A 115,343-nucleotide genomic window follows, 5' to 3' on the forward strand; every position below is an offset into this window, starting at 1 on the left:
ATTCGAGACGGCCAGCGTGCCGAATGAAACAAGCTGATGAGCAGATGACCTGTATGATAATTCAGGAAAAAGGTGAGCGGCCAGACGAACGAATCCAGCGAAGCAGCAAAGATCGCTGCCGGTAATGCACCTTTAAATAAACGATTAAGTCCAAGTGATAATAGCGGCCCGACTCCAAGCAGTGGATACCAGCTTGGAATAAGTCCTACTGCAAATCCGATTGCGACCTGATGCGCGCCCTTCCGCAATCGAAGCAGCCGAATGGTATTAAGCTTCAAGTAGCGTCCAATCCGTAGTTTTCTCATTGCTTATCTCCCATGCGGCGCCAGGATCATGGATATTCATTATTGTAACCATTTCTGTTACGCTTGGAAAGTTTCAGTTTGGTCATTATTATCCGTTGTTTCCGTGGCATCTAGTGTGGTTTAACCTCCGCTGTCCAGTGTCAGCAATCAGCAGGGGCAGAATTTAAACATACCACAAAATAACCAAAAACACAGCTTCATCTAACACAAAAAGCACCGCATACTTTATATAACGTACGCGGTGCATATATGTTGAATAGGTAAAACGTGTAGGATGAGAATTTTATCATACCTTCATGATTATAGCGGCTTATTACTCTGTGCTACTACGCTTCGCAAAACTTCATCCAGACGATCAGGATAGTCCGTGATAATGCCAGCACAGCCCATATCGATCAGCTGCTGCATCCGCTCGGGATCGTTAATTGTAAATGGATTGCTCATAATACCAGCCGCATTCGCATGACGGACAATAAAGGACTCCATCGTCAGATGATATGGATGTAAGGCTTCTGCACCGATATTGCGTGCATAATTCCACGGATCGACCAGATTCTCTACGTACAAAATACCCGTACGAATTTCGGGCGCGATTCGCTTACAGTTAACAAGGGAATAGTGGTTAAAGCTGGAAATGATCGTACGCTCCTCTAATCCGCGCGCACGAACAGCCTCAATCACCTTTTCCTCCATACCGGTATACGGCTCGATATTATTTTTAAGCTCCAGATTTAAGGTCAGTTCTGTCGATGCTGCCCAGTCTAACAGCTCATCCAGTGTAGGAATAGGCTCACCCGCAAATTCCTGGCTATACCAGCTTCCTGCATCCAGACGACGAATCTCGTCACTATGTAGCTGACTGATCTCTCCGTGCTGTCCCGTTGTACGTTGTACACTCTCATCATGAATAAGTACCAGCGCGCCATCTTTACTCATCTGCACATCCGTTTCGATACCTGTAGCTCCTAATTCTAGCCCACGACGAAAGGCAACCATTGTATTTTCAGGACAATGACCTGATGCGCCTCGGTGCGCATAGTTAATAACGGAATTCATCAGGTGATTCCTCCTTTGATGTATGCTGCTCTGGAGTAGCGAGCTTTTAAGTGAGAAAAGCATGCTGTGTTCCATTGTTTATTATGCTTGGCGAGTGTTTGGGCAATATCAAAAGCGACAGATTGCGTATGAATTTTTGAACATTATAGTCGATTAGCATGTGAAATCATCCACATTTCTAATACGTGACATATTTCTAATACGCGATCCTCCACTACGTGATTTTTCAATATCTTTACTTAGCCAGTGCATGGTTTGCCAGCGTTTGAGTCTGGGTTAGCATGGTAGCGATATCCATACCATAGTGGTTGCCTAGCAGGATCACCATCACATCGTCGTCTAGATTATAGGTAAAGCCTGTAGAATAACCGGTACCGCTGCCGTTGTGGTAGATGGTACGCTTGCCATCAATGTTTTTGATTAAAAAGGCGTAGCCGTAGGGCTTCAGGTTAGAGTACGGTGTGAACATACGGTCTACGCTAGCTTGACTGAGGATCGTATGGTTTGCAAAAGCTTTGTACCATTTCATCATGTCATCCAGACTGGAATAAAATGTACCTGTACCGGATTGAGACCAGTAGTAATCGCCTTCGATCCAATCTCCTGTTTTTTTATCTTTGACAAAGCCAGCAATCGTTTGGGTCTCCTTTGTTGCTTCTCCAGTATGGTTCATCTGTAGCGGTTCAAGGAATGTATGCTGGATGTATTGACCGTAAGTCTCACCAGAAACGAGCTGTACGATATAGGCGAGTAGTACGTAGCCTTGATTGCTATAGTTAAACGTGGTGCCCGGTTCAAAGCGCAGTGGCTTGGTCTTGATTTCATTTACCGTATCTTCCAGTGTGGTGCCTTCACCGCGCGTAAAATTAGAGTTAAAGCCTGCGGTATGAGATAGTAGCATATGCACCGTAATCTCATCGCCACGCGGAAAATCCGGTATGTATTTGGTTAGCTTATCATCCAGACTTACCTTTCCATCCTCGATCAGCTTCATGACAGCGGCAGCGGTAAAAGATTTGCTTAACGAAGCGATACGTGAAATGCCATCCGGGCTTGTAACTTTATCTGTACCGGATAGACCATAGCCTTTTTTCAATACAACCTTACCCTTCGATTCGACCAGTGCCAGACCAGAATAGCCTTGCTTTTGCAAATACGTATCTACACTTTGCGCAGCATCGGTCATCACTGTGGCTGCATCTGGTGTTAGATTGATGGTGGCATGCTCTGGTGTGGAATTCAGGGTGAGTCCAGCTTTGAATGCATCTGCTAGGAAACGTGCTGGCACCATCATCGTGCCGTTTACATTGCGCGATGCTTCAGGCATCTGGAGTGTGAATCCATCCAATGTGATTGTAGATGTGCCCGGTACATGCGCGATTCGGTCACCATGATTGTACATCACCACAGAGCGTGTAGCCGTATCCCAGGTTGCCTGTGCACCTAGCTCGCGTGCTGCCTCACGAAGTGGAACCATCGTTGTTCCTTTCATCACAAATGGAGCGGTAGACCAGTTCACTTCTTTGCCTGCAATAGTAATTACAGCTGGTTTCTCATTATTAGCGGCGTGTGCTTGTGGATTAACATAAGGAGCAATTCCAAGTGATAGGGTAAGCGCGGTTACGGCGGCTAGCTTGACTGGGAGTGCGAGCTTAGCGGTGAAGCTTCTGAATGTCATGTCGTTGTTGTCCTCCTGATTCGGTATGTAATAACTTGTATTTTCGTTCATCCAATTGTAAAGTTGTACGTTATCACAGAGTAAAAGTTGTGCTTTTCAAGCGAATACTATAGCTGTCCTTCCATAGCAAAATCCCTGCATTTCAGCAATGAACGCAGGGATAGAAGTATAGCAAGCGTATTTGATTACAACCATACACGATATAGATAGCTACAGCGGATATAGACACAATGGATCCTATTGATCATTTGCCTATGCTGGGGAGCTGCTTCACTTGAACACCTTCATTTAAAAGCAATGATACACATACAGCTTCCCTTCCATGCTACGCTGCTCTGGGTCATAGACCTGCGCATCGAGCAGCTGCTCCACAGTTAGAGTGAGAATGAACTTCTGTAGCTCACGCTGGCTTTCAAATTGTAAACGGAGGCGTTGCTGTTGTTCGTCCGTTAGTTCGATATCCCATGTCGTTTGTTGCTGGCTCATCGCTTCTCCTCCTTCATGTGCTAGCTAAAATTATATACCCTCGGTAAAATGACGACGTTGCCGAGGCTGGTCGAACTTATTCGCATTGTACTGTGTCGAACGCTGGCGAGGAATAGACAGACTGTCCCAGCTCGTGGATTTCAACATTTTGGCAGCGTACACGATCTGTCCTACATGATAAGGATAATGGCCTAATTGACGATTGATCGCCTCCAGCACGGTATGCCCTTCATTACGAATATAGATGATAGTCATCAGCTGCTCTGGCTGTAACTGCTGCAACGCATCAAGCAGACAGCGCCAGCCTTCTTCCCAGTATTGCCATACCTGAGCCGGGTCCGCCTCTGCCCATTCGAATTCCTCATCACGCAGACGCCAGGGCTTCTCTCCATCGCTGGTGAGCAATTCTGTCCAGCGGGACAGCATATTGCCCCATAAATGCTTCACAATGACGGCGATACTGTTACTGTCTTCATTGGGAGCGACAAACAGCTGCTCTGGCTCCAGCTGACGCATCGCCTTCTCGCCTAATTCCTTATAATGGGTAAACTGACGAATCGCACTCTCAAGCATATTGGACTCTACACTCATCTCCTCGCCTCCTGGTTTAATTTTAATATATAGCTGATACCCTCTGCAAAGCTTATGTTCTTAACAACTACACTCTTCCCATGTCTGACTAACACGGCAAAAAGGACAGCCTCACTCATCGAAGCTGTCCTTTTACCATTCCAACGACCGATATCGATCGAGCGAATAATCATTCTTTTACAGGTACACTCATACGATACGTTGCAAAGCCATCTGGCTCCAGCTGCACAAAAGCAAGCTCTGGATGCTGATTCAGCCACTCCTGAGCATCCGGTGAGGATTGAAATACAGCATGTACTGACGTAATCGACTGATCTCCACCATAACAGAGCGACCAGTTATGATCAGCGACAGGTGCGATATGCCCATGCTGACGTACATAATCGATTAAGACCTCACGATTTTCAACACCTGCGTCGACAATCACACGCTGTCCATCTGGATTGGCAAGCGGTGTAGAGAACGCACGATATTGATTCGTTGCGACTGCAAATTCCATCGACGCTGTCACGGGCTCTCCCTTATATGTCATACCGATAATCCGGCGAGAATCCGCATGGAGTAGCTCGCCCTCTGCACTATAACGCGGCGGTACACTGACATCGATTCGATACGACAATCCATCCATCACATCGAAGTTAAATGGCGAGAATGCCGCGTCTAGCAAAGATTGTTGCTCCTCATCAGCTAGCAGTGTATTGTATAAGCCTGCCGACCATTCCAACCATTCACGTACTTCATCACCATCAAGCCGTACGATGCAAAATGTATTTGCATAGCTGTAAATGTCTGACATATGCTGCAACGTCAACCCACCCGGAACAATTGCTGTATAATGTAGCGGCCCATAGCGCCCTCCTGTCTTGAATGGCGCCGCAGCTGATAATAATGGTAATGCTGAATAGGGCGTTTGCTCCAATAAACGAGCCCCTGCATAGCGCTGTGCTTCATTAATAAGCTGCACTATGGGGGTATCCGTCACCAGTGAAAAGTAGCTATGTAGCGGCACATCCAGCTGTCCTACTGGCGTATGAATATAGTCCAGCGTTTTCCTGTGTGCCTCAGCAGCAGCTTGCTCTAATGCAGCGATCGGCTCAACCAGTGCACGATTGGATACAGGATCAAATATAGGGCGTACCGTACCGCGTCCGGTAACGACTGACCAACCCTCTGTTGTTTGCTCTAACTCCAGATCAATCAGACCAAGATGACTCCCCCATACACCGGGCTCAGCCGCAGGAATACCATGAATCGTGCCCCGCTCCAAATCGACACCCGGTCGTCCAGCAAATTCTTCGCCTGGGAATAGCTTATGCGCATGTCCAAAAAACAGGGCATCTACACCTTCTAAACGGCTTAGCGGCAACACCGCGTTTTCACTAATCGTTGGTGTATCCTCTTCTGCATAGCCGCAATGCGCCAGTAGTATAACGATGTCTGCACCTGCCTGACGCGCTTCATTGACCGCTTGCTTTGCTGCGATGACCATATCGAGCGCTTCAATATGACCTTCTAGATGCTTGCGATCCCAGTTCATAATTTGCGGTGGTACTACACCTACTACACCTACACATAGCTCAGCAGCAGCTCCATCCGCATCGTATAGCTTGCGATGCAGCAAAATATACGGTGCCAGCAGTGGATGATATCGCCCTTCCTTCACTTCATATACATTGGCATTGGTATATGGAAAATCAGCACCTGCTATACATTGCTCCAGATACGCTAGCCCATAATTGAACTCATGATTGCCGAGTGTAGCTGCATCATAATCGAGCATATTCATCAGACTGATCAATGGATGCACACCCTCGCCGGTCTGTTCATTGTGCCAGTAGCGATGCTCAGCAGCATAGTCACCTAATGGATTGCCCTGTAAAATATCACCGTTATCAAACAGCATATGATTCGGCGCCTCACTGCGCGCCTGCTCGATCAACGCGGCTGTTCGCGACAGCCCCATATGCATCGTATCCTGATCGCGATAATAATCGTATCCCGTCAAGCTCACGTGCAGATCGGTAGTCGCCATCAAGCGCAAGGAAAAATGTCGTTTGGATGCAGGTGTGAACGTTGCGGCTTCACTCCCGGATCGATATTCGGCTGACCTGTATATAAAAGAAGCTGGTTTCATCTGGATCGTTCCTCTCTATTTGAATCAAACGACATCACTTTATCATATGAATATTATTACATTGTAAACGAAGCGATTTACATTACGAAAAGCGTTTACGTTTTTATTACATAATTCATCTTTTGTTTTGACCCTTCCTTTTTCGAACGCTGGTAGAATACGATTTGTGAACCTTGCCAGTTTCCAGCTTCACTGTATTTTATCGCCAATCCTTATTACTATATTCCAGCTATCGGATCGGTAATAGGGCAGCATAGGGTCTGGTCGCTGAATCTGTTCATAGGCGTTACATAAGCTTATATTCTATGACATCCTAGGGGGAAATAACGTTGTTTAAAAAAGTATTAGCAATTGGTATGACTCTGGCTTTCGCCGTTGGCTTGACCGCTTGTGGCGGCAATCCTTCCACATCTGCAAGCTCCGGTACAGCAGCGAGCACGGCATATGTACCTACTGAACTCAAGGTGCAATTTGTACCTTCGCAAAATGCAGAAACACTTGAAGCAAAAGCAAAGCCACTAGAGAAGCTGCTGGGCGACAAGCTGGGCATTCCAGTAAGTGTGTCCGTATCTCCAGACTATAACACAATCGTTGAAGCGATGGCTTCCCGTCAGGTAGATGTAGGCTTCCTGCCTCCAAACGCATATGTACTTGCTCACGACAACCGTAAAGCGGCTGATCTGCTGCTGCAAGCACAGCGCTATGGTGTGAACGACGAGACAGGTCAACCAACAACAGAAAAAGTGAACTACTACAAGTCCATGATTATCGTTAAAAAGGATTCCCCGATCAAATCATTGACTGACCTGAAGGGTAAAAAGATCGGCTGGCAGGATGTAACCTCTTCCGCTGGTTATGTGTTCCCGGCTGCTGAGCTGAAAAAAGCTGGCATTGACCCGGATACAGACGTTCAAGGCGTAACGATCAAAGGTCATGATGCAGCTGTTATGGCACTGCTGAATGGTCAAGTTGATGCTGTAGCTGTATTCCAGGATGCACGCAACACAGTGAAAAAAGATGTACCAACCGTATTTGACCAGACTCGTGTGATTCACTTCACGGCTCCAATTCCAAACGATACGATCAGCGTACGCTCGGATATGGATCAGACCTGGAGAGACAAAATTAGCCAGGCGTTCATTGATATCGGTAATGATCCAGAAGGACAAAAAATTATCGAAGACATTTATACTCACGTAGGCTATGAAAAAGGCGATGACAAAAACTTCGATCCAGTACGCGAATATGCAAAAGAAGTCGGTCAGGCTCAATAATTCCAGCCTCTTATAGCGGTATACAATATAGCGATATCCATGACATCACATGATCCATGATTAAGGCAGCACCGTCCTTCTTTTGCGGGCGGTGCTGCCTGTTCGCTTCTATGCATGTATCGCTGAATACAATGATTCTAGCGCTGAATCCATCCACTCGTTTGTATGTATCTTTGTTTGAAAGCGAACAAGCTACGATCAGCTTGCTTAAATAACCTACCTAACAACCTACCTCCTGTCAGAATGGCTGAGCTACAGACAGGCACGATTTTATACAGAAAGTTGGGCTTTATGATGATTGAATTTCAAAATGTATCGAAAGTATATCCCAATGGAACACGTGGTCTGAACAATATTAATCTAACGATTGGTGAGGGCGAGCTTGTCGTTATTGTTGGACTTTCCGGTGCAGGTAAATCCACATTACTCCGCTCGATTAACCGTCTAAACGATATTAGTGAAGGCAATATTATGATCAATGGACAGTCCATTACGAACGCATCGGGTGCAGGCTTGAGACACATTCGCCGCGGCATCGGGATGATCTTCCAAAACTTTAATCTAGTTAAGCGTTCAACTGTATTACGCAATGTATTGTCTGGCCGTGTCGGTCATCATTCGACGCTACGTACGATGCTTGGTATGTTTCCAGCAGAGGATACCCAACTGGCCATGGATGCGCTGGAACGTGTCAATATCCGCGATAAAGCGTATAGCCGTGCAGATCAGCTATCCGGTGGACAACAGCAGCGTGTATCGATTGCGAGAGCACTGGCTCAAGAGCCACAAATCATTTTAGCTGACGAACCGGTAGCATCACTTGATCCGTTGACGACTCGTCAGGTTATGGACGATCTACGCCGAATTAACCGCGATCTGAAAATTACAACGATCATCAATCTGCACTTTATCGATCTGGCTCGCGAATATGCGACACGTATTATCGGTCTACGCGCAGGTGAGATTGTATTCGACGGTACGCCCGAGGAAGCGACCGACGAAGCATTTGCTCATATTTATGGACGCTCTATTCATCGTGATGAGGTGCTGGGTGCAAGCTCGCCTGCTGAAGAGATCGTCACGCTGGATGGCAAACCGGTCACAGCATCAGTTGGTGAATCCTCATGAGTGCCAATACCAATCAAGCATCGCCTGTGATCGCTGCACCGCCGCGTTATAAACGCTATGCAACTTGGGCGTTGTTTCTCGCTCTGATCATCGTTTGCTCGATTCAAACGGAGGTTACTCCATATCAGCTCATACGCGGATTGCCACAAATGGGCTATCTATTAGGTGAAATGGTGCCTCCGGACTGGAGCTATTTACCGAAAATCTGGGAACCGATGGTCGAAACGATTCAAATTGCGCTGGTCGGTACGATGCTCGGTGGACTGCTGGCTATTCCATTTGCCTTACTATGTGCCTACAATGTAACGTCCAATCGCTGGGTGGCGATGCCGGTTCGCTTAGTACTTAACCTGGTACGAACTATTCCAGATTTGCTATTTGCCGCTATTTTCGTTGCGGTGTTTGGTATTGGGCCATTTGCTGGTATGCTGGCGATTCTATTCTTCTCCTTCGGTCTGATCGCTAAGCTTACATTTGAAGCGATTGAGTCGATTGATCCAGGCCCACTGGAGGCCATGACTGCTGTTGGTGCCAACAAGCTACAGCTGATCGTGTTTGCTGTATTGCCACAGGCGATGCCTTATTATATGTCGTACTTGCTGTATGCGTTTGAGGTCAATGTGCGTGCAGCCTCGGTGCTCGGACTTGTAGGCGCAGGTGGAATTGGCTTGCTGCTGGATCGCTCGCTCGGTCTGTTCCGTTATGATCGCGCGGCTATTATTATTTTACTGACGCTGGCTGTAGTGCTTGTGATTGATTATGCCAGTACGGTTGTACGGAGGAAGCTGCTATGAATTCAATCTCTGCTAGAAGACCGCTATGGCATCGCATTCGTCCGTGGGTGTGGATTGCTGTATTGATCGCTGTATATTTGTGGGCATTTAACGGACTGAACTTTGAGGGTGTTCAATCGACAGCCAAGTCGGTATCCTTATCGATCCTGGATGGCTTTATGCATCCGGATTGGGATTATGTATATGATCCAGAGGGTGAGGATCTACTGCGTGGCTTGCTGGAGACGCTGACTATCTCTATTCTCGGTACATTTGTATCGGCATTTCTATGTATTCCATTTGCCTTCTGGGCAGCTGCCAATATGAGTAAGCTACGCGCAATTTCGGGTACAGGTAAAGTCGTGCTGAGTGTGATTCGTGTATTTCCAGAAATGATCGTAGCCATTCTGTTCATCAAAGCAGTTGGCCCTGGCTCCTTTGCCGGAGTGCTGGCGCTAGGTGTACACTCAGTCGGTATGCTTGCCAAGCTATATGCCGAATCAATCGAAAGTATCGATCAGGGACCATCGGAAGCACTAACCGCTGCTGGCGCAAGTAAGCTACAGGTGCTATGGTTCGCTGTACTGCCGCAGGTCATTCCGCAGTTCTTCTCGTATGCTCTGTATCGGTTTGAGATCAATATGCGTTCTGCCACTACGCTCGGTCTGGTTGGCGCAGGCGGTATCGGTACACCGCTACTATTCGCCCTCACGTCACGTAACTGGAACCGTGTCGGCGTAATTTTACTCGGGATTATTATTCTGGTTATTTTGACTGACCTGATCTCCGGCTGGATTCGGAAGAAGATTGTGTGATCGTTCCCGATGGGTAGTTTAACCAAGTGTATACATGCTTAATCGAAATGAGAAAAAGCGCTCTGTTTAGCTAGAGCGCTTTTTTTTGTTTTATGATCGGTATTTATGATTATTATTTATCATTGTATTGTATAAGCTTTGTCCAACTTCATCTCGATTTACTCGCCCTGATGATTACAAATGAAGGCTTCCGTAGCTCATTCACCAGCTGCGGCATTTTCTCCAGTCCTTCCTCTGTCGGCTCTGGCTCCAGTACAGCATCGATCCTTAGTCCGCTCCCAATCACTCCATTGATCAGTGTAGAGATACGGCGATGATATGTAATTACGTCGTCGACTACCCAGTGAGAGCATCTGATTCCCTCCTGACTGTAATTGTCGACTGCATAATAAAGCCGTTCTTCTTCATCCTCGATCCAGCCTTCCTTATCCAACTTAGCGGTCACAATCGGATGCTCGGTTGAAAAGACCAGCTGACCACCGTCCTTGAGCCAGTCGGCGATCTTCTGCATCATCGCCTCATAATGCTCGACATAATGCAGTGCAAGCGAGCTGACGACCAGATCGAATGAATTTCCCGGGAAATCAAGTTCCTCCATTGGCGATTGAATATATTCAATCTGCGGGTGCTGCGGTGCCAGACTAAGCATACGAGTGGAAATATCAGTGCCAATCACCTGTGCTGCGCCCTGCTCTAGCATATAAGCAGCCAGTTGACCTGAACCACAGCCTAGATCAAGCACTCTTTTGCCTTCCAGTGATGGCAATACAGAACGAAAGGCAGGCTGTTCTACAAAATCATTAAAAGTAATCTTCGATTCACGCAAACGGGTATAATATTCGAAAAACTCTGGATTATCGTACAGATTTTGTTTCATGTCTGTCGCATCCTTTCTTGTCTTATTCCACGATAGTCGAATAGATCAGCTCAAGCAATATCCAGCACTTTCCAGACGTGAAGATAGCGATACAGGTTGCAGAAATGAACGGATTATTACATAGCAGCCCCGATGTACCTAGCTGCTCCATGATATGCTTCCCTCTATCACTGCGTTTTATTCCTATCCACAGCTATTCATACACTTTTCTTATTGCTGCATGTAGCCGTAGCACGACTACAGTACAGTGTTGATTCAGCCTGTGGACGGATGCACAGGCGAATGAACTTTGATATGTTGGAGTTAACTAAAAGCTCGAACCGGAGTGATAGCGTATGAGAAGACTCATTTTGCAAATAATCGTTATAGCCATTATCTCGTTCATTGCTGTGACCTTTGTATATCGGAGTAGCATTCAGGTTACAGAGGGCACCTACCAGATCATCGGTGTTAACGATAAAGGCATCGTGATCCAGCTCGGTAATAAGGAGCAGACCTTACGCACAACCGACGATATTGTGCAGCTGGTGAAGCTGGATCAGTATTACGATATTCGTTTTGAAAAAGCTCCATTACAGCAGCCAGAGCTTGATTATATTCGTCTTGGCACAGCAAATAGCCACAAGTCGTAACTATTCACGACTTGTGGCTATTTGCATGTACTGATAGATCAGCTTGGCTTCCTTAGGTTCAGAGAAACCTATGTCCAAACCTGATCGAGCTTGTCCGCGTAAAAACGCATGGCCTTGTTGTATTGCGTGATCCCGGCATCTGCGCTTGTAGCTGCCAGCTGCTCAAGTAGCAGCCCCACTGCCTCATGAGATCGCCCCAGATTATACAGCGTCATCGCATAAAACACCTGCAATTCTCTGCGCTCGGGATATTCAGCGATAGCTGTCTGTAACAAGCGCTCCGAATCTTCATATCTACCGAGTGTACGATACGTGCTACCCAAACCGAGCAATGCATCCGGTCGATCCTCACCACGTAATCCATGCGCTAGTGCTTGCTCATAATAAGGTACAGCTTCGCGTTCCAGTCCAAGATGATCACATGTCCAGGCAAGCTGGTACAGCACATCTGGCTGAGTAGGATGAAGCTGTATCAGCTGCTCCAGCAGTTCTTTTGCCTGTGTTGCCTGTCCATTACTACGCAGATCGGCTGCATATTGAATCGATTGCTCAAGTGTCATATTCATTAGATCACTCCTTCGTTTGCGTTGAAAACCCGTATGTTCAATGCTCAACAATATATGTATCCTTTCTATTCTAGCACAGCATAAAAAGACAGTGCACCTGAGATGCACTGTCTGCGTTATTATGGAGCAGTTACTAAACGAAGCACATCCTTGATCTGCATCGTATTCGCAATCGCTCCGCTGGCAAGCCAGTAGTTATTTTCGACCTTGTATGCATGACCCTTCTGTACAGCAGGTAATGACTTCCAGATCGAGCTGGACTGAATCGTCTGCTCATTGCTTACCGCATCATCGCCTTGAATCGTATAGAAAATGTAATCGGCGTTTAGCTGTGATAAGCCTTCTAATGATAAGGTGGCAAACTTGTCCCAGGATTTCTCTTTGACCAGCGGGTCTGGTGTTAAGCCCAGATCATGATACAACGTAACTCCGCTAAAGTAGATACCCTCCATCAGATTAATTTCCTTCGGCTTGATGCGGATAATGGCAAATGTTTTACCCATTGTGATCGGCTCAAGCTGTTGGCGTGCTTGCTTTACCAGTCCATCATAATCGCTAATCGCTTTTTTGGCTTCGGTCTCTTTACCTGTGAGCTGACCCAGCACTTGAACCGTTCCTTTCCAATCTCCAGCTGCGTCTGGAAATACATAGGTCGGCGCAATACTCGAAAATTGCTCATATGCACCATTCGCTGCCATTTCCGAGCTATAGAGCACGATCAGATCAGGCTGAGCGGCAAGCACCTGCTCGTAATTGTTACCACCAGAAAAATCGATTTTCGGTACATCTGCAAGCTGCGGCTCCAAATATTGCTGCACGAGTGGGCCATATGACCATTTCATTACAGGCTTAATCCCTAGCGTCAGCAGCGCATCCTCCATATAAGGTGCATAAATGCGCTTCGGCTGCTGCTCCAAAGTGATTTTGCCAGATGCATGCTCGACCGTCATGGGATAGGTAGCAGAGGAGTCTTTTGCTTCATTGGCAGATTGGGTCTGTCCTGCTGTTTGCTCATTAGAGCTGGAGGCAGCTCCATTTGATCCACTATTGGCTCCACCACATGCGGTAACAAGCAACAATATGGTAAAAATAATCGCGATCATGCCAGATATTCGTTTCACGTTCATAATACCCCTTTTCAATGATAATAATTCTCATTCATTAAGGCGTGTAGGCGAACTTCTATGGATGGGAGCACTTCACCGCGAGAAGGAAATTAGCGGGTGATATGATCTTGGAGCACGAGTATCTACTATGAACTCCTACTCCTATGAATCCCTACTCCGTAAATTCATATCCAAATACAAGACCAGAGTCCCTCTCCTTATTCCTTGTCGCAGTGGTATGTACCTCAGCCAAAAATGTTTGCGTACACGCCTTAGTTATCTAGTTGTTTATAATATCGCAACTTGTATATCTTCTATACAAGAGCGCAAAGCCCAAAACAAAAACTATCATCTTCGTTACGCTATACCAAACTCTATACAAAGCTTAAACTGGCTGATCCAAATCAAGCCAAAACTCAATCGGCTTCATCGAAGCAAAATCCATACTCTGATAAGGCTTCTTATTAAATTCAATTTGAAAATACTCCTCCAGGTGGGTACCATAGGCAATGACATCGGTCTGATATACAGACAGTACTGGATTGCCAGCTTCACAAGGCTCCATCGGCATATAACGATGCATGTATATAGGGATGAGTTGTGGCACATTAGCATAGTGCTGTATAGCGATTTCCTGAGCTGCCTTGTTATCTTCTGGACGTTCACCCCAGGCAGGATACCAGAATTGATTATGCTGAATATCAAATAAAATGCCTTGCAGTGGCTTATTTAAATACTGCTGCATAGAGGCTATACCGTGCTTAGATAAGTCACGCCATTTTGGACATCCTGTTCCTATGGGCACCATATGGGATAACATCTCGCGCAGATCGGGAGGAAAGCGTAGACTGTAGGTCTGTTCGATTTGTTCGAACTCTTCAGCAGTCAATCCACGATCAAATGATAACCTATTCAATTTTAACAACCGCTTCATTTCAGAAATATTCAACATTCCTATGCGCTCCTTACAATTATGAATATGTAGTAGAGCATGTACAGAACGACATATCAGCGAATCCTTTTTGAATAAAGTGAAAAATTATCGGTACTTCGACTTGGCTACTTGTGATGAACAAACGGGAAACATGTTTAAAACTTTTTTGACCCTGCTTTCGCTTCGGTTATGACTCCAATGGGGTTGTGTACATGCCATAATACAAGATGATAGCATCCCCTTTTGCTTGGCACCAGAACGGATTGTGCGAAGTTGACTCGGTACGATTGTGCGGTGGGAATAGTACAGGCTAGCTTGGATAGGACGACTGTAAAATAGACGGCAGCCGCTCTGCGATCCATTGATGTGCAAGTGGGCTATATTCCAGCCAGGGCATTTCTGAAAGTCGATGTACTTGTCCTGTACGCACCGCTGTAAGCTCCAACCAGCGCTCATCCTGACGAATACGCTCCCAGTGAGCAATCGATATTGACTCCTGATCGATCACGAGTAACAGATGCTGGGGATCAGTTTGCTCTATAAAGTCTAGCTCGACAATGCGCTCCACCTCAATCGTATCGATATCATACGGACAGTGCAGCTGTAGATCATCGTACAGCACCGCGCCTACATTACGTCTACCGTATACAGCGAGTTGCTTGCCGGTTATGCGAAGTAGCATAATGCTATCGCCCGCTACCGTGCGCTCTAGCTGCTGGCGAGCAGCATGAATACTTTGCTCATAGCGCTCCAACCATAGTGATGCGGTCGATTCATGATGTACATATTCGGCTACCTGACGTAGCTGACTGCGCCAATCCAGCTGCTTCCACGGTACATACAGACACGGTGCGATCTGCTCCAGCTGTTGTCGATAGGGCATCCGTTCCTTTCCATCATCACATAGAATGACGCTTGGAGCTGCGGACGCCAGTAGCTTCATATTATGCTCCCATAGCGCTTCGGTCATCTGCCGTTGACGTGGTAAAGGTACTGTAATCGACGCATGGTATGGACGGCGATGTACATCACGTTCCTCATTGACCATTGCAGCATAAGGAGCGACCTGTAAAGCTAGCAGATGCGGAACATAGGCATAGGACATATCCGCTATACGTTCTCGCTTTTGTCCGGCAAAACGTAATGGCGTTACACCGACCGAAGCCTTGAAGCGGCGGCGAAAATAGCTTTCATCTCGAAATCCACATTGATCTGCAATATCGCGGACGGGTAGCTTACCGATCACTAGCTGCTCCTTCGCACGCCGCAAGCGTACTTCATTCAAATATGTCATCGGACTCATCCCATAACGCTGCTGAAAGGAAGTCGAATAATACCACGGACTGAGCCTGGCAATGCTGGCGAGCTTATTGCGCGTGATCGTTTGTCCATAATATTGCTCCATATAGGCAATCGTCTGTTCCAGATGCGTATCCGAATCAGGCAGTGGCTTCGCAGTAGCCTCAGGCTGTACACCGAGCAGCTCATGAATCATGTGCTGAAATAATACAGCTTCCATGTTGCCCTGATGATTGAATCCATTCGTTGACGACTCCTTACTCGCCGTCTGTTGCTCCATCTCGGTACGCAGCATGAACAAACGTACAGCAAGTCGCTGCACTTCACGACTCTGCCTTATGGATAACACACCATTACAGGCAAATGGCGCTCTGGTCGTCATCCATCGTCTTTCCCGAGTGTATGAAGGGTTCGTGCATGCTGTATGCTTGATACGATCATCTTGAAGCTCCATCTCCCCCATATAATCAAAAGTGATCTCAAGCCAGCTGAACGATTGCTTTTGACTAACGTTAGCAGAAGTTGATCTCGTACTGTTACTTTTAGCTTCCTGTCGGTATAGCTCAGAGTCTGTGTATTTTTCCGATTCCGAAGATGATATCTCTTCTTCTGCATCCCCTATCGTATAATGACAATCCGGTTCTAGCAGTACACATTGTCCCGCTGTTATTCGTGTCTTCGGCTGCCGCTCTAGACTAAGCCACGCTGAGCCACTTTGAATGATCCAGAGTGAATAGCGTTGGGTCATAGCAGCGATTGGCTGCTTCGTATTTATGGTCGATGAGGGGTCAATGGGTATGGGTAGAAGTAGACTGTGCAGCTCATCCTTCTTCCTATGTAGCAGCTGAAACTCCATTGCCTTATTACCCTCATCTATCGTGGACTCATATCGCTGTACATCATGTAAAACATACATTCTTCATTTCCCTCCTTAGCAAAACGACCATACGATTCCCTGTTCGGAACCCTATGGTCGTCTGTGCATGCTGTATACTGGTTCTTTTGCCTTGCTTATCTAAACTAACTGCATTTCACTACATTCCATTCATTACATTTAATGTACTGCATTCTATATTGGCTGCTTACTTGATCTGCTGGAAGGATTGATAATGATCCGTCGTTTTGTAGATCAAGCCGTCACTAGAATATAAAATACGATCGGCACCACGGAAACCGGACGTATAGTTGATATCCGCTTCATGCCATTTGCGGCCAGAGGCTTTGGGCAATAAGCCTTCACGGTTGCTGAATGTGTCGCCGCCGATACTTTTACCTGGCGCAACCTCGGTTAGATTCCCCTTGGACGATTCCCAGCCTAATCGTTCCGCTTGCTTTTTCGTAATATAATTGCACGGTAGCCGACCATCATGCTGACGCAAATAATTAGCTACACCATCAAAGGTATTAATAATCGTACACGATTCTGAAGTGGCTGGCTTACTACCCGATGTGCCGCCGCTGACTTTATGGGATGCATCTGAATTATCTTCATGCGTGGCTGTCGTTGAAGTAGACGAATGAGCAGGTGCCTGCTGTTGCCCATTCCATTCATTGGCACCGAATAATACAGCTACAATCGCAACAATTACAAAAAGAATACTGGATAACGTTTTTCTGGACATAATTTCTCCTGTCTGTTGTATAGTCTGCTACATTAATAAAAAGTTTGCTGTTCAAGCAGATGACGATCAACCGTCTACTTGAATCCCCATCACACTTCTTATAATTATACCAAAGTATACAGCAACACTATCAAATGTTATACCCCATTCCTGCTCATCATCCAGGCATTCCATCATAAAAGCATCGTCTATCGTGAATGGCGATCATGTCATCGGCTTACATGATGTCTGGCTGCTTGCATCATCGTCTGAACTCATCTCTGCCTGCATAGAAGCGTAAGGACAGTGAGCAAAATGCACCTGCAATTGCTGCTTCAACTGTTCCTCATCCAGCGTATGTGCACTGTTATCATATTCAATTCGATCGACTTCATCCCACAAGCATACCTTCTGTCGTAATCCTTCTACAAATTCATCCCAGTGCTCAAATTTCCATTGGTCACGTTCTAAATTCCGTTCCTGTATACGCTTACGTAAAACGTCCACATTTACATTCACCTGTAACACCAGTGGGTGGACAAGATTCGAATCCCACCCATAGTGCTCGACAATTCCTTTTACATAATCTTGCTCTGCAAAATAGCTAAGAAATGGCGCATCCAGTATGACAGACTGACCTAATTGCACATTCTCATTCGCAATATCAAGCAATGCGCGATATTCCAGTGGCATGACGACATTACGATAATAATCGCAACCATCCCGTTCGTAAGCGGCATATCCATTGGCCTCGAGCAAAGTGCCAGTAAAGGTATTGCACACGATATCTTTATCCAAATACGTACAACCATACCGACTCGCAATATATTTGCCGATTGTCGATTTTCCTGAACCTGCGGAACCGATCAAAAACACAACTGTAGCTGTCATTTAATTACTCCCTTTCCCACTGAATAACCATTGGGCAAACGTCCGACTAATGATAAAATAGCATGGATGAGGCTCATTGTAGCATTCATATGTAACACTGAATACGCATACAATAACAAAAATAGATCATAATATTAAGTTCACATATGCGAACTTAGTTCCTAATATCGAATAATTAGATTTAGCGTATAACGTTTTCATTTTTATTTCAATAACTTTTTCTGCACATAATCGTAATTTTTTTTTGTGTAAAAGTTATTGAATTTCAAAAATGTTGTCTATATAATAAGCCGTATATTCGATATAGCGAAACTTGTTCACATATGCGAACTTTAAAACCTATTAAAGGAGTCCATATGGAAAAATTTCGTGTGAACAAATCTGCTGAACGGGTCGTCGACCTGCTTGTATTACTCGCCAAAAGCGAAATGCCTCTGACGTTAAATGAAATCTGCAAACAATTAGAATTGCCCAAAAGCAGCGCTTTTGAGCTCGTTCAAACGTTATTGTACAAAGGCTTCATTGAGTTGGATGATGCGCGCCTGAAAACGTATCGTCTGGGGCTTGGTATTTTCGAAACCGGGATGTCCTATGTATCTAATCTGGAGATTCCCCATTTGGCAAGACCATTCATGCAGGAGTTGAACCGACAAACGGGCAGCACTGTTTTTTTAGGTATCGAAGATAAAGGAAAAGTCGTTTATTTGGACAAGGCGGAAAGCTATTCCGTTATGCGCCCTACTGCTAATCTTGGTTCCCGACGTTATATTCATACAACCGGTCTGGGCAAGTCATTGCTGGCAGCCATGTCCGATCAACGCGTTACGAATCTACTTGGGGATGGCGATCTGCCTTCACGTACTTTATATTCCAAAACGACTCTGCCTGCCTTGCTGCAAGACTTGCATGCGATCCGCAAACGCGGTTATTCCATTGATGATCGTGAGGATAATATGGAAATGTATTGTATCGCCTCAGCCATTTATGATCAATGGAATCAACCGGCAGCCGCAATTAGTGTTGCGAGTATGTATTCCAGTATGAATGAAGAACGTGAGCAAATGATTGTAGCACTCGTGAAGGAAACGGCGCTCAAGTTATCCAATCAGCTTGGCTACCGTGGACAGCAATTGTATACCCATCTAGCTGATTAATCGTTCTTTTTATAGTACACCTACTACAACACAATACGCTGGCGAATAACCAACTGGAGGATATGACAATGTGGAGAAAGCTGGATAATCTAAATCGAATCGCCGAGACTGGCATCGTGCTGATCATTCGTCTGGACAGTGAAGAAGAAGCGCTGGCAGTTGCCGACGCGGCTGTTGAAGGCGGGATCAAAGCACTGGAAATTACAATGAGTGTTCCCAATGCACTTGGCATCATTCGTACACTATCGAACAAATATAAAAACGATGATGTACTGATAGGTGCAGGCACGATATTAGACGCTGAAACCGCACGCGCTGCCATCCTGGCAGGTGCTGAAATGCTTGTCAGCCCGCAGCTCAATCCGGATATGATTCGTGTGGCTAATCGGTATCAGGCTGTAACGATCAGTGGTGCTTATACACCAACCGAAATTTTCGATACGCTACAAGCAGGTGCTGACATTGTGAAGCTATTTCCTGCCGAAACGCTGGGGCCACAGTTCGTCAAAACGGTCACTGCTCCCCTTCCGCAAGCGCCAATCGTGCCAACTGGAGGCGTAACTCCACAAAATGTGCAGGAATGGCTGCAAGCAGGCTGTATCGGCGTCGGTGTTGGTAGCTACATTACGAAAGCTGCACAGCAAGATGGCGACTATAGCCGGGTCACCGCTGCTGCACGAGAGTTTCTGGCTGCTGTAGCCGCAGCACGCTAAGCGGAATATACACAACTGGAATAATTAATAACGAGTGGTTCCCGTACAGACATGTACAGGCACGTATAGGCATTAGCAACGTGATCGCTTACATTGGACGGAGCATGTTCAATAGCATATGCTCCGCATTTTCCAATGTGCCGACCCCATATGTACGGTACGCAGATTGTCTATTATTGCTAAGCCACCGTATTTTTTTGATCCGTTTTGTAAACGCAAACATTTGATCAGAGTTATTGAATTCGATATAGATCTAACGGTGTATTTCTGATGAACGGCAAACGATGCTTGACAATGTACTGAGCAGCTATAATTTTTAATCATTAGCTGGATAGTAGCTGAATAATTTAATCTTTTCAATCTTTTCAATTGTTTCAATCTTTTCGGTCATTCCGGTGCAAAGCTGATTAAAACTATTTTTCTTATAACAACCTATTTTAGATATTTAAAAGACTATTTATGTACTTGATTCAACTATTTATTCAACAATAAGGAGTGTTAACCAATGGCTATTCCTTCTACTCCACCGCTGGGCAAAACCTCACCGCAACCCCCAACGACTTCCAAACCAAAATTGCGCTGGGGCATTGTCATCCTGCTATTGATCGGAGCGGTCATCAACTATTTAGATCGCTCGAATCTGAGCGTCGCCAATACGACGATTGCTGAGCAATTTCAGCTATCCTCAACACAAATGGGTCTGTTACTATCGGCATTTCTGTGGCCTTATGCTATTGCCAATTTGCCTGCCGGCTGGTTGGTGGATCGCTTCGGACCTCGTAAAATGTTTGCCTGGGCTTCCGGTTTATGGTCAATCGCCACATTAATCAGTGCTTTTGTTAATTCCTATTCGTTGCTGTACGCTATGCGAATGCTGCTTGGTGTATCAGAGTCGCCATTTTTCACTTCAGCATTGAAGTCCAACGAACGCTGGTTTGCCAAAAAAGAGCGCGGTTTGCCTACTTCCATTATTAATACCGGATCACAGATCGCCAATGCGATTGCTCCACCATTGTTAACTGCTTTGATGTTAACGATGAGCTGGCGCGGGATGTTTATTGTGATCGGGGTCGCAGGGCTGTTACTTATGATCATCTGGCTAAAAATCTATCGTGATCCTACATTTGCTGAACAGCAGCTCATTCATACATCCGATCATGAACAGACCAACACAACGTCCGTGAATCAGCCCCAGCGCGAAGCACAGACAAGCCAAACGCCTACTGCGAGCTGGTCTTCTCTATTCAAACATAAAAGCACCTGGTTTATGATTATTGGTAACTTCGGTATTATGTTTACGATCTGGGTTTACCTGACGTGGCTACCAAGTTATCTGGAGAAGGAACAGGGCTTTACCCTCAAGGAGACAGGCTGGATCGCTTCCATTCCATTTATCGCCGGCATTATCGGTGTGCTGGTCGGTGGTATCATTTCAGACTATTTTATCCGCAAAGGAGTAAATCCCATTACATCACGCAAAGTACCAATTGTAGGTGGTGCGATACTAGCAGCCGCCTCGGTTGCACCGATTCCATTTATCGATAACACTGTACTCAGTATCGTTCTGTTATCGGTAGGCTACTTTGCTTCTCAGTTGCCATCCGGTGTGATCTGGACTCTGGCAGCGGATATCGCTCCGGGTGATCAGGTCGCTTCGCTAGGTGCCATCCAAAACTTTGGCGGCTTCCTCGGTGCTGCACTCGCGCCGATTATTACCGGTTTGATTCTCGATCAGACTGGCAGCTTCAATAATGTATTCCTGCTGGGAGCCGGGCTATTGTTGCTTGGTGCTATATCGTATGGCTTTTTCCTCAAAAAACCGATTGAGCCTGTCACCTCGTCTAGTTGACCAGCTTGACTAGACCTAATTAAAATTGAAGTCACCAAAAAACCGACCTCACGGGTCGGTTTTTGATTGGTTTTCCATCGTGTTGAATGACGATATGCAGCAGTATGGAATACTACCAAGCCATAATATGCAAAGACGATTAGACTTAACGACGTGCTTCGTCCTCCACAATAAAAACAAAGCCGATGTTTTCATTGTGCGCTTCCTCCAGCACAGCACGTGTACGTTGCGCCTTTTCGCCAAGCCGCTCCTCACTAACCTCATAATGCTTCCAATGCAGCTCCAGCGGTAGCTCAATCATGCCGGTTATACAATCCCATAATGCATCCAGATTAGCCCCGTAAAAGTCAGGGAACTCCAGCTTTTTTTTTAATAGATCATGCAGCTCTTTATAACTTGAAATATAGCGTCCATCAATATTCACTTTTTTCATGTGTTCACGTCCTTATGCGGTATCTCTATTGAGCATCTTGAATCGATCACGATCTACGTGAGGCAACACATTGATTCCACTTCACTCGGCAAAATAAATGCATATCCCTTAAAACAGATGCTCATTTGCTCCTATACTACCATATCTTTATGTAACAAGCCCATTTCTCCTACATCCGCTATGTAATGAGGGAATAGGCTTGCTTGCCTGCTTGATTGTTTGCCTGCTATACGCGTGTCACACGATTTCGATCTACATATCGTTGTAATGCCTGTACATTACTGTATAAACGACAATGTATAGACTACGATATGCTAATCGATCTTATCTCATACGAGTGAAGCTCTCATAATGATCGGTTGTTTTGTAGATTAATCCGTCATTCGAGTACAGGATTCGCTTGGAATTACGGAAGCCCGACGTATAGTCAATATCTGCTTCACGCCATACGCGTCCGCTTGCTGTTGGCAATAAGCCTTCACGGTTGCTGAACGTGTCGCCACCGATACTTTTACCAGGAGCGACATCAGCCAGATTCCCCTTCGAGGATACCCAGCCGAGTGAGCTTGCCTGTGACTTGGTTATGTAATTGCAAGGCAACTTCCCATTAGCAGCCAGATAATTAGCTACACCGTCAAATGTGTTAATAATCGTACATGATGCCGCAGACGCTTTGTGCGTGTTTGCCGCAGGCACTGCCTGTGATCCTGCAAAAAAGACTACCACCAGCATCATTGCGAGTAAAGCTGTTGACCAAAACCGTTTCATCCTGTCATCCTCCTGTACCCTACATAATGTTGAATTCGATACCCTAAATCAATTCATTGGTTTATAGATATCAACCTTCACTTACCAGTTATACCATATGATGTCGCTAAAATCTTTAATTTTATGATTTAATTTTGTAAAAATTGAAATAATTGTTTGTAGGATCCGTCTTTGATTACGAGGTATGTACTAAACAGGACGAAAAAAAGCCGCTGCCCCTTTACCTGTCATGTATACTCACTGGATCTACCAGCAGCATACAGCATAGGCAAAGGGTCATGCGGCTTTTCAATGTATTCATTCATCAGTATGGTGTCCGCACGATTGCGGATCCTTGTATGTCGTTCTGGCTTTTCATGCCGAGCGTGTAAGCTATACTTAAAATGCTACGGCATCGCTGCTTTGCAGCACCCAGACACGGAAGCCATTGCCTTCGCCCTGCACTTCCTCCATCAGTCCAAGCACCTGCTCGGCATAGCTACCGAGGCGTTCATAGCTTAGCTCGTAGTTGAGCCATTCAATTTGCAGTGGCAGCTCGATCTGCCCGGTTAATCCATCCCAGAGTGCATCGAGATTGGCACCATAATCAGCAGGCAAGCAAAGCACCTGCCGCAATGTCATATGCAGCTCCTCCACCGTTGCAAAATCTTCCCCATTTAATACGACTGTCTTCATATTCGTTCTCATTGCCCACACCCTACCTTGTTCAACATTTGTATACCTTGTTTAGAGTCTCCGGCATCTCAACGTGAACCTGTACGTCTGCAGTCGCCCACTCCCGAGCGTTGCTGTAGCGTGACAGCCGTCCTGTACCTGACAGAATCGGTACTGCCTTTTATGCCTGTGTCATGAATGACGCTTTGCTTGCTGTTTAGTTCCCCCTATCTTTTATATCATATTCAGGCAAAAAATAGACCGATTTTCTTGCGAATTTTTGTAAAAAATAAAACGATTCGAGCAGAAGCAAAACCCTGCTACCCGATAGCTGGCAGCAGGGTCTGCACAGGTGCTATTTTTCATAATTTGGAGGATACGGGATGCTTCGACAACAACTAGAAGCGTTGTACCCTCAGGACTCTAGCCTATCCATCCGTACCGCTAACATCAGTGACGTCCATGCTTTTGCTTGTATGCTAATGAATATTGATCGGCGGCGATAATTGCGTCCTTCACATCAGCAGCCGTTACTGGGAATGGCAGATTATGCGCGGTTTCATCCGGTTTGGTGGCTGCCTCTGCCACGCGGTACAGATCCTCATCGGATACATTACCAATATGCAGCTCCTCCAGCGTTACCGGCAGACCAAGACTAATATAAAAGGCGATATACTTCTCGATCTCATGGATTGGACGCTGCTCCAGCGCAAGCTGTGTTAGTGTACCAAAGGCTACCTTCTCACCATGCGTCATATGGTGGATATCTCCCTCCAGCACGGTAAAGCCGTTATGAATCGCATGCGCGCCTGCCAGTCCACCACTTTCAAAGCCCAGACCGCTGAGCAGCGTATTCGCTTCAACGACCGATTCCAGCGCAGGCGTAACGACTTTACGCTGCACCGACTCATAAGCGAGCAGACCGAAGTCGAACAGCGTCTCCTCACATTTACGAGCGATCGCTTCTGCTGCCAGTGTAGGAAGACCACCAGCCATCGTTTTGGCGCGTGCTTCAATGACAGCTCGCGCTTCCACCCAGGTTGCCAGCGCATCCGCAATACCAGAAGCGAGGAATCGTGGTGGTGCGCCTGCGATGATTGCAGTATCCACCAGAATCAGATCAGGATTTTTATTATAAAATTTATAGCTTTCAAAAATGCCCTCATCCGAGTAAATAACCGACAATGCGCTTGTTGGCGCATCTGTAGAAGCGGTGGTTGGAACGATCACTGTATAACCGCCGAGCGAATCGCTGACTGCCTTTGCTGTATCCAGCGTTTTACCGCCACCTACGCCGATCACAATTCGTGCATCCTGCTCGCGTCCGGTAGACGTCAATCGTTCGATCTCATTCGTAGAGGCTTCACCATTAAATACTACCTTCACATACTCAACGGACGATTGCTCCAGACTGTTCAGCACCTCATTGCCAGCGATATCCCAGACAATCTCATCCGCAATAACTAATGCCTTACCACCATCGAGCGCCTTTACATACTCGCCTGCCTTGGCGATGAGACCGCGACCCTGTACGTATTTACCCGGACTAATGAATACTCGTTCTGTCATTGAAATTGCTCCTTTCAATTATAGACATCGTATCAACGCAAGAAGGCTACGCACTCCAAATATGTACCTGTCCTGATCATATGCTCTTTTCCACTCAACTTCTGGATATTATGCGGACGGCTGCATGAGCATAGCCCTCTTACTCTATTCACCATAACAGGCCGCAGATAACCGGGTCATTACGCACAATCGTGTGACGAACTTTCCCATTACCTACGGCCTATGAAGTTGTCCATATCCAGATAGCTATTCCGATTACCGTTTCAGCAGATCCTCGCGAATGGGTGTAAAGGCATCCAGCAAAGCTGAATTTTCCTCCAGTGCTACCACACCATGACGGGCATTCGGTGGAATCGCAATCGTCTCGCCTGCGCTTACGGTCGTCTCTACATCATCAATGGTGAAAATGAAGGAGCCGCTCAGACAATAGCTCATCTGCTGATGCGGATGACTATGCTGATAGCCTTCTGCTCCCTTTTCAAAATGAACCTCCATCATCATCAGCTCACCAGCAGCATTTAGAATACAACGTTTCACTCCCGGCTCTGCCGGCTCCCATACTCCAATATTGCTCATCATGTACAGCTCCTTTTTGTTTATCATTTCAAAGCATTCCAGAGCTGCTCTAGCTGATCGTAATGATCACTTATCGCAGTCTCCCTTGCTCCATTATAAAACATATCTTTTCGGAGATGACACGGACAAATATATTATGGAGGGGGGACAAAACAACTCAACTGACTTCTGCAATGGATAGGAGCATAGCTATGCGCTTGATGGATAGCTAACCGATGCAAGACGGATGATCACGAATGGAAATAGGAAGCACAGGAAACCTATAGAGAATAAAAAAAGTTCACCATTGCTTACGCAATAGCGAACTATATGGTTAAAAGTAAATGCGGTCGAGAGGACTCGAACCTCCACGGGGGTAAGCCCACACGGACCTGAACCGTGCGCGTCTGCCAATTCCGCCACGACCGCATAATCGAATGTTACCGGATCAAGATGCTTATGATCCATTTCCCGGCGACAAGAAATAGAATATCATATTAGTTAGCAAGCGTCAAACATTTTATTTCGTTATCCAGTGATACGAACCTATACAAACGCTGTTCACTATAAAACAACCAGACCGGATACTATCTCGGTCTGGTTGTTCAGGACAAGAATGACGTCAGTAATTTCATCAATTGTTGGGTGATGCCTGACGCTATAACGAACAGCATGATACATTATTGTCTTCCTTTATAATGTAGCTGGGATTGGGATCATAGACAGAAAATGCGACTGTTCGCAACTATTCCTTTCTACTCTCCTGCTCCCCATCCACATCATCTTACTTCATTGAAACGGATAAACTGTGCTAGCAGATCGTCAACAATCCACCTGCATCGCTGCTATTCCGCCTATAAATAACAACTTTAACGCCTATCAGCCTTCTAATCCTTCTGATTAGGATATGATTACTCCGCGTTTCTTCTATAGAAAGGGAGCTGCTCACGAAGTGCAAACAATTCAGTATAGCTATGAATTACAGTGTTCGCCTGCTCCAGATTTTGAGAGCCTGAGCCAGGATTCTGGTGACCGATGCAGCGCATACCTGCTGCACGGGCTGCCTTTACCCCGTTGCGCGAATCTTCAATGACGATACAGCGTTCTGGCGCAATGCCGAGCTGCTTGGCAGCATGCAGGAAAATATCCGGTGCTGGCTTACCATGCTCGACTTCTTCTCCGCTAACCATACCTTGAAAATAGCTTCGCAGCTCCAGTCGCTCCAAAATCAGTTCAATCAAAGCACGTGGTGAGGACGAAGCGACAAACATCGGTACACCCACTTCGTGAAGCCAATCCAGCCATGCCACTAATCCGTCAAATGGACGTAGCTCCTGATGCTCGCGGATCACATCCATCACATTTTGCACATGAAAAGACAGCATATCCTCTACTGTGCAATTCAGACGATGACGCTGCTGCACCTGCTCGAACATGGACGCAAGCGTTACACCTACATACGTATGATGCTCCTCTTCCTCTACCTGTGCGCCGAAGTGAACAAACGTACTTTTTTCAATATCAAAATAGATCGGCTCACTGTCAATCAGTACACCATCCATATCAAAAATAACACCCTCGATCGGCTCAACTAGCCAATCTGCACGTTCACCTTGATTCATATCTGCAATTGCCGATGCGCCTGATTGTTCCGTTGTCATCTTCATTCCTCCTGTGCTGTCATGCTATCCTATCGCTTTCCAGCTCTTCCTTAATCTATTTTGGCATTAGGTGGATTGCAATACAACCTTGATCGCACCGGAAGCGGTTTTCAACGTGCCATCATCCAGATCACAGCCGAGCATACGGAAGGCTTCCTGATATGATTGCAGCGGATACGTATGGGTAATCAGCTTTTTCGCCGGAACCAGACCACGCTCGATCATATAATGCGCGGTTGCAAATGTACCGAGTGAATCGATCGAGCCGATAATTTTCAGACTGCGATCGACAACCTCCTTCGGATTGAAGCTGCTCACGCCATCGCGCAAGCCTACAAGCATCAGATAGCCCCCGTGTGCCAGATTCGACAGTACCTGCGTACCGATCGCTCCCGTCGTATCGACAATCAGATCGACCTGATGATCATCTGGTGAGATGCTCTCTACGGCTGCATCGAAGGATGCATACGTATCCCATTGATCCGGTGCGATGGAGCGTGCCAATTCCAGACGTTCCTCGGAAATGTCCACGATGCTGCCGATCACACCTTTTGATGCAAGCGCATAGCTATACAGCATACCGATCGGGCCTGCACCCAGAATGATCGTACGGAAATTAGGCAGCAGCTGAATCTGGTTAATACCGGTCAGCATACAGCTCAGCGGCTCCGTTAATGTCGCCTCTTCATAGCTCACATGATCAGCCAGCTTGTATAGAAAACGATCCTCTGTCACATAATAATCGGTAAATGTACCATCACTGCTCACGCCAGTCTCTGTTGTACTTTTATGCAGGCAATGATTCTGGCGTCCGGTGCGGCACATTTTGCATTGTCCACAGTAATAGGTCGGATCGATTACAACGCGATCACCCACCTGTAGATTTTGCACATTCGGTCCAATCTCGATCACTTCACCTGCGGATTCATGACCAAGAATAATCGATGATTTGGCGTGGTATTTACCACTAATAATACCCAGATCCGTGCCGCATACACCTGTAGCGTGAATGCGCACAATCACATCATGATCACCTCGAATTTGTGGACGTGGACGCTCTTCGAGAGCCACATCCCAGGCTGAACGATAAACAAGTGAAAGCATAGTCATTCTCCCCTCTATTGGTTAACCCATTTTTTGCAGAATGCGTTCCAGACGACCAACGATCTCTACAATCTCATCCTCTGTGACCGTAAGAGATGGACGAACCTTCACAACATTACCGAATCCATAACGCGAGCCGCGTAGGATCAGGTTCTCATCACGGAACGCCATATCGATAATTGCGTTCGCTTTGCGTGAATCCGGCGCACCATCGGCGTCAACGATCTCCAGTCCCCACATCAGACCAACACCGCGTGCTTCGCCAATCGTGTCAGGATACAGCTCTGCCAGTGGTGACAGCAGGTTGCCGAGCAGTTCACCCTTGCTACGAACACTTTCAAGGAAGCCTGGCGCCGATACGACTTCCATCGTCGAACGTGCAGCGGTCAAGGAGATCATATTGCTACCGGAAGTAAAGGAATGCTCGTGCTTTTCCAGTATATTCAGACGAGACTGCATAAGTACTGCTGCTACAGGTACGCCGATACCGCCCAGACCTTTTGCCAGTGTAATGATGTCAGGCTTGATATCAAACAAAGTACTCGCGTACATATAGCCCGTACGTCCGATACCTGTCTGTACCTCGTCAGCAATCAAAATCATATTATGTTCATCACACAGCTTACGAAGCTGTTTGAAATATTCCATCGGTGGGATGATATTACCGCCATTGCCAAGAATCGGCTCGATAATCATACATGCAGTGGAACCAGAGCCACCAAATTCAAGCTGATCGGATAGCGCTTCAATACATTGCATCGCGCAATGATCCGGATCACTCTGGAACGGGCAACGGTAGCAATACGGCACAGGAACATGAAGTGAATTCGGTACAGTGGAGTTCGGGAAGCCTTTACGACGGAATGCATTACCCGAAATGCCGGTAGCAAACTGCGTCTGACCATGGTGCGAATAGTACAGGCTGACAATATCGCGCTCACCTGTATACTTTTGCGCAATTTTAGTGGCACATTCATTTGCGGTTGAGCCTGTAATGTCGCGCATCCAGCCTGCATCAATACCATTCGGCGCTTCCTCCAGCAGCAGTGACAGCACTTCCTCCACATACGGCTCAGTAAACGAGGAAGACATATGCGTCAGATTACCAACCTGCTCCTGAATCTTCTCCACAACATAAGGGTGATTGTAGCCTAGTGACAGGTTAAACGTACCGGACACACCATCCAGATATTCATTTCCGGCATCATCGATCAAACGGATTCCCTGGCCCATCGAAAAACGGCTTTCTGTAGTTGTTGACATGTATAATCCCTCCACATGGATAGAATAGCAATACAATCGAAAACCAATATTACGACATGATCGTCTGTTTATAGCCGAGCTGCGCTTGTCTTTTTTATACGTGCTCGGTCTGCTGTCTGCCCCTTATGACACCACACCGTATTTGTACGCCTTTACAAATCGGTGTAGTCCGTTGTCTACGCTGGCTTTGTGAATGGAAGCATGTCATCGCATCGCTTGATTGGGTATCGCCTATCAGACATCACTTATTTTCAATATTATCTGTACGTTGTTAACAGAATTATTTTCCTTTAACACCATCAAGACAATATAGCGACATTCAAAATTGCTTTTTTATATAGTGATGTCTCTGGCTATGTCGATGATATGATCAGCTGATCGCCTGTCTCCTTCTCATTCACTGCCACACTACCTGCATACTTCATCCTACAGCATACATGCGCTCCCTGACGGCTTCGCCAGCTGCATGTCCCTTGTCTATATTTTGCATGATGATATGACCGATCCCCTTTTCGGCTGCCTTATAACCGAAAAGGCAGGCACCACCTCCTTCACGTGTATATGGTCTATGGATTCATCTCTATGTTTTATGCAATATAGCTATCCATCGAGTAGCGACTGACATCGTATCCCTGCTTCAAGCACAGTATGCAAATAGCTCAAGCTGTACCTATCAGCACGTTATGGCTGGGTACGATGACATTAGTACTTAGATTCCATGCCTGCACGTACAGCTGCATTACCTGTACGAAGCTGCTGTACAAGCACAATGCTAATGAGCAATACCAGTGCGAATAGGGCGAAGATCCAGAGTGTTGGTCGAACCGACCAGTGATCCATACTCCAGCCGATCAAGTATTGCAGTACCGATCCACCAATACCACCAGCAGCGATCAGTGTACTTGTCGTCCGCTCCACCATGCCCGGCATTAGCGTATTGGCAAATACGAGCGCAATCGAGAACAGACCCGAGATACAGAAGCCTACACCGAAGATCAACACATACATCATGATCGGGCTGGAAAAGAGTGCCAGTGCAACAATGAGCAGCATAGAAGCAATCGTGCTGCCAATCAAGAACGGCGCATAGCTCATCGATTCTGCCATCCGTCCTACAAATAGTCGTCCAATGGTGATCGCGCCCCAGAAAAAGGTCACACTGAGCGAAGCAGCCGAATCGCTAATTCCAATGCTTTCGATCAGAATCGATGGCAGAAAGTTCATCATTCCCAGCTCAATTCCCATATAGACAAAGAAGAACAACACGAAGATCGATAATACTTTGAATTGACCGGATTGATATTTGGGCTTGGCTGGAGTCTCGGTCTGATCGGTTTTCACCTGATCCTGATGCAAATGCGCCGAGCTATCCGCAGGCATTCGCATCCAGAACAGCAGCAGTATGAATGTGGATAGCGCAACCGTGTAAAACGACAGATTCCACACACCCAGATAAATATACAGACTTGCCAGCGCTGGTAGCAGCATCGATCCTACACCAAAATACACATCCAACTTGGTCATCGCAACTGCCTTCTGCTCCTCGGCAAATTCAATCGTGAACGCACCGATGGAGGATTCGATAATCCCAGAGCCAAAGCCAACGAAAATCGTCATCAGCACCATCAGCCCCCATGCAGGAAGCGTTCCCATCACTGCGTAAGCAAGCGTAATTGCAGTTAACGCGATCAAGAGCAAACGTTTGCGTCCAACTCCCGCAGAGAGCGCTGGCGAGATAAGCACCCCTGCCAGAAACCCGATAAACTGTAAAAATAACAGTGTCCCACCATCGCTGTAGCTACGCTGATAATGCGGCAAAATTACCGGCAATAGCGCACCAAGCATAACGCTCGTAATCCCAATCAAAAAATAAAATGCACAGCTTAACCTGAAAATTCGTTTCATGTTCACCGTCACCTTCCCATAATTATGTTTAGGAGCTTGATATTTCCAGTCAATTTCAACATAATGAATGAGCGCACAGCCCAAATGGGACTGCTGCCCATACTAAATCGATGCAAAGGAGCAACTATGATGACGAACGTGCTGGAAAATTTCACTGAGACGACATTGGACGAACGACTGCAATGGCATTCTCCGCCTGAAAAATGGTCAATCTCTCCGCAAAAGCAGGTGCTCACCTTTGAGCCGCTAGCTGAAACTGATTTCTGGCAAAAAACGCATTATGGCTTTCGTGTAGATAACGGACATTTTCTGTTTGCAGAGGTCACAGGTGATTTTCAAATGACCACTCGTGTCCGTACATACCCGGTGCACCAGTATGATCAAGCCGGGTTGATGGTTCGATTTTCGGATCGCTGCTGGCTGAAAACCTCTGTCGAATTTGAAACAGATGGTCATGCCAAGCTGGGCGCGGTTGTAACCAACAATGGCTATTCCGACTGGTCAACGCAAAATTTCAGAGCAGGCTTTACAGAGCTGATGTTCCGTATCACCCGTGTCTCTGGCGACTATACGATTGAATATGCAGAACCGTCAGATGATGAAGCATCAGAACCGGCATGGCATCAAATGAGAATTGCGCATCTGTTTGATGATGTGGATGACCAGACCCCTTTCCAATGTGGTGTCTATGCATGCTGTCCACAAGGGCAAGGCTGTCAGGTCGAATTCGACTTTCTGCACATTGTCCAACAGGGCACATCCACCATATAATCCTATCATTTAATTTTATGTATATTAATTATATATATTACAATTATTAACTATAGTCGCTTTTATGATGACGTTCAATGTAAAATTTACGTCAGTTTTTACATGTGAAAGTTGTTAGATACTCCGGTAATTGGATTGCCCATGGCATAATATGGAAGACGGAAGCTTGTTGCTACGATTATTTGATGACTAACATGACCGACATCCGTTTACCTATATAATGTCGATACAACAAAACAGAAAAGCAGGAGCAAACACGAGCTTGTTCGTGTCTGTTCCTGCTTTTTTCATTGCGTTAATCATTCGATAGAAAGTCTCAAAAAATAGGCTTCAAGCAAGCGCCTATTCGCCTGTTTGCAGCATTCAAGCTATCGTTTAGGAGCGCATAATATTTTAACTTTTTTATGCCAATAAAGCTTGCCATTATTCCCCATGTTCGCTATAATGGGAACATAGGTTCTCAAAACATTAGTTCCCATAAGGTGGTGACATGAATGGCTGTCTTTTTATCCGCAGAAGAACGTTCCCTGGTAAAAAGCTATTTGCTGCTGACGTATATTCAAAAGAAATTTGATCGTGATGCCCGCGCTATGGAGCATCAAGACTCACTCGATAATAATGCATTGTATATGGAAATCATCCAGGGTGGTACAGATCGTACCAATTTGCTACTGTCTGAAGTACGCCGAGATTTACGTAAACATCAGCTTCGATTATATGAGGTTAATCAATCTGAGAATAGCGTGGAAGCGCAGATCCTTTGTAAGGGTCATCATGGAACCTTTCGCATCCCTGCTGACGAATTCCGACTCGAGGCTTCTGCACGTATGCGTGCCTATGTTGGCTTAGGGCCGATCCATACCGCATCTGCTGAAGCACGTCCAGGCAAGGATACTGCGGCTTCGTCTCCTTCACGAGTGCGTGAGCCAGCACGTTATGCAGGCGGTTATGCGCCTTATCGTACAGGAACATAAGTAACGTCATTAGCATGTATATTAGGAGTGATAGTATGGAATCAATCCCCTTTGATTCAATTGTCATTCAGCATGCTAATCATTCGGTGTTTGCCTCTGTCTCTGCCTGTAGCACGATAACTAACTACCCGGCTTTACAAATATATGAATAGCTTGACTTGACCTTAGTACGTCATCCCGATAAGGAATACGACCAATATCATAACTAGCTTCCTAACTAGCAGTAATGCTATACCGCGACAATAGGGTATAGCCAACAAGATTGTCCCTTTGTAATTTGTTCCATACACAACCAGCGATTATCCCCCTATAATCGCTGGGCACACCTACGACGACGATATTCAGGCTCTGGCAGAGACAGTTTGAGCATATGTAGCTTGGCAATCCCATCTTGTGCAGTCTTCTATAGCTACACCAAAGACCTTGCAATCCGCTAATGCGGTGCAAGGTCTTTTTTCGTATAGCCCCACCTAAGCAAGGATCATGGCTTTGCTTTCGAGCAATTCCGAATGTAACAGAACAAGTTCGGAACAAATTCAGTCCATATTTATCCAAACGTAGAACTTTTATTCCTCAGTCGCTGCTTCCTCTGGCGCTTCTTCATCCAGCGGGCTGCGTCGTGCTTCCTTCGATGGCTGAATGATGTAATTACGACTGAGCTTGACTACATTTCGATTCGGACGACGAATCAACACATGCTCATCATCCCATGCAATGACGATCCCGCGAATATCATTTTCACGAATATCGTCACGAACGACCCGTACCTTTTCGCCAGATAGACGATAGGCATCCAGTTGTTCCTCGCTAATCATGTCATGTCCTCCCCTCTGATCTAGAATCTAGCCTATACATCGCCGCTTAACGGCGTTACCTCGTATTGTGCCCGTTTATACGGGACAGCATCTATGAACGGCTGATGTGCCGCAAGCTCTATTGTACCGAAAGTACACAGGATGTGTACACCTATCCGAGCTTATTCTAAATGAGAAGCACAAAAAAAGACCTAAATGAATAATCATTTAGGTCTTGTTAAAGCAAATGGAAGATGATCCAGATATGATTAACGCTGTGCGTGCTCTTTGGAATCGTTTTTCTCGAACCAATAATCTAGCACTTTAGCGGACATCACACGCTCGTTAACGTACTCTACCTGATGATCGGAAAATTGTGATTCCCAGGCGAAGTCCAGCTCTTTCGACAAATTCACGATGGTTAGCAATTCAGACCATGCGACATAGCGTTTGTACCAAAAGAACTGAGGATGCTCAATCATATAGGGATACAGGTCATCAAATTCAGTGTGCTTACAATCCAAAGCACGCTCGAAGTGTACTTTTGCGTCAGCCAGTTTGTTCAGGAAAAACTCTTCAGTGATCGGCTCTTTGCTCATTAGTCTGCCTCCCCTCCCTAACATATCTTTATTATAAGACAACGAGACCCCATTTGGAAAGAGTATATCGTATTTCGGTAAAATTGATGTAAGGCGATTACGTTCTAATGTTGATTCATGGGGTTATATTTACACTATCGGTCACGTATGCCTATATCTTAAGATAAACCATAATAAAAAGCATGAATAATTTTTGGTGAATTATTCTGTTATAAGTTTGAATGGTAGTGAGGTTGTTGAAGCATCCTATTCATTTCTTCGTCGTGTACTCTGTATTCCTATTATGCAGTATATTAAATAGCACTACTGCATTTCTTACCCTGGCTTGATTAACCGAATGTAATCTTGCCATCCTCTAACGAAGCAATTTTAACGAGAGAATCGAGGCGGATACCTTGTTCTCGGATGGCGTTAGCACCATTTTGGAATGCTTTTTCGATAACAATGCCCACACCTACGAGTGTAGCGCCAGAGCGTTGGATGATTTTGACCAATCCGCGAGCGGCGTCGCCGTTGGCAATAATGTCATCGATGAAGAGAATACGATCATTTTCAGTTACAAACTGCTTGGACAGCATAATGTCGGTGACGATGCCCTTCGTAAACGAAGGTACGCGTTCTACATAGGCATCAGGATCAGCGAGCAGTGTTTTTTTACGGCGTGCAAATACAAGCGGCACGCCTAGCTCCAGTGCTGTTGCAAAAGCAACCGGGATACCGGACGATTCGACGGTTACGACGCGTGTAATGCCTTCTGCGCGATACAGGTTAGCGAACTCCTGTCCCATTTTCATCATTAGCTGTGGATCGACCTGCTGATTGAGCAATGCGTCCAGCTTGAGCACATCGCTCGATAATACGGTTGATTCTTCCAAAATACGTTGTTTTAATTCTTCCATCATCCGTCCTCCGTCACTCATATCGATCGTGCCGAATGCCTACGAGCATATCGGCTCCTTTTATTGGTGCTGTGTTGCTTACAGAATTGCGCCTTGTAGCAGAAGCTTATCCTTATCTAATGCTGTCCTGCTGCTTGAGCCGATCCTATTTTGCATGGTACACCCTATACTCTTGTATTCGTCGCCTGGTATTCATTTCCTGCCTATAACGGCAAGCTAACACCGATATTACTCATTCTCCGCTGGTTGTGCAGTCAAATCGATCATACTGACGATCGGTTCTTCTGGCACCAATTCCAGATACAGCTTCTTCAGCTCGTTGACCACATGTCCGAGTGAATAATGATTTTTGGCCTTTTCCCAGCCGGTACGTGCTAGCTCATAACGGTAGGCTGGATCGGTAATTACTTTTTCCAGCGCCTCAGCGAGCTCCTGCTCATGATCTGGCGGCACCAGTAGACCGTTAACGCCGTCCTCGATCTGCTCAGCAATACCGCCTACATTCGTTCCAACAAGTGCTAGCCAGCACAGTGCAGCCTCAGCAAATACCGAGCCAAATGCCTCTGCTCGTGATGGCAGAACAAAAATATCGAAAAACGGCATGAACTCTTCCGGATGCAGGGTGTATCCGTAAAAGATCGTATCCTCATAAATACCAAGCTCACGCGCCATATCCTCCAGCTCGGTGCGGCTTGGGCCATCTCCGATAATGTGCAGCACATACGTATGCCCACGTTGCTTTAGAATCGCACATGCTTTGAGCAGGGTATCAAGCCCCTTAGCAGGTACAAGACGGCAGACGGTCATAAGCTGTGGCACTTCATTTTCATGTGGAATCGGTTTGAAGCGTTTTTCGTCAAAGCCGTTCGGCAGTACAACGATTCGCTCAGGATACTCCACATAAGGTGTCAGATAGCTCTTAAATGATTGCGATACGGTCATCAGGCGATCGGTACGCAGCTCTAGCTCACGATAGAGCGAGATGAGAAACTGCTGTTCCATGCTGCCTTCTTCGATTTTTCCATTCAGCATTAGCTCGCGCTCGTAGCTAGAGTGAATAGTTTGAATGATCGGTGTCTCTGGAAATACTTCTCGCATCACCAATCCAACCAGCGGATGGTGGGAATGAATCAGGTCATACGGCTTGGTCAGCCTCAGCTTCGCCCACCAGCGATAATCACGATAGGTTTGAATGTATTTCTGTACAATCGGGCTTTCACCATAGATCGTCCAGTCAAAGGTTTCAAATACGACATCGTCCTTGCCTTTATTGCGAATGCGTTTGGGCAAAGAAAATAACTCCATTTCCCAGCGAGCCGAGCTAAATCGCTCTTGCAGGTATGGAATCATAGATGATACGCCTCCCGGTTGTTCAGGAGGAAAAAACAGGGCTTGCAGCAATCTCAAGAATATTCCTCCTTTCCTGCCAGTTCATTGTCCGATTCATCTGTAATCGGTACACACGTCTGAGCTTTCTACTACCCGATTGTATCACGGATTGGCATGAACCAACATAACAAAACCGCTCAAACATCGAGCGGTTCCAATGAAATATGCCATTTGTCGTTGCATTCTCTGCCATTAAAGGTCGGATACATCACAATACTTTTTCAGCATATGATACACACCATCGTCATTGTTAGACCGTGTCACCTCGTCAGCAGCTGCCTTCACATCGACAGGTGAATTATCGACAGCAATCCCCAGACCTGCATAACGAATCATCGACAGATCGTTGTAATAATTACCGATTGCCATAATATGCTCTGGTGCAATCCCTTTTTGCTGGGCAAAGGCTTGTAGCGCAGCGCCCTTGGATGCCTGTGGATGCATCAGATCGATGAAAAATTCACCGCTGCGCTGAATATTAAAAGTTGGTTCCCATAGACTCCAATCGGCATATGCCTGATCCAGCTTTTCTGGCTCTGCAAATACACTGAGCTTGAGCACAGGCTCACTTAGCTCACTCCAATGCGGCAGCAGCATCGGCTTCATATCAAAGCCTTGAAACTGAGCATACATCTCCTGAGCCGCCACCTGCATCTGTTCAAGCGATTGAACATAGATGGTATACGCCGTATTCACATCAAAATGCAGATTATGACTGCGACAATAGCTCATATAATTTTCTAATGCAGGTACATCGAGTGGGAATTGATGCACAATCTTACCTGTCCCCGTATGAACGGTAGCCGCACCATTATGCACGATCACATGTCCATCCTCATGCAAGCCAAGCTGCTTCATGTATGGAATCGAGTTGGTTGGCGTGCGTCCGGTACAAAATACAATTTCTACGCCTCGTCCAGCCAGCTCCTGTAGTGCCTGCGCTGTACGTGGTAAAATTTCATGATCATCCGTTAACAGTGTACCGTCCATATCCAGTGCAATTAGTTGATAGTGCATCGTTCCATCCCCATCCTTTGTTAGGCTTGTCTATCTTTTTTTGGTAATCTGAACAGATTTCAGGCTGTAGGCTCTTCACTCCAACCAAGCAGCTCCAGTTCAATCGCGGTCAATTCGCGATAATGCCCCAGCGGTAAGCCCGGATCAAGCTCTAATGCACCCATCGAAATGCGTTTGAGATAGATGACCTTTTTCCCTACCGCTTCAAACATACGCTTCACCTGATGGAACTTGCCTTCTGAGATCGTAAGCTGGATTTGCGAAACGGTACCGTCCGGTGTTTGAGAGGAGCCTGTAATCTCCAGTGCAGCAGGCATCGTCCGATATCCATCATCTAATGTGACACCTTCCTTGAAGCGCTGCACATCCTGCTCGTTCACATCGCCCAGCACATCGGCGATATATGTTTTCGGTACATGCTTACGGGGCGACAGCAGCTCATGTGCGAGCTGACCATCATTCGTAAGCAAGAGCAGTCCCTCGGTATCCTTATCCAATCGCCCTACTGGAAATGGCTCAAAGATGCGAGAGTCATCGTCAAGCAGATCAATCACTGTGCGATCACGACGATCCTCGGTTGCCGAGATTACACCCTGTGGCTTGTTCAGCATAATATAAATGAATTCACGGTATTCTACACGCTGTCCATCAAATTCAATCTCGCTCTGATACGGATCAACCTGTAGGCCGCTATCCTTAATCGTCTGTCCATCTACTCGAATACGTCCCTGCTTCACAGCACGCTTGAGCTCACTACGTGTCCCATAGCCGAGATTACCGAGTATTTTATCAATTCGTTGCTTTTTAGCTGTTGTTCCCATAATCTACATCCATCTCCATCCTGCCGGGTATTCATTTTTCAGGTTGCCGTCTTGTTGCCATTTGCCCCAGCCTACGGAATAGCCGTCAATGCATACAAGCACATAGCCTTTTGCTGTGACATCTGGATCACATTCAATGCGATCCGCAGCAATCGATAACGTTTGTCCTTTTAAATAAGCAATGGATTCCGCTGAATCGAGCGCTAGATTTAGACGTCGCTTCGCTTCAGACGGAACGAGTGCCGTGGCCAGCGCATGACTGGCGGTAAAGCGTCCATTTTTGAAGGTTCCCAGATACCAGCCTGGTCGAATAACTTTGAGTCCATGCAGGCGCTGTTCATCCAGCGGCGATACATACAGATTACTACCGTACACGATCATATAGCGTGGATCCGCAGAGCTTGCGTCTGGGAGCTGCATATTCAGCTCCTGCTGCTGAAATGGCGTCCACGCAAGGATGCCCTCCTCTAGCCCGTTCACTGGCTTTGTCGCAGTGCGTGCAGATTGTCCTTTTTTATCATGTTTGCCGTGTGGTTTACTACCTTTACCAGCGGAGCGACGATCATGGTTATCATTCGTATAACCGCCACGTGCACCCTTCGTCTCCTTACCTGCATGCCCTGACTTATCCCAACGCATGCGTCCAGTAGCTTGTCCATCGCCTGCCTTATTGTAGGATGAAGCCTTTACATCTATCGCATCAGCCGAAGTTATAGCAATCGAACGCTCACGGTTGCGCTCTCCGGTATGATCAAGCACCGCCAGATAATGACCTTCTCCCTCAATATGATGCGGCCATAGACGGACGGTACGATCCGTTTGCGCTATCGCTTCAGCAGATGGAGGCTGCTCACCAGCTGCTATCTTATTCAGCACAGAACGCCCTTCGGCAAGCTCCTGCTCTACCTGCACTGCCCATTTACTCTGACCGGGTTGAAAATGCTCACTACCTGCTGGAACAGTTGCTTGAAATTCAGGATGCTGATCGAGAAAAACCGCGATGCTGCGCTCATTTTCCTCTGGTGCAAAGGTGCAGGTGGAATAGACAATTCGTCCTCCAGGGGCAAGCATACGTGCGACCGTTCGTAAAATATCTCGTTGCATCATCGAGCAGCTCTCTACCGAGTGATTCAGCCATTGTCGTGCCGCATCTTCATCCTTGCGGAACATGCCTTCACCCGAGCAAGGTGCATCGACTAGAATTTTATCAAAAAAGCCTTCAAACCGATCGGCAATCCGATCCGGTGTCTCATTCAATACAATCGCATTGCGCACGCCGCTAAGCTCTAAATTTTTGCCTAGCGCTCGAATGCGATCTGCGCTCAGATCATTGGTAACTAGCAAACCCTGCCCCTGCAATGCAGCAGCAATCTGGGTCGACTTGCCACCTGGTGCGGCGCACAGATCCAGCACACGATCACCTGGCTCCACTTGTAAGGCTTCGACTGGACTCATCGCGCTTGGCTCCTGAATATAGTACAGTCCACTGTAATAATACGGATGCTTGCCTGGACGCTCCTCTGCATTCAGGTAATAGCCTGTCTCACACCACGGAATCGGTCGCAGCTCGAAGGGAGACTTGCCTTGAAATTGCTCATTGCTAATTTTCAATGTATTCACACGCAAGCCTGCACGCGGTGATTGCTCATAGCTCTGGAGAAAGGCATCATACTCTTCTCCTAATAACTGCTCCATACGCTGCAAAAATTGCGGTGGTAATTGTACCGCCATATTCCATATTGCTCCTTTAAATTCAAAATCAGATCGTTTTATTTATACTATAGCTAAGTTGACACATAAGTTCTCGATCAACAATCACGATCTATGATAAACGGAATCAACGATACGTAAATGTCGAGTATGCCAGCAACTATTTTAGCACAATCAGGACGTGATCGGTCTGTTCAAATCAAAAAGCTTGCCGATGACGGCAAGCTTTTGTGCATAATGTAGCTGTTCCATTTTATAGCTAGCGATTGGTTGTGCCAACAAATCTTATACAGCGTTAATCATTTGGCAGCTCCTTTGACTTGGGACCACGCTCATAGCCAGTACGTAGCGGCACATGAGGCGCGATCTTTTTGCTGGCTGCCTTTACCTCTTTACGCAGTAAGGCGTCCGTGATACCAATCTCAAGGGGATAAAAATCAAAGGGCTCCTGCTCGTAGTGCTCCAGACGTGTAATGTACTCACGCACATCTGCGATCAAGCGCGGCATATCAATGCCAAGTGTATGGTGCGAGCTGGAGGTCAGCTTATGCAGGCTGCTCTTCAGCATTTTGATCGCACCGATACGCTTGTTATAGGCGGAGTTGATCGTACCATTTCGAAAATGGAATAGCCCGACCGCGACCTGTAGCAATCCCTTGTATACCGGTTCCCTGTCCTTTTCCAGCCATAGCTCTTCCAGTACCTCGTGACATTCAAAATAGTCACGATCCCGGTTGAAATAGACGAGATAGGCGATATACAGCGGGTGGAACTCATGACTCATCCTGTTCCTCTTCCACCATACGTGCGCCGGATTTGCGCATCTTTCTTACGGATTCGCCTAGCTGCTGCAAGCCGATGAAGTCTTGCTTTTCCCATAGTTCATTGAATTTTTGCTGACTTTCCAATGCCTCGGTCACTTTATGCAGGAAGTAGAGTCGATGAATATCCTTTAAGACACGCTGCACCAGATTCGCTTCATCCTCAAAGCTCTTCTGGGCATCCAGAATATCCTCACGTATGCTGGACATTTCATTATCCAAAATCATCGCTGCCTCAGCTGCCGTTTTCAGACGATCTCGAATCGGCGCAGGCAAGCTCTGACGATATTTATAATTGAGTGAGTGCTCGATCGTTGCCCAGAAATTCATCGCCAGGGTGCGAATCTGAATCTCAGCGAGCACGATCTTTTGACCGAATGCGGTCTGCACTGGATATTCAGCAATCATATGGAAGCTGCGATAGCCGCTTTCCTTAAAGTTTGTCACATAATCTTTTTCATAAAGAACAGTTAGATCCTTGCGGGCACGAATGTACTGTGCGACCCAGCGAATATCCTCCACAAACTGGCACATGATCCGGATGCCTGCGATATCCTCAATTCCTGTGTCAAGCTGATCCCTTGGAACGTCCAGACGTTTAGCTTTATCCAGAATGCTGGATATTTTTTTGACACGTCCGGTAACAAATTCGATCGGCGCGTACTCTTCTCTCTTTTTCAGCTCGGCGCGCATCGTTTTGAATTTCACCTTCAATTCTTCAACCGCTTGTTCGTAGGGAAGCAAGAATAATTCCCAGTCTCTGTCATCCATCTTCATGCCTCCTCAGTGTATGACCTGTTTCTTTTAACATGTAATAAGATGTTGCCTGTTAGCGGTGCGCTGCTCCAACCGCTTCCGAAATATGTGCGAATCCGTCGCGCTGCATCAGCTCGCGAATCCCATTATGAAGCTGCCGTGTAATCTGCGGGCCTTCATAGATAAACGATGTATAAATCTCCACCAGGCTGGAGCCTGCCTTAATTTTGTCATAGGCATCCTGGCTCGAAAAAATGCCCCCGCATCCAATGATCGGCAGCTTGCCTTCCGTTTGGCGATACACACGAGAGATAATCTCTGTTGAACGTTCGGTAAGCGGACGTCCGCTCAGTCCACCTGTCTCTCCTGCATGATTATGCGTAAGTCCATCACGGGAAAGGGTCGTATTCGTCGCGATAATACCTGCTGCACCGCTTTGACGAATCGTCTCTACCATATACTCCAGCTCAGCGTCGCTCACATCTGGTGCAATTTTGACCAGTACCGATTTGGATGTACCGTGGTTTTGAGCCTGTGCATTCATTTCCTGCATCACCTCAGCGAGCAATTCCTTTAATTCATTACCATGCTGTAAGTTACGCAAATCAGGTGTATTTGGCGAACTGATATTGACGACGAAAAAATCTGCATAGGTGTATAGCTCACTAATGCACGCTTTGTAGTCTTCAGCCGCTTCTTCGTTAGGAGTTACTTTATTTTTACCAATATTGACTGCGATCGGAATCGGATGATCAACTAGATGACGCAAGCGATCTGCCATTGCCCAGGCACCTTCGTTATTGAAGCCCATTCGGTTAATAAGCGCTCGATCCGACGGTAAACGGAATAGACGCGGCTGCTCGTTCCCTGGCTGAGGCTTGGGCGTAACCGTTCCGACTTCCATAAAGCCAAATCCGGATGCAGACAGGCCAGCTACCGCCTGTGCATTTTTGTCCAGACCCGCAGCAAGTCCTACTGGACCGGGAAACGTAATGCCGAATAGCTCTGTCGTCATGTCCGGTGTACTGGTGATACCATACATGGACTGCATTGCCGCGAGGGTGCCGGGAATGCGCACGCCCGCACCTAACCCTCCGATGACCAGATGATGCGCCTTTTCCGGGTCCATCCGAAAGAGTACAGGCTTGAAAATATTACGGTATAACAAATTCCATTCACTCCGTTCCTGGCATAGGCCTAAAGCCATGATGCATAACGTTTTGCAAGGTTCCTCAAGGCGCCAAGCAAGATTATTCTCTATTCTAGTTTATCCTGTTCTGTCCCAAAAGAAAAGCGATCTTCTCGTTTTGAGAAGACCGCCGTTGGCGCAGTAGCGCTATACGTCACAGGTAGTGTAAACGTTCCGCCTGCTCCTATCCTTTTAGTTCAGCCAGTGATACATACGGCTTGGATCGGTTTGATCCTGCTGCGGCTTTTTATTAGAGGCATAACGCTGCTTCGGAATCTGGATTTCATCAGGCAGTACATCGCTGGCGATCGTCACCTTTGTTCCTAGCGGAGCCATATCGAATAGCTCCTCCACGTCATCCTTACTCATACGCACACAGCCAAGCGATTCGTCAGCACCAATGCTATCCGGATCATTCGTACCGTGGATCGCATAATTCGTATCCGATAGCTGCATCCCACGACTACCGAATTCACCGTTGGATCTGCCATTCGGATTCATGACCTTAATCGAGAGATGGAATACGCCCTCCGGTGTTTTTGTTCCGCCTAAGCCAACTGGATAATTCCGCAGTAGCTTTGTACCGCTCACCAGACCGAGGCGATGCTTTTTCTTATCCACGATAATTTCGAGCGGCTCGCTAAAATAAGGTCGGTTCCCCAGTGTGCTAGCAAATAGCTTTTGCATGTTACCGCTAAAGCCATTCTCCGGCATCGCTCCAGCGGCATCAAGCGGATACGGCTGCAATGTCTGGAACGACTGATCCATTAGCGTGGTCGTGCCGGAAAGCCAGTTGGCTGGAAAAGACTGATCCAGCTGTCCCAGACCCTGTGGTAGCTGTCCTCGCGCGGACTTGAAGCTGGCGAGCGCCGTCTGCATTACAGCTAGCTGCTCCTGCTGCTGCATCCACGCGGCGGCATCAGAAGCGCTGACTCCAGCGTCCCCTGGCTTACAGCGGCAAGCAGCGGCATTATACGATTGTACCTGTACCTGCGTAGGCGTATCATTCGCCTGCATCGTGTACGCAACGGGCAACACATGCTTCCATAGCTCCCATTTGCCAGACTTCTCCATTCCGAGAATAGCCGCACGATCTGGCTCTGTTCCATGGAGCTGCTGAGCAATAAATAATGCTAAGCCACTTCCTGCTGCTGCACTGCCCCCTGAAGCCGCTGTAAAGCTAAGCGGAGCATGGTAGGCAGGCACGCTCTCAGGCTGCTGTGACTTGGTTCCGCTATTCACCCCATTCGTCGTCTCTGCTGGAGGATTCTCCATAGCCATCTGATCCTCTGCTGCAGGTAAATCAAGAGAGCGCATCAGGATTAAAAATAAAAATACGATGCTCAGCCAGATCATACGCCGCTTGTGTAGCTTGCGATCACGTGCATGACCCATCTCCATTACTTTCGCTTCATAATCCTTCAGCACTTCCGCTGGAATCTGACTCTGCTCAAAGGCTTCATACACATCGCCTGCGCGATTGTAGCAATAGTTGGCTTTGCCCATCTGTCCGTCAGACTCGTACTCCTTACCGAGCAAGTACCAGCCCATGCGATTGTCGGGATGCATCTTCACATAGCGTTTCAAATAAAGTAGGTTTTTCATGGTATCTCCGGACTCCCGCTCCGGATCTCCTTTCCCGGGCTTCACAGCCGTTTTATATGTACTTTGCTTCGGCTGTAACGCCAGGTGCTTCTGCCATGATAAACGAATTTACGGCAAAAAAAGCCTATATCCCTTTTTATCGGTCAAAAGCGGTCATTTCTCGATAGAACGGACGTAGGGCTGTCGAATCAAATTATATACTCTGGTGCCTGCTTTATTTTCAGAAATGTGAAACAGTAGCTATGCGTAAGGAACCATATAGCTTATCCTCATCATCCATTTACTCGATTCGCGAGAATGAAAAAAAGCACCGCGCTGGCTATGTAGCCAAAACGGTGCTCTTTCTCGCTTATAGCATTGCGTATGCGTATGAACGCGTCCGAAATTACTCGGCGTGTGGCTCATCTGCAATGATAATGGAATCGGTTGGGCAACCGTCGCAAGCGTCCAGCATGTCTTCATGCATGTCTTCTGGAATCGCTGTTACACCACGGTTACTGTCGCCGCCAAAGATCACTTCTGCCAGGCCTTCATCATCATAATCGTAGATGTCAGGTGCAGTCGCGCCGCATGCACCGCAAGCGATGCATGTATCTTTATCAACCCAAGTATATTTGCTCATGTGTATATCCTCCTATCATTACTTTCCAGTTGTCTATTTATAGGACACCAGTCTGTACAGATATTCAAAATATAATACAAAGCCTCAACAATTTCAAATAAAATCCACTTGACGCGTGCGTCATTCCTACTAACTCTGTCACACAATGATCATGGAATCGAAGCTTCACTACGTCCTTTTTACCCTTTCACATCCACCATTAAACCCTGTATGAACAGCGATATAGCAAGCATATCCTATGATTGCTCTGTTCAGAAATACGCTCCAGCATCGACCTGAATCGCTGCGAATGCAACAGATACGATATATAATAAGCACGGCATATGCACCTCAAAGAGAAACTTGGATATGCAGGATCTGAAATGAACAAAACCAGCTTGAGGATCATCGCCTCACTCTGGCTTATCAAAGTCAAAACGACGCCCATCCTTTTGCAGTGATGTTCCGCGCAACTTATGATTACGGATCAGCACAGATGGATCATTACCAAGCATACCTGCGGTCAATACCGCACTTTCGCCAAACTTATCACGCAGTTGATCAATGACCTCATTCAACTGCTCCTTCTGTGGCTGACGCTCATAATCAAACAGATCAAGCTGAATCGCCGCTTCACTACGCGGCAGTAGATTTTGCAGCGTCACTCCGAGCAGACGTACAGCACCCTTCCCATGCCAGTGTCTGGCATATAGCTCACACGCTTCATGATAGACCTCTTCTGCCGTGTCCGTCGGTACGCTCAGCGCACGCGAGCGTGTGATCGTCTTCATATCTGGCGTCCGAATCGTAATCTGTACCGTATGCGCCATCAGCTTCTGCCGACGCATACGCCGACACACCTGATCACTCAGATTCAGCATCACACGCCGAATATCCTCAAGCTCCTGAATATCCGCAGGTAATGTAGTCGTATGCCCGATTGATTTATTCGGCTCGTTGTCCGGCTCTACTAGGGAATGATCGATGCCATTAGCCGCCTGCTTGAGCCAGCTTCCCATCACGCCAAAACGTGCTTTCAAACGCGCTTCATCGGCTGCTGCGAGCTGACCGAGTGTGCGTATGCCCATCTCACGCAGCTTGGTAGCGGTTTTATGCCCAATCCCGAATAGCTCTGCACAGGGCTGCTCCCATAGCAGCTTCGGTACATCACGGATACGCAAAATCGAGATGCCGTTCGGCTTTTTCATATCAGACGCCATTTTGGCAAGCAGCTTATTAGGCGCTACACCAACAGAGCAGGGCAGACGAAGCTCATCTCGAATACGGTTTTGCAGATCGGCTGCGATCTCCAGCGGCGTGCCGAATTGGCTTGATCCCGTAATATCGAGATAACATTCATCGATCGAGGTTGCCTGTAGGAGCGGTGTATAGCTATACGCTATATTCATAAATGCAGCCGAATATTTCCGATACAAATGAAAATCAGGAGCAATTAGTGTCAATCGTGGACACTTTTGCAGTGCCTGACCTACGAGCATTCCTGTCTTCACACCCATACGCCGTGCTTCATAGGAGGCGGTCACGACAATGCCCTTCCGTAGCTCCACACTACCGGCGACTGCGGTAGGCTTGCCAGCATATTTGTCTGGCTGCTCCGCTGCATGCACAGAACAATAAAAGGCGTTCATATCCACATGCAAAATAACCCGTCCGCGGGTAGGATAATGACTGCTGGTGTCTTCCCTCATCTGCTTTCTCCCCCTGTCATCTCCGACTTCTCGCAGACCTTTGACTGCTATCTATAAATGAGTATATTTTCCTGGTATAGTGAGTAAACATTCAATGAGCAGACTGGATGACTTGCACCATTCCATTTTCTCAACGCACCCATTTTTAGGAACCGTGAACCCGATATGTAGCGAATATGTGTTCTGTTTTATTATAAAAAAAGAATAGCCATCTGACAATGACTATTCAGCGTTCTGCTCATCTACATGCAGCTCTAGCGTATAATTTTGACAGGCAATCTCAAACACATTATCATACGTAAATAGAATAAAATGACGCAACTCCTTTAGCTCTCGCTTTGCCTTCTGCTTCGCTCGTTCTAACAATGGCGACTGACGATATTCCAGCCAGTCTGACTTGATGTCTGTCTTCCCTATTGGCAGATAATCCCCGTGCAAATCTAACTCCATTGCATTAAAATAATATACTCCCTCGAAGCACAATGTGTACTTCACAAAATCATCGGATTCGCTTTTACTTGCCAGCGTACCATTAAACTCACCAACTAACGTCACATGGCGACGCTCTAGCTCATAGTCCAGCCTGTCCACATAGACCGCATCGCGTCCATATACATAACCGAGCGGTGTGCTGACCGCTTCGATTTCAATGTTTTGCTGTTGCACTGTGAATCCTCCTTATTCATCATCGCTGTTGCTTTACTCCGTTTGTTTGGTTCCTATCCATCAAGCACTACCATACAGTATATAATGAATACGACCCTGTTCACCATGGGATCGCTCGGGTATCGTCAAAGAAACCACCCGTAGGGCCATCTTCATCCAATGTCGCCAGCTTCACTGCAATTGCCGCCCCCTCCTCAGGCGTACGAGTACCATGAAAGTCGTTAAAATCTGTCGCTACATGCCCTGGTGCCGCCGCATTCACCTTGATTTGTGTGCTTGCTAATTCCCTCGCATAATGAACCTCACCTTCATGTTGTAGCTCAGCTACAGCCATACGGCCTCGTTCAGCATTTCGACTACCTAAAAATACAATCATACCTCGATTGGCAAGCTCTTTCACGATTGCTTTGCCAATCCCTTTATTCGCCCCTGTAACAAGCGCAATTTTTTTAGATTCCATCTGGTTTAGGCTCCTGTTCGTTTTTACGTTTGATTTTATTTAGCTTGATGTCAATCACGTTCTGCAATTCCATCATTTGCTGTGCAAGCTTTTCTTTATGATCCTGAAGCCTTTGATATCGTTCTTCAGATGCTTCGAGCTGGAGGTAGCTTTTAATATCCTCTAACGACATCCCCGTTTTTTTCAGACAGGCAATAAGCTGAAGCGTGTCGATATCTTCCTGACTATACACTCTGTAGCCCATTTCATTTCGAGCTATTGCAGGAATTAATCCTGTCTTTTCATAAAATAGGATCGTATCCTTGCTCAATCCGCTGAGCATAGCTGTCTGCTTTAGAGCATACCTTTCATTCAATTGCAGCCCTCCCTTGTGTTCTGGTCCTATCTGATACTACACCCCTGAGTTCACTCCGGGTCAACAGTCAAAAAAGTATAATTTAAAATGTATATCTAACCTTCCTATCTCTCTGCTATATAAAAGAAAGCCAGCATCATTAGCTGGCTTTCTTTGTCTCTATAGTAGATATGCACTTGCTCTGTTTACAGCTTCTCTATTCGATAACATGCTAATTGCAAATGATCTATCTCAGCATAGCCTACAATTCCTCGCGAAACGATCCGGGTACTAGATCACTTATGACTTCATCAATCGCCGTGAACCATGGTGCAGCTAGAGCTGAACCTGTATAGGAGATAATATACAAATACCGCTCACCGCTTATGATCCCTTCCAGCTCTCCCCCTGAAGCTTCGTCAATATAAGTATTTAGAATATCTGGCCATTTCTCATCATCCCGCAAAATGGCAAGCTTCCCCTGATCATACTCTATCCAGTAATCTGGATCATCAGCCAAAACTAGGCTAAGCCGAGAATACAATCCGTCCATGATCGCTTGCTCCAGCTTTGGGTCAGGCGCTAGAGCTCCACTCTTGATACGTACACCATATTCCATCCCCATGCTGAATCCTCCTATGTCACACTATTTATGTAGCATCCTGCTGTTCGATAGCTGTTCCAACTACAGATATCCATTTTTCCACATGCAAATTGCAATCTGTTTCCCACACCTCAATCGTATGAGCACTTCAATAAGGTAGATCACTCACTCGATCCGATTTCAATCTGCACGATATCGTGATAGATCAAACGCTGACGCTTGGGCAGCTCTACATCATGATGATAATGCCCAAACCACCACTGACGATAATTCAGTTTATCCTGAATCGTTTGAAAATAATCATGCATTTCATCCTGCTCTACATCTGTGTCATAATGCTGCTTGATCCAGTCCAGACTTTCTGTGGAGCAGGTATGAGTAATCACCACGTCAACATCCCAACCATGCTTCTCCAATTGCTGTAATCCACAAGCATATTCCTCGGCCGACGGCATTTCACGCGCCCACCAGGTTTTGCCTTCTTTGCGATATTCACGATCATGTGAAGCCGCACCGCCAAAGGTAAAAAAGCGTTTATCTTCTATTGTATACACTTGCCCTCTCATCAGATGCAGCACACTATCATTGATCCGATGCACGCCTCCACCATTCCACTGCTCTACCGGAAATTGCTCCAGCAGATCGAAGTTTTCATGATTACCATCGATAAATACCGTTGTAAAAGGCTTTACCTCATCCAGCCATTTCAGCCAGTAGCGATCTTCCTTTTGCCCATCCCATATCAATCCAAAATCACCTGCAATGATAACGATATCCTGCTTGGTTAATTGCTTTTGCTCTGGAAAAGAACGCGTATTCAGTCGTTTAGACAGCCATGGCATACCATGAACATCTCCGGTAATATAAATCATAGCTTTCCCTCCTTTACAACACAGTATACGGATGCTATTGAACGAGTACAACCCGAACAGAAAGCATAGTAGAAGTGCTGGTATGGCTAGACCTAGAGCATGCCAGCCTAGCGGACAATCTACATTTCATACCGCAAGCATTGCTATCGTGGCAATCACATCTTTCGATTCCAAAGCCTATAGAAAAAGGCAAACGCTATACGATTGTATTCACGCCTGCCTTTCACATGTTACTTATACTTATGAATGTAGAAGCTGGATTGTATCTTGATGATAGCACTGAGCTTTATATCCATTATACTTAACAAATTTCATATCGCCAGAATCGGTTTAGAGAATGTTATAACATAGATGACGCTCCATCATCAGACCAGGCTCCATTCCAATTCTACACTTTAATCTGACTCAAAAAATGTAGCTCCAAGCTTTGCTTTACAGCTAGTTCTAAGCTCGATGCTCCGTGCTCAACCCACTCAGCCTTCCACCAGCTCTGCCTTAATCTTCCCACAGAAGAAGCTACCCGACAGGCCCTGCGCCGCTTCAATATCCACGACCAGATCCGTCACCTCATATCGAAAATCCATTTCCGCGATCACATTCAGACGCGCATCGGGCGGAGAAAATTCCACATCAAACGCTTCGAGGAAGGTCAGCTTTACCGATTGCTTTTCATTGGGTTCTGGCAGCTCTATAGTCAGCTCCACCTGATCCTTGCCAATATCGTAATTGGTAATAATCGCCTGCTCAAAGTCTGGAAAATAACCAAGCTTCTCGATAATCGCCCCACTACCTTCAATCGAAACGGTTGGCGAAAATGCAAGCTGAATAATCGTTTGCTCGCCCCACTGCAATTGTTCTTCATTAATATGAAGCGTAATCTGCTGTGCATCCAGCGCACGCACACTACCAACGACATAATCTCCTGCCTGTACCATCACAATATCGTGTAGATCAAATGGCAATGGTTGCTCCAATGTATAATGAATCGTATAGCTTTTACCCTGCTGCTCGACTTGTTTAATTCCTATCTGCATGATGACATTCCTCCAAGAGTTTACATTTATCTTTTTCCATTGTAACAGAACGATACAATGCAGCCTATGCTAGCGTATACATCAACCGCATAAGCAAGCGTACCATTTGTGCATGATGCACAAACAATCCCGTCATTTTCACCCCATATTCCAGCAAAATTACCGTATACCTGACATAGCCGATAGTGCTATAATAACCAATTATACTCAGGTTTCATGTGTCATCCACAACGATAAATGAGTGCTTATGAATCTTGGTCCAATCAAAGGGGGATTCCACATCATGTCCAAATCCATCTCGATTTTCGATACGACGCTGAGAGACGGTACACAGGGGGAAGGTATCAGTCTATCCGCAGACGACAAATTGAAAATTGCGCGAAAGCTCGATGAACTCGGTGTACATTATATCGAAGGCGGTATTCCGGGTAGTAACGGTAAAGATATCGAATTTTTCAAGCGTGTTCAACAGCTGAATTTGAATGCCAAAATTACGGCTTTTGGCAGTACGCGCCGTAAGGGCAGCACCGCACAGGAGGATGCCAACCTGAAGCGGATCATTGAATCCGGTGCGCAGGCAGCTACACTGGTGGGCAAATCGTGGGATTTCCATGTGCATACTGCATTGCAAACGACGCTAGAGGAAAATCTAGCGATGATCGCCGACTCCATCGCCTATTTGAAGCAGCAACAGATGGAGCTGGTGTTCGATGCAGAGCACTTTTTTGACGGCTATAAAAATAATCCAGACTATGCAGTTTCCGTGCTACGTGCAGCTAAGGATGCTGGAGCAGACTGGCTCACCCTATGCGATACCAATGGCGGTACATTACCGCATGAGGTATATGAGATTGTATCCAGGCTGATGATCGAGCTGGAGGGGGCATCGATCGGTATTCATACCCATAATGATTGTGAACTGGCGGTGGCCAATACACTGAGCGCCGTACAGGCTGGAGCACGTCAGGTACAGGGAACGATGAATGGCTATGGTGAGCGCTGTGGTAATGCCAATCTGTGCTCGATCATTCCGAATTTACAGCTCAAGCTCGACTATACATGTATTGCGGACGAGCAGCTGGCACAGCTTACGAATACCGCTCGCTACGTGAGCGAGATTGCCAACGTGCATATGCCGATCAACCAGCCTTATGTAGGTAATGCAGCTTTTGCACATAAAGGCGGTATCCACGTTTCTGCGATTTTGCGCGACTCCCGTACGTATGAGCATATTGAGCCAGAGCGCGTCGGTAATAAACAGCGTATCCTCGTTTCCGAGCTGGCTGGTCAGAGCAATATCCTGTCCAAAGCAAAGGAAATGAATCTGGAGCTGAATCCAGAAAACGAAGAAACAAAGCAAATTATCGGCAAAATCAAAGATTTGGAGCATCAGGGCTATCAATTCGAGGGCGCAGATGCGTCGCTGGAGCTGTTACTGCGTGAAGCCAATGGCGAGCTAAGCGAATTGTTCGTCTTCGAATCGTTCAAAATGCTGGTCGAGAAAAACGCCGGCTCTGCTGTTGTATCCGAAGCCTTCGTGAAGCTACGTATCGGTGGTCAAAGCATCTACACCGCCGCAGAAGGCAATGGCCCGGTCAATGCGCTGGATAATGCGCTACGTAAAGCATTGGTCGAGCATTATCCAAGCCTGCGCGAAATGCATCTGTCTGACTATAAAGTGCGTGTACTGGATGAAACAGACGCAACCGCATCGAAAGTACGCGTATTGATCGAATCACAAAACCTGCAAGACACCTGGAGCACTGTCGGCGTATCCGCCAACGTGATCGAAGCAAGCTGGGAAGCATTAGTAGACAGTATCCGCTACGCTCTACTCGGTCAGAAGCTACCTGCACATAACCAGGCGACCGCTTCTGGTACACAGGGCATTGTGAATCATTAATTAGGGTGCAGCATTGATCTAATATTGATCTATTCTATTAATACATCGATAATGAACGCCATATACAATAAACAAGCTCCTCCAAACTACACTATAAGCCCAGTAGCTGTTATTCTACAGCTACTGGGCTTATACATATTACATCTATATTATCAAAATAGCTCACCAAAATGCCCTGCCACTCGCTAGAGAGTCTATGTCGAAGAGCCGATAAAAAAACCAGCCTATCCCATATAACCAGAAAGAAGGTCATACACTTGAAGCACCACCCACATCATTCCGATAAAACAGACCCTGCCTCCCTTTATATATCCCAATCCGTTTGGCACGAGCTGATCGACCATATGAATTCAGCTCCTGCTCATGAGGTATGCGGAGTACTGCTCGGTACAAAAACAGCTGTAGGCATTCAACTCCATGCCTACCGAAGATTGCGTAACGTCTCCCTCAACCCTGCATACCATTTTCAACTCGATCCAGCCGAATGGATTCACTGCTGCTATAACGAGCCCAACCTCGTCGGTCTGTTCCACTCTCATCCTCACACTGCGCCGTTGCCATCACAGGAGGATCTAGGGCGACTACCCGACTTTGCCAGTATGATCTCCGTCTACTTAATCGGAACCCTCTCTATAGCAAGCAGCGAGCCAGAACAAGACCATCAACAGACCTATACTAAGCCTTCATCATCTAATCAAACTCCATATGCACCAACTGATCCTTTAGATCATCATCCCGAGCCTATCCGCGCCTACAATATCATCCAACATTCTCCTGAACACATAGCAACAAACCCCACTCATTCATCCTTACAATACGATCTGATACCTGTACAACTCCTACAAAAATAAAGCTGTCTAATCAACAGCTTTATCTCCCTGATCTATTCAAGTCTCTCTAAAATACCTACCTATAAAACCACAACATCAAGACAGCATACTTCCACCCATCACGCTACATATCAATCCTCAAACTCTTATGTACTTCATTTCTTCCTATATCTACATCCCTTTAAAATGATCATTCCAAACAAAGAGTCAAAAATCGTTACTTGTAAAATTAAAATATTGCTAAAAGCTAAAATACTGCTCAGAGCTAAAATACTGCCGCTCTCCCAAATGTGTGCATAAATCCGAGCAGTTGCGAGATGCACAGAACGCAGGGAAGGAAATAAGGGGAAAGGACGCCTTGTCGTGTTAGCGATCTCCTAACACGAGGTTCAATGGAAAGTGATTTTTGCACAGCAAAATATCTTACAGCTTTTGAGAACAGGAATCTACATTTCCACCTGCTTCGTAGATTCCTGTTCTCAATCCAAGGACGTCCCCTTATTCCTTTCCTAAGTGGTGTACCTCTCCAACTCCCATCCGGTTTTGCACCCACCTACTAAAAATTACTCAAATGCGCATACAAATCCTCCAACGTATCCACTTGCTTGTGACGCATGAGACGAAGATATTCCTGCCATAGCTGAGCTGTCATTTTTGCATCCTCCAGCGCGTGATGTCTGACCGTCACAGGAATATTAGCCTCCTCCAGCACCTCATCTAATCCGTAACTACCAAGTGAAGGCTTCAGCCATCTGGCGATCATCATCGTATCCAGTATGCGGTGAGTCAATTGAATTTTAGACGTCTTCCATAACGCTGCATTCAGAAATGCTTTGTCATGCCCTGTACCATGTGCAATCAGCACCGAGCGCCCAGCAAATGCCATAAAATCATGGAGTCCATCAATCAGCGATGGCGCTCCATCGATCATTTCCTGGGTAATACCTGTGAGCGCAGAAATATTAGCTGGCACGCTCACCTTTGAATTTACAAGTGTATAGAACTCGTCCTGTACCTCACTGCCGAGCAGCTTGACCGCGCCAAAAGACAAAATTTCATCTCCATGCTGAGGATGAAAGCCCGTCGTCTCCAAATCGAAAACGACGGTTTCCAGCCTGCTCATCGGATAATGTAGCACCTCTGGACGACGCTGCTCACGTGATAGTGAACGTATAAAAGCCATCTGCTGTGCAGATGGTGCACCAAATACCGAAGCAATCGCAGAGGGAACACCTCCACTACGTAAGCTCCGCCAAAATCCGCTTCCAGCTTTTGTAGGTTCTTTCATAAGCGTCTCCTTTCCAGAAAGCGCAATTGTCTTTGCAGCTCACGATGTGCTTTTTTGACAATGCCCAGACTTTCTCTAAGTTCATGGAAAAATGGCTTTTGTCGCCAGTCCTTTTGTAGCATAAAGCCCGTACTGATATACAATCCATCCTCTTCCTTCACCGGCGTTGAATTACGCATACGCAAAGCCGTCAAAAACGCCTCCTGCATCATTTCCAGCAGAGCAAGCGATGCCGCCTCCAGCTGAATCAGCCGATCGAGTCGCTTCAATGTAGATGACTCATAAATGCCATTTTGCACTGCTAAAAAACGCGATGCATTCACAAGCGGAATATATATTCCATATTTTACATCAAAATCACCTGCATGTTCACCAAAACGCTCAGGTACAATTTGCCCCAGTACATTAAGCGTCGCCTTATGACGAACTGTATTACGCAAAATCGCCGCCGACATCGCAGGCGTTTCCTTTAGACCCGCATAAAAATGAGCCTGCCAGCGCTGGGCAAGCTCCTGATCGCCTGCCATATGGCGCATATCCGAAGCAATAATCCAGTTACGCACCGGCTCCCAGCTCAATTCCTCACGCCAGCTATCCAACTGCTGCTGCCATGCTCCCAGTGTCTTGCGCCACATCGGCTCTGAGCACATCACCTTGCCCTGGCACTTCTCATACCCGACCTGCTCCAAAATGTCCGCCAGACGGCTGCCAAATGCTTCAAAATACCGTTCCTTCTGCTCGTGCTGTTCATCACTTATGATCAAGCCATTATCCTGATCACTCCAAAGCGTCTGCTCACATCTTCCTGCGCTGCCAAAAACAATAAAAGAATATGCAACAGGAGGCGGACCGTAGCCCGCCTCAACTAATTGTTGCTCACATATTGTTACTGCCTGCCGCATAATCCTGTCATGCATATCGTTGACTGTCGCTACCCATTCGCGAATATCGCTCTCGCTCAGAGCAGCATACAGCTGCTTTTGGATCATGATACGTTTGGTTTTGAGTGATTCCGGACAAACGGCATCGGTCAGCTCCAGCAAGGGAAGATTGAGAGAAGTCTTCTTCATCGGCTTCATCCCCCAGCACTTGTAATGTTAATAGGTGTGTTTAGAAGTATTAGCTATTCGCTCTTGTACGATCTACTTCACCTACTGCTTTCATTTGCTCAGGATAACCGTAGGAACCGTGCTCACTAATATCCAGACCCATCATTTCCTCTTCTTCTGTTACACGAATGCCACCCAGTGCTTTCATGATACCCAGAATAATGAAGGAAAGCACCAGTACGAAAATGAAAGTACCAATCATACCGAGTAACTGTACGCCCAGCTGGTGGAAGCCACCGCCATAGAACAGACCTGCTCCACCTACGTTAACCTGCTTAGCAAGCTCCGGTGTAGCGAACAGACCGGTAGAGATTGCACCCCACATACCAGCGATACCGTGTACTGAGAATGCGTAGATCGGATCATCAATACCTGCTTTTTCAAACCACTGTGCAGTGAAGAATGTAACGACACCAGCTACCAGACCGATCACAACCGCTGCCCATACATCTACGAATGCACAGGAACCTGTGATAGCTACGAGCGCAGCCAGTACGCCGTTTAGCATGCTAGGAATATCAGCTTTACCCAGTACAACCCATGAGATCAACAGTGCAGCAACACCGCCCGCAGCAGCTGCCAGGTTAGTCGTCAGTGCTACATAAGTGAAGAAGCCGCCACTTGGAGTGAGTGCACTACCAGGGTTGAAGCCCATCCAGCCGAACCAGAGAATGAATACACCGATAACGGAGAATACCTGGTTATGACCCGGAATAATGTTAGGCTTACCATCCTTATTATATTTACCAAGACGTGGTTTCAGCATCAGCGTTGCTGCCAGACCTGCTGTTGCACCTGTTAAATGGACAACGGTGGAGCCTGCATAGTCCTGCATACCGATTGCTGCCAACCAGCCGCCGCCCCATACCCAGTGAGCGATGATTGGATAGATGATAATCATGAATAAAACGCCGAAGATAATATACACGCTAAGCTTCGCACGCTCAGCGAATCCGCCAAATGCGATCGACAGCGATACCGCTGCAAACGCAAGGTGGAACAGGAACATCATGGAGATTGGAATATCAAGACCAGCAAGTGCGCCAAACAGTGGCTTCATTTCCTCGCCACTCAGGAAAAAGCCCTGATAGCCAAAAAATCCATTACCATCTCCAAAGCCAAGTCCAAAACCGAAAGCCCAGAAGGCTACCAGCGCGATGCCAAGAGTCAAAACTGTTTTACCGGCAACGTGCCCGGCATTTTTCATCCGTACAGAGCCTGCTTCCAAAAAGGCAAAGCCTGCTTGCATGAACAGTACGAGCGCGAATGCTAGGAAGACAAAGAACGTATCCAGATTCGTTTGTACTGTTGTCGCAGTAACCTCATCCGCAGCAAAAGCGCTGAACGGAAAAGTTAGAAGTGCGGATGCCGCTAACCCCATAACGGCCCATTTTTTTCTCATTTGACCCACTCCCCATGTTATATTACTTCACATATCGTGAAATCCTTAATGTCATTATAATCAGATTAAAACGCGAATGACAAGCATTTATTTTCAAAATCATGAAAATAGTTTCGTTATGCTTCAAAAAGCGTGTTTTTTCACTGGTTTCAGCATGAGTTCATATGAATTTCAGGTATCTTTAAGCCTGCACGAGTATCATATATACAAATACTTCAATATATTGTTATATCAATAGTTCTATATTTGCTGTTTATAGAGAGAAAGAGCGTTTATCCCCTGCTATTATAGGGTATATTCGCTTAAGCATTACGTTTGACTGTATGGTTTAAGTTCCTGTAATATAGGCAATAGGATTCAGCAGTGTTGAATCCTCGTTTATATGAACAAAAACGGGGGTGAATACGTTGGGGATATGAAATTATACCGAATTGGAGAGCTTTCCAGAATCGCAGGGATCAGCGAACGCACGGTGGATTACTACACCAAGCTTGGTCTGATCGAGCCTGAGAGTCGCTCTCTTAAAAACTATCGTCTATATAGTTTTGAAACGTTGGCTCGTCTGGAACGTATTACAAAGTTAAAGCAGGATAAGTACACATTAGAGGAAATCAAAGACAAATTAAGTGCATGGGATCGGGTCACCGATGAAGAGCAGGTCACCCAGCGCTTGACTGAAATTGAGCTTCATATGGAACAATTGCAGCGCGAGGTTCGTGAATTGGAGCCCCTCCTGCAACAGATGAAGCCAAATCAAGCCAGACGTGCATTTATGAATCTTGTTCCTCAAAGTGCTGCTTGCATCGAAGCGCTGAAGTTCCTGCTTGGTCAGGGTCCTGGCATGATGTGATCTGCTTTATATTTATATGGAGGAATGAACGATGAATGCGATTTTTCTTATACTCATTATAGCAGCTTTTGGTTTAACGATCTGGGCTCAGTTCCGAGTCAAGGGAACGTTTAACAAATATGCTGAGGTTCCGAATATGCGTGGCATGAGCGGCTATGACGCAGCTCGCCATATGCTAGACTCTAACGGTCTACATGATGTGCCAATCGAACCGATTGCTGGCGCGCTGACTGACCACTATGATCCGGTTAACCGCGTTGTTCGTCTGTCTGAGCCCGTCTATTATGGAACGAGCATTTCCGCTGTCTCGGTAGCGTGTCACGAGATCGGTCACGCCATCCAGCATAAGGTTCATTATCCGATGCTGGCGATTCGTCACCGTATTTTCCCGGTTGTAAACTTTGCTTCCGGTATTGCACCGCTATTGTTGCTGGCGGGCTTTGTATTCCAATCATTTAACCTGATCGGTATCGGTGTTCTGTTCTTCTCAGTTGCCGTAGCATTCCAGCTGATCACCTTGCCAGTTGAGTTTAATGCAAGTAACCGCGCTCGTGATGTGATGGTCGCTGAAGGCTACGTCACTCACGAAGAAGAACGTAGCGTTGGTAAAGTATTGAACGCTGCTGCACTGACTTATGTCGCTGCTGCATTACTGTCTGTACTGGAGCTGGCGCGTTATCTGTTCTTGCTCTTCGGTAACCGTGACTAATGATACGCACTACGAATCACGTGTAAATAAAACCAGGTTTAACGTAAAAGCTGCTGTTCTACTCCCATAATGGGAAGGAACAGCAGCTTTTTTTGTATAGACGGATCATTAGGCTGGGCTGATATTGGATACGGCGATGTCATTTGTACTTAGATTCGTACATGGATTTGTACGCGGGTATGAATGACTGTTAAACGATAAATAAGGCGAGCCGTATACATCGTACATGGCTCGCCTTATTGATATGCTGCTATTCATGGTTGTGCTTAATCCTTCTTTTACTACAAGCACTTTACTAAAACGACGTCAGCTATAGCTTTGGATCATTACGCTCCTGCTCTTCTCGCATCTGTTGTTCCCTCATTTGTTGCTCCTTCATGACCTGCTCATAGCGTTGATATATACGCTGCCAGCGGCGTTCTAAGCCCGTTAGACGTAACATCAAGCCATAGATGAAGAAGCCAGAGATCAGACCGCCTAGATGCGCCCAGATGCCGATGCCCGGCATAATGAACGTATAGACCAGACCTAATCCAAGAATCGTGTAGATCGTCTGACGCGACACACGATCTAGCATTCCACGCTGGAATAGAGCAATATACAAAAAGGCTCCATAAATGCCGTAAATCGCTCCAGAAGCTCCAGCTGCCAGATGACCTTCACTTGATTGTCGATATAGCTCAAGACTAATGATATTACCGATCAGTCCACTGGCAAAATACAGAACACCATAACGCAGCGTGCCAAGCAGTCGCTCAAGCGGTGGCGCAAATACAATGATCGCAAATGTATTGAACAGCAAATGGTCAAATCCAATATGCACAAACATTGCTGTAAACGTTCTCCACCACTGATCATAGCCAATAAGATTCGTAAGTGCTCCATATTCAACTAATGTGGCACTATTTTGCGAGCCACCATTGAATGTCATCAATAAAAAGACGACGATATTGGCGAGTGCAATAAGGGATGTGAGCGGATAAAACCGCAAAAAGCTTTTCCAGTTCTCATAACGGACAAATAGCATACGAACTCCTTTAAGTGTGACATAGTATTCGAAAGGTTGGAGGGTAGAACTACTAGAGATGGGTCGTATCCGATGATGTATCTCCTGGTACATATCGACACAGGCTTTACTTTATTGCTTCTCCTTTATTATAATGAATTCCGACTGAATATGCGAAAAAGCAAAGTACGGACAGCACCTCGGCAGATCTGTACACCTACATATTATGTACCCCGTTGGCTGTCCTTTTATTTAGCTATTCATTGCGTGTTCACTATCTCGAAGGAGGAATTTATAATGACGCAAGAACGTACTGGTGTAGCTACATTTAAAGGCAATCCAATTACACTCGTTGGTCCTGAACTGAAAGCTGGCGATGCCGCTCCTGCTTTTAACCTGAGTAAAAATCTGCTGGAGCAAGCTACACTGGCTGATTATGCAGGTAAAATCAAATTGATTAGCGTAGTCCCATCCCTGGATACAGGCGTATGTGATGCACAGACACGCCGCTTCAATGAAGCTGCTTCTGAACTCGGTGAAGATGTGGTGGTACTGACGATCAGTGCCGATCTGCCATTCGCACAGGCACGCTGGTGTGGTGCAGCAGGTGTAGACCGCGTTGTTACCCTGTCTGACTATCGCGACAATTCCTTTGGTAAAGCATATGGCGTATTGATCAAGGAATTCGTGATCGATATGCGTGCGATCTTCGTCATTGATCGTGATGATACGGTACGCTATGTAGAGTACCTGCCTGAGATGGCAGATCATCCGAATTATGATGCAGCTATCGAAGCGGTAAAAGGCTTGCTCGGTTAAGCGTATAGCGATACTGAACAGCTACTGAGCAATTACGAATATTATTTTACACACCGAAAAACCCCTTCTCCTGTTAGTATAAGAGAAGGGGTTTTATCTGATGAGCATCATGCTGTCGAATCGTATGTATCCGCATTCAAAACAGATGATATAACAGCACCATAGCTTCAATGCCGTTAATATGCCCTGCACATTCACAGCTGGTGCTGATTGTCTGTATTTATGGTTGATCGATCTTGTACTGAGACAGCTTTTTATCCAGGGCGCTGAACAGTGTCAAAATATTACGATAGTTCGCACCGAGATCTCCAAGCGATCCGCGCGAAGCCGAATGAATATCGATTGCACTACGAACAGGACTTACTGATACGATCGAAACCGTAATATCCATAATACGCCCGAAGCCCGTTTTGCGCTCCAGCGTGATCTCGCCTACACTATGTACCTCATGCAGAACCTTAAAACCTGGAATTTTCTTCAATGTGGATGAAACTTCTTCCCAGGCGCGCTCACGGGAAAGATTATAGTATCTTGTTTTCATTTGTGGGTCTTTGGCGCGATCTCCTGTGCCTTCCTGGCTACGGATAATTCCAACTAACGTTCTCTTAAGCGACAAGACGTTTCCTCCTTTGCATGTACAGACCTATCATTACTATCAGTGTATCATTAGTACGTAAATAAGAAAACTAATATTCTTATAATAACGGCATGCTTGCCCATCGCGTGATGAATCGATTATATCGATAGAGGGATCGATTGGTGCTCGCTGCTCATACGATCATGTAGCGCGACTAGCCTGCTTTCCAGCTAAATATATGGGCTTTCAATTCCCATATATTCATTATCATTACTGAATCATCATTAGCTTGTAAGCGCAAACAAAAAACGTTCTGAAATCGTAGATCGTAATGATCCAGATCAGAACGCTTTTTGTTTAGAGCATGTCGACATCACGTCGGCACCTACCTTGAAAAGATTTTAAAACGGTCCCGCAAATGCCGTCCGATAACATTGTCTTCGAACCTGCTTAGCAGGTGGGTGATCGCACAACATGTATTTGAAGTCCCCACATCCAATGGATAGGGCCGGTCAGCCACAGTTGAATTTGAATCTCCCGAGACATCATCATTGGTTCAAAACAACGAGATATCGAGGCGTACATTGCAGGATGTAAATTTATTATAAACTTCATGGTGGTATTTGTAAAGTCGATTTCGCTTTTGTATTCCGTTATTTTGTAAACGTTTACAGATAGAGGTTTGTGCTAATTGACTGGCTTCTATATTGTTCTATAGTGCTTTGAACTACTCGTTTTACAATGAGAATGAACTGTTCTCGCTTCTCGGGATTCTTTAATCGGAACATACATACATACATACATACATACATACTACACAATAGCCTAAGTACAACACGATAGTATACGTAAGGCGCTGACAAGAAGAGATGGATTTTAAAATAAAAAGACCCGTTTGTCCCATCCTACTCTACTCGGATGGGACAAACGGGTCTTGCCTATGTGTTTTATTAATCGCAGTCGTTATTTACTATACAGGAGCATAGAAGCGACAAAGCTCTAGCTTTAGCGTTCACGCTCTTTTTCCTTGGTCATGCTATTTTTGACATCCTGATCCATGGAAGGCTGATTAGCTGGAACGTTTTCCAGACGTTTTGCCTGCTCATGGGGTGGCTCGTCGCCAGTTGCAAGTTGCTCGTCGGCTTGCAGTTCTTTTTCCTTTTCAGCGGCTGCCTGCTTCTCAGACTGTTCTTGCATTTTCAGGAACATGCCGTAGAAGTTGAAGAAGGCGAACCATGCAATCGCTGAAGCGAGACAGAGCACGAAGAGTACAGGATAGCGTGTACCGATAAACAATAGCGCTACCGTTCCGAGAAGGGTCGAGAACAAGCGGAATGGACGCACGATGGAAAGAAGGATTGCATTTTTGATAATGTCCTTCAGCTTCATATGATAATGTGCAATCATGGAAAAGAAGTTAAACAGCGATACAAACAGCACGAGCAAGAAGATCAGCATCACGATGCCTAACAGCTGCAAATGTGGGAACTGATTCATATAGACAGTATAATCCACGTACATGATTACAAACAGCAGTGTATAGAAGAGACCACCAATCATACTCTGTCGATAATTCTCTTTGTATCCCCGGAAAAATGTTTTGATAACGGATACATCACCTTCACCCATCACCCATTTACGTACAACGGTGAACAGCGCTGCTGTCGCCGGGAACAATGTGAAAGGTGCCAGAATGCCCATTGCCCAGTTCGCCTGCAAAATATCATTTTGCGTAAACTGAGGCTGACTGAAAATAAAACGCATCACCAGAAAAAATAAAAATGGTGAAGAACAAATAACCCATAACAGGTTGCTGCCGGCCAAACGCATAATCCATTCGGATAGCCGATATAATCCGCCCATTACCCCTCTAAACTCCAAAGCATTTCCCCCTTGTCTACACGGGCATCACGATGCCACAACTCTGATGATATCTAATCTAACTATAACCTAAGTTCACATGACAATACCAGCCCTATTGCAAGCGTTATCCTAGCCGTATAAGCAAACAGGCTACTGTGCCTTGACTGACGGCAAGGAGTAGCCTGTATTGCAAGAATATATCATATTAATGGACGTACACATCCACTCATGAGATTGGAGTCTGACTTATTTTACAAATAGGGTTCGATCTTAGCTTCATATAGATTAGATTACGACGATTAGATAATAGGAACGTAAAGATATCTTCTATATATAAAGTGGTCTAGCTGAAATATACAGCAGTTTGCTAGATGGGCATTATCGATACAATGCATGCTTTCAGCTCGGTTCCTCCATTTATTTGCTCAGCGATTCGGTTGTTAGTGTCGCTGTAGGGTGTTCGGATTCATTATCATATTCTTTGTAACGTCGCATCGTAAGCGGGAAAATAAGAAATGATATCAGCAATGTGACCAGTCCGATCATCCCGAGCGCAATCACATTATGCCAGATTTGATCCAGCGGCAATCCTTTTACAACAATGCTACGCACCCCCTGCAAAAATTGGGTCAGTGGTAGACATTCTCCGATGACGCGTAGCGCTCTGGGCATTGCTTCCAGCGGCCACGTATAGCCGGATAGCATAAACGATGGCATCGCGATCAGCATCAGCACCTGAATCGCATCAACCTGTCGCTTCGACACAACACTGAACAAAAAGCCCAGCCCACATAACGCAAAGTTAAAACCGAGCGATAAAATCAACATCGGCCATAGCTGCCCCACAAATGGAATGCCAAAGCCAAAATGTGCGATCGAAAAAGACACGACCACATTGACCAGACCAACGAGGAAGTACGGCGTTAGCTTGGCTATAGCTAGCTTCCACGGAGCAAACCGCCAATCGTAGAAACGATGCCACAGGCCAGCTTCCTTTTGCCATGTACAGGATAGTGCAATACCGAGTAATAGACATTGCTGTAACGCAGCAGAGATGACGCCAATCGGCATATAATATTCATAGTTGAATACTGGATTGTACAGCACTCTGGAACGATAAGGAATCGTGTTCAGCAATGCACCTGCCTGCTCGCTACTCATACCCTTCTTATCCAGTGTCTGCAAGGTTGCTCCGCTACTTATGCTCATAATAACCTGATTGGCGATACGCGATGCACTGTTAGAATAGATCATATTACTACCATCGATAAAGGTCATGATCGGGATATTTTCTCCATGCTGTAATCCGCTGGAGAAGTTAGGCGGGATGATCAAGCCAACACGTGCCACCCCATTTTGTACTTCCTGTACTACATCTTCTTCATTCCAGCGCTGTCCGATCACCTTGAACGTATCGGTTGCATCAAATGCCTGAATGACCTGTCGACTGAGTGCCGAGTTATCGCCATCATATACAATGACCGGCATGTCGGTAATGCGCTCATGTGAATACAAAAATCCAAACAGCACCGCATAGAGCACTGGCATCAATAGTAAGATCGCTGCCAGCTTGGGGATGCTGAACATATGCCTGCATTCTTCTCTAATCGCCCGCCATGTGCTCATATTACTGTTCTCCTTTGCCAGCATACAGCACCGTGCTTCCAGTCGGTACGGTAGATAGCAATCCTGTCAATTGCACCTTTACACCAAAGGAACGAACGTCGGTATCTCCTGAGCTCTGGCTAGGCTTTTGAATGGCAAAATCAGCCGCCGCATCGATCACTTTCACTTTGCCTGTAAAGGTAGCAGCATCGCTAATTAGCTTGAGCGTGACTGTATCGCCTACACGAAGTCCATTCATTGCGGTCTCGGTCATGTAAAATTTAGCCCAGCGCTGCGAGGTCGTTTCCAGTGAATAGATGGTAGAGCCGGCGCTCACCAGCTCGCCCCCACGAATGGCGCGCGTTTTGATCACACCATCTGCTGGCGCATATAGCTTGGCATAGCCGGCATAGGTTTGTGCTTCTTGCAGTGCTGCCTTCGCCTGCTCTACCTGAGCCTGAGCGGCTTCAACCTTGGCTTGGGCGAGCGTCTGATTCGCCTGTGCCTGTGCTACCGTTCCATGCGCTTGCTCTGCTGCACCCTGCGCCTGATTAACAGCAGCCTGAGCTGCTTTGACATCCTCCTGTCTCAGGCTTACCTGTCCTTGACCAGCCTGTGCTTCCTTTAATGCTGCCTGCGCTTGCTGGTATTGCGCATAAGCAGCATCGATTTCCTCCTGACGACTGCCCTGTTCAGCAAGCTTTTGCTTTTCGATCGCAGCATCATACTGAGCCTGTGCTTGCTGCTGCTGTAGCTTCGCCTGATCGAGTGCAGCATCAGTAGCAAGACCCGCCTCATATAACTGATGCGTACGGCTCAAGCCTTTCTGCGCGGTAGCAAGCGCATCACGTGCAGATGCAGTAGCTGTCTTCGCCTGTGCAATCTCTTCTGGACGTGCACCACTTTTGACCGCCTGCCATTTTGCCTTAGCGGCGGCTACAGCAGCTTGTGCCTGCTGCACCTGACTTGCGGATGATTCAGCTGTGACCTGTACCGCTGTCGTTCCCTGCGACACCTTCACCTGTGCTGCTTGCTCTGCGGCCTGTGCCTGCGTAACGCCAGCCTGCGCTTGCGTAATACCTGCTTTTGCCTGTACTACACCTGCTTGCGCCTGTGATACATTCGCCTGTGCTGTTTTCAGAGCAGCCTGTGCTTGAGCGACCTTGTCCTGTAGCTCGCTGCTGTCTAGCACAGCGAGTGGCTGCCCTTTTTTTACCGTATCGCCTTCATCCACGAGTAGCTTGCTCACCCGTCCTGCCAGCTTGAAGCTGGTGCTGACCGTATCCGATTCTACATAGGCTGTGGGCATCGTTGCATTGTTTCCTGTTAGTGCATTACCCTGACGGCTGATCAACAGGCTTAATACATAGATAGCCGCTACAATTCCTACTACAATCACACCGTACAATACATATTTTCTCTTAGTCATGTTTCCTCACTCCACTTTCTCATTAATTCGTAGATTCTGCTTTGTATAGGCTCTGAGTTAATGCCTCATATACCGTTGATGCTCATGGTGTTGGTCATACTTGTCCTATTCAGAGTCATCATCCTGCTTGAAGGCGGAATGATTGGTAGTGCTACTGGATCCTTTACGTAAAGAACTGTCATCTCCAATTGCATCCTCTATCTGCAAAACGAATCCCTCTATCCCCCATTCATCCCTATGTATAATTGATGCGAATGCGATGAATGGGACGCTTATTTGAATATATCATATACCTCAAGTACAATAAATTTATCAAAAATAGAGTAAAGTGAACTTTTAGTCAACTTAAAACGAGATGAATAAATGGATGATACGATCGAAAGCGTAAAGCAGATGGCATCTATGAAAGAGGTTATTACGATGAACATTGAACAGCTTCAATATATTGCGGAGGTAGCAAGAACAGGCTCACTGACTAAAGCAGCCGAGCATTGCCATTTAACCGTAACCGGAGTCAGTCGAGCGATTACACTATTCGAGCAAGAGCTGGGAACTCGCATCTTCGTTCGTTCACGTGCGGGTGCGACCGTCACAGCCGAGGGTGAAAAGATTATTACCAAAATCAAGACTATTCTTAGCCAGATTGAGGAATTGAAGCGTGAAGCTAGCAGCTATCATGAGTTGAACAATTCAAGACTGCGTATCGCCTCTATTCCAGGGCCAATCTCACTGCTCATTGAGACGCTGTCAGAGATGAAGCGTGAATTCCCGGGAAGTCGATTTGATCTGATCGAGGATCATACGCAGGCTGTGTTAGAGAGTGTACGTAATGGGGATAGTGATATCGGCTTTGTATTATTACCAGAGCAACGAGTCATGCAGTCGGAGCTTCATTTTGAACGTATTGTGGAGGATCGGCTTATTTTGCTCTGTCATATAGATTCACCACTGACTGAGCGTAAGATCGTTCAACCGGAAGAGCTAACCGGTACGCCGCTGGTGCTGTACAATGACTCCAATATTTTGACACTTGTGCAGGAGCTTGTACCGGATAGCGATATTTTATTTAAAAGCAATAATGTCGATGCTCTGCTACGTGCAGTGCGAGCGAATCTAGCCGTAACAATTGGGACGACCTATTCCTTGCAAACGTACGGTAAAGCTTTTAATAAGGAAGTAGTTAGCCTTCCACTCCAGCTTCCGGATCGTGGAGAAACCTTTCTCTGGCTTGTCACTGCGGCAGGGGTATCGGCGTCTCGCGCAACCGAGCTGTTCATTCGTCGGTTCCGTCATGCGCTGGAGGTACAGCATCAACCGTTATGATGCATAAGACTGGGCGTAGACTGGGCGTAGACTGGGCGTAGACTGGGCGTAGACTGGGCGTAGACTGGGCGTAGACTGGGCGTAGACTGGGCGTAAAAAAAGAGGCTACCGATTCTCGGTAGCCTCTTTGGGATGTTGCCCAGCCATCATCATTTAGTTATTAGACCATGATATAGCTTTTATTTTGAAAAGAATTCTTATTCAAAAGAATCTGTACGGTTGCTACTAGATGGACGACGGTCGCCGCCACCGTTGTTGCTACGTGGCTTGCGGTCACGAGAGTACTCGCTACGTCCGCCTTCACGGTTACTGCCTTTATAGCCGCCACCGCTGCTGTATCCACCACGGTTACCACTACCACCTTCGCGATTGCCGCCTTTGTAGCCACCGCCACTACGGTTGTAACCGCCAGATGGCTTGCGTCCGCCGGAGCGAACGTCTGGTCTACGACGTTTTGCACGAATTGGATCTTCTGGAGTCAGATCGATCTGAGCATCCTTTTTGTCGCCAGTCAGCAACTTCATTGCTGCTGCCAGCAGGTTCACGGAATCATAGCTTTCCAGCAATTGAATCGCGATACCTTTGTATTCGTTCAGTGGTGCTGTATCGTCCTGTACAAGCTCCAACAGACGCTCAGCTGTAATACGTTGTTTACCTTCGATCGCTTCAGCCAGGGATGGCAGAGGCTTACGAGTGATTTTGTGGCGCGTTACACGCTCGATGAAGTGCAGGTGATCGATCTCACGCGGTGTAACGAATGAGTACGCTGCGCCTTCTTTACCAGCACGGCCTGTACGACCGATACGGTGAACATAGCTTTCTGGATCTTGCGGCAGGTCAAAGTTCACAACGTGAGTTACGCCGGATACGTCCAGACCACGTGCTGCAACGTCAGTTGCTACGAGTACATCGATGCTACCGTCGCGGAATTTACGCATTACGTTATCACGCTGGTTCTGAGACAGGTCACCATGCAGACCGTCTGCGGAGTAACCACGTTTTTGCAGCGCTTCGGACAGCTCGTCTACACGACGTTTTGTACGACCGAATACGATTGCCAGCTCTGGAGATTCCATATCCAGCAAACGGGACAGTGCGTCAAACTTTTGACGCTCGTTTACTTCGATGTAGGATTGGTCGATCAGCGGTGCACTAACCTGTTTTGGAATTACGGATACGTGTTGTGGCTCTTTCAGGAACTGATTCGCCAGACGCTGAATGTTTGGTGGCATTGTTGCAGAGAACAGCATCGTTTGACGCTCATCCGGTACTTGCTTCAGGATCGACTGAATGTCTTCCATAAAGCCCATATCCAGCATTTCATCTGCTTCATCCAGGATTACGTATTGTACGTCATCCAGCTTGATTGTTTTACGGTTGATATGGTCAAGCAAACGACCTGGTGTACCGATAATGATCTGTGGTTTCTTTTTCAATGCACGAATCTGACGGCCAATTTCCTGACCACCGTAGATTGGCAACGAACGAATACCTTTAAAACGAGCGAGCTTTTCGATTTCTTCTGCAACCTGGATCGCCAGTTCGCGTGTTGGTGCCATTACGAGTGCTCTGATTTTTTCGTCCGAACGTTCGATCTTGTTAATAACAGGGATGCTGAATGCCGCTGTTTTACCCGTACCTGTTTGTGCTTGACCGATCAGGTCACTGCCTTCCATTGCAATCGGAATGGATTTGGACTGAATTGGTGTCGCTTCCTCAAAGCCCAGCTCCATGATTGCTTTTAATACTTTTTCATCTAACCCAAAGTCTACAAATTTTGTCAAAATATTCAAACTCCTTCTATGATGGTGGACAATCCACTAACTTGTTTGTATTCTTAAGTAGCAATTGAGTAGCATATAGCTGCATATCAGGAGGTCTCACAGACCACCATGTCCGTTAGCTGGTGTTGATTATTGAATAAGTCCGGTCACTTTTAGAGCATCTGATGCAATGCTTAGTATGTCAAAGTTGGATAAAAAGGGTTATTCAATACTCTCTATGATGAAATAAACCCGTCTTGCATTTATTAAAATTCTGAATTTCATTCAGCAAAACATCCCTACTCAAGAATATCTAAATCATTATACCATAAAATACAGATGTATGACTAGCCGATTCATAATATAATTACGAATTGGGAAGAAACTTTCTATTTGGGCTCCACACACTTTCCATAACTTACTAACTAACACTAGAGGTGACCTGCATGTTAAAAAAATCAATGCCCATCCTTGGCGTATTGATCGGCTCCATTTTTACAGCCGTAGCGTTCAATATGTTCCTGATTCCTCACCAGCTACTTAGCGGAGGGGTATCAGGACTTGCTATGTTAACCGGTTATTTTACACCGCTTAACATTAGTATGCTGTACTTTGTTTACAATATCCCACTGCTGATTGCCGGGTGGTTTTTACTCGGTAAACGATATATTTTTCTCAGTATTGTGTCGGTTGTAGCAACGACGTGGTTAATGACTATTGTACCGACTACCGTCGCTGCCAGTGATCTGTTGATCTCCTCTGTATTTGGCGGTGTACTGATCGGTATCGGCGTCGGTATCTCCTTCCGCGCTGGCGGCTCGACTGGCGGCTTCGATATTCTCGGCTCCATCATTACACGTTATCGCGATTTCCCGGTCGGCAATGTGATCGTTGGTCTAAACGGTCTCGTTATTATCGCGATGGGTTATCTGTCGAATAACTGGAATATCGCGCTTGCCTCGATGGTCTGTATTTATATCGCAGGTAAAGTAGTCGACCTGATTCACGTGAACCATATCAAGGTAACATTGTTTATCGTATCTAATCATACCGATGTGCTGCTGGAAAAGTTAATGCCATTGCAGCGCGGTGTGACGATGATCAAAGCAGAGGGTGCGTTTTCAAACACACCTAAGGATATGCTAATGACGGTAACGACACGTTACGAGCTAACCGAGCTGCGACGCATTATTAAAGAAACCGATCCGAATGCTTTTGTAAATATGGTGGAAACGGTCGGTATTATGGGCTCCTTCCGCAAAAGCTGAACGAACAGCTGTATTTCTTGTACTCGCGCTATTGCGCGCGTGAAGTAGGGACAGCAAGCTTCTTCTTCCTACTTCCTGTACATCTAGCTTTACCGTTTTACACATCTGATAAACTTTTTCATGAATTGATGGTCAGCTATTCACTGAAAGTCGCTTTTTGTCGTTATATATAGTAGAATAAGCAGACGCCGCCATCTAACGTAACCATTGAATTTTGTGCACGGTACTTGTTCCTTTATGCACACATGCTTTTCCTAAGTTCCCGTAAGAATGATTTCTCCTTGTTAAGCGAAATGATTCCAGGATAGGAAAGGATGATTATTGTGGAAATGGAAACTGTGAAGTTGTCACAAATTGTCATGAAATGTTTCCCGGATATGATGCCTTCCCTGAAACAGCAGGAACTCAATGCGCTTATTGTACTGCGTGATGGGCTGCGCATTTTGGAACCAAACGATGCACTGGAGATTATTCAGTATAGCATTTGCGAAAATCAGGACGAGCAGCTTCTGCAATAACGCCTGATGAGCATGAATAAGCTCCTGTAATGAACGAGTATGATACGCACGATCAGATAAAAGTACCGCTTCTGTCGAAGTCAATTCGACGAAGAAGCGGTACTTTTTTGTATATCAAGCCTGCATACCGAGCGTGATGATAACGGCACTGTTACTACGCTACTCATTGTAAAACAGTTGTATCGCTTTCTACTTATCGTTATCATTGCAATTCCATTTTTTCTTTTATTTGCTATGTTTAGTCGTTTATGAGACAGTTTAAGTACATAAATGTTTGCCTGATCCATGCTTCAGGCGCAACTAATCCCGATACAGGAGGTACTTATATGTAGATGAAGCTATACATATTCAAGTGCAACACCCGGCAATCGTAATGCTGCACACTATACTACATAAGAGATGAGGGTACTAACATTATGGATATTTTGTGGACGCTTATGCTGCTGGCGTCCACCGCTTTCGGTGGCGATCAGCAGGCTCAGACACAAACAACACAGACGGCATCCCTGCAATCCATGCTCAATCGGGTCGCGATTCAAAATCAGATGGAACAGACCGAGGTAAATGCGGATCAGACTCCTACCAAAATCGATCCACAGCCGGAAGCTCCTGTTATCAAGGGCATCTATGTTACCGCTTATAGTGCTGGCGGTGCTCGTATGGAAAAGTTGCTCAAGCTGCTTGACGAGACGGAGCTCAACTCGATGGTTATCGACCTCAAGGACGATGCCGGCTACATCACGTATAAAACCGAGAATAAGGACTTGCAGAAGCTAGGCAGTCCGCAAAAATTCATCGGTGATATCGATCAGCTGATGGCACGCTTGAAAAAGCATGATGTATATCCAATTGCCCGCATCGTTGTATTCAAAGATTCGGTACTGGCGAAAAAGCATCCTGAGTTGTCCTTTGTGAAAAAGAACGGTCAGGTATGGAGCAACGGTAAAGGCGATAACTTCGTCAATCCGTACAAAAAAGCAGTATGGGATTACAATATCGAGCTTGCTAAGGAAGCTGCTGCTAAAGGCTTCAAGGAAATTCAATTTGACTATGTACGCTTCCCGGAAGGCTTTGAAAATCACGAAAATGAGCTGAAGTTCGAGAAGAATGACAAGTCTCGCGTCGATGTGGTTGCTGAATTCGTACAATATGCACGCAAGCAGCTCGCTCCGCTTGGCGTACGAGTATCGGTTGATATTTTTGGTTATGCTGCTTCTGTACCTGCTGCCGAAGGGATCGGACAGGATTTTGCTAAAATTTCCGAAAATGTGGATGTTATCAGTCCGATGGTGTATCCGAGTCACTATACGACTGGCTGGTTTGGTGTGAAAGACCCGGATAAAAATCCATATGCAACGATCAAGGGCTCAATGGAAGACACACTGAAAAAGCTTAATCCGCTTGCCGAGCAAAAGCCAATCATTCGTCCATGGATTCAGGATTTCACCGCCAGCTGGCTGGGTAGTGGACATTATATCAAGTATGGTAAGCAGCAGGTCGATGATCAGATTCGCGCAATGAAGGATATGGGCGTGGATGAATATCTGCTGTGGAATGCATCGAACCGTTATACGGAGGGTGCGAATTTTTAATATGATTTCGTTGTTAACAGCAGTGCCTGGACAGAGATGTCCGGGCGCTGCTTTTTGTTATGGTTCTCATATAAAATAGTTATCTCTTTTTCGTTCCCTATTATAATGAATTCAGACGTTCCCATACCTATTACATGCTTCTCAATTCCCTTTTCCTCCTGTAGAATAAAGGACTGAATGCAGCATTCAGGATAGCTGCTCTGCTCCTTTTTTATCCGTCTATTTTTTCGATTAATACGTATAGATTGGATGTACATATTCTTCACAGATTAGTTATTACTCCAAATGAATGAGGTTCTTGAAAATGATTCCGACAACGACGTGGTTACAAAAGTATGCTCAATTTTTGAGGATTTTATTTCCTGTATTGATTACACAGATTGCGCTATCACTGATTAGCTTTTTTGATACCAATATGTCTGGTCATGTCAGTCCAGAGGATCTGGCTGGCGTAGCGATTGGATCGAGTCTGTGGATTCCGATTCAGGCAGGGCTAAGCGGAATTCTGGTGGCGGTGACACCGATTGTTTCCCATCTGATCGGTGGGAATAAGCGGCGCGAGGTGAATTTTAATGTGTATCAGGGGTTGTTGCTCTCTATCGTGATTGCTCTAATTGTACTGGCGATAGGCGCACTCCTGGTCAAGCCGATTCTCGGCGCAATGAACCTGGAGACACGAGTGCATGATGTTGCCCTTTATTTTCTGATGGCGTTATCGACGGGCATTGTACCGTTATTCGCTTACACGGTGCTACGCGGGTATATCGATGCGCTGGGACAGACGCGTTATTCGATGATGATTACGCTATGCTCGCTACCGATCAATGTGGGACTGAATTTTTTACTCATCTTTGGTCATTGGGGATTCCCGCGACTTGGCGGTGTTGGAGCTGGAGTAGCTTCAGCGATTACGTACTGGTGTCTGCTCATTATCGCTGTGATTGTTGTGCGTAAGGCTGCGCCTTTTCGTGAGGATCAATTGCTCAGTCGATGGTATGCACCTTCTGGTAGTAAATGGCGGGAGCTGTTAAAAATCGGCGTACCGATGGGCTTTGCGATCTTTTTTGAAACAGCAGTATTTGCAGGGGTAACGCTGCTGATGAGTCGTTATGATACACTGACGATTGCAGCTCATCAGGCGGCACAGAACTTTGCCTCTACACTGTACATGCTACCGCTCAGCATCTGTACGGCGCTAACGATTGTGGTGGGTTATGAGGTTGGAGCAGGCAGGCTGAAGGATGCAAGACAGTATAGTAAGCTGGGAATCGGCACAGCGTTGCTGCTATCCATATGCACCGCAGTTATTTTACTATTATTCCGGTATCAGGTGTCTGCGCTGTACTCGTCTGATCCGGTATTGATTGAACTGATTGCGCACTTTATGATCTTTGCGAGCTTTTATCAGCTATCTGATGCGATTGCTACACCGGTACAGGGGGCGCTACGTGGATATAAGGATGTGAACCCTGCGTTTTTCCTTACGTTTTTGTCGTATTGGATTATCGGGTTGCCTTCTGGTTATCTACTTGCCACGTATACGACATGGGGCGCGTATGGATACTGGATCGGTCTGAGCATTGGTCTTGCCTGCGGGGCAGTGACTTTACTCGCACGCTTGCTGTGGGTGCAACGCAAAGCTAGCAGTGGCCATCATTCCGCTACTAAGCAATGGAGCACGTAGACGAATACGAAATACGAAATACGAAATACGAAATACGAAATACGAAATACGAAATACGAAATACGAAATACGAAATACGAAATACGAAATACGAAATACGAAATACGAAATACGAAATACGAAATACGATTAATGGTATCGGTCTTTAACCCTTATGTAAATCAATAAAAAGCCAGCTTGCTACCGTGAATTCGACCTGTTATACCGATCAGGCACATTCACAGCAGAAGCTGGCTTTTCACATCTCATTACATCATCGTATCGTTTCACCTGAAATCAATTAATCGATGATCACACTACAAATCAAACAAATCAATCTGCTCTGCCTTCGGTGGTTGCTCCTCTGGAATCGCAGGAACCTGCTGACCTAGCATAGCCATCAATTGTCTGGCATTATCAGCTGCATCCCCGGCAGAGTTATTATTGAAAATAACGCATACTTGCCTGGACTGCTGCTCTAATCGTCGCAGTCGCTCTGCCCATTCGGACAATTCCTGCTCATTGTAGCGATACAGGTAACGAATCTCACGCCAATTGGGCTGACCGGAAGCATTCCAGCCGGATTCATTACGTCCATGCATACGCACAACGGTAAGCTCAGGATGCGTCGCTTCTTCGACGATGGGGACAGAACCGATTCCAGCCTGTGGTTCATCGCACACACTGTGAATCCAATTCTCCTCGCGCATGAAGCCAAGTGTCTTGTCGCGCATCTGTGGTGTAAACCAGCTCTGATGTCGAAACTCCAGCGCACATGGCACCTCCCCCATCAGCTGACGGACACGACGCAATGTTCTGACATTTTCCCTTGTGCAATCAAACCAGGGTGGAAATTGAAACAGCGCGGCTTGTAGCTTGTCTGCTTCCTCCATTGTACTGATCGACAACCGAAAATTGCGAAACATTTCCTCTTCGCTATCATATGGAATTTTCCCGCGTGTATGTCCGGTCATTCCCTGATAAGCCTTTACCAGAAAACGAAAATGCTCCGGCGTTTCTGCGGTCCATTTCTCCATATTATGCTTGGACTGAATCGCATAAAACGAGCTGTCCACCTCCACGACAGGGAACAGACTGCTATACACAGGCAGCTTTTGCTTGACTGCCTCTTTCGTAAGGTAAAGGGAATCATGATCTCCCCAACCCGTCAAACCAACGCTAATCATGCCTTACAATCCTCCTGGCTTTACGATCTGGTATGGCGCTAGCATCATTGCCATACGATGGGCTAATGCATTGGCTATACTTTGCTTTGCTTACGTGTTAAACCGGATACGTACAATCGGACAATATGGATGGCTAGCTGCTCTGCACTCACTGTACCTGGCAACAGCTGTGTGAAAACGATTCGCTCAATGGTGCCAACGAGGCATTCCGCTACAAGCTCCATCGACATATCCGTTGACAGATTGCCATTGCGCTGCTCCATACGTAGCATTTTTTCAATCCCCTGAACAAGCTCCATCTTGATCTCGTCAGCATCTGGCGACTGGTAAAATCCAATCCGCGTCAGATCCGGATGACTGTAAAAATACTCAAACATCGACTGAATCGTATGACAGAGCTGATCCAGAATACTGTGCTGACCTGATTCTTGTTGAGGCAACTGACTGTCGTTAATAACCGCCTGAAGACTTGTACGGAACATATCCACCAATTCTTCAAATACAGCTTCCTTGCTCTCAAAATACAAATAAAATGCAGGCTGTGACAGCTTCGCCTCACCAACAATCGAGCTCACCTTTGTCGTATGAAAGCCATGTACTGCAAATTGTCGCGCAGCAGCGTGTAATAAACGTAACCGGCTCTCCTTTCCCTTTGCTCCTTTTTCTCTAGCCAATGTAAAATAGCCCCCTCTCTTGGTTCTCAGCACTCCGTATAATTGAATTACTGAATGAAACATATAGCATTCTTCTACTCTATAGTACAATAATTTACAGCGATCTTCTAACTTTTGAGCAAAAAAATTACCGATTTATTCCAAATAATAGCCAAACACCTACGTAAAACACCTTTTTATGTAATATAAATCATATAAAAATGCCAGTTTCTTTCCCTTCATAAACATAACATATAACGACGATTTATTTCAAAATGAGCACTGGAATAGAAGATAACGTGCATTGAAAGGGTACTATAGCTATATCCGATTACATGTTAAAAACAAAATAAAAACAAAAACAAAAACAGACATGCGCAATATTCCCTACGCACATGTCTGTTTTGTTTTATGTTCATTACGCTCTATTGACATGATGCTGTAGCAAAAATGTACACCTGTCATCTAATAGACATCACTACATTTTTGTCCATGCAGCCTCCGCTCTAGACAAGCATACTCTCACCGATCCACGATTATTGGGACAAACGCAGTGCCAGCTCATACGTAGCATGGTCAAAGTCTTTTTTCGTATTTACAACCTGGTCGATATCCGTCATGCTCAGCTCGCCTTTGATAATACCGCAGGCTTTGTCGGACTCGCCAGCAATCAGCATACGTACTGCATAATCACCAAGACGGCTTGCGAGGTTACGGTCGCGAGGTGTTGGTGTACCACCGCGCTGAATGTGTCCCAGTACGGTTACACGTGGCTCCAGGTTTGGATATTGCAGATGCAGCTGCTCTGCTACATCTTCGCCGCGTCCAGCACCTTCAGCAACAATAATGATACTGTGACGTTTACCACAGGCAAAATTGTTATGCATACGATCCGCAATTTCCTTCAGATCAAACGGTACTTCAGGTACGAGAATCGATTCTGCACCGGAAGCCAGACCTGCATGCAGAGCGATATCGCCACAATGACGACCCATAACTTCAACGATCGATACGCGCTCGTGGGAAGACATCGTATCACGCAGCTTGTTGATAGCATCTACAACAACGCCAACCGATGTATCAAAACCAATCGTATAATCTGTAAACGAAATATCGTTATCGATGGTACCTGGCAGACCCATCGTCTTGATGCCGAGCTTACTCAGCTTGTTCGCACCTTGATACGAACCGTCACCACCGATAACGACCAGACCGTCGATACCGTGCTTGCGCAGAATATCTGCACCTTTTTGCTGACCTTCGAGTGTCATGAATTCTTTACAGCGTGCCGATTGCAAAACGGTTCCCCCGCGCTGGATAATATCACCGACGCTGCGAAGATCCATCGGGAAAATATCCTCGTTAAGCAGACCCTGGTATCCGCGCTGAATACCACACACTTCGATTCCATAATACAGTGCGCTGCGCACAACGGCACGTACCGCTGCGTTCATGCCCTGAGAGTCGCCTCCACTGGTCAAAACGGCAATTTTTTGTACTGCTGATTCTGTTGCTGACATTCTAATGTCCCCCTTATTTATGTTCAATACATATACTTACGAATCCAGCGGCTATTGACCATAAAAAAGACGCGGGTAAGCGGCCCTTTTCGCATTAGCCTTCTGGAGACGGTTCGCACTTCCTGCTGTTCACTGACCTTCGGATCGGATAAATAGAGGGCAACTAGCCCTTCGATAATCATCCGATGAAAGGACGTGCCAGGAATATGTTCCACATCGCTACGTGCCCAGTCTACAATCTGTTCAATTCGCTGGTACATCATCTCCGGCGAATCGTAATAGTTGCAGAAATTCAAATCTCCACCGCGCCGATCCTCCTCCTGATCGATCACATAATCAAGCATAATATGCAAGCAGCATACATGAGGAAAATAAGCTTGATACGTCTGCTTGGCTCCATCATCGCCCAGATTGAATCCACTTGCAGCGAGAAACAGCATAAAAACGCCAAGCGTTGAGCCTGTCGCCGCAGCAAATTCGTTCCATTGCAAATGAGGAGTTCGGTATTCATTTTCCGCCCACCAGTTTAGGAGTGCGGCTTCCCTCAACTCAGGCGCGATATGCTTGTGCACCTGTAGATCGCAGTATAAAGAAACCAGATCACGCACATAAGGGAATACAGCAGGGTAATCGGGGAGTTGACGTATATTTTGCTGGCAGGTTTGCACAAGCGCTTTCAGATAGCCGCCATCCTCCTGCTCGGTGCGTAGCGCATAATAATTAACCGGCTCCGCATCCGGCGTTACGGCGTCCAGCATCGATTGGTGTAGTAAGCGAAAATCATCCGCATCCATCGAGGTGCTGCGATCACATAGATTATCTAAATAATCGCTAATCGTCTGAAATGCCACGATGAGCGGCAGCAAAATATGGCGCTGCGACAGGTTGGCGACCGCATAAATGGCACCGCCCTCGCAGTGAAACTGTTTGGTAGCGATACTTGCAAGCGCCTGTTTCCTGAGCTCTGCGTCAGGCATGCGTTCCGCCATTTGACGCCAACCATTCAGCTCGCGGCGTACCTCTGGCAAACCATGCTTATACACTCGCTTCATGAGCGAGATGGCATTACGGGGAAACGGGTAACGACTTTGCATCATATCATTCAATGGGCTGCCTCCACGTGGTTGTCTGTTGAACCTATCCTCATTATCATACATCATATTGTACACCCTCACAACGTGGCAGCGCTATGGATCACAGCGCGCCGTTGCTGCCTTTTCCAGTATTTTATAGCCATTTTACGCTTCTTGTTGGTTCCTATGTTCAAACCCACATTTTTCACAAAAAAGATAACATAAACATGATAAACCAGTTGTCTTTTCAACGCAAAAAAGGATGAACCTGAACATTTTCACAACTGCAAAAAAACTGTGAATTTCATGTTAAATGTTGTAGCACTCACCAAAAAAGCGCCGGGTTCACTCAAAAAAGAAGTGAATCCGGCGCAAGCTGCTATATGAAGTAGAGGATGAGGCTGCTATGGACGAGGCTGAACAGGCAAGCTTTTCACACCATATACCATCGGGCTGGGCAGTAGCTCCAGACGTTGTCCTTCGATTGCCTGTAGGTCAGGAAAACGATCCAGCAGTACATTCAGTGCTGTACGAGCCTCCAGGCGTGCCAGTGGTGCACCCAGGCAAAAGTGAACTCCCATTCCAAACGCCATATGGGGATTCGGATGACGATCGATCCGATATTCGTCTGCCGCTTCAAACTTCTGCTCATCTCGATTGGCAGAACCCATCCATGCCGTGACAAGCTGATCACGCCGAATGATCTGACTACCGATCTCTATATCCTCTACTGCCTTCCGTACCATGCCCTGCACTGGCGAACGAAAACGCAGTGCTTCCTCAATCGCTGTATCCAGCAACTCTCGATTGCGAGCGAGCTGCTGCCAGCGTCCCGGCTGCTCGGTCAGACAGATAACTGCATTACCGATCAGATTCGTTGTTGTCTCATTACCAGCCACAAGTAGCAGCAGACAGAAGCTCAGCAGATGCGGAATATCCAGCTTCTCTCCTTCTACCTCTGCTGCCAGTAGTGCAGATACCAGATCATGCTGCGGCTGTGCTTTACGCTGTTCAATCACGCCCATAAAATATTGATACAGCTCACGCGATGCCTGCTGCTTACGAGCGGCAAGTTGCTGTGGACTTTCGTCTTTTCCGCTAAAACCTTCTACTAGCGTATCCGACCATCCCTTAAATAGTGTACGATCCTCCTCACGCACGCCGAGTAGCTCTGCGATCACGATGACAGGTAGTGGAAACGACAGATCATGAATGATATCCATCGACTTGTCCGGCTGAACCTGGTCCAGTAGCTGATTCGTAATCTCAGCAATACGCGGCTCCATGGCAGCTACAGCCTTCGGCGTGAACGCCTTATTGACGATAGCGCGATACTTTTTATGCTTGGGTGGATCCATCATGAGCAGCATATCAGATTGCTGACCATCTGCGCCGCGGCGTGTCTGTGAACTAAAGGACTTGTAATCCGACATGACCCGATGTACATCCTCATAGCGAAATACATCCCAGCTTCCACGCTGTTCATCATAATGTACCGGAGCTTCCCGTCTCATCTTCTCATACCATGCAAAGGCAGAGCCTGCTGCCTTCACTCCCTGCGGAACGATCATATTCGGTGATAACATTGCTGATGCTTCGGAATTCGATTGCATATCGGTTAACCTCCCGTTACTTATCGCTTTCACGTGTGCTTCATGTTTATTTGGAATGACCGACGGATACAGATCAACAGAATCAACTTGATTAACTATAATGCTCCTTTACGTACACTCACCCTAAACCCACCTTAATGTATCAGCTCTGGAGGGATGAATTATTTTATATTTTATAGCACGATGATCACATCAAGCAAAAAACGCCCCGCTTGTGATTGCATTCTGCTTATCGATTTATTTTATAAAATCACTTTATTACGCAATAATGCAGCAAGTTTATACCGCTAGCTACTCATCCTTGCGTGCAGTTCTATTTCGCTAACCGACCTATATACCAAAAAAGCACAAGCCCCTTGCGAACAAGGAAGCTTGTGCTGTAACTAACATATGTGCTTGAACGTTCTTGGATGTTCAATGTATAAGTGATCCGTGTATAACGGAAATCAAGCTTATAGTTTTACTACGTTAGCTGCTTGTGGACCACGGTTACCTTCAGTGATGTCGAACTCAACTGCTTGGCCTTCGTCCAAAGTTTTGAAGCCGTCGCCTGTGATAGCGGAGAAGTGTACGAATACATCGTCGCTTCCTTCAACTTCGATGAAACCGAAACCTTTTTCTGCGTTGAACCATTTAACTGTACCTTTCACGTAAACAACCTCCTAAAATAGCGCCATCTATGACGCATGACTGTATTATAGCGCAACCGATTTCAAAATGCAACGAAGTTAAAGCGTTTTGATTTGCAATTCTCGAGGGCAAAAGGTATGATTTTAGCAATACCGAAGTAGGGAGATTTATACCATGATTAAAAAACACCAGATTTACAAAAGAGACAAATGGAACATGATGACCGTCGAGGTGAACGGCCGCGAATTGATTCTGCGCGAAATTTCCGATGAATGGGGCGAAGAAACGCATCGCTTCCTTAGCCGTCCAGAGATGATGCAATGGGCAAGCGATCGCTTCCCTAAAGACAAATTCGATAATGAAGCGGAATGGGAAGACATCATGAGTGCCTTCCGGGAGGTCTAGGCCGCCCGATGAACTACACTGCTATCGTTATCTTCATTATCCTTGCCTTTGTGCAGGGATTTGTTCTGATTACGTATAAGGACACCATTCCGAAGCCATTCAAGCGCTGGCTGGCAATCTTTGCAATTGTGATGCTGCTGGTTGCTTTTGGGTTAATGATTTATGGCTTCCTGATGGCTGCTAATCCGAACGGTTCTTAAATTTAAGGATACGATCGATGGATCAGCACGGGATATGATTTTCATTCACATGGCAGGCAAGCTCGTATCATGTGGCATTGTAATGATGCTACAGGCGAGCTTGCCTGCTATTTGAACTATAGTTACACCTTTATACGGAAGCGAATGTGGATTGTATGTCTTTGTAGCGATTCACACAAAGTGGACTGCACTGTAGCCTTCTACATTTGTACAGGCACATGATGGCACATCGCTCCTGTTTACACCATTTAATTTTACCTACCCTGAGGAGGAATTCGAGATGCAGGAAGTATTGAAACGTTCTGAGGTTGCACCTGAGCATTGTTGGAATCTGAATGATATGTTTGCTGATCAGCAGGCATGGGATAAAGCCTATGATGAGCTAAAGGCTATGCTGCCAGAAGCAGATAAGCTGAAAGGCAAGCTGAACACAGCGCAGGCTGTTAAAGAAGCCTTTGAGCTGGAAGACCGTGTCAGCATGCAGATCGAGCGCCTGTATGTGTACGCACACATGCATCAGGATGAAGATACAACCAATCCTACATACCAGGCACTAACGCAAAAAGCGAAAAAGCTAAGCGTCGATGTGAGTCAGGCACTTTCCTTTGTAACACCGGAGATTTTGAGCCTGTCAGATGAAGAGCTGGAGCAGCTGCTGGAGGCTCCTGAGCTGCAAGCATACCGCTTCACGTTGCAGGAAATGAAGCGTGAAAAAGCGCATATTTTAACCGAGGCAGAGGAAGCCTTGCTTGCTCAGGTGGGCAATCTATCCCAGGCCCCACAAACGATCTTCGGGATGCTCAACAATGCAGACCTGAAATTCCCGAGCATTATCGATGAGAACGGTAACGAAGTGGAGCTGACTCATGGACGCTATGTTCAGTTTCTGGAAAGCCCACATCGTGAAGTTCGTGAGCGTGCATTCAAAGCCATGTACAGCACCTATGCTCGTCAAAAAAATACAATCGCTGCAACATTAACAGCGAATGTGAACAAAAATATGTTCTACTCTCGTGTACGTAAATATCCGTCTGTACTGGAAATGTCCCTCTATGGCGATAATATTCCGAAGGATGTCTATACGAATCTGATCGATACGATTCATGAAAGTCTGCCTATCATGCACCGCTATATGGAGCTACGTAAAAAGCTACTCGGTGTAGACGAGCTGCATATGTACGATCTATTCGCTCCACTTGTAGAAGAATTCAATATGGATATCACGTATGAGCAGGCCAAACAGATCGTCGCAGACGGCTTGAAGCCACTCGGTGAAGATTATCTGAACTCTCTCAACAAAGGCTACAACGAGGGCTGGATTGATGTATATGAAAATGAAGGCAAGCGCACAGGTGCGTACAGCTGGGGTGCGTACGGTACACATCCATATGTACTGCTGAACCACAAGGACAATCTGAACAGTATGTTCACCCTTGCTCACGAAATGGGACATGCATTGCATTCGTATTATTCGGACAATGCTCTCTCCTATCGTGATGCACAATATACGATTTTCCTGGCTGAAGTGGCTTCGACGACAAATGAAGCGCTGCTGATGGATTATCTACTCAAAAAGTCGACCGATCCAAAGGAAAAAATGTATCTGCTCACTTATTATGCCGATCAATTCCGCACAACGGTATTCCGTCAAACGATGTTTGCCGAGTTTGAAATGATCGTGCATGCGCGTAGTGAAGCAGGCGAATCGCTCACACCACAGGATCTGTCTCAAATCTATTATGATCTGAATGTGAAATATCATGGCGAAGGCATGACGGTAGATCAGGATATTGAGATGGAATGGGCACGTATTCCACACTTTTATAACAGCTTCTATGTGTACAAATATGCGACAGGCTTTTCCGCAGCTACAAGCTTCTCCAAGCAAATTCTGGAGGAAGGACAGCCTGCCGTTGATCGCTATCTGGGCTTCCTGAAAAGTGGCGGTAGCGATTATTCCATCAATATTCTGGCTAAAGCTGGTGTCGATATGTCTACACCGGAGCCGATTCGCGAAGCGATGAGTGTATTTGAAAGCCTGATTAGCGAAATGGAGCAATTGACGAAGTAAGCACTGGAACGGTTACATTCCTACACTGCTTCTGCTTATCTTATAAGGATTACAGAGCAACACATCAAGCGCGCCTGCACAGGATCATCTCCTCTGTCAGGCGCGTTTGTATGTGGACAGAATGAAGCTAACTCGCTATACCTGTTTACGCAAGCAGGAATTACTTTATATAGTATTGAATGAGATAAATGTCAGAACGTAACGATTTTGAAAGGGGGATTTCATTTGAGATTTCAATGGACATTAATTCTAGGCTTGATTTTTGCAGTCATTATTGCGATTTTCGCGGTGATTAACGTGAATCCGGTACAGGTGAATTTGCTGTTCAATATGGTTCAGCTACCACTGATTTTGCTTATTCTGGGCTGCACATTGATCGGTGGACTGATCGTCGGATTTTATGGCATCTACCGCCAGTACTTTTTACAGCGTAAAATCAAGCAGCTGGAAGCTCAAATTGCACAGCTCGGTTCTGCTCCTGTTGCAGATACAGGCCCAGTTGGCAATGTAGAGTTTGATAAAATGTATGATCGTAATGAGGATACAGCTTCCTCGTTCTCCGATCGTAAGCTGTAATCCCGCTTCAATGCTACTATCAAAGGATTGACTTATGAATCCACCTGCTATCTCGCTAACGCTAGCGAGACGACAGGTGGATTTTTACTGGATAACGATACGCAAAACTGGTATGTTGGTTACATTGCTTGTCGTCACCCGGACTGTCAGAGTATAGTAGATATGCATACGCTCAAGGACAGTACATACTTTTACCGTTTGAAAAAGGAGAACCTCATGAACATTTCTATTAATCGCGACTACACCCTATCCCTACTCCAAGAACTATTAGAAACACCAAGCCCTACTGGATATACTCATCGCCTGATCGAGCGCCTGCATCAGGAAGCCCTAACGCTGGGCGTAACGGCAGAGCGAAACCGCAAAGGCGGACTCGTTCTTACACTGGAAGGCAACGATCCTTCTCGCACGATTGCTCTGAGCGCTCATGTAGATACACTTGGCGCGATGGTACGTGCAATCAAGTCAGAAGGCACGATTCGCTTGTCCATTGTAGGTAGCTTTTCGATGAATAGCATTGAAAATGAATACTGCACCATTCATACACGGGATGGTCGTGTGTATACAGGTACGATTTTGACGACCAAGCCATCGGTGCATGTGTACGATGATGCTTATGAATTTAAGCGTGAAGAAGAAAATATGGAAATCCGTCTGGATGAAGTGGTTTCCTCGAAGGAAGATGTAGAAAAGCTGGGGATCGCTGTAGGTGATTATATTGCCTTCGATGCGCGTCCTGTGCTGACACCAAGCGGCTATATCAAATCTCGTCATCTGGATGACAAAGCAAGTGTTGCGGCTCTGTTCGGTTTGCTGGAATCGGCATATGTAGACGGTTGGAAGCCAACGCATCAGGTGAAATTGCTCATTTCCAATTATGAAGAAGTAGGTCATGGTGCTGCTCATATTCCACATGAGATTGATGAAATGATCGCCGTGGATATGGGATGTATCGGTGATGATCTGTCCTGTACAGAGCTGGACGTATCGATCTGTGTGAAGGATAGCTCCGGGCCTTACGATTACGAAATGACGGGTAAGCTGGCTGAACTGGCGAAGCGTGAAGAGATTCCATTTGTACTGGATGTGTATCCACACTACGGCTCAGATGCTTCTGCGGCGCTATCTGCTGGTAATAATATCCGTGCAGCATTGATCGGCCCAGGTGTTCATGCGTCTCATGCGATGGAACGTACGCATAGTGATGCGGTGATTAATACGGCGAGATTGCTGGGGGCTTATATTACGGAGTAAAGTATAGAAACAATATCATAGCTTCTACATTTAGCTTTATAGTAGAAGTATGAATGCTATAGCTCTACTAACAATTCATCTGTAGGCTTGTTCTATATTCTCATGCTCGTATTCGTTCCTTATCAGTATAAAGAACAAAAGACAGCTTGCTTCCGTAACGGAATGCAAGCTGTCTTTTGTTTTATATGCTATAGTGCTGAATTTATCCTATCGATTAATGAACTGTAGGACTTGAAGTGTAAAGTTAGGTTGTACGATACTTCTACTTTACATATTATGATGGAATCTGCTGTAAGCCTCAGCCCTGCTCCGCAATCTTCTCTGCCAGCTCATTCAAATACGTCCAGCGTTCCATCAAATGCTCTAGCTCCTGCTCAGCATTGGCTTGCTCTGCCATTAGCTCCTGCAAGCGAACCGAATCGCTAAACGCGGCTTCCATCTCGGTTGTGATGCGCTCTAGCTTTTGCTCGGTAGCTTCGATCATGCTATCGATCTGCTCGTACTCGCGTTGTTCCTTATAGCTAAATTTGAGCTTATCACGTGACGAGCTACGTTTGCTTGCATCGCTGGCTGGTTCGGTCGCAGAGGAACTCGCACTGCTAGCTGCTGCATTGCCTGTCGCATTTTTGGGGGAGGCGGCTACTTTGTCAGCCGACATATTGGACTTCATCGACTGTCCACCTGTACGCTCCTCATACTCACTATAATTTCCTGCATGAATGCTAACGACACCGCCACCTTCAAGCGCAAATATCTTCTCGCAGGTGCGATCGAGGAAATAGCGATCATGAGATACGACCAGCACAACACCTGGGAAATCTTCTAAATAATCTTCCAGTACTGTCAAGGTCGTAATATCGAGATCATTGGTCGGCTCGTCCAGTAGCAGTACATTCGGTGCACCCATCAGTACACGCAGTAAGTACAATCTGCGCTTTTCGCCACCGGATAGCTTGGCAATTGGTGTCCACTGAGCAGCAGGTGGGAACAGGAAGCGTTCGAGCATTTGCGCGGCGGTAATGCTACTTCCATCCGATGTTTTAACGACCTCAGCGGCTTCCTTGATATACTCGATCACTCGCATCGTCTCGTCCATCTCTTGATGCTCCTGCGTGAAATAACCGAATTTTACCGTTTGTCCGGTAATGATACGACCCGATGTTGGTTCAATCCGTCCAGAGATCAGATTGAGCAGCGTCGATTTACCGCGTCCATTAGGACCGACGATCCCGATGCGATCACCCGGTACTGCATGATACGTCAGCTCGTGAATGAGTTCACGTCCGCCGAGTGTTAAAGAGACATCCTCCAGCTCGATGATCTGTTTACCTAAACGGGAAGATACCGTTGATACTTCTAGCTGATCACCGCGCCGTCCTGGCGCATCATTTTGTAGCTGCTCAAAGCGGTCGATTCTCGCCTTTTGCTTGGTTGTACGGGCTTTGGCACCACGGCGTATCCACGCTAGCTCACGACGCAGCAGATTTTGACGCTTATCCTCAGCTGCCGCCTCACGCTCCTCACGGTCTGCTTTCAGCTCCAAATAGCGCGTATAATTCGCTTCATAGCGGAACAGTCGTCCTCCATCCAGCTCTAGCATCACAGTGGCAACACGATCCAGGAAATAGCGATCATGCGTAATCATGAGTAGCGCGCCACGACGTTTTTGCAAATATTGCTCCAGCCATGTGACCGAATCATGGTCGATATGGTTCGTCGGCTCGTCCAGAATAAGTAGCTCTGCCGGCTGAATCAGTGCAGTTGCGAGTGCCACACGCTTACGCTGACCACCAGATAGTGTGCCCATCGGCGCATCATAGCGTGTAATACCGAGCTTGGATAGTACGTTCTTCGCTTCACTTTCCAGTGACCATGCGTCCAGTCGATCCATCTCCTGACTGATACGCACAAGCTCCTGCTGAACAGCCGGATCATCCGGTTGCTGCTCCAATCGATCCATAACGCTCATATACGCGCTAACTGCTTGTAGCTCTTCTCCGCCACCGTCGAACACCTGACGCAATACGGTTGCATCTGGATCATAGGGAGGGTTTTGCGCGAGATAGCGTACACGCACGCTGTTGCCGATCACTACCTGACCGCTATCTGGCTCCTCCAGTCCAGCGATAATTTTAAGAAACGTGGATTTCCCTGTTCCGTTTACACCGATAATACCGATCTTGTCGCGATCTTCCATGCCAAACGAGGCATCTTGAAACAGTATTTTATCGCCATAGCTTTTGGCGAGTGATTCCACAGTCATTATATTCATTGTGATTCACCTTCTCAGGCTCCAGGCCTGTCATTGATCTTAATTACAGGGATTGATCTTTATTTTAATTCAACGATTCCAAGCGATACGGTGCTACACAGCATCCCAACTTTATGATGAATCGCCAGGACGGTTAATCTGTTTTTCACAGCCCATCAGGAACAGATCGGTTACAAAGCGCGTACGTTCCTGTAGCTGCTGCTCATTGAAGTCCGGGTTAAACATCAGATCCATTTTAACCCGATCCAGCATCCCGATATACGATTCTGCTGACCATTGTGGATGGGCAACCTTGCCTTCCTTCAATACATCCAGCACAATTTCCATATAACGGAACATGAATTGGCGCATATATTGCATCAATGCTGGATCATTATTCGGCGCACGAAATACAAGCTTTGTATATTTGCGGCGTTCAAAATGATAGCGTGTATGATGAACAGCGATCACGTACAGCTTATCTGCCATATTTGTACATGGAAGAAGTGCTTCATGTAGATTATCCAGAAACTGCTCACAGTCACGCCGTGTGACCGCGAGACACAGCTCTTCCTTGCTTTTAAAATATAAATAAACCGTACCTTTGGCAATACCCGCCCGGTTGGCAATGTCGGAAATCTTCGTTTCATAAAATCCATCCACGCCAAACAGCTCATAAGCAGCGTCCAGTATCAGGTCTAATTTGTCTCCTGTCGTGCCGCTCATACGCCACCTCCTATATGACTAAAAACAGTAGCGCTACCGCTCCACCTATAATAGAGCTTACCGCGTTCACCATATCATTATTCATCCAGCGCCACCCTCTTGCATATACGGTTGGCTGTTCGTGGTGCATGTCCGTTTCGACGATCTTACCGCACACGGTACAACGATGCATAAGCTGTACCGTTGCTCCTAGATATGAGTCGGCAAAACAGCCTGCAAGACCGCCGACCAGACCCGCAAGCACCATGATCCATGCCCCGTATACTATACTCGTGAAACTGGATAAGTCAGTATATGGATTACCCGAAGAAGACAGAAGCGAAAACAACCACGCTGCTCCGCCAATGATTATACCACCCGCAGCGGCAGCAAGTGTTCCGCGAAACGAGACACCACCGGATGCGCCTGGCTCCAGCACACGACCATTTAATACCGAGCGTGGCGGCTTACGGCTCAAGCTGCCCAGCTCGGTTGCCCATGTATCCGCAGTAACGGTTGCCATAATCCCGATAAAGGCAAGCACCCAAGCTTCATGCGGAACGATGGCATTGCCCAGACAGAGCAGCATGCCCAGACCGCCATTAGCAAATACCTGTCCAGCATCCCGACGCGAGCCCTTTGCATAATCCTGCTCCATACGCCGCTTACGCTCACGCTTCATCCGCGACAATACACTGCCACTAATGAAAAATAAAATAAGCAATCCAAACCAGAGCAGGCTTCCAGCGGCATAATAGATCGTTCCCATCATTGCCGCTGCAATTGCCCCAGAGCCGGACAGCCACTGCTTACGATACCCGAGTCCAGCAATCAGACCGGCACAGGCGAAGCCGATCAGCCAATCAAGCCAGACGCTCATTGGGCAATCTGGCACGTACCGACCGATTCTCCCGCATAGATCAGCTCAAATGTATCGCCTGCTGCAACAGGGCCTACACCTTCCGGTGTACCAGTGAAAATAATATCACCTGCCGACAGACCATAATTTTCACCAATATGCGTCAGAATCGTTTCCAGTGAGAAGATCATATTCGTTGTCCGTCCAAGCTGAACCTGTTCACCATTTTTCAGCAGTGCAAATTCATTATTCAGCCAGCCCTCTGTACCTGGAAATGGAACGAAGGAGGTCACAGGAGCTGAATTTTTAAAGCCTTTAGCTGCTGTCCATGGATGCCCTTTTTGCTTGAGCACGCTTTGTACATCGCGTAGTGTAAAGTCGATCCCGAGCGCCAATCCATCCACCAGCTGCTCCGCAGACAGACCAGGCTCATAATCGCGACCAATCCGAACAACCAGCTCTGCTTCATAGTGAATTTCACCTTTATCCGCAGGCAGTACCAGAGCGTCATTGTTAAATGGTACAGCCGCATGAGAAGGCTTCAGAAAGATCATCGGTGAGCTTGGCACTTCATTGCCCAGCTCCTCCGCGTGTAAACGATAATTACGACCGACACAGTATACATTTTGAATAGCACTCATTGAGCATTCTCCTTATCGATGGGAAATGGAATAGCATTACCTTTTACATCAAAACGTACACCTTTGGAAAGTGACTGTAGACGCTGAAGCAACGCCCCGGCAGGCTGCTGCTCCATCGGTACAGGCTGTCCAAGATTAGCTGTGTAGGGAATCACCTTCATGCTGCAATCGCCCTTAACCGAGCATACAGCCTGAAACACACCCGTATCCCAAGTTTTCTCTACCAGTGAGTGGGTGAAAATAAAATTGCCTGTACTATAAGCAATCCATTTGCCTTTATATTGTTCTACGCCTTGCAGAACATGTGGATGACCGCCCACGACAAGATCGGCTCCTGCATCGACAAAACGATGTGCCAGATCCGTCTGGTGATCTACTGTCGTATCAGAGCGCTCCACACCCCAATGTGCTACAACAACGACGAGATCAGCATTCTTTTTCGCCTTGCGAATCGCTGCTTCTGCCGCTGTTGCATCATAGGCTGTTGCTACACCTGGCTGGTTGGCTCCGGCATTCCAGCTTGCCTGCGGAATGACACGGCTAAAGCCAAGCAAGGCGATACGTATCCCTTTTCGTTCAAATATTACGGGCTCATAGGCGCGTGCAGCATCGGCTCCAGCTCCGACATATTGAACACCGCTGGCATCCAGCTGGCGAATCGTGTCGGTCAAGCCGACAATGCCCTGATCCAAAATATGATTGTTTGCCAGATTCACCGCATCGATCCCGGCAGCAGCCATATGGGGCAATGCTTCTGGCGAGGATTTGAACGCATAGGTTTTATCTGCTGCTGTCGTATTCGAGCCTGTAACCGGCGTTTCCAAATTCACAACTGTCAGATCATCGCTTGTAAATAGCTTTTTCACATACTGGTAAGGATAATCATACCCTTTCTTCGTTAACAGCTCACCAACCTTACCGGAAAACATCACATCGCCGCCAAAATTAAGCGTGACCGTCTTGCCCTGTGGCTCGGTGTTGGTCTGTGGTGCGAGTGGTGTGGCAGCTGGCTGCTTATCCTTATCCGTTGCTGTATTGCTGGACGTGGACTCGCTAGCTGCCGACTTATCGGGCGCTGGTGAATGGGTTGCTTCTGAATCCGAAGGCGCGTCTGAACCTGGCGTTGCTTCGGGATCAGCCTGCTCATTATGACTAGCTTCATCCTCATTTAAAGTGGCTTCCTGTTCAGCTCCGTGATCCTGCCCTGTGTCACTTGGAGAGATAAGCTCCTCTGACGAAGCGCTATTCTCTTCGGGCTGCAAGTCTGAATCAGGCTGCACTGTCTCCTGTAGAGTAGACGGAGAGTTCGCAGAACCTGTAGCCGCTGATAGGATAGAAGAAGATGAATCTTTCTGTGTCCAATACATTACTCCGACCAGTATAATCGCCGCAACGAGTATACCGTTCAAGAGCATCCACCGTCTAAAGCGCCGTTTGCGACGCAGCATCGCTTCCTGCTTCTTCTGACGGGATTGTTCTGATCTTGTTGTATACATGCTTTGCTCCTTTAACTGATACGTCTTATCTATTATAGCAGGTTCCGCTTACAGGCGAAAAGCTTGCTATATATCGTATTTCTACTAACTTGATCGTTTTCTGTATCACTGCCTCTACAAGCATACCTAGCTGTGGTGACATCTGAGATACAAAAAGGCGCTTCATCCACTACATGCAGATGAAACGCCTTTATATTTTATTATTTTAGACGTGAATATCATGTATTCCAATGAAGAGGGTTCACTTGGTCGGAACTGCTACACGTTTACTTTCCAGCTCGGCAGCATTTCGTGAAGCAAGCACACAGTCAGGCAAGCCTACACCATCGTATCCGTTGCCAAGTATGAGTAGACCCGGACGCGCCTGCTCCAGCTCGTCTCTGAGCCTACGAATAGACTGCATATGACCTACAGGATACTGTGGCATGGAGTGACGCAAGCGAGTAATTTCCGTGAATAACGGCTGTGCTTCAATACCCATCAGCTCACGCATATCGTGCAGTACGCGTGCGGTAATCTCCTCATCGGTCTGCTCTACGACCTCTTCCTGTCCAGCTCGACCTACATAGAAACGCATCAACACCCGATCATCCGGGCTAGTATGCAGCCATTTGGTCGATGTCCATGTACACGCGGTAATTGTGCGTCCTTCCTTGCGCGGCACGAGGAAACCGGAACCGTCATATTCTGTTTCGATATCTTTGCGGTGGAAGGCCATAACCACATTCGCCACAGAAACATAATTGATCTGCTCCAATGCTGTCGTGTCCGCATGCCCTTTCAGTAGCGGTGCCGCGGCAAATGCAGGCACCGTTACAACAACATGATCTGCTTCCAGCACCGAACCATCGCTTAATACAACCGTATACGTACCCTCATTGTATGTGATCGAGTCCGCACCTGTCTGTAGACGGAAATCTACATCAGGCGTCAATGCTTCTTGTAGCTTATCGGTTAGACTTTGCAAGCCGCGCTTAAAGGTGAAAAATGCACTCTTCTTCGTGCCTGTATGCGTTTCGACCGGCTTACGTCCGGTATTCATCCCTTTGATCAGACTGCCGTACTCACGCTCGACCACACCGAACTGTGGAAACGTTGCCTGCAAGCTAAGCTTGCGTGTGTCACCAGCATAAATACCTGCCAGCAGTGGCTCCGTTACATTTTCCAGCACTTCCTTGCCCAGACGACGCTCGATAAAATCACCCAGTGATTCATCCTCTCCATCCAGCTTCGCAGGTAACAGGAAATCCTCCAGCGCGCGAATTTTACCATCCATAGAAATGAGATCACTTTCCATAAATGGACGCAGCTCAGTTGGAATCCCCAGTACGAGTCCAGATGGCATCGGATGGAGCTTGCCGTCATGTAAAATATACGTTTTCTTCGCGTTGGGATTCGTAGTCATAATCTCATCGCCCAGTCCGACCTCTTCAGCCAGCTCCGTCATCGCGGTCTTACGTGCCAGATAGGAATCCGGGCCCTTTTCGATCACAAAGCCGTCACGATGTAGCGTACTTACTCTACCACCAAGTGAACTGGATTGCTCGACTACGGTGATATGCGGATCAAGACCTTGAGCTTGAAAATGCTTGCGCATATAAAAAGCCGAGCTCAGACCCGTAATCCCTCCACCAATAATCACGATATTTCGTTTAGATAATTGCATTACACATGCACCTCTTTTGATTTGCGGATGACCTCGTCAGCCAGTACCTCCATGTAGAGTGGATCTGTATTCAAGGAATCGATACGCATCAGACGCATATCCAGCTCCTGAGCAAGCTCCTGTGCTTCAATATCCAGATCATACAGTACCTCAAGATGATCAGAGACGAAGCCGATAGGTGCAACCAGCACATATTTGACCTGCTCGTCACGCAGCTCCTGCATCGTATCGAGTACATCCGGTCCGAGCCAAGGCTCAGCTGTACGTCCCGCACTTTGCCATGTGAACTGCCATGATGGCACATTCGCACGCTTCGCAATCGCTTCGGACGTTTCCAGCAGCTGATCACGGTAAGGATCGCCCATGCTCAGAATACGCTCTGGCAAGCTGTGTGCGCTAAACAAAACGCGTACCTCCTCACGAGTCGCACCTGTTTCTTCAAACATCTCCAGCTTGCTATTCACGCGATTCGCCAGCGTCTCGATCAGCTGTGGATGCAGATGATAGCTTTCAATGTAGGAAATGTTCAAGCCGTGCTTCTCTGACGTTTCACGTGCACGCTTCAAATAGCTACCTACACTCATAATCGAGTAATGTGGCGCCAGCACGATACCAACCGCTTCGGTAATACCGTCCTTTACCATATCTTCAATACCATCCTCGATAAATGGATACGCATGCTTCAACCCTTGATAACATACAAATTCAACATCGCTTCCAGCTGTATGCTCGTTCAGCTTTTGCTGTAGACCAGCCACCTGATTGTCTGTATTTTCACGAAGTGGGAACACGCCACCTACAATCGCCTCATAGCGATCCTTCAGCTCCTTGAGCTGTTCCGGACTTGGCGGATTGCCACGACGGATATGCGTATAATAAGCCTCTACATCGTCCAAACTGGCAGGAGTACCATAGGACATAACCAGAACACCGATTTTTTTGTTAGCCATTAAGGATCACCTCAATAATAAAGTAATAGTGCATAACCGCTTCCTTCAACCATGACAATTATCACATCGACGATTAAAATTTCATCTAAATTTTGGAGTACAAGATAGATCACTCTCAATCGACAGGTCAGGCTGAAGGGGTAAATATCTGTACACTTCGTCTAATAACGATAGAACGACTGTTATTATCCATCTGCTTTCTATTATGCATAAGCAAAGCATGAATTGCCAATTTGCTGGATAAAGCAGTGCATGAATCGAATTCGATCATTTCGAAGTCGTGCGATTTTTCAATACAGAGGCCGAATATTCATGCACATAATCGGTCAGCTCCTTGAGCTTGTCGATCGATGCTTCTGGGAACAGCCCATGACCCAGGTTGAAAATATAACCGGGCTCCTGCAAGCCTTCATCGATAATGCGACGCGCCTGTTCGTGAATGACCGAGGAGGGTGCAGTTAGCACGTACGGGTCTAGATTACCCTGTACGGCGTAGTTTCCACCAAGACGACGACGTGCTTCTGGAATCGATACACGCCAGTCCAGCCCAATCACATCGACTGGCAGACCGTTCAGCTCGGGCAATAGCTCACCTGAGCTTACGCCTGGGAAATAGATTTTAGGAACATTCAGGTCTTGGAGCTGATCGAAAATATATTGAATCGTTGGCAGTACATAGGTACGGAAGTCGGTAGCAGACAATGCGCCTACCCAGCTATCAAATAGCTGGAAAGCTTTCCCGCCATTTTCAATATGCTTGCGCAAATAGGTTGCGACCATATCACCCAGCTTGCGCATGAGCGAGTGCCATAGCTGGGGCTCGCTATACATCATCGTTTTGGTGCGAATATAGCTTTTGGATGGTCGTCCTTCGATCAGATAACTGGCAATCGTGAACGGTGCGCCAGCGAAAGTGATCAAAGGAACATCAAGCTCTCGATCCAGAATACGGATCGTCTCCAGCACATGACCGAGATCCTCCTCCACCTGAATCGGACGTAGACGCTCGATATCGGCTGCGCTACGAATTGGGTTATCGATTACAGGCCCGATATTTTTTACGATATCAAAATCGATGCCGATCGAAGCGACCGGGTTCATAATATCGGAATATAGAATGGCCGCATCCACACCGAGCTTACGCACTGGCATCATCGTCACTTCCGCAGCCAGCTCAGGCTGACGGCAAATTTCCAGTAATGTATAATTTTCTTTGATTTTCTGATAATCCGGATCATAGCGTCCTGCCTGACGCATGTACCATACGGGTAAATGGTCAGTACTCTGCTTATAGCAGGCTCGTATGAAGGAATCGTTATAGCTCATAAAGGCAATCCTCCGCATCGGTAATGTTTCAATACGCCATCTGGCGCTGCTTACATGCTGGACATCATGATCATCCATACAATGATGCACATGACAAAATATGCTGTCCTCCCATTGATGTCCAATTTCGTTCGGTTTGACTCACAATTCCATTATCCTCTTTTTCGGAGGGTGTAACAACTCCCCTACGATGAACATCCCATGACAATCCTATGAACGCTTGGATGTAGACACCAAAATAGATCACTCATGATAGATCAAGCTGGATAAGCGGGTAAACAAACAACAATCAGGCTTTCAAATAGACTTTCAAAAGCTGTAGTTTGGACGTAATTTACGTTATAATCAAAGAAACGAGTTTCATCTAGTGAAAGCAAGTTTTATTTTATTGGTTTTTTTGTTCAAAATTGATCTATTCCAGTGTTAAGCATGCTATAATGATGAAATGAATGTAAGGAAGTGAAATAAAATGAAAATAACCAAAATGAATATGGAATCCTGGCAAATTAACCTGATGGTTCTATGGGTTGGACAATTTCTAGTTAATGCCGGAATGACGATGATCGTTCCTTTTATTGCGTTATACCTGTCTCAAGATCTGGGTGTACAGGGGGAGCATCGGATTGCGCTCTGGTCGGGATTTATTTTTGCGGCTAACTTTGTGACCTCATTTATATTCCAGCCACTCTGGGGAAAGCTGTCTGATCAATATGGGCGAAAAGTGATGCTGTTACGCTCCGGGTTCGGGATGGCGATTGTATTTACAGCGATGGGCTTTGCTACGCAGGCATGGCATCTGCTCGCTTTGCGGCTGTTAAATGGTACGATCTCTGGCTTCAATCCAGCAGCGACCTCGCTCATTTCTAGCAGTACACCGAAGGAGAAAATGGGCTTTGCAATGGGGATCAGCCAATCCGGTACGGTTGCGGGTACGATTCTCGGGCCATTGATCGGTGGTATTCTGGCGGATACAATCGGCTTTCGCTATATTTTCTACATTACAGGCTCATGTATTTTCCTCGCGACATTGCTGGCACTGTTCCTCGTACGTGAGAAATTCGATCGCTCACTGGCAGCCAAAATGCCCAAAGTCTCTGTACTATCAGGCTTGCGTGAGCTGAGTCTAACACCACAGCTCCCTGCATTGTTTACGGTCACGCTGCTACTGCAATTTGCGATGATCAGTCCAATGACTTTGATGCCACTGTATGTGCAGAAGCTGCATGGAGCAACCGAAAATCTAGCGTTCTGGGCAGGTCTGGTGAGCGCGGTGACAGGCTTATCGAATATGCTGACCGCTCCTTTCCTCGGTAAAATCAGTGACAAATATGGAGCGCACAGGGTGTTGACGTTCTCGCTCATTGGAGCTGCATTAACGCTCATTCCACAGGCGTTTGTACAAAATGTAGGCCAGCTACTGGTGATCCGTTTTTTAATGGGATTATGTATGGGCGGTCTGCTGCCAAGCGTCAACTCGCTCATTCGTTCGTACACACCGGACGGGATGGAAAGTCGTGCATTTGGCTTTAACAGTAGTACGAATGCGCTGGGTAATATGACTGGCTCGGTCATGGGCGGTGTACTGGCAGGCTTTATCGGAATTGAAGGATTGTTCATCATGTCGGGTATGCTGCTTATGCTGAATATGGTCTGGGTACGCTCCAAGCTATATGGGAAGTCGTCGACCAAGCAGCAAAGCAAATCGGCGTAATTGTAAGAAGCACCAGCTACAAAAAAACCGCTTGATTGCGCAGAGTGTGCAATCAAGCGGTTTTTTTCGTTCCTATACTATTGTTTGTCAGCCACCATTATTTCTCAGCGTTAATGATCGGAGTGGCATGTATGAACGAGCAAATCGATTTGGCATGATGCTATGCCGATGAATGCGTGCAGGTAGGGTATAAAAACAGATTACCCCTTCACTCGTGCAATCGCCAATCCATCATAAGCAGGTAATAATGTCCCGGTCAGACGTGGATCGGATGCCATACGGCGGTTAAATTCGCGTACCGTCTGGATCGCTGGGCCGTTTCGTTCCAGATTCAGCGTGCGTCCGCGTAGCAACAAGTTGTCGCCCACAATAATCGCACCTGGCGTCGCTAATTCGATCGCATAATCGAGATAATTCACATAATTTAATTTATCCGCGTCGATAAAAAAGAAGTCAAAGCGCTGACCTTCTTGCTTTAGCTCAGCCAGACTGTGGATCGCTTCGCCAATTCGGTACTCGACCTGATCTCCATATCCGGCAAGTCGCATATGCTCCTGCGCAACCTCGGCGTAATCGGGACGAAGCTCTAGCGAGACAATACGTCCTCCTTTCTCCATACCTCGCGCCATGCACACACCGCTGTAACCGCCTAATGCACCGATTTCCAAAACCGAGCGTGCACCAGACATTTGTACAAGCAATGTCAGCAGACGTCCGTATCCAGGTTCTACCGATACCTCAGGCATTTTATTTTCACGAATCGTTTCTTTAATTTGTAGTAACAGCTCATCCTCCTCAATCAGTTCGTTCATGTATTGCTCCGCATTCGAGCCGTGTTGTTCTGTCATTTTAGTTCAAATTCTCCTTTAACCTCTATTGTTCTATGCAGAAATTCTGCTCGTTTTGTGTTCGATGTCGATTCCATTCAAAATACGCACTTTTTTTGTCGGAAACGTTTGTAAGAATAGACGCATTCACATATACTAGATTGTATGGTTTTCAGACGTAACCGGCAAGCAAAACACATGATCATACGATCCAGACGCTATGGACGGACCAATGGCAACAATTGCCGTGCTTGGATTGCAAACGGGAAATCAGCACCACCCGCTATTTTACAATAAACAGGAGTGAATCTCTATTATGAAACCTTATGAGTTAATTGCCACTTGCCCGATGGGTATTGAGGCTGTTGTCGCACGCGAGCTGAAGCTGCTCGGCTACGACGATGCACGCACGGAAAATGGTCGTGTACGCTTTAGTGGCGATCTAATCGACATTTGCCGCTGTAACTACTGGCTGCGCACTGCTGATCGTATCGTGATCAAGATGGCAGAATTCAAGGCAACGACCTTTGACGAGCTGTTCGAAGGCGTTAAAGCTGTGTCATGGGCAGACTTTATTCCAGCCGATGGCGAATTCCCTGTATCCGGTCGTTCGCAAAAATCCCAGCTCAGCAGCGTACCTGCCAGCCAGGGTATCGTCAAAAAAGCGATCGTTGAAAAGCTCAAACAAACGTATAACACGGAATGGTTCCCAGAGGATGGCGCACTGTATGCGGTCGATGTCTCTCTCATGGATGACGTCGCGCTGATCACGATGGACACAACAGGCCCTTCCCTGCACAAGCGCGGATACCGCAAAAATGCGACTGAGGCGCCACTCAAGGAAACACTGGCTGCTGCCCTCATTCTGCTAAGCCGCTGGGGCCCGCATCGTCCGCTGTATGATCCGTTCTGCGGTTCAGGCACATTACTGATCGAAGCCGCAATGATCGGCTGGAACATCGCACCAGGCTTGCGCCGTACCTTCCCTTCCGAGGGCTGGAGTATCATTTCGGATGAGCTATGGGAAGCTGCACGTGATGAAGCCTTTGATGCGGTACAGGATGATATTCCACTGGATCTGGTCGGTAGCGATATTGATCCATCCGCGATCGAGATTGCTAGAGCCTGTGCGAAAAGCGCGGGACTTGGTGAGGAGATCGAGTTCAAGGTTATGCCAGTCTCTCGTATTCAGCCTAAAGGCAAATTCGGTTGTATCATTACGAACCCTCCGTATGGTGAGCGTCTGAGCGAAACGAAAGAGGTCGAAGCGATGATTCGCGATCTGGGCAAAGCGTCTATCTATCTGCCAGATTGGTCGGTATTCGCTATCACACCGACACGTCATTTTGAACAATTTTTCGGACGTAAAGCAGACAAGCGCCGCAAGCTATACAATGGACGCATCGAGTGTCAATTCCTGCAATACCTCGGCCCATTGCCACCTCGTGCAAAGGCAGAAACGACGGAGTCGCAAGCCTAAGCGCTATACACGATGTTCATTTATACGCTTGGCAGCGAATTGCAGCTAAGAATAGAGCAAAACGTATAGAACGAAAATAGACCCGATTCCTTACCTCGATCCTATACACTGTCTATATACAAGCACCCGATCATAGATACGTATCTTGACTAGTTTACATCGGGGAACATCTATCATTAGACAAAACTACACCTACCACCGGATAGCATATTGCCAGCAGGCACGAGCCGTCCGGCGGTTCCGTGTCGTTTTTTATTGTTAACCTATCGTAAAATTAAATCGTCCGTTATGTTGCAATGACGTCAGAATGGTTTATGTTATTACAGTGTTAAATGATGCCACTACGTAAAATGCTTATCTAATACCCCGTATAAATAAGTTCCATCAGCTACTACGTCATTACTTGAATAAGTACAGGGAACATGTTAAACTGCACGCTAATCCGTATGTTTTCGCTATGTAATCATGTAAATGTAATGTAATTCGCTGGTGTAGAAGGATATGCGCATATCCAAGCTTGCCTATCCGTATTCAATCAAACGCCGTAACACACCATCATCGGCTGTGGGAACGGCGTCTTTAGCAAGGAGGCTTCTTTTATTTTGGAATCTTTTAATTCCGGTTCACAGCGACAAGGCTGGATTCAGCGATTGCTGTGGCCGTTTGCTCCCATTCGATTAACGTATCTAGCTTTTGTGATCATCATGCTGGAAAAGCTGATCTATTTGCAGAGCAATATTCATTTGCCCAATATCGATATGAATGATCTGGATAAGGTCACAGCGGTAGGCTCAATCGTACTGGCTTCATTCTGGGTCATATGGCTACCTAAGCGCGGACGCATTATTGCGTTAATCGTGCTGGATCTGCTACTAAGTTTTCTTATTTTCGCGGATCTCGTCTATTTCCGCTATTTTCAAGATTTTATTACCATTCCGGTATTAATGCAGGCAGGTCAGGTGGAATCGCTGGGCGGTAGTATTCGTGAGCTGCTTTCGGCAAACGATCTCTGGCTATTCGCCGATCTAATGCTACTCGCCGTTGTCGGCATCGTTCTGCTTGTGCTGCGTATCCGTCGCGGACGTTCTCGCTCTACCCTTACACGCTCCGCTTCCACATATCGTAGTGGCATGATGAGCAGACGCAAGCGTCTAACACTGGGCTTTACGAAAGGTGCGATACTATTCGTACTCGGCTGTGTGATGACCTTCGGCCCGATCAAGTACGCGACCTCGACATGGGCAACAGGCTTGTTCGTAGGGAACTGGTGGAATATGTCGCTTTACAATGTCACAGGGTTGCTCGGCTTTCACGGCTATGACATCTATCGGTATGCCGACGATCATTTTGGTAATGGTAATCAGTTATCGGCTGCACAGACCGATGAGATCAAGCAATGGTTTGATGCCAAGCAAAAAGGTCGCGCCAAGGCAGGCGATGACAAGCTATTCGGTGCATACAAGGATAGCAATGTAATCGTCGTGCAGGGTGAAGCGTTTATGAACTTTGTCATCGGTAAAAGCTTCAACGGACAGGAGATTACGCCTAACATTAATCGTCTGATGAAGGAAAGCATGTATTTTAGCCAGTATTATCATCAGACCGGACAGGGACGCACCTCCGATGCGGATATCGGCTCGAATGCTTCGCTGCATCCGTTGCCTACGGGATCGGTGTTCACCCGCTATGCGGATCATCAATACGATACGCTGCCTAATATTTTGAGCAAGCAGGGCTATGACTCCTATGTATTCCATGCGTATGAACCAAGCTTCTGGAACCGCTCGGTCATGTATCAAAATATGGGCTACAAAAAGTTTTTCAGCAAAAACGACTTTACAATCGACGAGCCACTCGGCTGGTCACTTGGCGATAAATCATTCTTCCGTCAATCCATTGAGAAAATGAGCACGCTCCAGCAGCCATTTTATTCGTTTATGATCACCTTATCCAGTCATCACCCGTATACCTTACCACCTGAGGTACAGGAGCTGGATATGGGCGATCTGTCCGGTACAACCTTTGGTGACTATATTCAAGCACTGCATTATGTAGATGCTGCCCTGGGTGAAATGGAATCAGAGCTAAAAGAAAAAGGACTATGGGATAAAACCATTCTTGTGTTCTATGGCGACCATGACAACTCACTCAAGGATAAAGCACCGATGGAGGAATTCCTCGGCAAGTCGCTGAGTGATCTGGATATGGAGCAGCTGATGAATCAAGTGCCTATGCTGATCCACCTGCCCGATGGCGCTCATGCAGGCACCTATGATATTCCAGCAGGACAATTGGATATGACACCATCATTGCTGCATTTGCTCGGTGTGAATGCCAGTCCGTATTATTTGATGGGTAATGATATGTTTAATCAAAAAGAGAAAAAGCTCGTCGTGCTGCGTACAGGTGCATTTAGTGATGGCGATATCTTCTACATTCCATCCGCAGATGGCGTGTTCGAGCATGGTACAGCTTATGATCTGAAAACCAGACAAACAACCGATATTGAACGTGCACGCGCTGGCTTCGAAGAAGCACAAAAGCGACTGAATATCTCGGATGAGCTTATTACCGGTGATCTAATTCGCGAGTTCCATAATGAACAGGCGCAGGCATCAACGAAGTAAGCTCATCCATTGGAGTAGTACAGGCGCTGATGAGCAGTATATGTGCTAATCCTTCACTATAATGTACAGCTATAACAATAAAAGCCTCCTACCCGCGGTTAGAACAACCGACTGGCAGGAGGCTTTATTTTATGCGTAGATCGTGATGCATCTGTCATTGCATAGCTCAGTATACTGTAAAGAAGCTGGGACAAACTGTCTTATCGCGGCTTCAATGAGCAAGCTATAGGATGCTATACGAATCACGCTTTTGGTTTTTTAACGAACTTGGCGACCTTCTCCAGCACTTCCTCTTCGGTTGGAGCGCTGACATAACGGCCGTTAATAAATACAAATGCACGCTTGCCGCATGGACCACAATAGGACTTGCAGCCAATCTTGATCTCAGCATCTGGTGCCATTTTTTCCAGCTTAGGAATGATTGTTTTGAGACGGATGTGATTGCACTCATCACATACGCGAATATCGTTAGCCATGACTATTACTGTTCCCTCCGGTCATCTTAGTGATGATGGTGACCGAAATCGCCTTTAGTTGGGTTCGTAATGACAAAGCCCTCTTCACCTACATACAGGTAATCGATTTTCACGCCATCCAGCCATGATTCATTCGGATCGACCGCTACATCAATTTCCTTGTCAGTGAAGACAACTTCTTCATGACTTTGTGGCTCAGCCAGGTCCATACCGTAGTGCACGTGGTCACCGTGAGAATGAGTCACAAATACACGCAGTTTCAAGCCGGCATTTTCCGGTTTGTCCATCTCTTTCTTTATTTGCTTCGCTGCATTGCGCGTAATTTTGACTTTCATGAGATCAGCTCCTTCGTTCAGTTCGAATCGCCTGCTGTATGGCAGGACGCAATAGTTCTATTGTATAACTCGTCCCGCCAATACGCAAGGCTAAACCGATACTCAGCGGCGCGGATCGTATTCGATAACAGACAGCTTGCTCTCCGCTCGGGACACAAACCAGTTCATCATGAGCAAGGTGACTCCGATATCATCAATCGGCATAAATGGCATCACATCAGGCATGACCCAGTAAGCGAGCACCGGAATAACAAACAGCATTTTTTCTTTTAATGGCAGCTGTCTGGAGGTCAGCAAGCCAGGCAATTTTTTAAATACATACAGCCATTGCTTTGCTGAAAATAAACGAGCCCATTTGGACATGTTGCATCTCTCCTTCATGATTATAGCGCCACAGCTGCGATCAGGGCGCCCTCTATCGGTATACATGCGCACGCACACGGTGCGTACTGTATATAATACGTTTGAGCTACAGAAAGTTTCAGGAAATTAGCTATTTTCCGCAAAAAAAAGAGCCTCTCTGGCAAGCAAAGGCGGCTCTGTGGGCAAGCTGGAAGTTCCGATTCAGGAGCTTCGCGCTCTTATGCAAAATTCCGTATTTCTCTATCGATGCATACCAGCTAGATTAGCGGTATACTTCTACTTCTATAAAACTCGGAACAGTACACTGTTGCTTTGCATGTGTGTTACTTGTGCTTTGCTTGCCTGTGTTGATTGCTACACGATGTTGCTCAATTTTAGTTCAGGCCTGTCATTTTACCACGGCTACGCAGCGCCAATCCAAGTAAAATGAGTGCGCTACCCAGTGCGTATACAGTGAATGGTGTCGTTTCTCCAGTTTGCGGTAAGTGATCAAGACCCATCATACCGCTATCATTCATTGTATTCTGACCTGCTGCCTGTTGTTCGTTTGCTTCATTTGCAGCTACGGTACCTGTACTTGCAGCTGTAACGATAGCTGCTGGTTCACCAGATCCTGGCAGCAATTCTGCGGATGCAATCATACCGTTAAGACCTGCTGCATTCACAGGATTAGATGGCTGTGTTGCATTATCCGTCGTGCTGACAGGTTCGCCTGTCGATGCCGCAGAGATGGCATTATCCGTTCCTGCTGCTCCGCCAGTCGAAGAAGTATCTACAGAACCGGTTGTACCGTTTGTGTTTGTACTACCATTGTCGGTAGGAGAAGAACCGTTACCACCGGAACCACCTGTATTGTTACCACCGGTCGAGGTATTACCAGGAGAGTTGTCACCACCCGTATTGCCGGTATTGGTGCCACCTCCATTATTATTTTCGCCATTATTGCCGTTGTTTCCGTTATTACCAGTGTTGCCTGTATTCCCATTACCACCAGTATTTCCATTATCATCGGGATCGGTACCGCCTGGATTACCTCCATTGTTACCACCATTATCTCCACCGCCATTGCCAGGCTGTGTTGGGTCTGTCCCACCATTAGAGCCATCGTCACCGCCACCAGGTGCAGGTACGAAGCTTTCATTGCCCAGCACGACCAGATCCAAAGCTGGTAAAATGCCATCTGTCAGCCCGATTGAGATTACGGAAGACTGCTCGCCAGTGCCTTGATTATTTTGAGCGTTGTTATTCTCAAGGATGGCAAGATCGAGATTGCTTCCCAGTACATTGTCCAAACCCAGCGATACTCCAGCTTGTTGCTGACTATTGCCAGTTGGTGTAGTTTGCTGATGATTGTCCAATACGCCCAGATGCACATCATCGACTACTGGAACACTGCCTGCACTTACTTCAACTACCGCTTGGCTATCTGTACTTGCTGCGCCACCAGACTGCTCATGATTGTCCAGCACGCCTACATGCACGTCATCGCCAATTATGGTGTCGGTAGCCCCTACTTCCACTACCGCTTGGCTGTCTGTGCTTGCTGCGCCACCAGACTGTTCATGATTGTCCAGTACGCCTACATGCACGTCATCGCCAATCACGGTATCGGTAGCTCCTACTTCCACTACCGCTTGACTATCTGTGCTTGCTGCGCCACCGGATTGCTCGTGATTATCCAGCACGCCCACATGCACATCGTCACCAATCACAGTATCAGTTGCTCCTACCTCCACTACCGCTTGGCTGTCTGTGCTTGTTGCACCACCAGACTGTTCATGATTGTCCAGCACGCCTACATGCACGTCATCGCCAATTATGGTATCGGTAGCTCCTACTTCCACTACCGCTTGACTATCTGTGCTTGTTGCACCACCGGATTGCTCGTGATTATCCAGCACGCCCACATGCACATCGTCACCAATCACAGTATCAGTTGCTCCTACTTCTACTACCGCTTGACTATCTGTGCTTACTGCGCCACCAGACTGTTCATGATTGTCTAGTACACCCACATGCACATCATCACCTACAACTGTATCCGTAGCTCCCACTTCCACTACTGCGGAGTGAGAACTGTCAATGTTTTGATCCGATTGCTCGTGGTTATCCAGCACGCTAACGTTTACATCATCGCCAACAATGGTATCCGTGCCGCTGATGTTTACGGCTGCGTTATGGCTGTCTTCACCTGTCGACGTATTCGCATCGGATGAAGGCAATACTTCCGCTTGTAGCTCATCAGCCAGGATGGTATCGGTAGCTTTCACATTCAGCAAAGAATCTGCTGTCGGATCAGCTTCATTGCCTGTAGTGTTATTGCTTTCCAATACACCTACATGCACACTTGTATCGCTCTCCTGGTTACCGATATCGAGCTTGAGCAAAGCATTGCTATCTGCTGCGGCTTGTGCCGTTCCATGTGACCATGCCATCGTTGCTGCCAGACAACCTGTTGCTACCATCATTTTCACTGACCATTTCATTGTTAATCGCTCCCTTATATTTTAATTAGACAAATGTCGATTAAAATAGGGAGCCGATTGCGGCGGTTGAGCAGGTGGTGCATTCATCCATTGACTACTTCCACGCTGAGACTTTGTACTGTAGATCCAGACGGGTTGTTTAAATAACGAAGCTTCCATCGCTTCCAATACCATAGCTGTCGGAGCTGTGCCACCACTATTACCACCGGATGAGCTCAACTGACCTCCAGCCGAACTGGAGCCTGCATTGAGCACACCGATCAGATCACCATTCCAGCCCTGCGCTAATGGCAGACCGGACGGAGCAAACGGCACCGGATCACCTGCACCTCTATCCGAAGTCCCGTTAGATACCGATTGAAGCGTCTGCTGAGCTGGTCCAGCTGGCAGGAACGAATTCGACTCATCTGAATCGTTCGTATTCGTTATCGTTCCCGGTTCTGTACTAGCACTCGGATCTATAGTCGCAGAATCAACATCGCTAACCTCTGTTGCAGGCTGATCGATAGTGGATACTGCTTGAACCGAGATATCCGCTTGATCGGAAAATGGCTCAGGCTGAATCGACTGCTGAGGCTGCTCCGTGCTAGCTATCGGAGATTGTGCAGTCACATCTTTAGCGATCGGATGCTTGATCGGTGATGCCGCTTCAACACCAGCTGGTCGCTCCGCTACAGGTGACTTGACTGCTGTCCCTGTATCGTTATCGCGCTCTGCTTGATGCTGTCCACCGCCGGGAGTCGTCCCGGAAACAGGCGCCTCTCCACCAGTACCAGGATTGGTAGAGATCGGTGGCATTGTAATGATAGGCGGTATCGTTCCCACGGGTGGAACGGTAACGGGAGTAGAGACTACAGGTAACGGATTGACTGTATCTTTTACAATCACGGGTACAGCTTCAACCACTGTTCCTGTTGTGTCTACGACTTCAGTTACAGCTTCACTCGTTGTCTCGGTTACTGCCTTTACGGTTTGATCAACCGTTTTCACCGTTTCGGCTACTGCTTCGGTCGTTGTAGATACGGTACCGGATACAGCAGAATTCGCCGTATTTACGGTGTCATTGACCGTATTGGTAACGCCTGAGGATACCGCTCCAGTAATATCTGCTGGCTTGCCAGACACGACCTTCTCTGCTTCAGTCGTCACATTTTGAGTCAGATCACTCACATTACTCACAATCCCTGCTGTGTTGCCAACCGCTTCTGTCACGACCTTCGTCGTATTGTCGACAGTGCCTGTTGTCTGTGAAACAACATCAGAGGTTGCTTTTTGAGCCGTATCTGCTACGGACTTGACGGTATCTGACAGTGTGCTCGTTAGCGAAGCTGTCGTACGTTGTACTAATCCAGATTCCGACGTCGACGCTGAACTACTACTTGCATTGGTTGTATTACCACCTGAAGCTTCATTAGTAGTAGAAGTTTCGCCGCTACTTGATGTGCTTTTAATCGAAACTCCCTTTTGAAGAGAGATTTCAACCTCTGCTGCATGTGTAGCAGGATGGTATAACCATACACATAGAAATAACAAAACAAATGACACAGGTAATCGATAGTTCATTGGAATATTCACCTCCTTTCACGTATGAAGTACAGGCATTAGACGTAAATAGAAAGGGGTAGCACCATCTGTATAATTACATACTCATTAATAATATTATGGAAAATTAGGTTATTAATATCATACCCGAAAATAAGTAATTATATTACTAAAATTGGCAGATTTATCACTTATAAAGTTATTCATTTTGCGAATTATTCTTTATGAAGGATTCATTGTACAGAAGGCTCTTCACAAGTGAAAAATATAAAAAAATAGAAGCTTGATCATATGGAGACTTCGCCATACAATCAAGCTTCTATCCTGTCTATTAGATGTACCGAGCACGAGCATAAAGCTCCATGCTTGGTACGTATAATTAAACGCTATAATTACTCGTCTTATCGCTACCTGCTGGTGGTGTGGTCGGATTTGTAGCTGAGCTTACAGCAGCTGGAGTGGATGACGTTTCTTTTGCTGTAGCGCTCTGCTTATCCTGCTCTTTGAATTCAGCCAGCTCCTGCTTCACATCTTCTGCTGCGGCCTCTACCTGCTCCTTCCACTCGCGCGCTACGCCGATCGATTCTTTGACCACGGCTACAACCTCGCGTCCTTTTTCCGTTACCTCATGACCCTTCTCGTTCCATTCCGGGCCTTTCTCTCGAAGCATCTCAGCGCCATACATCAGATCAGCACGGATATCGCGTCCGCTTTTTGGTGTGAACAGGGCTGCCGCTCCTGCACCGATCAGTGCACCTGCGATTAAGCCGTATACGAATTGTGTTTTTTGTTGATCCATTATGATCTCTCCATTCTCTGAATGTAAGTATTTGTTTACTATTACCCAGAATAACAGCTTTGCTATAGGTTTTACTAATCTTTGCTTGCAAACAGGCTAAGACAGAGCAAAGGACCTGTTTTATGCGCCCATTGTAGGCGAAAACAAGTCCTTTTTGCTATCTTCATATAATTGGATGAAATACATAACACGAGATCATGTAAATGTACTCTCCAAAGCATTCGATCCTTCATAAGCTTCATCCAAATCGAATAAAGGTACACGCGCAGCTATCGCTTCTGAATTTGATAAATGCAGCATTGACCGCCCTTGGCAATACATTCGGTACGTGTCACCTTAGCATCCAAAAGCTGCTGAAACAGCTCCTGCTCACATTGACAGGCAATTCCATGCTGATCGGCAACACGATTGATCGGACAATTATATTCATACATCGTATACGCATCGCTTCCGTTGCTCTCATAGCTCGCCATATAACCGCCTTGATGCTGAATCTCGGTCAAGGCTGCGACACGCTCGCCCAGACTTTGCTGCTCCATTAGCGGACGATACCGATCCAGCAGCTTTTGCTTACGTCCTTCAAAAATGCGAGTGATCGAGACATCATCAAGCTCATCCAGCAAATCCAATGTTAACTGATGATAATTATGCGGAAAATGCTCTGCTGCCTGTTCACTCAGTCGAAACCGTAAATAAGGTCGCCCTGTAGGTATGCGCACTGTCTCCGCCAGCAGTAATCCTTCTTGCTCTAATGACTGAATATGACGTCGAACAGCCATTTCAGTAAGCTCTAGTTTCTGGGCCAGATCCGATACGCTTGCCGGACCGCCTGTCTTCAGTAGCATCATGATCGTTCGCCGCGTGGACGGTTGTGGGTTGGCTTTCATCCCTGGACCCCCCTTTGCTATAAAAATAAAATGACCCTGTCCGCCATTGTCAGCGAAAAGGGTCACAGCATCCCTTTAATAATACCGTTATTGTAGCTTATCCGGCAGGGGATGTAAATTCAAAACGATTCATTTGTTAACAGCAAAGTTATCTCGAGCTTCAAAATAACTCCTCTGTATCCATCAAGTCAGATGAGTAGCCTATACATCCTCCCTGATATTTAAATGCTTCAAGCAATCATCCAGCCAGGCTACATACTATCCCAATTCACGATTCAAATACTCACTTACCTGCCGCGCAAATCCGCGCAGTACTTCCGGCATAATCATCGTCAACGGATGCAGTTCATGACGCGGCCAATCGTAATAATCCTGTACAAGTGGACGGCGCAGCTTCACCAGCTCCAGCAAACGAACGGCTATCTCCTCATCCATCACCTGCTCACCACGGATGATCTCAATAATATCATCATAGCTACTCGCATCGCGCATAATAAAGCCGTCGATCAAATAGCTCCCAATATCCGTTACACATTCAATGGCCAGATGAAGTGCACGCTCCTGCACCATCCCGCTAAACAGACTGCCATCCCAATTGGATGCAACCTGTTCCAATGCTTCATACACATCATCCAGTGCCGTAATACGGCGTTCAATCTGCTCACGATTTACGTAGTACACCGTTTGACACCGCCTTTGCGATTATAATCGTATCCTTGTCCGAAAATACAGGGTGTATACTGCTGCCTGCGCATGCCATCAGGCAATATAAAAGATAACTCCCTGCTCCTTGCGAACCATCGTTGCGTACAGAGTTTTGATTTGTTTTAAATATTCTGCAATGTATTCAAAAAATTCATCAGCCTGATCTCCAGCATAGATCGGGTAAATTTCTTCTTTGACAAGCACATCAAAATCATACATGCTTTTCAGCTCTTCCTCTGTCAGCGATTCAAGAAAACGAGATGCTTCCTGTACCTGTTCAGGAAACAGATAAAATGCACCATATTCTCCAAACTCCAGAAATTGCCCGCTAATCATCGGCACAACATACCCTTTTGGTGGCGCACCATCAACCAATTCACCGCACAGCATAAAATGGAGGGCTTGCCAGGATTTATCGATATCCAAACCAGAGAAATCTTCTAGATCGATATCCTCCAGATTTCGTTTGCCCTGAGCTAGCTGCTCCACCAGGGTACGGTCGACTGCCAGATAACCTCCGATCATGCCCATTCGATCATTCCTCACTTTATTGAATGTTGAAAATTAATATTCGTAATCAACGGCAATCGTCGATTCCTTTACGGTCGCAATATATTCCGCGATTTGTACATGATCTGGATGTACTTGATATGCTTGAAGATCGTCCAGCGAATCGAAGTCACTAACCAGTGCTACATCGTAGGAACGCTCGCTGCGAATCACATCCACACCTACTTGAATAGAACGTAATGTCTCAACTTTGCCTTCCAGCGCACGCAAACCTGTAATTACATTGTTAATAATTTCCTCAGAAGGATTTTTGAATTTGAACAGGACAATATGCTTGATCATCGTCACAGCAACTCCTTTTTATATGTATATAATGTTGAGCACCGAGCGATCCGAAGTCGCACACTCACCTTTCTATCGTATCATATTCAGCATCAATTTGCGCCTATCGGCGATCGGCTCATTCGCTTGATATATTTGTTCCCTCTCATTGTGAACCATGCTGCTGCTTACTATAAAAAGTACCTGAAGGAGATTAGATTCACCTGCTGCGTACAACACAAAAACCGGAGCAGGATAGCTGCTCCGGTTTTGTGTATACTGTATCATATCAAATGTAAAACAGTGATTTCATTTTTATCCCACTACGCATCGTCTATTCTTGAATGAATAGCGCCTTCATTAGGAATCTTATCATTACTCCTCAGACTTTTCTTCGTCTGAAGCTTCAGCTGTAGCTTCACCGTCTGCTGCTTCTTCATCAGATGCAGTAGGTGTTTCCAGATCCTCATCAGCTACACGCGGTACTGCGACAGAAGCCAGAATGTCTTCACCATGCGAGATCAGCTCTACGCCGTCAGGCAATTCAACATCTGCGGCTGTAATCGTATCGCCGATTTCCAGCTTGGATACATCCACCACGAGTGTGGATGGCAGGTCTTTCGCAAGACCGGATACTTCCAGCTCGTTCGTTTGAGTTTGTAGAATACCGCCCACCTTAGTTCCTGGTGCTTCCCCATGGAAGTCCAGTGGTACGCTAACTGTAATTGGTTTTTTAGAGGATACCTGCAAGAAGTCGACGTGCAGGATGCGTCCTTCACGACGCTGAATATCCTTCAGTAGTACCTGTACACTTTTGCCGTTATCGAGCGTTAGTGAGAAGATATCTGCACCACCGCGGCGTGCTTGTACCTGTAATTGCTTGCTGTCCACATGTACCGGAATACTTCCCAGATCAGGTCCATATACAACGCCCGGTGTACGACCGCTGTTGCGCAGTTCGCGGACCGCGGAATATTTAGTTGCTTCACGTTTTTCAGCTTTCATTTTCATAGTAGTCATACGAATTGACCTCCCTAGAATGATGAGCAATTTTGCTGTATGCAGAGTGCATAGTATGCAATTGAGCCAGCAACCAATACGACTGGCCATTGTTCTTATATACCCGGAGAGAACGCAAATGTATCAGAAATACGGAATTTTCTTCAATTTTATCATCTGATTTATCATCTAATTTTCTATAATAAAGCTGTAATAAAGCGTTGATTCTTCTTGCTAACAAAGGCGCGAAAAGGATAAAAACACTGGTTCCAATCTAAGCCTTCTTTTATACGATCCATTGTCCTATTTGTTCCGAATCATTTTGCTTCTGACTTACTGTAATAGGCAGAAATTGACCTTCTGTGTTCACTATGTCGTTTTGTATGGAAGTAGTGTATACAGGAATGTAACCTATTGATTATTCTAATTGTGGTATATCTATATCACAGCCTAATTAACCAATTAGTCTAACAACCAAATAACTGTTTTTCGTTTCTTTTGACATCGACTTGCTGACTATTATAATCATTTTCCACAATCAAATTATTAAAAATATTACATTACAACATTTTCATTTTTTGGTAAACATCCAATGGTTGAATACATTTTCACTTGTGTTTTTGTCAATTTGTATGGTCGAATTGATTTTTTGAAAAATTACCTTATTTTCATGTGTTATTTTGGCAAAAGTTCGCTTGAAACGAGCCAACTTGTGTTGTAGGATGTTGAAAGGGTCATTAAACCGACTGCTATAAAATGAATAATTACTTTTATCGGAGGAAATATGCCTAATCAACCAGAACGACATTTTATAGAGGCGTGGTCTCTGATTAACCGTAAATACCTTGGTAAAGGTGTCCGCGTCAAACGTTTCCGTCGACCAACACGCTGTCAAATTCGCAATCGCGTTTTGCTGGCTGTACTGATGGTCAAGGATATCAAGCTGTCCGAGCTCGCGGAAAGGTTATCAGTTTCTTCACGCAGCGTAAGCGCCTGGGTGTATGAAGGAAGATTGCCGGGCAAAGCGAACCTGGAAAAAGTATGTAGGGAGCTTGGCTATCCGCATCATATCCTATTCAACCCACAGGTGATTAACAACAGTCCTGTCATCTGCCAACAAGCACCATCCCGCTTCATGAAACGTACCATCACACGTTCTCCGGTACGTAACCACATTTTAACTGGCCTTTGTATGGTTCACGATCTATCTGTAACCGATGTCAGTCACTGGATTGGCGTGCATCCGGGTACATTCCGCAAATGGCTTCATCAAGCTACATTGCCTTCACCCGCTTTTCAGGAAAAAACAGAACAATTTTTCCGCATTCCCAAATCGGTTCTTTTCGCTGATTGTGTCCTTGGCGAGCAGCAAGAAGTAGAGCTTGAAGAATATGCAGAGCTGAAGAAATAAGCAAAACGCTTTTTATGACGTTATAAACTGTGAAATATTTGACACAGTTTAACGAATGAAATCGTTAGCCAGTACGTCTGGTGCATTGTAATATAGATCCTGTTAGAGCTCCGCCGTTTCCGAATCTCGGTACGAAGTGGAGCTCTTACTTGTCTGGACATATAATAGGTTAGTTAACAATTTGTACGTTTTTGTTAACTGCTGTATATCATAGCCTTCGATTATATCGGATACGTAGTTGCATAAGATATGTAATTACATCAGATATGTAGTTACACTGGATACGTAATCGCCATATCGTCGAATTGAATTTATATTTAAGCTCTATCCAAATACAAAAAGCCGTGGAAGATGAGTGTCATTCACTCTTCATCTACGGCTTTTATGATTTTCTTTTATAAACTATTCTTGGGGCTCATTCCTCAATAACAGTGGTGGTGCAGTAGACTCACGACAGATTAGCTCAGGCGCATGAATCTTCTCATCCACATGGCCTCGACCCTCCAGCATCTGCAATATAAGCTCTGCGGCCGCTGTACCCAGTGCGTGCTTCGGATGGCTCATTGTCGTTAACTTTACCTCGGTTGCTGTAGCGAGAAATGAATCGTCAAATCCAACCATAGACAGCTCTTCAGGCACACGTAGCCCGGCCTCGCGTACTGCCTGAAGCAGCGTAACTGCCAGTTCATCATTGTACAATACCCAGCCTGTGGCGCGTTCAGAACGAGCCGCAGCAATCAGGCGACGCGCCTGCTCCAGCGGAGCCGAGTGCTTATCCTCAGTAGTGTAGGTGAAAATTAATGAGGGCTGTAGTGGAATATGATGCTTGCGGTGAGCAGCCACAAAGCCTCTCATCCGTCGTACACCCTGCATATCGTCTGTTTTGAAAAATCCAGCGATCCGGCGATGTCCCAGCTCGATCAGATGCTCAGTCGCCAAAAAGCCGCCACGCTCATCATCCATGCGTAGACAGGGGGAATCCATCTCCTCGTAGCTTGCATTAATCATCAAGTAAGGAATCTGGCGATTCTCGATCGTCAGAAAATAATTCAGATTGCGGCTCCGTTCTCCACTACGGGTCGGCTCGACGATCAACGCCGCTGGAGACTGGCTAAGCATCATCTCCAGACATTCCCGCTCCTTGTCCGGATCATTATCTGTACTGGCGAGCAGCAAGCGATAGCCTTCCTCACGCAATCGCGCTTCGATCCCCTGTACGATTTGCGGGAAAATATAATCGGAAATGTACGTCGTGATCACACCTACCGTTTTATCGTGGCTTGTCGTGCGGACGACCGGCTCCGTTACAAACGTACCTTTCCCCTGAATACGATTTAACCAGCCGTCTCGCATGAGCTCACCCAATGCCTGTCGTACGGTCTGGCGGCTTACTTCAAATTGCTCGGCAATCTCATGCTCTGATGGCAGACGACTGCCTGGCTGTAGACGGGAGGAATGAATCCAGGAAAGAATCTCGTCCCGTACTTGTCTATATTTAGCGGTCATGGCCCCTCCTGGCTGATTGGATTACAACAGCAATCCCGTTTTCGATCACAATGCATACACTCCATTGTACCATATGGCATGATACTCGCGTAGCATGATGCTGTTATCGTTCCGTTTGTTGTACATACATTTTAATAAAACGCTTACATATTGTCTATACAATTCATTTTATTTCTATCATAATGTAGATGCTAACGTATATGATCATGTATACAGCAGGTCATTATTTTATAGTAGTCGTACAATCTCTTCAACATACAGCAAAAAAGCCGCAGAAGTATCTTCTACGGCTTTCTCCTCCTCTACTATGTACCCATCCAGCGACTGACCAGCTGGGCGACAATAATTAAGGCCCCGAATTGAAGT

General features: G+C 46.5%; 107 protein-coding genes, 1 tRNA gene and 1 other RNA gene (2 of these 109 cut by a window edge). 29 read left to right on the forward strand and 80 right to left on the reverse strand.

Features of this window, described 5'->3' with window-relative positions; genetic code table 11:
* The 6 genes from SK066_RS15245 to SK066_RS15270 form a co-directional block, all read right to left on the reverse strand.
* Positions 1–305: the 5' portion of a DUF2062 domain-containing protein gene (locus SK066_RS15245; protein WP_320542126.1), read on the reverse strand. It extends 205 nt beyond the left edge of the window; only the first 305 of its 510 coding nucleotides appear in the window; the start codon lies at positions 303–305; its stop codon lies off the left edge, out of view.
* 300 nt (positions 306–605) lie between these two features.
* Positions 606–1,361 carry a glycerophosphodiester phosphodiesterase gene (locus SK066_RS15250; RefSeq protein WP_320542127.1) on the reverse strand — a complete coding sequence of 252 codons (756 nt, stop codon included), beginning with the start codon at positions 1,359–1,361 and terminating at the stop codon, positions 606–608.
* 235 nt (positions 1,362–1,596) lie between these two features.
* Positions 1,597–3,039 carry a serine hydrolase domain-containing protein gene (locus SK066_RS15255; protein ID WP_320542128.1) on the reverse strand — a complete coding sequence of 481 codons (1,443 nt, stop codon included), beginning with the start codon at positions 3,037–3,039 and terminating at the stop codon, positions 1,597–1,599.
* A 288-nt stretch (positions 3,040–3,327) separates the two neighbouring features.
* The gene (locus tag SK066_RS15260) at positions 3,328–3,525 is read right to left on the reverse strand and encodes a hypothetical protein (protein WP_188776534.1); all 198 of its coding nucleotides are present in this window, start codon (positions 3,523–3,525) and stop codon (positions 3,328–3,330) included.
* A gap of 30 nt (positions 3,526–3,555) precedes the next feature.
* The gene (locus tag SK066_RS15265; protein ID WP_320542129.1) at positions 3,556–4,116 is read right to left on the reverse strand and encodes a DUF1572 family protein; all 561 of its coding nucleotides are present in this window, start codon (positions 4,114–4,116) and stop codon (positions 3,556–3,558) included.
* A 169-nt stretch (positions 4,117–4,285) separates the two neighbouring features.
* The gene (locus SK066_RS15270) at positions 4,286–6,250 is read right to left on the reverse strand and encodes a bifunctional 2',3'-cyclic-nucleotide 2'-phosphodiesterase/3'-nucleotidase (protein ID WP_320542130.1); all 1,965 of its coding nucleotides are present in this window, start codon (positions 6,248–6,250) and stop codon (positions 4,286–4,288) included.
* A 329-nt stretch (positions 6,251–6,579) separates the two neighbouring features.
* Between SK066_RS15270 and SK066_RS15275 the strand changes: the two genes are divergently transcribed.
* From SK066_RS15275 to phnE (SK066_RS15290), 4 genes are all read left to right on the forward strand, one after another.
* The gene (locus tag SK066_RS15275; RefSeq protein ID WP_188776531.1) at positions 6,580–7,524 is read left to right on the forward strand and encodes a phosphate/phosphite/phosphonate ABC transporter substrate-binding protein; all 945 of its coding nucleotides are present in this window, start codon (positions 6,580–6,582) and stop codon (positions 7,522–7,524) included.
* A 294-nt stretch (positions 7,525–7,818) separates the two neighbouring features.
* Entirely contained in the window at positions 7,819–8,652 is an 834-nt protein-coding gene (gene phnC / locus SK066_RS15280; RefSeq protein ID WP_320544895.1) for a phosphonate ABC transporter ATP-binding protein, read from the forward strand.
* Positions 8,649–9,446 (forward strand): phosphonate ABC transporter, permease protein PhnE, encoded by a 798-nt coding sequence (gene phnE, locus SK066_RS15285; protein WP_320542131.1) that lies wholly within the window; start codon positions 8,649–8,651, stop codon positions 9,444–9,446. The genes phnC and phnE (SK066_RS15285) overlap by 4 nt, the downstream gene beginning before the upstream one ends.
* Complete coding sequence (phnE, locus tag SK066_RS15290; RefSeq protein ID WP_250345444.1) at positions 9,443–10,240, forward strand: phosphonate ABC transporter, permease protein PhnE; 798 nt, start codon at positions 9,443–9,445, stop codon at positions 10,238–10,240. Before phnE (SK066_RS15285) ends, phnE (SK066_RS15290) begins: the two co-directional genes overlap by 4 nt.
* 148 nt (positions 10,241–10,388) lie before the next feature.
* Here phnE (SK066_RS15290) and SK066_RS15295 read toward each other — a convergent pair whose 3' ends face one another.
* On the reverse strand, positions 10,389–11,117 hold the full coding sequence (locus tag SK066_RS15295; RefSeq protein ID WP_320542132.1) for a class I SAM-dependent methyltransferase: 729 nt from the start codon (positions 11,115–11,117) through the stop codon (positions 10,389–10,391).
* A gap of 335 nt (positions 11,118–11,452) precedes the next feature.
* On the opposite strand from SK066_RS15295, the gene SK066_RS15300 reads away from it, so the two are divergent.
* Positions 11,453–11,749 (forward strand): hypothetical protein, encoded by a 297-nt coding sequence (locus SK066_RS15300; protein ID WP_320542133.1) that lies wholly within the window; start codon positions 11,453–11,455, stop codon positions 11,747–11,749.
* A gap of 68 nt (positions 11,750–11,817) precedes the next feature.
* Here the strand turns inward: SK066_RS15300 and SK066_RS15305 are convergent, their stop codons facing one another.
* The 6 genes from SK066_RS15305 to SK066_RS15330 form a co-directional block, all read right to left on the reverse strand.
* A complete protein-coding gene (locus SK066_RS15305) occupies positions 11,818–12,315 on the reverse strand; it encodes a tetratricopeptide repeat protein (protein WP_320542134.1) in 498 nt (165 codons plus the stop codon).
* Between the two features lie 119 nt (positions 12,316–12,434).
* Positions 12,435–13,436, reverse strand: a complete 1,002-nt coding sequence (locus tag SK066_RS15310) for an ABC transporter substrate-binding protein (RefSeq protein WP_320542135.1) — start codon at positions 13,434–13,436, stop codon at positions 12,435–12,437.
* A gap of 370 nt (positions 13,437–13,806) precedes the next feature.
* Complete coding sequence (locus tag SK066_RS15315; RefSeq protein WP_320542136.1) at positions 13,807–14,373, reverse strand: SMI1/KNR4 family protein; 567 nt, start codon at positions 14,371–14,373, stop codon at positions 13,807–13,809.
* A gap of 292 nt (positions 14,374–14,665) precedes the next feature.
* A complete protein-coding gene (locus SK066_RS15320; RefSeq protein WP_320542137.1) occupies positions 14,666–16,036 on the reverse strand; it encodes a helix-turn-helix domain-containing protein in 1,371 nt (456 codons plus the stop codon).
* 700 nt (positions 16,037–16,736) lie between these two features.
* On the reverse strand, positions 16,737–17,276 hold the full coding sequence (locus tag SK066_RS15325; RefSeq protein ID WP_320542138.1) for a ribonuclease: 540 nt from the start codon (positions 17,274–17,276) through the stop codon (positions 16,737–16,739).
* Positions 17,277–17,480: 204 nt separating this feature from the next.
* Complete coding sequence (locus SK066_RS15330; protein WP_320542139.1) at positions 17,481–18,146, reverse strand: P-loop nucleotide/nucleoside kinase family protein; 666 nt, start codon at positions 18,144–18,146, stop codon at positions 17,481–17,483.
* Between the two features lie 356 nt (positions 18,147–18,502).
* On the opposite strand from SK066_RS15330, the gene SK066_RS15335 reads away from it, so the two are divergent.
* The 3 genes from SK066_RS15335 (at position 18,503) to SK066_RS15345 (ending at position 21,862) form a co-directional block, all read left to right on the forward strand.
* A complete protein-coding gene (locus tag SK066_RS15335; protein ID WP_320542140.1) occupies positions 18,503–19,300 on the forward strand; it encodes an IclR family transcriptional regulator in 798 nt (265 codons plus the stop codon).
* Between the two features lie 68 nt (positions 19,301–19,368).
* Positions 19,369–20,013, forward strand: a complete 645-nt coding sequence (locus SK066_RS15340) for a bifunctional 2-keto-4-hydroxyglutarate aldolase/2-keto-3-deoxy-6-phosphogluconate aldolase (RefSeq protein ID WP_320542141.1) — start codon at positions 19,369–19,371, stop codon at positions 20,011–20,013.
* 505 nt (positions 20,014–20,518) lie between these two features.
* Positions 20,519–21,862, forward strand: coding sequence for an MFS transporter (locus tag SK066_RS15345; protein WP_320542142.1), 1,344 nt, complete (start codon positions 20,519–20,521; stop codon positions 21,860–21,862).
* Positions 21,863–22,007: 145 nt separating this feature from the next.
* Here SK066_RS15345 and SK066_RS15350 read toward each other — a convergent pair whose 3' ends face one another.
* The 10 genes from SK066_RS15350 to SK066_RS15395 all read right to left on the reverse strand — a co-directional run bounded on the left by SK066_RS15350 (position 22,008) and on the right by SK066_RS15395 (position 31,774).
* Positions 22,008–22,295, reverse strand: a complete 288-nt coding sequence (locus tag SK066_RS15350; RefSeq protein ID WP_320542143.1) for a barstar family protein — start codon at positions 22,293–22,295, stop codon at positions 22,008–22,010.
* Positions 22,296–22,619: 324 nt separating this feature from the next.
* On the reverse strand, positions 22,620–23,063 hold the full coding sequence (locus SK066_RS15355; RefSeq protein ID WP_320542144.1) for a ribonuclease: 444 nt from the start codon (positions 23,061–23,063) through the stop codon (positions 22,620–22,622).
* 378 nt (positions 23,064–23,441) lie between these two features.
* Complete coding sequence (locus SK066_RS15360) at positions 23,442–23,750, reverse strand: barstar family protein (RefSeq protein WP_229685848.1); 309 nt, start codon at positions 23,748–23,750, stop codon at positions 23,442–23,444.
* 417 nt (positions 23,751–24,167) lie between these two features.
* Positions 24,168–25,286, reverse strand: a complete 1,119-nt coding sequence (locus SK066_RS15365) for a glycerol dehydrogenase (RefSeq protein ID WP_320542145.1) — start codon at positions 25,284–25,286, stop codon at positions 24,168–24,170.
* 255 nt (positions 25,287–25,541) lie between these two features.
* A complete protein-coding gene (locus SK066_RS15370) occupies positions 25,542–25,862 on the reverse strand; it encodes a cupin domain-containing protein (protein WP_320544896.1) in 321 nt (106 codons plus the stop codon).
* 324 nt (positions 25,863–26,186) lie between these two features.
* Positions 26,187–26,270 (reverse strand) — tRNA-Leu (locus SK066_RS15375).
* Positions 26,271–26,752: 482 nt separating this feature from the next.
* Positions 26,753–27,463 (reverse strand): HAD family hydrolase, encoded by a 711-nt coding sequence (locus tag SK066_RS15380; RefSeq protein WP_320544897.1) that lies wholly within the window; start codon positions 27,461–27,463, stop codon positions 26,753–26,755.
* 105 nt (positions 27,464–27,568) lie between these two features.
* On the reverse strand, positions 27,569–28,606 hold the full coding sequence (locus SK066_RS15385) for a zinc-dependent alcohol dehydrogenase (RefSeq protein ID WP_320542146.1): 1,038 nt from the start codon (positions 28,604–28,606) through the stop codon (positions 27,569–27,571).
* 21 nt (positions 28,607–28,627) lie between these two features.
* A complete protein-coding gene (locus SK066_RS15390) occupies positions 28,628–29,869 on the reverse strand; it encodes an aspartate aminotransferase family protein (protein WP_188776515.1) in 1,242 nt (413 codons plus the stop codon).
* A gap of 702 nt (positions 29,870–30,571) precedes the next feature.
* Entirely contained in the window at positions 30,572–31,774 is a 1,203-nt protein-coding gene (locus tag SK066_RS15395) for an MFS transporter (RefSeq protein ID WP_320542147.1), read from the reverse strand.
* A gap of 126 nt (positions 31,775–31,900) precedes the next feature.
* Here SK066_RS15395 and SK066_RS15400 point away from each other — a divergent pair, with 126 nt between their 5' ends.
* Both SK066_RS15400 and SK066_RS15405 read left to right on the forward strand, forming a co-directional pair.
* Positions 31,901–32,545, forward strand: coding sequence for a DUF1349 domain-containing protein (locus tag SK066_RS15400; RefSeq protein WP_407673679.1), 645 nt, complete (start codon positions 31,901–31,903; stop codon positions 32,543–32,545).
* Positions 32,546–33,039: 494 nt separating this feature from the next.
* Positions 33,040–33,519 (forward strand): YhjD family protein, encoded by a 480-nt coding sequence (locus SK066_RS15405; RefSeq protein ID WP_320542148.1) that lies wholly within the window; start codon positions 33,040–33,042, stop codon positions 33,517–33,519.
* Between the two features lie 566 nt (positions 33,520–34,085).
* On the opposite strand, the gene SK066_RS15410 is transcribed toward SK066_RS15405, so the two are convergent.
* From SK066_RS15410 to SK066_RS15500, 19 genes are all read right to left on the reverse strand, one after another.
* On the reverse strand, positions 34,086–34,334 hold the full coding sequence (locus SK066_RS15410; protein WP_188776512.1) for a hypothetical protein: 249 nt from the start codon (positions 34,332–34,334) through the stop codon (positions 34,086–34,088).
* Positions 34,335–34,582: 248 nt separating this feature from the next.
* The gene (locus SK066_RS15415) at positions 34,583–34,912 is read right to left on the reverse strand and encodes a hypothetical protein (protein WP_188776511.1); all 330 of its coding nucleotides are present in this window, start codon (positions 34,910–34,912) and stop codon (positions 34,583–34,585) included.
* Between the two features lie 329 nt (positions 34,913–35,241).
* Positions 35,242–35,811, reverse strand: a complete 570-nt coding sequence (locus SK066_RS15420) for a xanthine phosphoribosyltransferase (RefSeq protein ID WP_188776792.1) — start codon at positions 35,809–35,811, stop codon at positions 35,242–35,244.
* A gap of 228 nt (positions 35,812–36,039) precedes the next feature.
* Entirely contained in the window at positions 36,040–37,218 is a 1,179-nt protein-coding gene (locus SK066_RS15425; protein WP_320542149.1) for a glycosyltransferase family 4 protein, read from the reverse strand.
* A 174-nt stretch (positions 37,219–37,392) separates the two neighbouring features.
* Entirely contained in the window at positions 37,393–38,217 is an 825-nt protein-coding gene (locus SK066_RS15430) for a Cof-type HAD-IIB family hydrolase (RefSeq protein WP_320542150.1), read from the reverse strand.
* Positions 38,218–38,276: 59 nt separating this feature from the next.
* The gene (locus SK066_RS15435; RefSeq protein WP_320542151.1) at positions 38,277–39,038 is read right to left on the reverse strand and encodes a pseudouridine synthase; all 762 of its coding nucleotides are present in this window, start codon (positions 39,036–39,038) and stop codon (positions 38,277–38,279) included.
* 3 nt (positions 39,039–39,041) lie between these two features.
* Positions 39,042–40,769: an RsmB/NOP family class I SAM-dependent RNA methyltransferase gene (locus SK066_RS15440; protein ID WP_320542152.1), complete on the reverse strand. Its 1,728-nt coding sequence runs from the start codon at positions 40,767–40,769 to the stop codon at positions 39,042–39,044.
* A 274-nt stretch (positions 40,770–41,043) separates the two neighbouring features.
* Positions 41,044–41,532, reverse strand: coding sequence for a DUF309 domain-containing protein (locus SK066_RS15445; protein WP_320542153.1), 489 nt, complete (start codon positions 41,530–41,532; stop codon positions 41,044–41,046).
* Entirely contained in the window at positions 41,522–42,340 is an 819-nt protein-coding gene (locus SK066_RS15450) for a GTP diphosphokinase (protein ID WP_188776505.1), read from the reverse strand. Before SK066_RS15450 ends, SK066_RS15445 begins: the two co-directional genes overlap by 11 nt.
* A gap of 58 nt (positions 42,341–42,398) precedes the next feature.
* Complete coding sequence (locus tag SK066_RS15455; protein ID WP_320542154.1) at positions 42,399–43,493, reverse strand: quinone-dependent dihydroorotate dehydrogenase; 1,095 nt, start codon at positions 43,491–43,493, stop codon at positions 42,399–42,401.
* Positions 43,494–43,706: 213 nt separating this feature from the next.
* A complete protein-coding gene (locus tag SK066_RS15460; RefSeq protein ID WP_320542155.1) occupies positions 43,707–45,119 on the reverse strand; it encodes a L,D-transpeptidase in 1,413 nt (470 codons plus the stop codon).
* A 385-nt stretch (positions 45,120–45,504) separates the two neighbouring features.
* Complete coding sequence (locus SK066_RS15465) at positions 45,505–45,741, reverse strand: ferredoxin (protein ID WP_188776502.1); 237 nt, start codon at positions 45,739–45,741, stop codon at positions 45,505–45,507.
* 392 nt (positions 45,742–46,133) lie between these two features.
* Positions 46,134–47,429, reverse strand: coding sequence for a DNA polymerase IV (locus SK066_RS15470; RefSeq protein WP_320542156.1), 1,296 nt, complete (start codon positions 47,427–47,429; stop codon positions 46,134–46,136).
* 222 nt (positions 47,430–47,651) lie between these two features.
* Positions 47,652–48,095 (reverse strand): hypothetical protein, encoded by a 444-nt coding sequence (locus SK066_RS15475; protein WP_320542157.1) that lies wholly within the window; start codon positions 48,093–48,095, stop codon positions 47,652–47,654.
* 100 nt (positions 48,096–48,195) lie between these two features.
* On the reverse strand, positions 48,196–48,555 hold the full coding sequence (locus tag SK066_RS15480; protein WP_320542158.1) for an SDR family NAD(P)-dependent oxidoreductase: 360 nt from the start codon (positions 48,553–48,555) through the stop codon (positions 48,196–48,198).
* Positions 48,545–48,910 carry a MerR family transcriptional regulator gene (locus SK066_RS15485; protein WP_320542159.1) on the reverse strand — a complete coding sequence of 122 codons (366 nt, stop codon included), beginning with the start codon at positions 48,908–48,910 and terminating at the stop codon, positions 48,545–48,547. Before SK066_RS15485 ends, SK066_RS15480 begins: the two co-directional genes overlap by 11 nt.
* 241 nt (positions 48,911–49,151) lie before the next feature.
* Positions 49,152–49,514 carry a hypothetical protein gene (locus tag SK066_RS15490; protein WP_320542160.1) on the reverse strand — a complete coding sequence of 121 codons (363 nt, stop codon included), beginning with the start codon at positions 49,512–49,514 and terminating at the stop codon, positions 49,152–49,154.
* Positions 49,515–49,654: 140 nt separating this feature from the next.
* Positions 49,655–50,365: a metallophosphoesterase family protein gene (locus tag SK066_RS15495; RefSeq protein ID WP_320542161.1), complete on the reverse strand. Its 711-nt coding sequence runs from the start codon at positions 50,363–50,365 to the stop codon at positions 49,655–49,657.
* Between the two features lie 473 nt (positions 50,366–50,838).
* Positions 50,839–51,399, reverse strand: coding sequence for an Imm50 family immunity protein (locus tag SK066_RS15500; RefSeq protein WP_320542162.1), 561 nt, complete (start codon positions 51,397–51,399; stop codon positions 50,839–50,841).
* A 283-nt stretch (positions 51,400–51,682) separates the two neighbouring features.
* Here SK066_RS15500 and cimA point away from each other — a divergent pair, with 283 nt between their 5' ends.
* A complete protein-coding gene (gene cimA, locus SK066_RS15505; protein ID WP_320542163.1) occupies positions 51,683–53,302 on the forward strand; it encodes a citramalate synthase in 1,620 nt (539 codons plus the stop codon).
* 257 nt (positions 53,303–53,559) lie between these two features.
* On the forward strand, positions 53,560–54,153 hold the full coding sequence (locus tag SK066_RS15510) for a M67 family metallopeptidase (protein WP_320542164.1): 594 nt from the start codon (positions 53,560–53,562) through the stop codon (positions 54,151–54,153).
* Positions 54,154–54,688: 535 nt separating this feature from the next.
* On the opposite strand, the gene SK066_RS15515 is transcribed toward SK066_RS15510, so the two are convergent.
* The 3 genes from SK066_RS15515 to SK066_RS15525 are packed head-to-tail and all read right to left on the reverse strand — an operon-like array spanning position 54,689 to position 57,931.
* Positions 54,689–55,420 (reverse strand): exonuclease domain-containing protein, encoded by a 732-nt coding sequence (locus SK066_RS15515; protein WP_320542165.1) that lies wholly within the window; start codon positions 55,418–55,420, stop codon positions 54,689–54,691.
* Entirely contained in the window at positions 55,417–56,490 is a 1,074-nt protein-coding gene (locus SK066_RS15520) for a DUF294 nucleotidyltransferase-like domain-containing protein (protein WP_320542166.1), read from the reverse strand. Before SK066_RS15520 ends, SK066_RS15515 begins: the two co-directional genes overlap by 4 nt.
* 49 nt (positions 56,491–56,539) lie before the next feature.
* Positions 56,540–57,931, reverse strand: a complete 1,392-nt coding sequence (locus SK066_RS15525) for an ammonium transporter (protein ID WP_188776484.1) — start codon at positions 57,929–57,931, stop codon at positions 56,540–56,542.
* Positions 57,932–58,346: 415 nt separating this feature from the next.
* Between SK066_RS15525 and SK066_RS15530 the strand changes: the two genes are divergently transcribed.
* Together SK066_RS15530 and SK066_RS15535 are read left to right on the forward strand one after the other, a co-directional pair.
* Positions 58,347–58,781 (forward strand): MerR family transcriptional regulator, encoded by a 435-nt coding sequence (locus tag SK066_RS15530; RefSeq protein WP_188776483.1) that lies wholly within the window; start codon positions 58,347–58,349, stop codon positions 58,779–58,781.
* Positions 58,782–58,812: 31 nt separating this feature from the next.
* Complete coding sequence (locus SK066_RS15535; protein WP_250345479.1) at positions 58,813–59,490, forward strand: zinc metallopeptidase; 678 nt, start codon at positions 58,813–58,815, stop codon at positions 59,488–59,490.
* A gap of 310 nt (positions 59,491–59,800) precedes the next feature.
* Here the strand turns inward: SK066_RS15535 and SK066_RS15540 are convergent, their stop codons facing one another.
* Positions 59,801–60,517, reverse strand: coding sequence for a rhomboid family intramembrane serine protease (locus SK066_RS15540; protein ID WP_320542167.1), 717 nt, complete (start codon positions 60,515–60,517; stop codon positions 59,801–59,803).
* A 276-nt stretch (positions 60,518–60,793) separates the two neighbouring features.
* Here SK066_RS15540 and tpx point away from each other — a divergent pair, with 276 nt between their 5' ends.
* On the forward strand, positions 60,794–61,315 hold the full coding sequence (gene tpx, locus SK066_RS15545) for a thiol peroxidase (protein ID WP_188776480.1): 522 nt from the start codon (positions 60,794–60,796) through the stop codon (positions 61,313–61,315).
* Between the two features lie 220 nt (positions 61,316–61,535).
* On the opposite strand, the gene SK066_RS15550 is transcribed toward tpx, so the two are convergent.
* From SK066_RS15550 to SK066_RS15570, 5 genes are all read right to left on the reverse strand, one after another.
* Positions 61,536–61,931: a DUF1499 domain-containing protein gene (locus SK066_RS15550; RefSeq protein WP_188776479.1), complete on the reverse strand. Its 396-nt coding sequence runs from the start codon at positions 61,929–61,931 to the stop codon at positions 61,536–61,538.
* Between the two features lie 366 nt (positions 61,932–62,297).
* Positions 62,298–62,488: non-coding RNA, 6S RNA (ssrS, locus tag SK066_RS15555), on the reverse strand.
* Positions 62,489–62,897: 409 nt separating this feature from the next.
* On the reverse strand, positions 62,898–63,773 hold the full coding sequence (locus SK066_RS15560) for a YesL family protein (protein WP_320542168.1): 876 nt from the start codon (positions 63,771–63,773) through the stop codon (positions 62,898–62,900).
* Between the two features lie 399 nt (positions 63,774–64,172).
* Positions 64,173–65,381 carry an ABC transporter permease gene (locus SK066_RS15565; RefSeq protein ID WP_320542169.1) on the reverse strand — a complete coding sequence of 403 codons (1,209 nt, stop codon included), beginning with the start codon at positions 65,379–65,381 and terminating at the stop codon, positions 64,173–64,175.
* 1 nt (position 65,382) lies between these two features.
* Entirely contained in the window at positions 65,383–66,789 is a 1,407-nt protein-coding gene (locus SK066_RS15570) for an HlyD family secretion protein (protein WP_320542170.1), read from the reverse strand.
* A gap of 420 nt (positions 66,790–67,209) precedes the next feature.
* Here SK066_RS15570 and SK066_RS15575 point away from each other — a divergent pair, with 420 nt between their 5' ends.
* Complete coding sequence (locus tag SK066_RS15575; protein ID WP_320542171.1) at positions 67,210–68,112, forward strand: LysR family transcriptional regulator; 903 nt, start codon at positions 67,210–67,212, stop codon at positions 68,110–68,112.
* A gap of 197 nt (positions 68,113–68,309) precedes the next feature.
* On the opposite strand, the gene SK066_RS15580 is transcribed toward SK066_RS15575, so the two are convergent.
* Complete coding sequence (locus SK066_RS15580; protein ID WP_188776474.1) at positions 68,310–69,896, reverse strand: degradosome RNA helicase CshA; 1,587 nt, start codon at positions 69,894–69,896, stop codon at positions 68,310–68,312.
* 425 nt (positions 69,897–70,321) lie between these two features.
* On the opposite strand from SK066_RS15580, the gene SK066_RS15585 reads away from it, so the two are divergent.
* From SK066_RS15585 to SK066_RS15600, 4 genes are all read left to right on the forward strand, one after another.
* Positions 70,322–71,143, forward strand: a complete 822-nt coding sequence (locus tag SK066_RS15585; protein ID WP_250345484.1) for a YitT family protein — start codon at positions 70,322–70,324, stop codon at positions 71,141–71,143.
* Positions 71,144–71,457: 314 nt separating this feature from the next.
* Positions 71,458–71,661, forward strand: a complete 204-nt coding sequence (locus SK066_RS15590; protein ID WP_188776472.1) for a hypothetical protein — start codon at positions 71,458–71,460, stop codon at positions 71,659–71,661.
* A gap of 416 nt (positions 71,662–72,077) precedes the next feature.
* Positions 72,078–73,253 (forward strand): putative glycoside hydrolase, encoded by a 1,176-nt coding sequence (locus SK066_RS15595; protein WP_188776471.1) that lies wholly within the window; start codon positions 72,078–72,080, stop codon positions 73,251–73,253.
* Positions 73,254–73,557: 304 nt separating this feature from the next.
* On the forward strand, positions 73,558–74,937 hold the full coding sequence (locus tag SK066_RS15600) for an MATE family efflux transporter (RefSeq protein ID WP_320542172.1): 1,380 nt from the start codon (positions 73,558–73,560) through the stop codon (positions 74,935–74,937).
* A 296-nt stretch (positions 74,938–75,233) separates the two neighbouring features.
* On the opposite strand, the gene SK066_RS15605 is transcribed toward SK066_RS15600, so the two are convergent.
* The 6 genes from SK066_RS15605 to SK066_RS15630 form a co-directional block, all read right to left on the reverse strand.
* On the reverse strand, positions 75,234–76,103 hold the full coding sequence (locus SK066_RS15605; RefSeq protein ID WP_320542173.1) for a DUF72 domain-containing protein: 870 nt from the start codon (positions 76,101–76,103) through the stop codon (positions 75,234–75,236).
* 74 nt (positions 76,104–76,177) lie between these two features.
* Positions 76,178–76,777 (reverse strand): TetR/AcrR family transcriptional regulator, encoded by a 600-nt coding sequence (locus SK066_RS15610; RefSeq protein ID WP_320542174.1) that lies wholly within the window; start codon positions 76,775–76,777, stop codon positions 76,178–76,180.
* A 515-nt stretch (positions 76,778–77,292) separates the two neighbouring features.
* Positions 77,293–78,276: a 6-phosphofructokinase gene (pfkA, locus tag SK066_RS15615; RefSeq protein WP_320542175.1), complete on the reverse strand. Its 984-nt coding sequence runs from the start codon at positions 78,274–78,276 to the stop codon at positions 77,293–77,295.
* A 23-nt stretch (positions 78,277–78,299) separates the two neighbouring features.
* Complete coding sequence (locus SK066_RS15620; RefSeq protein WP_320542176.1) at positions 78,300–79,382, reverse strand: tetraprenyl-beta-curcumene synthase family protein; 1,083 nt, start codon at positions 79,380–79,382, stop codon at positions 78,300–78,302.
* A 371-nt stretch (positions 79,383–79,753) separates the two neighbouring features.
* Positions 79,754–80,962 (reverse strand): cytochrome P450, encoded by a 1,209-nt coding sequence (locus SK066_RS15625; protein WP_320542177.1) that lies wholly within the window; start codon positions 80,960–80,962, stop codon positions 79,754–79,756.
* 452 nt (positions 80,963–81,414) lie between these two features.
* Entirely contained in the window at positions 81,415–81,612 is a 198-nt protein-coding gene (locus SK066_RS15630) for a cold shock domain-containing protein (RefSeq protein WP_188776465.1), read from the reverse strand.
* 154 nt (positions 81,613–81,766) lie between these two features.
* Here SK066_RS15630 and SK066_RS15635 point away from each other — a divergent pair, with 154 nt between their 5' ends.
* The 5 genes from SK066_RS15635 to SK066_RS15655 all read left to right on the forward strand — a co-directional run bounded on the left by SK066_RS15635 (position 81,767) and on the right by SK066_RS15655 (position 86,098).
* Entirely contained in the window at positions 81,767–81,997 is a 231-nt protein-coding gene (locus SK066_RS15635) for a hypothetical protein (protein WP_188776464.1), read from the forward strand.
* A gap of 8 nt (positions 81,998–82,005) precedes the next feature.
* The gene (locus SK066_RS15640; RefSeq protein ID WP_188776463.1) at positions 82,006–82,197 is read left to right on the forward strand and encodes a hypothetical protein; all 192 of its coding nucleotides are present in this window, start codon (positions 82,006–82,008) and stop codon (positions 82,195–82,197) included.
* A gap of 280 nt (positions 82,198–82,477) precedes the next feature.
* Positions 82,478–84,268 (forward strand): oligoendopeptidase F, encoded by a 1,791-nt coding sequence (gene pepF, locus SK066_RS15645; protein ID WP_320542178.1) that lies wholly within the window; start codon positions 82,478–82,480, stop codon positions 84,266–84,268.
* Positions 84,269–84,493: 225 nt separating this feature from the next.
* Positions 84,494–84,844: a LapA family protein gene (locus SK066_RS15650; protein ID WP_320542179.1), complete on the forward strand. Its 351-nt coding sequence runs from the start codon at positions 84,494–84,496 to the stop codon at positions 84,842–84,844.
* Positions 84,845–85,060: 216 nt separating this feature from the next.
* The gene (locus tag SK066_RS15655) at positions 85,061–86,098 is read left to right on the forward strand and encodes a M42 family metallopeptidase (RefSeq protein ID WP_320542180.1); all 1,038 of its coding nucleotides are present in this window, start codon (positions 85,061–85,063) and stop codon (positions 86,096–86,098) included.
* A gap of 298 nt (positions 86,099–86,396) precedes the next feature.
* Here SK066_RS15655 and SK066_RS15660 read toward each other — a convergent pair whose 3' ends face one another.
* The 8 genes from SK066_RS15660 to hemE all read right to left on the reverse strand — a co-directional run bounded on the left by SK066_RS15660 (position 86,397) and on the right by hemE (position 95,992).
* Positions 86,397–88,370: an ABC-F family ATP-binding cassette domain-containing protein gene (locus tag SK066_RS15660; protein ID WP_320542181.1), complete on the reverse strand. Its 1,974-nt coding sequence runs from the start codon at positions 88,368–88,370 to the stop codon at positions 86,397–86,399.
* 111 nt (positions 88,371–88,481) lie between these two features.
* Complete coding sequence (locus SK066_RS15665; RefSeq protein WP_320542182.1) at positions 88,482–89,075, reverse strand: TetR/AcrR family transcriptional regulator; 594 nt, start codon at positions 89,073–89,075, stop codon at positions 88,482–88,484.
* A 10-nt stretch (positions 89,076–89,085) separates the two neighbouring features.
* Positions 89,086–89,934, reverse strand: coding sequence for a DUF92 domain-containing protein (locus SK066_RS15670; protein ID WP_320544899.1), 849 nt, complete (start codon positions 89,932–89,934; stop codon positions 89,086–89,088).
* Positions 89,931–90,554 (reverse strand): fumarylacetoacetate hydrolase family protein, encoded by a 624-nt coding sequence (locus SK066_RS15675; RefSeq protein ID WP_320542183.1) that lies wholly within the window; start codon positions 90,552–90,554, stop codon positions 89,931–89,933. The genes SK066_RS15670 and SK066_RS15675 overlap by 4 nt, the downstream gene beginning before the upstream one ends.
* Positions 90,551–92,050 (reverse strand): CapA family protein, encoded by a 1,500-nt coding sequence (locus tag SK066_RS15680; protein ID WP_320542184.1) that lies wholly within the window; start codon positions 92,048–92,050, stop codon positions 90,551–90,553. Before SK066_RS15680 ends, SK066_RS15675 begins: the two co-directional genes overlap by 4 nt.
* Positions 92,051–92,291: 241 nt before the next feature.
* Positions 92,292–93,716 carry a protoporphyrinogen oxidase gene (hemG, locus tag SK066_RS15685; RefSeq protein WP_320542185.1) on the reverse strand — a complete coding sequence of 475 codons (1,425 nt, stop codon included), beginning with the start codon at positions 93,714–93,716 and terminating at the stop codon, positions 92,292–92,294.
* Positions 93,716–94,666, reverse strand: a complete 951-nt coding sequence (gene hemH / locus SK066_RS15690; protein ID WP_320542186.1) for a ferrochelatase — start codon at positions 94,664–94,666, stop codon at positions 93,716–93,718. The genes hemG and hemH overlap by 1 nt, the downstream gene beginning before the upstream one ends.
* A 267-nt stretch (positions 94,667–94,933) precedes the next feature.
* A complete protein-coding gene (hemE, locus tag SK066_RS15695; protein ID WP_188778734.1) occupies positions 94,934–95,992 on the reverse strand; it encodes a uroporphyrinogen decarboxylase in 1,059 nt (352 codons plus the stop codon).
* A gap of 490 nt (positions 95,993–96,482) precedes the next feature.
* On the opposite strand from hemE, the gene SK066_RS15700 reads away from it, so the two are divergent.
* Complete coding sequence (locus SK066_RS15700; protein ID WP_320544900.1) at positions 96,483–97,703, forward strand: MFS transporter; 1,221 nt, start codon at positions 96,483–96,485, stop codon at positions 97,701–97,703.
* 200 nt (positions 97,704–97,903) lie between these two features.
* Here the strand turns inward: SK066_RS15700 and SK066_RS15705 are convergent, their stop codons facing one another.
* Entirely contained in the window at positions 97,904–98,551 is a 648-nt protein-coding gene (locus SK066_RS15705) for an O-methyltransferase (RefSeq protein ID WP_320542187.1), read from the reverse strand.
* A gap of 295 nt (positions 98,552–98,846) precedes the next feature.
* On the opposite strand from SK066_RS15705, the gene SK066_RS15710 reads away from it, so the two are divergent.
* Both SK066_RS15710 and SK066_RS15715 read left to right on the forward strand, forming a co-directional pair.
* Positions 98,847–100,010, forward strand: coding sequence for a THUMP domain-containing class I SAM-dependent RNA methyltransferase (locus tag SK066_RS15710; protein WP_250345561.1), 1,164 nt, complete (start codon positions 98,847–98,849; stop codon positions 100,008–100,010).
* Positions 100,011–100,612: 602 nt separating this feature from the next.
* A complete protein-coding gene (locus SK066_RS15715; protein ID WP_320542188.1) occupies positions 100,613–102,637 on the forward strand; it encodes an LTA synthase family protein in 2,025 nt (674 codons plus the stop codon).
* 242 nt (positions 102,638–102,879) lie between these two features.
* On the opposite strand, the gene SK066_RS15720 is transcribed toward SK066_RS15715, so the two are convergent.
* The 11 genes from SK066_RS15720 to SK066_RS15770 form a co-directional block, all read right to left on the reverse strand.
* Positions 102,880–103,113, reverse strand: a complete 234-nt coding sequence (locus SK066_RS15720) for a YuzB family protein (protein WP_188778740.1) — start codon at positions 103,111–103,113, stop codon at positions 102,880–102,882.
* Between the two features lie 26 nt (positions 103,114–103,139).
* A complete protein-coding gene (locus tag SK066_RS15725; protein WP_320542189.1) occupies positions 103,140–103,448 on the reverse strand; it encodes a HesB/IscA family protein in 309 nt (102 codons plus the stop codon).
* 102 nt (positions 103,449–103,550) lie between these two features.
* Positions 103,551–103,811 (reverse strand): hypothetical protein, encoded by a 261-nt coding sequence (locus SK066_RS15730; RefSeq protein ID WP_320542190.1) that lies wholly within the window; start codon positions 103,809–103,811, stop codon positions 103,551–103,553.
* 374 nt (positions 103,812–104,185) lie between these two features.
* Positions 104,186–106,297, reverse strand: a complete 2,112-nt coding sequence (locus tag SK066_RS15735) for an LPXTG cell wall anchor domain-containing protein (protein ID WP_320542191.1) — start codon at positions 106,295–106,297, stop codon at positions 104,186–104,188.
* 21 nt (positions 106,298–106,318) lie between these two features.
* Positions 106,319–107,860 (reverse strand): hypothetical protein, encoded by a 1,542-nt coding sequence (locus tag SK066_RS15740; RefSeq protein ID WP_320542192.1) that lies wholly within the window; start codon positions 107,858–107,860, stop codon positions 106,319–106,321.
* Between the two features lie 358 nt (positions 107,861–108,218).
* Entirely contained in the window at positions 108,219–108,638 is a 420-nt protein-coding gene (locus tag SK066_RS15745; protein WP_320542193.1) for a YtxH domain-containing protein, read from the reverse strand.
* Between the two features lie 269 nt (positions 108,639–108,907).
* Positions 108,908–109,525: a helix-turn-helix transcriptional regulator gene (locus SK066_RS15750; RefSeq protein WP_320542194.1), complete on the reverse strand. Its 618-nt coding sequence runs from the start codon at positions 109,523–109,525 to the stop codon at positions 108,908–108,910.
* A 258-nt stretch (positions 109,526–109,783) separates the two neighbouring features.
* Complete coding sequence (locus SK066_RS15755; RefSeq protein WP_188778754.1) at positions 109,784–110,206, reverse strand: DUF86 domain-containing protein; 423 nt, start codon at positions 110,204–110,206, stop codon at positions 109,784–109,786.
* Positions 110,207–110,284: 78 nt separating this feature from the next.
* Positions 110,285–110,761, reverse strand: a complete 477-nt coding sequence (locus SK066_RS15760; RefSeq protein WP_320542195.1) for a YfbM family protein — start codon at positions 110,759–110,761, stop codon at positions 110,285–110,287.
* A gap of 33 nt (positions 110,762–110,794) precedes the next feature.
* Positions 110,795–111,082: a Dabb family protein gene (locus SK066_RS15765; RefSeq protein WP_188778755.1), complete on the reverse strand. Its 288-nt coding sequence runs from the start codon at positions 111,080–111,082 to the stop codon at positions 110,795–110,797.
* A 354-nt stretch (positions 111,083–111,436) separates the two neighbouring features.
* Entirely contained in the window at positions 111,437–112,081 is a 645-nt protein-coding gene (locus tag SK066_RS15770; RefSeq protein WP_320542196.1) for a 50S ribosomal protein L25, read from the reverse strand.
* A 763-nt stretch (positions 112,082–112,844) separates the two neighbouring features.
* Here SK066_RS15770 and SK066_RS15775 point away from each other — a divergent pair.
* On the forward strand, positions 112,845–113,471 hold the full coding sequence (locus SK066_RS15775; protein ID WP_188778757.1) for an XRE family transcriptional regulator: 627 nt from the start codon (positions 112,845–112,847) through the stop codon (positions 113,469–113,471).
* Positions 113,472–113,873: 402 nt separating this feature from the next.
* Here SK066_RS15775 and SK066_RS15780 read toward each other — a convergent pair whose 3' ends face one another.
* Both SK066_RS15780 and SK066_RS15785 read right to left on the reverse strand, forming a co-directional pair.
* Positions 113,874–114,977, reverse strand: coding sequence for a GntR family transcriptional regulator (locus SK066_RS15780; protein WP_320542197.1), 1,104 nt, complete (start codon positions 114,975–114,977; stop codon positions 113,874–113,876).
* Positions 114,978–115,282: 305 nt separating this feature from the next.
* Positions 115,283–115,343, reverse strand: the final stretch of a protein-coding gene (locus SK066_RS15785) for a prenyltransferase (protein WP_320542198.1). It continues 866 nt past the right edge of the window; 61 of the gene's 927 nt are visible here — the last part of the coding sequence; the start codon falls outside the window, past its right edge; its stop codon occupies positions 115,283–115,285.

The organism is Paenibacillus hunanensis, from assembly GCF_034055775.1.
Taxonomy (GTDB): domain Bacteria; phylum Bacillota; class Bacilli; order Paenibacillales; family Paenibacillaceae; genus Saccharibacillus; species Saccharibacillus hunanensis.

What these genes read in the sequence shown, in the direction of transcription:
- SK066_RS15250 (WP_320542127.1), bottom strand. Translation starts at nt 1,361, where the DNA reads ATGAATTCCGTTATTAACTATGCGCACCGAGGCGCATCAGGTCATTGT.
- SK066_RS15255 (WP_320542128.1), bottom strand. Translation starts at nt 3,039, where the DNA reads ATGACATTCAGAAGCTTCACCGCTAAGCTCGCACTCCCAGTCAAGCTA.
- SK066_RS15260 (WP_188776534.1), bottom strand. Translation starts at nt 3,525, where the DNA reads ATGAGCCAGCAACAAACGACATGGGATATCGAACTAACGGACGAACAA.
- SK066_RS15265 (WP_320542129.1), bottom strand. Translation starts at nt 4,116, where the DNA reads ATGAGTGTAGAGTCCAATATGCTTGAGAGTGCGATTCGTCAGTTTACC.
- SK066_RS15270 (WP_320542130.1), bottom strand. Translation starts at nt 6,250, where the DNA reads ATGAAACCAGCTTCTTTTATATACAGGTCAGCCGAATATCGATCCGGG.
- phnC (WP_320544895.1), top strand. Translation starts at nt 7,819, where the DNA reads ATGATTGAATTTCAAAATGTATCGAAAGTATATCCCAATGGAACACGT.
- phnE (WP_320542131.1), top strand. Translation starts at nt 8,649, where the DNA reads ATGAGTGCCAATACCAATCAAGCATCGCCTGTGATCGCTGCACCGCCG.
- phnE (WP_250345444.1), top strand. Translation starts at nt 9,443, where the DNA reads ATGAATTCAATCTCTGCTAGAAGACCGCTATGGCATCGCATTCGTCCG.
- SK066_RS15295 (WP_320542132.1), bottom strand. Translation starts at nt 11,117, where the DNA reads ATGAAACAAAATCTGTACGATAATCCAGAGTTTTTCGAATATTATACC.
- SK066_RS15300 (WP_320542133.1), top strand. Translation starts at nt 11,453, where the DNA reads ATGAGAAGACTCATTTTGCAAATAATCGTTATAGCCATTATCTCGTTC.
- SK066_RS15305 (WP_320542134.1), bottom strand. Translation starts at nt 12,315, where the DNA reads ATGAATATGACACTTGAGCAATCGATTCAATATGCAGCCGATCTGCGT.
- SK066_RS15315 (WP_320542136.1), bottom strand. Translation starts at nt 14,373, where the DNA reads ATGTTGAATATTTCTGAAATGAAGCGGTTGTTAAAATTGAATAGGTTA.
- SK066_RS15320 (WP_320542137.1), bottom strand. Translation starts at nt 16,036, where the DNA reads ATGACGACCAGAGCGCCATTTGCCTGTAATGGTGTGTTATCCATAAGG.
- SK066_RS15325 (WP_320542138.1), bottom strand. Translation starts at nt 17,276, where the DNA reads ATGTCCAGAAAAACGTTATCCAGTATTCTTTTTGTAATTGTTGCGATT.
- SK066_RS15330 (WP_320542139.1), bottom strand. Translation starts at nt 18,146, where the DNA reads ATGACAGCTACAGTTGTGTTTTTGATCGGTTCCGCAGGTTCAGGAAAA.
- SK066_RS15335 (WP_320542140.1), top strand. Translation starts at nt 18,503, where the DNA reads ATGGAAAAATTTCGTGTGAACAAATCTGCTGAACGGGTCGTCGACCTG.
- SK066_RS15340 (WP_320542141.1), top strand. Translation starts at nt 19,369, where the DNA reads ATGTGGAGAAAGCTGGATAATCTAAATCGAATCGCCGAGACTGGCATC.
- SK066_RS15345 (WP_320542142.1), top strand. Translation starts at nt 20,519, where the DNA reads ATGGCTATTCCTTCTACTCCACCGCTGGGCAAAACCTCACCGCAACCC.
- SK066_RS15350 (WP_320542143.1), bottom strand. Translation starts at nt 22,295, where the DNA reads ATGAAAAAAGTGAATATTGATGGACGCTATATTTCAAGTTATAAAGAG.
- SK066_RS15355 (WP_320542144.1), bottom strand. Translation starts at nt 23,063, where the DNA reads ATGAAACGGTTTTGGTCAACAGCTTTACTCGCAATGATGCTGGTGGTA.
- SK066_RS15360 (WP_229685848.1), bottom strand. Translation starts at nt 23,750, where the DNA reads ATGAGAACGAATATGAAGACAGTCGTATTAAATGGGGAAGATTTTGCA.
- SK066_RS15365 (WP_320542145.1), bottom strand. Translation starts at nt 25,286, where the DNA reads ATGACAGAACGAGTATTCATTAGTCCGGGTAAATACGTACAGGGTCGC.
- SK066_RS15370 (WP_320544896.1), bottom strand. Translation starts at nt 25,862, where the DNA reads ATGAGCAATATTGGAGTATGGGAGCCGGCAGAGCCGGGAGTGAAACGT.
- SK066_RS15380 (WP_320544897.1), bottom strand. Translation starts at nt 27,463, where the DNA reads ATGAATCAAGGTGAACGTGCAGATTGGCTAGTTGAGCCGATCGAGGGT.
- SK066_RS15385 (WP_320542146.1), bottom strand. Translation starts at nt 28,606, where the DNA reads ATGCTTTCACTTGTTTATCGTTCAGCCTGGGATGTGGCTCTCGAAGAG.
- SK066_RS15390 (WP_188776515.1), bottom strand. Translation starts at nt 29,869, where the DNA reads ATGTCAACAACTACAGAAAGCCGTTTTTCGATGGGCCAGGGAATCCGT.
- SK066_RS15395 (WP_320542147.1), bottom strand. Translation starts at nt 31,774, where the DNA reads ATGAAACGAATTTTCAGGTTAAGCTGTGCATTTTATTTTTTGATTGGG.
- SK066_RS15400 (WP_407673679.1), top strand. Translation starts at nt 31,901, where the DNA reads ATGATGACGAACGTGCTGGAAAATTTCACTGAGACGACATTGGACGAA.
- SK066_RS15405 (WP_320542148.1), top strand. Translation starts at nt 33,040, where the DNA reads ATGGCTGTCTTTTTATCCGCAGAAGAACGTTCCCTGGTAAAAAGCTAT.
- SK066_RS15410 (WP_188776512.1), bottom strand. Translation starts at nt 34,334, where the DNA reads ATGATTAGCGAGGAACAACTGGATGCCTATCGTCTATCTGGCGAAAAG.
- SK066_RS15415 (WP_188776511.1), bottom strand. Translation starts at nt 34,912, where the DNA reads ATGAGCAAAGAGCCGATCACTGAAGAGTTTTTCCTGAACAAACTGGCT.
- SK066_RS15420 (WP_188776792.1), bottom strand. Translation starts at nt 35,811, where the DNA reads ATGGAAGAATTAAAACAACGTATTTTGGAAGAATCAACCGTATTATCG.
- SK066_RS15430 (WP_320542150.1), bottom strand. Translation starts at nt 38,217, where the DNA reads ATGCACTATCAACTAATTGCACTGGATATGGACGGTACACTGTTAACG.
- SK066_RS15435 (WP_320542151.1), bottom strand. Translation starts at nt 39,038, where the DNA reads ATGGGAACAACAGCTAAAAAGCAACGAATTGATAAAATACTCGGTAAT.
- SK066_RS15440 (WP_320542152.1), bottom strand. Translation starts at nt 40,769, where the DNA reads ATGGCGGTACAATTACCACCGCAATTTTTGCAGCGTATGGAGCAGTTA.
- SK066_RS15445 (WP_320542153.1), bottom strand. Translation starts at nt 41,532, where the DNA reads ATGAGTCATGAGTTCCACCCGCTGTATATCGCCTATCTCGTCTATTTC.
- SK066_RS15450 (WP_188776505.1), bottom strand. Translation starts at nt 42,340, where the DNA reads ATGGATGACAGAGACTGGGAATTATTCTTGCTTCCCTACGAACAAGCG.
- SK066_RS15460 (WP_320542155.1), bottom strand. Translation starts at nt 45,119, where the DNA reads ATGAAAAACCTACTTTATTTGAAACGCTATGTGAAGATGCATCCCGAC.
- SK066_RS15465 (WP_188776502.1), bottom strand. Translation starts at nt 45,741, where the DNA reads ATGAGCAAATATACTTGGGTTGATAAAGATACATGCATCGCTTGCGGT.
- SK066_RS15470 (WP_320542156.1), bottom strand. Translation starts at nt 47,429, where the DNA reads ATGAGGGAAGACACCAGCAGTCATTATCCTACCCGCGGACGGGTTATT.
- SK066_RS15480 (WP_320542158.1), bottom strand. Translation starts at nt 48,555, where the DNA reads ATGGAATCTAAAAAAATTGCGCTTGTTACAGGGGCGAATAAAGGGATT.
- SK066_RS15490 (WP_320542160.1), bottom strand. Translation starts at nt 49,514, where the DNA reads ATGGGGATGGAATATGGTGTACGTATCAAGAGTGGAGCTCTAGCGCCT.
- SK066_RS15495 (WP_320542161.1), bottom strand. Translation starts at nt 50,365, where the DNA reads ATGATTTATATTACCGGAGATGTTCATGGTATGCCATGGCTGTCTAAA.
- SK066_RS15500 (WP_320542162.1), bottom strand. Translation starts at nt 51,399, where the DNA reads ATGCAGATAGGAATTAAACAAGTCGAGCAGCAGGGTAAAAGCTATACG.
- cimA (WP_320542163.1), top strand. Translation starts at nt 51,683, where the DNA reads ATGTCCAAATCCATCTCGATTTTCGATACGACGCTGAGAGACGGTACA.
- SK066_RS15515 (WP_320542165.1), bottom strand. Translation starts at nt 55,420, where the DNA reads ATGAAAGAACCTACAAAAGCTGGAAGCGGATTTTGGCGGAGCTTACGT.
- SK066_RS15520 (WP_320542166.1), bottom strand. Translation starts at nt 56,490, where the DNA reads ATGAAGAAGACTTCTCTCAATCTTCCCTTGCTGGAGCTGACCGATGCC.
- SK066_RS15525 (WP_188776484.1), bottom strand. Translation starts at nt 57,931, where the DNA reads ATGAGAAAAAAATGGGCCGTTATGGGGTTAGCGGCATCCGCACTTCTA.
- SK066_RS15530 (WP_188776483.1), top strand. Translation starts at nt 58,347, where the DNA reads ATGAAATTATACCGAATTGGAGAGCTTTCCAGAATCGCAGGGATCAGC.
- SK066_RS15535 (WP_250345479.1), top strand. Translation starts at nt 58,813, where the DNA reads ATGAATGCGATTTTTCTTATACTCATTATAGCAGCTTTTGGTTTAACG.
- SK066_RS15540 (WP_320542167.1), bottom strand. Translation starts at nt 60,517, where the DNA reads ATGCTATTTGTCCGTTATGAGAACTGGAAAAGCTTTTTGCGGTTTTAT.
- tpx (WP_188776480.1), top strand. Translation starts at nt 60,794, where the DNA reads ATGACGCAAGAACGTACTGGTGTAGCTACATTTAAAGGCAATCCAATT.
- SK066_RS15565 (WP_320542169.1), bottom strand. Translation starts at nt 65,381, where the DNA reads ATGAGCACATGGCGGGCGATTAGAGAAGAATGCAGGCATATGTTCAGC.
- SK066_RS15570 (WP_320542170.1), bottom strand. Translation starts at nt 66,789, where the DNA reads ATGACTAAGAGAAAATATGTATTGTACGGTGTGATTGTAGTAGGAATT.
- SK066_RS15575 (WP_320542171.1), top strand. Translation starts at nt 67,210, where the DNA reads ATGAACATTGAACAGCTTCAATATATTGCGGAGGTAGCAAGAACAGGC.
- SK066_RS15585 (WP_250345484.1), top strand. Translation starts at nt 70,322, where the DNA reads ATGTTAAAAAAATCAATGCCCATCCTTGGCGTATTGATCGGCTCCATT.
- SK066_RS15590 (WP_188776472.1), top strand. Translation starts at nt 71,458, where the DNA reads ATGATTATTGTGGAAATGGAAACTGTGAAGTTGTCACAAATTGTCATG.
- SK066_RS15595 (WP_188776471.1), top strand. Translation starts at nt 72,078, where the DNA reads ATGGATATTTTGTGGACGCTTATGCTGCTGGCGTCCACCGCTTTCGGT.
- SK066_RS15600 (WP_320542172.1), top strand. Translation starts at nt 73,558, where the DNA reads ATGATTCCGACAACGACGTGGTTACAAAAGTATGCTCAATTTTTGAGG.
- SK066_RS15605 (WP_320542173.1), bottom strand. Translation starts at nt 76,103, where the DNA reads ATGATTAGCGTTGGTTTGACGGGTTGGGGAGATCATGATTCCCTTTAC.
- pfkA (WP_320542175.1), bottom strand. Translation starts at nt 78,276, where the DNA reads ATGTCAGCAACAGAATCAGCAGTACAAAAAATTGCCGTTTTGACCAGT.
- SK066_RS15625 (WP_320542177.1), bottom strand. Translation starts at nt 80,962, where the DNA reads ATGCAATCGAATTCCGAAGCATCAGCAATGTTATCACCGAATATGATC.
- SK066_RS15635 (WP_188776464.1), top strand. Translation starts at nt 81,767, where the DNA reads ATGATTAAAAAACACCAGATTTACAAAAGAGACAAATGGAACATGATG.
- SK066_RS15640 (WP_188776463.1), top strand. Translation starts at nt 82,006, where the DNA reads ATGAACTACACTGCTATCGTTATCTTCATTATCCTTGCCTTTGTGCAG.
- pepF (WP_320542178.1), top strand. Translation starts at nt 82,478, where the DNA reads ATGCAGGAAGTATTGAAACGTTCTGAGGTTGCACCTGAGCATTGTTGG.
- SK066_RS15655 (WP_320542180.1), top strand. Translation starts at nt 85,061, where the DNA reads ATGAACATTTCTATTAATCGCGACTACACCCTATCCCTACTCCAAGAA.
- SK066_RS15660 (WP_320542181.1), bottom strand. Translation starts at nt 88,370, where the DNA reads ATGAATATAATGACTGTGGAATCACTCGCCAAAAGCTATGGCGATAAA.
- SK066_RS15665 (WP_320542182.1), bottom strand. Translation starts at nt 89,075, where the DNA reads ATGAGCGGCACGACAGGAGACAAATTAGACCTGATACTGGACGCTGCT.
- SK066_RS15670 (WP_320544899.1), bottom strand. Translation starts at nt 89,934, where the DNA reads ATGAGCGTCTGGCTTGATTGGCTGATCGGCTTCGCCTGTGCCGGTCTG.
- SK066_RS15675 (WP_320542183.1), bottom strand. Translation starts at nt 90,554, where the DNA reads ATGAGTGCTATTCAAAATGTATACTGTGTCGGTCGTAATTATCGTTTA.
- SK066_RS15680 (WP_320542184.1), bottom strand. Translation starts at nt 92,050, where the DNA reads ATGTATACAACAAGATCAGAACAATCCCGTCAGAAGAAGCAGGAAGCG.
- hemG (WP_320542185.1), bottom strand. Translation starts at nt 93,716, where the DNA reads ATGCAATTATCTAAACGAAATATCGTGATTATTGGTGGAGGGATTACG.
- hemH (WP_320542186.1), bottom strand. Translation starts at nt 94,666, where the DNA reads ATGGCTAACAAAAAAATCGGTGTTCTGGTTATGTCCTATGGTACTCCT.
- hemE (WP_188778734.1), bottom strand. Translation starts at nt 95,992, where the DNA reads ATGAGCTATAACGATTCCTTCATACGAGCCTGCTATAAGCAGAGTACT.
- SK066_RS15700 (WP_320544900.1), top strand. Translation starts at nt 96,483, where the DNA reads ATGGAATCCTGGCAAATTAACCTGATGGTTCTATGGGTTGGACAATTT.
- SK066_RS15705 (WP_320542187.1), bottom strand. Translation starts at nt 98,551, where the DNA reads ATGACAGAACAACACGGCTCGAATGCGGAGCAATACATGAACGAACTG.
- SK066_RS15710 (WP_250345561.1), top strand. Translation starts at nt 98,847, where the DNA reads ATGAAACCTTATGAGTTAATTGCCACTTGCCCGATGGGTATTGAGGCT.
- SK066_RS15720 (WP_188778740.1), bottom strand. Translation starts at nt 103,113, where the DNA reads ATGGCTAACGATATTCGCGTATGTGATGAGTGCAATCACATCCGTCTC.
- SK066_RS15725 (WP_320542189.1), bottom strand. Translation starts at nt 103,448, where the DNA reads ATGAAAGTCAAAATTACGCGCAATGCAGCGAAGCAAATAAAGAAAGAG.
- SK066_RS15730 (WP_320542190.1), bottom strand. Translation starts at nt 103,811, where the DNA reads ATGTCCAAATGGGCTCGTTTATTTTCAGCAAAGCAATGGCTGTATGTA.
- SK066_RS15735 (WP_320542191.1), bottom strand. Translation starts at nt 106,297, where the DNA reads ATGAAATGGTCAGTGAAAATGATGGTAGCAACAGGTTGTCTGGCAGCA.
- SK066_RS15740 (WP_320542192.1), bottom strand. Translation starts at nt 107,860, where the DNA reads ATGAACTATCGATTACCTGTGTCATTTGTTTTGTTATTTCTATGTGTA.
- SK066_RS15745 (WP_320542193.1), bottom strand. Translation starts at nt 108,638, where the DNA reads ATGGATCAACAAAAAACACAATTCGTATACGGCTTAATCGCAGGTGCA.
- SK066_RS15750 (WP_320542194.1), bottom strand. Translation starts at nt 109,525, where the DNA reads ATGAAAGCCAACCCACAACCGTCCACGCGGCGAACGATCATGATGCTA.
- SK066_RS15760 (WP_320542195.1), bottom strand. Translation starts at nt 110,761, where the DNA reads ATGGGCATGATCGGAGGTTATCTGGCAGTCGACCGTACCCTGGTGGAG.
- SK066_RS15765 (WP_188778755.1), bottom strand. Translation starts at nt 111,082, where the DNA reads ATGATCAAGCATATTGTCCTGTTCAAATTCAAAAATCCTTCTGAGGAA.
- SK066_RS15770 (WP_320542196.1), bottom strand. Translation starts at nt 112,081, where the DNA reads ATGACTACTATGAAAATGAAAGCTGAAAAACGTGAAGCAACTAAATAT.
- SK066_RS15775 (WP_188778757.1), top strand. Translation starts at nt 112,845, where the DNA reads ATGCCTAATCAACCAGAACGACATTTTATAGAGGCGTGGTCTCTGATT.
- SK066_RS15780 (WP_320542197.1), bottom strand. Translation starts at nt 114,977, where the DNA reads ATGACCGCTAAATATAGACAAGTACGGGACGAGATTCTTTCCTGGATT.